This is a genomic window from Streptomonospora sediminis (assembly GCF_054778995.1).
This window is the reverse complement of record NZ_BAAGYZ010000031.1, coordinates 1-84,998: the sequence shown is the minus strand read 5'-3', so window position 1 is coordinate 84,998 and position 84,998 is coordinate 1. Positions and strand designations below refer to the sequence as shown.

The following is an 84,998-nucleotide window of genomic DNA, read 5'->3' as shown; positions in this document are numbered from 1 at the left end:
CCGCGGGAGCCGCCGGGGCGGGTTGGGCGGGCTGGGCGGCCGGGGCCGGCGCGGGTCCGGCCGCCGGTTCGGGCGCCGGTGCCGGGCGTTGCGGGGGCGACTGCGCCGCAGGGGCAGCAGCCGGTGCGCTGGGAGCCTGCTGAGCGGCAGCCGCGGGCGGTGCCGCCATCTGCCCGGACGCCATCCGCTGTTCCAGCTGCTCCAGCCGGGCGACCAGCGCGCCGGAGTCGCCGCCGGGCGCGGCGCCGGGCAGCAGGATGCGGGCGCTCATCAGTTCCAGCAGCAGGCGCGGCGAGGTGGCGCCGCGCATCTCGGTCAGCCCTTGGTTGAGGATGTCGGCGGCGCGGGTGAGCCGGGCCGGGCCGATCCGCTCGGCCTGCTCGCGCATCCGCTCAACGGCGTCGGGCGCGACGTTGATCAGCCCTTTCTCCAGGGCGTCGGGCACGGCGGCCAGCACGACCAGGTCGCGGGTGCGCTCCAGCAGGTCGGCGGTGAACCTGCGCGGGTCGTGGCCGCCCTCCATCACCCGGTCGATGAGGCCGAACGCCGCTGCGCCGTCGGCACCGCCCAGCGCGTCGACCATATCGCCGAGCAGGGTGGAGTCGGTGTAGCCCAGCAGCGCCACCGCGCCGTCGCGCGTGATGCCGTTCTCGTCGGAGCCGGCCAGGAGCTGGTCCAGGATGGACAGCGAGTCGCGCGCCGAGCCCGCCCCGGCGCGCACCACCAGCGGCAGCGCAGCGGAGTCGAACGGGACGCCCTCGCCGGTGAGGATCTCCTCCATCAGCTCGCGCAGCGTGCTCGGCGGGATCAGCCGGAACGGGTAGTGGTGGGTGCGCGACCGGATGGTGCCGATGACCTTGTCGGGCTCGGTGGTGGCGAAGACGAACTTCAGGTGCGGCGGCGGCTCCTCGACGAGTTTGAGCAGCGCATTGAAGCCCTCGCGGGTCACCATGTGCGCTTCGTCGATGATGTAGACCTTGTAGCGGGAGTTCACCGGCGAGAAGAAGGCGCGTTCGCGCAGGTCGCGGGCGTCGTCGACACCGCCGTGAGAGGCGGCGTCGATCTCGATGACGTCGATGCTCCCGGGACCGTCGGGCGCGAGCGAAACACAGGACTCGCAGGTGCCGCAGGGGTCGGGGGTGGGGCCCTGGTCGCAGTTGAGGGACCGGGCCAGAATGCGCGCGCTTGATGTCTTGCCGCAGCCGCGCGGGCCACTGAACAAGTAGGCGTGGTTGATGCGGCCGTTGCGCAGCGCTTGGCGCAACGGGTCGGTGACATGCTCCTGCCCGCGAACCTCGCCGAACGTCGCAGGGCGGTACTTGCGATACAGCGCGATGCTCACGGCGCGCTCACTGCTCCCTCCGCGGACCGGCACTGGCGGCCACCCGGGCGACCGATCGCCCCCGCCGGTGTCCGCGAGTCCATTGAACCCTGTACCTGCGACAGTTCGCACGGGGCGGAGCCGATGAGGCGGGGCGGTGCGCCGGGAAAGAGAAAGGACCCCCCGCGCACCCGCCAGAGCTCACTTATCCTTGCTGCCTTCCGGCCCTGGGGAGGTTCGTAAGGTGACGCCGCACGAGGGGTCTGCCTCCCACTCTATCGGATCCACCGGGTGCCCGCGCCCCAGCGACGGGTCGCGATGCGGATCCCGTGCCCGCCGCGGGCCGACCGCCCGTTCGCGGCCCGGACGCCACCCCGCCGGAGCACGGGCGCGGGGCCGCGAGCCCGTGCAGAACCGTGTCGAAGCACGCCGGTGAGTCCGGTAGAGTTGTCCGCGGAGGATTCGCCTAGAGGCCTAGGGCGCACGCTTGGAAAGCGTGTTGGGGGCAACCCCTCACGAGTTCGAATCTCGTATCCTCCGCCGCCTCTAGCAGGCAGTACGAAGGCCCCGACCGGGTGCGCGGTCGGGGCCTTCGTCGTTGCCGACCCCTTTGGCCCGCTCCGGCTCCCGCGCCCGACCGGGCGGCGGGAGCGAGCGGCCACGGATCTGCAACGGGGCGCCTTGCTAGTCTGCCGCCATGTCCGAATCTCCCGATCAGCACCGACCCGCGCCGCGTGTCCTCACCCAGCCGGAGTTGTCGCGGCTACTCGGATCGCAGCACTTCGGTGTGCTGGCCGCAGTCCGGTCCACCGGTCATCCGCACCTCTCGACCGTGGCCTACGTGTGGGATCCGGACGAGCGCCTCGTCCGCATCTCCTCCACTGCCGACCGGCTCAAGGTCCGCCAGCTGCGCCGCAATCCCAGCGCGGCGCTGCACGTCGGCCCGGATCCCTGGTCCTTTGCCGTTGCCGAAGGCGAGGCAGAGATATCGGCCGAGACAGCGTCCCCGGGCGACTCCGTCGGAACGGAACTGCTGTCCGTGCTGCCCGAACCGCCGGCTCCGGCGGACAGGGCGGCGCTGCTGGAGCAGTTCGTCGCCGAACGCCGCGTCGTGATCAGGCTCCGGGTCCAGCGCCTGTACGGAACCGCACTGGACTTGGGCGCCCAGAACTGACTGCGCTGCGCACCGAACGGCCCCCGCACAGGCAGGTGCCCCCGGCCGCCGGGCCGGGGGCACCTTTCGTTGTCGACAAACCGGTGAATGGACGAGTCGCTGAATCGGCCAACCGGTGGGTCGGCGAGTCGGCCGCCCGCCTTCTCACGAGGCCTGTGCGATCGAACCGCGGCCCCGCGGAGGGGGCACGGCGCCCGACCCGCCGCCCGGCCGCGGGGCCGAGTCTGCGAGCCGCTGTTCGGCATCGGCCCGAACTTCGTGGGTGCGCAGCAGGCGCGGCAGCCCCGATTCCTCCAGCGCATTGGCTGCCGGTGAATCGGCGCAGAGCACCAGCGAAAGGTCGATGCCGCGCGCCTTGGTGCGGGTGTGCACCCGCTCCAGAACCTCGCGCATCTCGTGCGCGCACGCCAGTGTGGGCGTGAAGTCGATCACGAGTTCATCGATGCGCTCATTGATGAGCCAGAGCAGCTGCTCGCGCAGGCAGCGACTGTGCCAGGACTCAATGCTCTGCGGCACGGTGACCACCGCACCGCGTCCGATGTAGTCGACCTTGGCGAGGATCTGCGTGGGTTGTTTCATAGTCACCTGACCGGAAGCCCGGTCCCCTCCTTAGTTGGGACCTCCGCATGTGCGGATGTCCCCGCCATCGCCGGAGTATGCGGGGGCACCCTCGGGCCGCGCCTCCGGACCCAATGTTTTCGCTGCCCCTCGCTTCCGCGCTGCAAACGTGAAAATCCTGCGCCGTTCTACATACCCCGAAATCGTGGCGTACCCGACATGAGCGGAATAGCCGATCCATAACAATGGTTTGCCCGGCGTTGGCAAGCCGGTTGGTAAACATGAGCCAGGCCGCCCACCAGCAAGGCGGCACGGTCCGGCCAGTGGCCTCCGCACAGCCTCGTGCAAGGGAAGACGGCGTCTCATGCGCACAGCATTCACTTCGCCGGTCCGATTCACCGACCGGCACACCATCGCCGCGATGCCCACCGAAATCGATATCCATAATCGCGACGACCTCGTCGAGAGCATGTCCGGGCTACTCGCCTCGGGAACCGGCACCCTCGTGGTGGACATGACCGGGACCACCTTCTGCGACTCCGCGGGCGTCCACGCACTCCTTCGGGTCCGCCGCCGAGCCCGGGCGCGCGGCCGCGGGATCTGCGTCGTCGCACCGCAGCAGAACGTGCGCCGGGTGCTGGAGATCTGCGGCATCGGCCGGGTGATGCCGATCCACGCCGACCTCGGCGAAGCGCTCCGCCACCGGCCCGCAGCCGCCGCCTGAATCCGGCGCGGCCGCAGACCGCCCGGTCCCCGGACATGAACGGCCGCAGGGTGCCGCCGGTGCGGTTACTGGTGCCGGATCCGCGGAACCCCCGGCCCGCTGCGCAAGGTCCACTCTTCGACCGCCTGCAGAGCGATGACGCGCTCTCGGCAGTGGCGGGACCGGTTCACTCTTCGGCGGGCCAGCCACCGGCCGGACGGACCGGGCAGAAACTGCGGACTTGGGGAGTTGCACGCCCTTTGGTCACGTATACCTCAATTTGGCATATAAGCGGCTGAGCAATATGAGATTGGCAGAGTCGACGGCACCGCACTCCCGGCAACCGCTCCACACTGCAGTGGAAAGGACCGGAAATCGGTCCGGTTCTGCTGAGGTGGTGTGGATCCTCGGTCTAGACTCACGCCTTATGACCCCGGCGCTTTCCCCAATGGACATGTACCGGAGCCGTCTCTGCGCTTGCGGCCCACCTCCGCATTTGTGTGTCCGCGGTCCGACAGTGCTGGCTCAGGTAGCTTGGAAACCGAACAAGTACCTGTCCGCACCCCGCGGAGAGCGCGGCCATCTGCCAGCTGAGGTCGATGTGTCCTTGCTGCAGAGAGATGATCAGATCACTCTTGCCGACATGCTTACGTATGTTGGCAGGGGAAGGGTTATCAGGCCGAAGGAGTTCGAGACGGCCAGCTTCAGAGTCGTAGACGCAAGGACCCTCCGCGACGCGGGTTTCGCCGTCGTACACACCCCCGGCAGGTGGCATGGCCGTCGCACGTCTCCGTGGTCTGGCCGCATGACGACCCGTTGGAGCGGCCGCAGACTCCGTGGCCAAGGGATGTGGCGGATAACTTTGCGGCATGCTTTGATGGGTATCAAGGAGATGAGGTGAACTAATGAACATGGACTGCCTGGTGGCGCGCGGCAACGCTCCGTGGCTCCCCAGCAGCACCGCGGAAGACCTGCAGATTTGGTATGGGTACGATTTCCCCCTGGCCGGGGTGTTTTCGGCGGCCGGCAAGTTCGTCCTGTTCACCGCCATCGACGGTGCCCATGAGGGTGCTTCGGTTTGGGCCTACAGTTGCTTTACGGAAGACGAAGCGGCCGCATGGGGAGATCCGTCTTTTGATTCCGTGAGTGATCTGCACGCGTTCATGGAACGTCAGTTTTCCAATCGCGAATCCTGTTTTGCCCTCGCGCTCGAATTCGAAATTAAGCACTGGTCTATACTTCATGTTACCGACGGCTTGTTGAGCGCAGCCAGCCGGTTCCTCGATGGCGTATTCGAAGCCAGCCAAGCGACCCCGAGAGAACGCTTCCAGGCTCGGCTTGCCGTAGTGGAGGATTCTCCCGAACTAGTGGATTCATGACTCTGGTCTGCGGAGATCCGCAGACGTGGTGGACCAATAGCTGTCGGCAGACCGCTACAGTGCGGGCGGACGGCGGAGCGGCGGCTCGGCCTTATTCACCTGCATCGGGCCGCAGATCGAACCGGACGGCTCTCTGGCGCATCCGGGTGGCGCGGTGTTCTGCGCGGGCCTGCATGCGCCAGGGGGCCGCCTCGCCAAAGACCCGCCAATGACTCAACCAACCAAAAAACCGACCGCCCCGGTGCATCTGCACTGATGTGCCATGCGTCGGGGCGGTCGGCTTGGCGACTGCGCCGGGGCCGCCGGATGCCTGTGCAGGCGGCGGCCGTGAGCGGTGGAGGTGGGATTCGAACCCACGGTAGGTCTCCCTACACTCGCTTTCGAGGCGAGCGCCATCGGCCACTAGGCGACTCCACCGGGAGCTACTCTACCGGATTCGGCGGAGTGCAAAGAACTCTTTCAGCTCGGCTCCGCACTGCTCGGCCAACCGGGGCGAGACAAGGTCGGGCGGCACCACCTCGGGGCGGTGGTTGAGGCGGCGGTCGCGCACCACGTCCCAGAGGGAGCCGGCAGCGCCCGCCTTGGGATCGCGGGCTCCGTAGATCAGGCGGTCGACCCGCGCCTGCACAAGCGCGCCCGCGCACATCGTGCACGGTTCCAGGGTCACCGCCAGCGTGCAGCCGTTCAGCCGCCATTCGCCGCGGTGCTGGGCGGCGGCGCGCAGGGCGAGGACTTCGGCGTGGGCGATGGGGTCTGCGTCGGCCTCGCGGCGGTTCCAGCCGGTGCCGATCACCTCGCCGGAGTCCTCCAGCACGACGGCGCCCACGGGGACGTCGCCGCTGCCGGCGGTGCGCCGGCTTTCCTCCAGGGCCCGGCGCAGGGCCGCGTCGATCCGCGTGCGGTCCATGGGCGCCGGGCCCTTGCCGGGTTGGGGGGTTTTGGTCACAGCCGCAGTGCGTCCAGCGGCTCGCCGAATCCTGCGCGTTCGGCGATCTCGGCCAGGACATCGCCCGGCAGCAGGCCTTCGCTGGTTGTCAGCGAGACGAGGTCGCCGGCCGGCGTGCCGAGGTCGCCGAGCAGGCCGGTGTCGCCGCCGGGCTGCGGGTAGGGCTTCTGCCCGGTCCCCTCGACCTGTTCGGGCGCCTCGATCTCGCCGCTGTCCAGTAACAGGGCCGCGATCGGGTGGTCGTGGACCACCCGCGCATCGGAGAGGAAGACGCGGGGATCGGCATGGTCGTCGACGCGGACGACGGCGAACCACTCGTCGTCGGCCTCCATCAGCAGCACCATGGTCCCATCGGCGGCGGCCCCGCACGCGTCGCGCATGAGGTCGGCGACATCGTCGATACTGGCCGCGTCCTCCAGTTCCGTCTCTACGCCTCTCCAGTCGTCGGAAACACTGCAGAAGACCGCTGAGAAGATCGACACCGCACGCTCTCCAGTCCTCTCTCGCGGGCGCGGGGCCGGCCGGGGGCGGCCGCCTGCCTCCATGATCGATCCGGGGAACCCTTACCCCATCGCGTCCACAGCACGCTGGAAGCCCTGCTGGAATCCGATGCGCTCGGCGATGCTCGCCAGCACTTCGTCGGGGTGCAGGTCGAGATCGCCGGCGAGTGCGCCGAGCTCCATTTCCTCCAAGCCGAGATCGGCGAGCACGGACATGTCGCCGGCGGGCAGCACCTGGTCCAGGTCCTCGTCGTCGGGCACGTCGATGTCGAGGTGCTCCAGTACGTCGCGGGCCACCTGCCAGTCGACCGACGCCGTAACGTCGGACAGGAACACGCTCACATCGTCGCCGTAGACGCGCACAATGACGAAGAAGTCGTCGCCGATTGACAGTAAGCCGATCGTGCCGCTGATGCTGGGTTGCTGCCGCAGCGCGTGCAGCACGCCTTTGAAGTCCTGGGTAAGAGCGACCGGGAGCAGGTAGACGTCCCAGTGGTTCTCTTCGCGATATGCGACCGCGGCGAAGTCCTCGCCGTCGTCATCGTCGTCGTCATCGCCCAGTTCGCGTTCCGTCATCGTCACCCCACCAGCCCGGCTGTGATCAGGCCAGGATCGCAGATCGTCCGGTGCGGCGTCATCGTAGCGGCTGCGGTCGCCCGCAGCCCGGTTTCCCCAGAGGGAATCTGCCTCGTGATAGAAGTCGGCGCTCACAGCTCCCATTACAACGGACATCCGGCACCAAGCAGAACGCTACGCCGGATGCGGTTGGGTTACGGCTGCTCTTTTAGGTACCCGAGACGGCCGAAACCGCTCCGGGTGGGCGGCCCGTACGGCGGGGATAGACTCTGACGCCGATTTCCCATCGTTTGCCCAGCTCAACCGGAGTGTTCAATGGAAACCCTGGTCGTAGACCACCCCTTGGTCGCGCACAAGCTCACAACGCTGCGCGATGCGCGTACCGACTCGCCGACGTTCCGCCGGCTGACCGATGAGCTGGTGACGCTGCTCGCCTACGAGGCGACGCGCGACGTGCGCGTGGCCGACGTGACCGTGCAGACTCCGCTGGAGCCCATGACCGGCGCGCAGCTCACCCGGCCGACGCCGCTGGTCGTGCCGATCCTGCGTGCGGGGCTGGGCATGCTCGACGGCATGACCCGGCTGCTGCCCACCGCCGAGGTCGGGTTCCTGGGGATGGCGCGGGACGAGGACACGCTCCAGCCGGCCACCTACGCCGATCGGCTGCCCAACGACCTGTCGGGCCGGCAGTGCTACGTGCTCGACCCGATGCTGGCCACCGGCGGGACTCTTGCCGCCGCGCTGAACCTGCTCGTGGAGCGCGGCGCCGACCATGTCACCGCCATCTGCCTACTGGCCGCCCCCGAGGGTCTCCAGGCGCTGACCGGAAACCTGGGCGCGCAGACCACGGCGACGCTGCAAGTGGTGACGGCCGCCATCGACGAACGGTTGAACGACAAGGGCTTCATCGTGCCGGGCCTGGGCGACGCCGGCGACCGCTTGTACGGATCCGTCTGAGCCGGTACCGAACCCCGCCGGGGTTTCGGGCGTCTGACCCCATGACCGCGGTTGTTCCGGGGCCGCTGGATCCGGCGCACCGCTGCGGCGGTCGGCAGGGCCACGCGGTGCCGGTTCCGCCACTGCGCAACGTTGTACGGCTTTTTTGTATCGAACTAGATCACGATGATTGGACGTCCGAAATCAGGGAAAGACGGCGGAGACTTACCCACTCCCGCTCCGCCTCCCGCGGGGCACCTTCGTTCTGACCATGCACGAAATGTCGATTTACGTAGGCCGAATTCATACTGATATGGAGTCGTGACACAAAGGCGCGATCATGGTGCGCAGCCACTTCCGTCCCACCGAGCACACGCAACCGACCACCCCCTCGCCTGCCCCGCCAACCGCCTGCTGACCGGCCATTGGCCCAACCGCGACCCACTATCTTGACCCCGAGGACGGTTACGAAGCGCCTGTATACGGGTACACAGCGCAACCGGTCACCCTTTTCCCTCGAAGGAGTGAGATGCCCGAGAAGACCACCACGCAGACCACCGAGCCGCGCGACCTCTCCCCCGTCGTCGACCGCCTGAACTCCGAGTTCGCCGGTGTCCACGACACGGCGACCGTCACCAGATGTGTGGATGCGGCGCGTCAGGGCGCTCTGGACGTCACCGGTCGGGCCACCCCCGAGCTCATCGAGCGCATCGCGCGCCAGCACCTGCAGGTTCTCGCTCTGGCATTCGCCGAACGCCGCTGAACCACTGGCTGCCGGTATGCCCTGGGCCACAGCACCCAGAGTGAACGCCACGCCGGAAACCGGCATCTGGCTTTACGGGCCCGTATGTCGGTGTAAGAATCACCTTGGGTCAGTGGGTCACCAGCATTCGTGGGGAGTCGGTCATGGCGAGGTTGAAGAAGTGGCTGGGGTATGCCCTCATCGCTTTCGTCGCGTTCTATCTACTCACTCAGCCGGAAAGCGCCGCCGGAGTCATCCAGACAGGCGTCGGCGGGCTCATGTCGGCCGCCGAATCACTGTCCCGATTCGTGAACACCCTGAGCGCATAGGGGTCACCCGGCCATGAGGCTCGTCGCGCCGCCGAACCGGGCACCGGCATCGGTCAATCGCTACCTACTGCCCTACGAACAGGATGTCGTCACCATCCGGCGGCACCCGGCCGTGCTGATCGGACCTGTCGCGGCCGTGCTCGGCTCGCTCATCTTCGCGGGCATCCTGAGCAACACCCCCATTGCCGGCAGCGCAACGGCGCTGGCGGTGATCTGGTGGGTGTGGCTGCTGATTCTCGTCTGGTTCGTCTGGCGCGTCGCCGAGTGGTCGGTCGACTACTTCGTCATCACGTCGCAGCGCCTGCTGCTCACCCAGGGGCTCATCACCCGCCAGGTCAACATGATGCCGCTGGGCAAGGTCACCGACATGCGCTTCGAGCGCACCATCCTGGGGCGGTTCCTCGGCTACGGGACCTTCGTCATGGAGTCGGCCGGTCAGGACCAGGCACTGAGCCGGATCCACTTCGTGCCGTACCCGGAACAGCTCTACCTTGAGGTCGTCGGGCTGATCTTCAAGGACCCGAACGAATGACATTGCGCCGCCCCGGTCGGCGCGTCCGGTGGCCGACCGTGTGAGCGGTCGCCCGGATTCGAGGGAACCGGGAACGCCGAGGGGCCCGGTCGCGGTTGCGGCCGGGCCCCTCGGCGTTTGCCCCGCGCCGCGGCGGCTGCATCGGAGGGGTTCATCCGGACGGCCAGGTGACCGGGCCGTGCGGCCGGTCCGGGCCGGACCGGGTGTCCGGAACGAGTGACCACCCCCACTCGTCGACTCTCGTTCACCGTTTGTTCACCTAACGAGCATCGCTCCTGTTGAGAACCCCCGCGGAACCTGCGAACACCCGGACCGCAAAAGAAACCTAGGTTGACTCCAAGGTGAACGGATGGTTAACTAAAACCCTCATAGCGAAGAACGAGGGAGGTGCCGCAATGAACCACTCGGTAAGCCCGGCGCCGCAGACCAGCCGTACCGCGCCGAACCGCCGCCGCACGCGCAGCGCCCAACGGCGCAGCAGCGTCCGCGCGCAGAGCGCCGCCCCGGCGCCTGCGGCACCGCAGGCCACCGCGGAGGCAACCCCATCCGACCGCCCGCTGCTCAGCTGGGCGCTCGTGACCGACGACAACGGCAGGACCCGCCCCGAGGCCCGCTGGGCCTGACCGGGAAACCCTGTCCACGCTGGGGGGCGACCGCACTTGCGGCCGCCCCCCAGCGCATTTCCGGCCCGGCCGCAGCCGGCGCCCCGCCGGCGTCGGTCCAGCGGTCCACCGCCATTTCGGCCACCGCGGCCGCCCGAGACCGCGGGGCCGGATCCGGACACGGCCGGGCGTCCACCGGCCCCTGCCGGGAGGCGGCCCGCTATCCTCTGGCTGAACCGCTCCATACGGCACGGGTCCGGGGCGCTGCACAACGGGATGGGGAGCCATGGCAACGACGCTGTACTCGGCCAGCATGTCGCTGGACGGATTCATCGCCGGAGTCAACGGCGACATGTCCTGGCTCGCCCCCTACCTGGACGCACCCAATCCGACCACTGAAGGGCTCCTCGACCAGATCGGCGCCCTGCTGGTCGGCAACCGGACCTTCCGCGGCGACGACCCCAACCGCGGCACCGACCGCGAAGGCGCGTTCGGCGGCCAGTGGACCGGACCGACCTTCGTGCTCACGCACCACCCGCCCGCCGAACCGGTGCCCGGTGTCTCCTTCGTCGGCGACCTCGACAGCGGACTCGCGGCCGCCGGCAGCGCCGCCGGCGAGAAGTACGTGAACATCATCGGCGCCGATGTCGCCCGGCAGTGCCTTGCAGCGGGCGCGCTGGACGAGGTGCTGGTGTTCGTACTGCCCGTACTGCTCGGCGACGGTGTCCGGCTGTTCGACCACCCCGGCGGCGCGAACGTGCCGCTGGAACGCATCAGCCTCACCGAGGCACCCCAGGAGAGCAACATCTGGTTGCGCGTGGTCCATTAGAACGCCCGTTCGTTGGACCGCCCGGTGGACCGTCCGACCCGGCCGGCGGCGCCTGCGCCCTACGGTGCGCTGCGGCCTTCGGCGCGGGCCTTGAGGCCGTGCAGGGTGGTCCGCATACCGCTGCGCAGCTCGTCGAGCCGGCCGACCACCAACTGCTCCTCCAGATCGGGCATGCGGTCGATCGCGGCGGTGAGACCCGAGCGGCCGGGTCCCAGCCGTACGGTTTGGCGCAGCAGGGTGCCGCCGCCGGGGTCGGGCTCCACCGTGTAGCGCCAGACCGCAGCGGGCCGCTGCGGGTCGGCGGCGGGCGGCCCGAACCGCCCGTCCGGGTCGAGGACCGCCCAGCCGAAGGCTCGCTCAGGAACGAGTTCGACCACCTCCGACACGGTCCGCCACTCGCCGAGCCGCCGGTTGCGGTTGTAGCCGGCGAACCGCGCACCCAGCGCGGGTGCGACCGCCCTGCCGAGCCACTCGGCCCGCATCAGTTCGGGACTGTGCACGGCGGGCGCGGCGATGTCGGTGACCAGCACCCACACACCGGCCGCCGCTGCCGCCACCCTGACCTCGCACGCGGCCTGCGGCTCATCTGCAAGGCGCATGCCGGCTCCTCCCTCCGCAGGGCGTATCGCCCGCCGGTCCGCAATAGGGGTCGCGGCATGTAGGTATGCCGCCGTGCCGGCGTGTTGGCATGTCGCCGTGGCGCCATGTCACCCGGGCGCCATGTCGACAAAGCGACTGTAGTGCCCCTGGAAGGCGACGGTGACGGTGGCGGTTGGCCCGTTGCGGTGCTTGGCAACGATCAGGTCGGCCTCTCCGGCGCGGGGGGATTCCTTCTCGTGCACGTCCTCGCGGTAGAGCAGGATGACCATGTCGGCGTCCTGCTCGATGCTGCCGGACTCGCGGAGGTCGCTGACCTGGGGTTTTTTGTCGGTCCGCTGTTCGGGCCCGCGGTTGAGCTGGGAGAGTGCGATCACCGGGACCTCCAGCTCCTTGGCCAGCAGTTTCAGGGACCGGGACATCTCCGAGACCTCCTGCTGGCGGCTCTCGACGCGCCCGGCGGAGCTCATTAGCTGCAGATAGTCGACGATGACGAGCTTGAGGTCGTGCTGCTGCTTGAGGCGGCGGCACTTCGCGCGGATCTCCATCATCGCCAGATTCGGCGAGTCGTCGATGAACAGCGGCGCGCCGGCGACCTCGCCCATGCGGCGGGCCAGGCGGGCCCAGTCGTCGTCGGTCATCAGGCCCGACCGCATGGTGTGCAGCGGCACCCGTGCCTCGGCCGACAGCAGCCGCATGACGATCTCGTTGCGGCCCATCTCCAAGCTGAAGAAGGCGCTGGTGAGCTGGTTCTTGATCGAAGCCGCCCGGGCGAAGTCCAGCGCGAGGGTGGAGTTGTGGGTGGGGATCATCGCCCGGGTGGCGAGGTACAGGTGGTCGGGGTGGTCGACCTGCACGCAGCGCACCGGCACGCTGGCCACCCGCCGGGCGGCGACGATGCGGTGCTCGTGCGCCATCGGGCGGGTGGCGGCCGCATTGTCCACAGGCTGGGGAGGGCGGAGTCCGGGTCGCCCGGCCCCGGAACCGCCCGGCGCGTACCCGGCGCAGGCGGCGGGGACCGCGGCCTGCGCCCGGTGCTGTGCGTGGGAGGGTGCCGCCGGCCCCGACCCGGGCGCCGCGACCGAGATCCGGGGCGGCGGGCCGCTGCGGGGCTCCGGGGCGTGTTCCAGGACAGCGGCGATCTCGCCGGTCGTCCAGAGGCTGTGGACGGAGCCGCCGCCGGCTGCCGGGACCGCGGTCGGCCACTGGTGTTGGGCGTCGGCGACGACCGTGGTGCCATCGGCGAAGACGAGTTCGTAGCAGGGCCGCTGCTCCATCACCCCGGTGGCGGCGACCACCCGGGTGGGGCTGCCGTCAGCGGCCAGCAGTTCGTCGCCCACCGCCACCTCGCCCATGGTGGTCCATCCGTGCGGCCCGGGCAGCGGGGTATCGAGCGCGAGCGCCTTGCCCACCGCGGGACGCGCCGCGATGATCACCATCTGGCCCGGATGCAGGCCGTTGGAGAGCTGGTCGAAGTCGGTGAAACCGGTGGGCACGCCGGTCATGGAACCGTCGTGGGAGGAGATCGCCTCGATCTCGTCCAGGGCCCCAGGCATGATGTCGCTGAGCGGCAGGTAGTCCTCGCCGGTGCGTTTCTCGGCGACGCGGTAGATCTCGGCTTGGGCGTGGTCGACGAGGTCGTCGACTTCGCCGTCGCCGGAGTAGCCGATCTGGGCGATGCGGGTGCCGGCCTCGACCAGGCGGCGCAGCACCGCGCGGTCGGAGACGATGCGCGCGTAGTAGCCGGCGTTGGCGGCGGTGGGGATTGATTCGGTGAGCGTGTGCAGGTAAGGGGCGCCCCCGACCCGGGCGTTCTCGCCGCGCTTGGTGAGTTCGGCATTGACCGAGATCGCGTCGACCGGCTCGCCGCGGGAGAAAAGGTCGACGGCGGCGTCGAAGACGGTCTGGTGAGCCGGGCGGTAGAAGTCGGCGGAACGCACGATCTCAACCACCTGGGTGATGGCCTCCTTGGACAGCAGCATGCCGCCGAGCACACTCTGCTCGGCCATGATGTCGTGCGGCGGAGTGCGCTCGAAGCCGGTGCCGGTGTTCGTGCCCGTGCCATCCGGCGGATGTTCGGCGACGCTCACGTGGATCCCCCCTGCTTCACGAACGGCATGTCGAGCATGCCCGAGCTTGGATTCTCGCGACTCGGAGACCTGCAGCGCAAAGCAGCCTGTGGATAACCCTGGGGAGATCCTGTGGACGACTGGGGGGAACCTGCGGATAGCTTGTGCACAGCACCTGTGGATAACTTCTGCCGACTGTGCACATATCCTGGTTGACCTGCACAGACTTTATGCACCGGCTGTGCGCGAAAGAAATTTCTCTGCTGGCTTTCCACAAGTTATCCACAACCCCTCCCCCAGAGGCGGGATGACCCGCGCCAACCCGTCGAACACCTGTCCGCTATCGTGGCAAGGCTATGCCCACCCTGCTCTCTGCGCCGCCCTTCCGACACGCCCACGACCGCGAGATCTTCCGGCTCGCCGTCCCCACGTTCTTCGCGCTCGTGTCCGAGCCGCTGTTCCTGCTGAGCGACTCCGCCATCGTCGGCACGCTGGGCACCGCGCCGCTGGGCGGCCTGGGGATCGCCGGCCAGGTGTTGATGACCCTGGCCAACCTGTGCATCTTCCTGGCCTACGGCACCACATCGGCAGTGGCCCGCCGGTTCGGCGCCGGAGACACCGCCGCGGGACTGCGCAGCGGTATCGACGGGCTGTGGTTGGCGCTCCTCATCGGCACCGCCATCCTCGCCCTCGGGTTCCCCGCCGCGCCGTGGCTGGTGCAGGCGTTGGGCGCCTCCCCCGAAGTCGCCCCGCACGCGCTCATTTACCTGCGCATCAGCCTGCTCAGCACCCCGGGCCTGCTGGTCATCATGGCAGGCACCGGTGTACTGCGCGGCCTGCAGGACGCTACCACCCCGCTGGTGGTGGCAGTGGGCGCCAACCTCGCCAACATCGGCCTGGCGGCGCTGCTGGTGCTGGTGCTGGACTGGGGGATCGCGGGCTCGGCCTGGGCCACCGTCGCCGCGCAGAGCGCGGGTGCGGCCGTCTACATCGCCGTGGTGCTGCGGGCGGCCCGCCGCAGCGGGGTCTCCACTATCCCCAGCGCCGCAGGGCTGCGTACGGCCGTCGGCGCCGGGTTCGCGCTCTTCGTGCGCACGGTGTCGCTGCGTGTAGTACTCGTGGTGTGCACCGCGGTCGCCGCCCGGATGGGCGACCACGAGATCGCGGCACACCAGGTCGCCTCGCAGATCTGGTCGCTGCTGGTATTTGCGATGGACGCCATCGCGATCGCCGGGCAGGCCATCATCGGCCGCTACCTGGGTGCCTCCGACATCGCCGGCACCCGCGCCGCCACACGCCGCATGGTCGAATGGGGCGTGTTCGCCGGCCTGGTGTTCACGGTGCTGGTCTTCGCAGTGCGGCCGTGGGCCCCTCTGCTGTTCACCGACGACCCGCAGGTCCACAGCCTGCTGCTGGCGACCCTGGTGGTCGTGGCGCTGATGCAGCCGCTCAGCGGAGTGGTGATGGTGCTGGACGGCATCCTGATGGGCGCAGGCGACCAGCGCTACCTTGCCTGGGCGAGCTTCTGGACGATGCTGGTGTTCCTGCCCGGCGCCGCCGCAGTGGGCTACGGCCTCGCCGGAGGCACCGCCGGTCTCGTCGCCCTGTGGTGTGTGTTCGCGGTGTGGATCGCGGCCCGCGGTCTGACTCTGGGGCTGCGGGCGCGCGGCGGCGCCTGGCTGGTCGCCGGCGCGGCGCGGCCGTGACCGCGGGCCGCGGAGGGCTCACCGTTCCTGTGCGCCCACTGCCGGACCGTGGAAGAAGGGTGCGGTGCGCTCGTTGGCGGGAACCTGCGGGTAGGTGGGCAGATGGTCTTCGGGGACGCCGGAGTCGCCGCGCAGGTCAACCCGGGCCTTCAGGTCGCTCAATCTGCCGCGGACATCGCGGCGCAGTTGGGGCAGCATCGCATAGAGCTTGTCGCCCGGGCAGCTTGTGGCGTTGTAGTCGCGGTGGCCGACGATCGCCGATCCCGGGTTGAGCCCGTAGGTCAGGCACAGCCAGGCGCAGGTCTCGGCGAGTGCGCTCATCAGCTCCCCCGGCGGGGTCGCCGACATGTAGTTGCCCTCGCTCTCGATACCGATGCTGTGCGCGTTGTGGTTGGCCGTGTGCGCTCCCACGGCGTGGTTGTCGTTGGAGATCGCTTTCAGCGACCGGTTGCGTCCCTCCATGATGTAGCCGCCCCGGCTGACCGTGAGTTGTTGACCGATGTCATCCCACCCGTTGGTGTCCATGTGGTAGTTCTGGATCGACCGGGACAGCTGGAACGCATGGCTGCGCGACCGGCTGGAGCTGTTGCCGGTGGCGGTGTGGTGCACGACGATCCGGTCCGGCGGAGCGCCGAGCACTCTGGCGTACTGCTTCGGTTTGCGTGCGTTCCAGTCGCCGCGATTGAAGATCCGCGGGCGTGCCGCAGCGAAAGCGCTATCCGCGGTAGCCAAATCGATCGCGCCGCCGAGCAGCACACCACCGGCGGCAAGGGCCGCCCCGTAGAGGACACTCCTGCGCGCTACACCCGCATCAGCCGTGCTCCCGTCGTAACTGCACATACCGGCTTCACCCTTCCTTAGGAGTTTCGGGCTCACCGGAAAAGATAAGTCACATTTTGTGGCCAAAGAGTTACGCGGAAACATCGGCGTGTCGGTCGGATCGTTAACCGGTTCACCGCCTGCGCCCCCGCACGCGGCCGCCGGCGCCCGCGTGCGGCACCGCGGCCCAAGCCTCGGCCAGAGGCAAACGCGAAAGGCCCCGGTCCGTGCGGGGACCGGGGCCTTGTCGGCGGCGCAGGGCGCGGGGTCGGTCAGACGCCGACGACCTGCACAGCGATGGTGGCCGAGACCTCGGGGTGCACTCGGATCTGCACCTTGTGGTCTCCCACCGACTTGATGGGGTTGCGGATCTCGATCCGGCGCTTGTCGACCTCGGGGCCGCCGGCGGCCTTCACGGCCTCGGCGACGTCTGCGGCCGTGACCGAACCGAACAGCCGACCGCCGTCGCCGGCGCGCTGGTTGAGCTTGACGCTCATCGCGTTCAGTCGGCCGGCGACCTGCTGGGCGTCATCCAGGCTGCGGATGTCCCGGGCGGAACGCGCGCGGCGGATGGAGTCGACCTGCTTCTGCCCGCCACGGGTCCACCGGATGGCGAAACCGCGCGGCAGCAGGTAGTTGCGGCCGTAGCCGTCCTTCACCTCGACGACGTCGCCCGGGGCGCCGAGGCCGGTGACCTCTTGGGTCATGATCAGCTTCACGACAAACCTCCCTCGAAAGTCCCCGTTAGCGAGCGGTACTGGTGTAGGGCAGCAGCGCCATCTCGCGGGCGCTCTTGATGGCCGTAGCGACATCACGCTGGTGCTGCGTGCAGTTGCCGGTCACCCGACGGGCGCGGATCTTGCCGCGGTCGGAGATGAACTTGCGCAGCAGGGTGGTGTCTTTGTAGTCGATGTAGGTCAGCTTTTCCTGACAGAACAGGCAAACCTTCTTCTTGGGCTTGCGCGCTGCCGGCTTCGCCATCGTGGTGCTCCTTTGCAAGAAGCCCCGGATCTCCCGGGGATGGTCAATCGGACAGAGTTGGGTGGTTGCGGCGGCGGGCCGTACACACGGCCGCCGCGCCACGCACCCGGAAACGGTGAGCGGTTAGAACGGGGGCTCGTCGGAGAAGCCGCCGCCACCGAAACCGCCGCCGCCACCGCCGCCGGTGGCCCACGGGTCGTCGGCGGGAGGGCCGGAACGGCCGCCCTGGGGGCCACCAAAACCGCCCCCCTGGTTGCCGTAGCCGCCACCTTGGCCTTGACCGCCCTGGCCACCGTAGCCGCCACCGCCGCCGAAACCGCCGCCTTGGCCGCCCTGGCGCTGCACCTTGGCCACCTTGGCGGTGGCGCTGCGCAGTGCGGGGCCGACCTCGTCGACGTCGATCTCGAAGACGGTGCGCTTTTCGCCTTCCTTGGTCTCGAAAGACCGCTGCTTCAGCCGGCCCTGCACGATGACGCGCATGCCGCGCTGCAGGCTCTCGGCGACGTTCTCGGCGTACTGCCGCCACACTGAGCAGCTCAGGAACATCGACTCGCCGTCGCGCCACTCGCTGGTCTGGCGGTCGAAGATTCGCGGGGTGGAGGCGACGCGGAAGTTGGCGACCGCGGCACCGCTGGGGGTGAATCGCAGTTCAGGGTCGTCGACAAGGTTGCCGACGAGCGTGATCTGAGTTTCGCCTGCCATGGATTGGCTCCGGGTTGGGTAGTCGGATCAGGCGTGCGGACGCCGAACACCGGGCGAGTGGGCGCCGGTGGTCGCGGCGGTCCACGGAGCCGCTAGTGCGCCGCGGGCCGCAGGACCTTCGTGCGCAGGACGGCCTCGGTCAGGTTGAGTTGGCGGTCCAACTCCTTGACCGTCGCGGGCTCGGCGGTGAGGTCGATCACGGCGTAGATGCCGTCGGAGTTCTTCGCGATGTCGTAGGAAAGACGGCGCTTTCCCCAGACGTCGACCTTCTCGACCGAACCGCCGTCGTTGCGGACGACCCCCAGGAACTGCTCCAGCGACGGGGAAACCGTGCGCTCGTCGAGACCGGGATCGAGGATGACCATCACTTCGTAACGACGCATGGGCGTTCGTACCTCCTCTGGACTGTTGCGGCCATGGTCTCTCCATGGCAGGAGGGCATTGAGCCAGACAAAAGCAAAGGTTACCAGGCGTCAAGCCGTTGAATCGCCCTTCCGCAGGCAATCCACAACCGTGAGCGCACACAGCGCAGCGACCGCCCCCAGCCGCCCGAGCAGCAGCGGCGCGTAACCCTCGAACGGCAGGCCCGCCGGCGCTTGGGCCGTTGCCGGATCGGCCTGCTCTGCAACGAACAGCAGGTGCTGCCAGATCCCGAAGAAGTAGCCGGCCTCGGCCGCCTGCCACAGGGCGAACACGGCGAACGCGATCGCCGGCCGCACGGCGCGCGGCCAGGCCAGGGCCGCCAGCGGCAGCAGCCACAGCACGAACTGCGGCGACCACACCTTGTTCGTCATCAGGAAGGCCGCCACCACCAGGAACGCCAACTGCTCCAGCGGGGGCCTGCGGCGCGCCAGCACCCCCAGCACCGCGATTCCGGCGCAGGCGGCCACCAGCGTGCCCATGCCGGTTGCGTTGACCAGGTCCAGGTCGGCGGAGTCGAACACGCCGTAGCCGCCCAGGGCGTAGTAGAGCGATCCCCAGTCGGTACCGCGCTCCTGGCTGAACGTGAAGAAGGTCGCCCAATTGTGCGGCGCCACCAGATAGACCGGCAGGTTCACTGCACCCCAGGCCGCCATCGCCGCCGCCAGCATGCGCAGGAAACCGCCTGCGGAGAGCCCGCCCTCGCGCCGCCACAGCTCGCGCAGCACCAGTACGAACAACGGGCCGAACACCAGGAACGGGTAGAACTTCGCGGCCGTCGCCAGACCGATCAGGGCGCCCGCCGCCCACATCCGCCCGTGGGAGTAGCAGACCAGTCCGCCCACCAGCAGGGCCACGGCCAGCAGGTCCCAGTTGATCAGGCCGGTCAGCACCGCCGCCGGCGCGAGCGCAACGAAGCCCCCGGCGAGCAGCGCTGCGCGGGGCCGGAACGGCCGGTCGCCGGGGTCGAGGCCGCCGCGGCCCGCGATGTGGCCGGTGCCCACCACGGCGGCGACCAGGCAGCAGCCCAGCACGGCGGCGGTGGCGTCGAAGTAGGCCAGGGCCCGGCCGAGGCCGTCGGGCAGCCACGAGACCGCGCGCGCCACGGCGTGCATCAGCCCCCCGGTCAGCACCGGGTACTCGGTAGGGACGTCCAGGTAAGGGACGGCGCCGTCGCCGAGCCCGTCGCGGAAGTACAACGGGAAGACGTCGCTGTAGCAGGCGTAGGAGTACTGGCCGCCGTCGACCCACGCGCCGCCGAAGCGGCACGGCCACTTGGCCAGGTAGGCCAGTACCGCCCCCGCAATACCGAGAAGCGCCAGCCACAGGCCGGTACGGCCGGTTGGACCGAGCCGGCCCAATGAGCCGGTCAGCCGGGGAACATGCCGCGGGCCGGCGGCGCGATCGCCGCCGGCCCGCGTTTCAGCGTCCGCCATCAGTTGAACGGGAACCCGGGCTGGTTCTCGGGCCCTTCACCGTCGCCGGGGGACTCCGGCGTTTCCGAATCAGGCGACTCCGGATCGTCCGGGCAGAACATGTCCTCGGGCCGGCACTCCGGGGTCTCGTCACCGCCGGGCTCGGGAGTGTTGGAAGGCGTGGTCGACGGCGTATGCGTCGGCGTGGGCGAGGTGGTGGGAGTTTCCTCCACCTCCTCCTGGGTCTGCGTGGGCGTCGGAGTGGGCGTGGGTCCGTAGCGCTTGGAATCGCCCGAGTAAACCGGGTCCTCGAACTGCTGGACCTCCTTGCCCTCCATCGCCTCGGTCATGAACGCATTCCAGATCTTGGCGGAGGTCGTACCACCGTAGATCGCGTCGACACCGGGAATGACCAGCTTCTTGCCGTCGTCGCGGCTCAGCCCCACCGAGGTCGCCAACTGCGGGGTGAAACCGACGAACCAGGCCGACTTGGCGCTGTTGGAAGTACCGGTCTTGCCGGCCACCGGGCGGTCGGGCAGCGCGGCCGCCTCGCCACCGCCGCCATCGACCACCTGGGTCATCGCGTAGGTGGCGTCGACCGCGGTCTCGTGGCTGAAGGCGCGCGTGCCCTGCTCCAACAGCTCGGCGTCCTTGGGCTCGAGCACCTTGCCCTCGGCGTTGGTCACCTTGGTGACCATGTGCTGGGGAATGTGCACGCCGTCGTTGGCGAACGTGGCGAACCCGCCCGCCTGGTCGACCGCTGAAACCCGGTAGGTACCCAGCGCGATGTTGGGGCCCATCTGCGCGGTCTCGAACTGGTCCTTGCTGACACCGGCGGCGCCGGCGATGTCGACGACCGCCTTCGGGGTGGCCTCGATGGCCAGCTGCACGAAGCTGACGTTGATCGAGTCGGCGGTCGACTTGATCAGGTCGACCTCGCCGTAGTCGACGTTGCTGTCGTTCTGGATCGGCTCGGCGACGCCGGGGAACTCCTGCGGGGAGTCGCCGTTGAAGGTGCTCTTCAACCCGATGCCCTGTTCCAGGCCGGCCGCGAGCACATAGGGCTTGAACGCCGAACCCGCCTGGGCGTCGAGGCTGATCGAGTTGTTCGGATCCGAGGTGAAGTCGGTGCCGCCGTAGAACGCCTTGATTTCGCCCGTCTGCGGCTCGACCGCCGCGAGGTGCTGGACGGTCTCGTCGGGCATGTTGGGCAGTGTCTCGGAGAAGGCCTTGCCTGCGGACTTCATCATCTTCGGGTTGAGGGAGGTCTCAACCGTGTACCCGCCGGTGGACACCTGGCCGGGTTCCAGCCCGTAGCGGTTGGCCAGCTCATCGATGACGGCGGTCATGATGTAGCCCTCTTGGCCCTGGATGTCCTGGCCCGGGTCGTACTTGACCGGCTCGGGGTACTCCAGTTTCTCGGCTTCGGCCTTGGGCATGCCCAACTTGGGGTCGTCCTGATGCATCTCGACCAGGCCATCGCGCGTGTAGTCCCAGCGGTGCTTAAGGTACTTCTCCCACTTCCCGCCTTCTTCCATGTTCTCGAAGTTGCCGGGTTGCTGGATGATGCTGCCGATGAAAACGCCCTCGGCGGCGTTGAGGTCTTGGACATCCTTGCCGAAGTAGGCCTGCGCGGCCGCCTGCACACCGTAGGCCTGGCGGCCGAAGTAAATGGTGTTGAGGTACTTCTCCAGGATCTCGTCGGGGTGCATGACCTGCCCCGCCTTGATCGAGATCATGATCTCGCGCAGCTTCCGGGAGTAGGTGCGCTCCTGGGAGAGGGTGTCGAAGTAGTTGCGCGCCATCTGCTGGGTGATGGTCGAACCGCCGCCCGCCGAGCCCGCGGTCAGCACCGCGCGCATGGTGCCGGAGATCGAGATGCCCGGCTCCTCGTAGAACTTGCGCTGTTCGGCGGCGAGGACACCGTTGACCACGGTCTGCGGAATGTCCTCGCGCTGGACCATCACGCGGTTGACCTCGCCGGTGGTCACTGCTTCCTTGCCGTTGCCGTAGCTGATGCTCGTGGCGGCGAGCATCGCGCTGTCCTGCTGGTCCATCGTGCGCGGGTCGGGGGTGGTGGCATAGACGAAACCCAGCACCGCCACACCGGCCACGAACATGACGCCGCAGGCGATCAGGGCGGGTTTCCACGCCTTGGCGAAGAACCGCTTGACCGGACCGCGGTCGTCGTACTCGTCGCCGTCGCCGTTCTTGGCGGACCTGCGGCGCCCGCCGCCGCTGCCGTGTGCCGACCGGCGCCCGGGCCCGGATTCCGAGCGCGCTCCGTTGCCGGCAGCGCGCCTTCCCCCGCCCTTGCCGCTGCCGCGACCGGGCTCGGAGCGCGACCGGCGGCCGTCGCCCGCGCTTTCGGAGCGGGACCGCCGGGGGCGGTCGTCGTCCCAGAAGCCGCCGTCGTCGCCCTGGCGGCCCCGGCCGCCCCCTGCCGCGGCACCTGCGGCGCTGTCGTTGCCCGGCCTGCGCCGGCCGGCGGCGCGTTCGTCCCCCGCCGGGCCACCGGCCCGGCGCCTGCCGCCGTCGCCGCGTGCGTCGTCGGCCGGGCCACCGGCCCGGCGGCGCCCGCCGGCATTCCGTCGTCTTTCGGTACTCACGCGTCCTCGATTGCTGTTCAGCGGCCGATCGGCCTTACGACTCGGGTAAGTGAGGGGGATGGCCCCGCGCTGAGGGGAATCCGGCCGTTGGATCGAACCGCATCAGTCGGTTTCGGAGGTTCAAGCGCCCGAAATATGGGACGCCCGACTGCCACGGTTGGTTTTCGCCCAACTCCGGATACGTCGTCCTCTGCTTCCTCCTGTCGGCGACCTCTAGGCAAGAATCCCGCGGGGGCGGCCGGGTGGCAGGCCGGATGGCCGCACTCAACGCGCCTGCCGATATCCGGGGTCCGAAATACGGGGGCGGACCACAGGCGCATCGGGCACCCACGGGTAAAGCACCCGTCACGGTAGAGCGAGCCCGCCGCATAGCACAACCCGGGCGTGAGAGTACCGGCCTGCAGGACCCGCGCGGCGGAGCGCGACTACACCGTGTGCACAAGGGACAGAGTACGGTTGCCGCCCCGCCCGCGGGTGGTTTGCCGTGGGTGCGCAGCAGCGGATACGAACACGCAGGTCGCCCCGCTCCACTCTCGGACGCACCGCAGCGGAACGGCCGCGGGGCCGTGTTAGATAGCCGACATAGGGTTGCGTTATATCGGAGCGATATATTTATAAGTAGATAAACCACGCACGGACGCCCCATCGTCCCAGATAGGGGCGCATTCGGGCGCCGCAGCAGCCGTGCCGCGCACCCGTCTGCCGCCGGATCGCGATGTGCAAGCGGGAACAGATCCGGCTCCGGCGCGGCTGACTCCCATAGGTGCAACGGAAGGGAAGGTGCGGGCATGGGTACGGTGCGGACGCGGGTGCTTGAACTCGCCGTCCTCGGGCACCTCGCCAAGGCGCCCATGCACGGCTACGAGCTGCGCAAACGCCTGCACTCCGAACTCGGCGCATTCCACGCCTTCTCCTACGGGTCCCTCTACCCGTGCCTGAAGGCGATGCTGCGCCACGACCTCGTGGCCGCCTCCACCGCCGGCGATACCGGCGTCCGGGGGCGCCGCTCGCGGATCGTGTACCGGCTCACCGAACACGGCCGCGATCGGCTGCGCGATCTCCTCGCCGAAAGCACGCCGGCGGCCACCGACGACGAATGCTTCGGGGTGCACTTCACCCTGTTCGGCCACACCCGCTCCGAGGTACGGCTACGCATCCTCGACGGCCGGCGCGCACGGCTGCTGGAACGGTTGTCCACCCTGCGCGAGCGCCTTGGCGCACAGCTCCACGACCCCTACACCGTTGAATTGGACCGGCATCGGGCAGCGGCGATCGAAAGCGAGGTCGACTGGCTCGATGCCCTCATCCGGCAGGAACGGCAGTGCTTCGAGGGGCCGCCGGACCCCGATCCGGCCATCAGCGGAACCGTCCCGCGCAACAGGGGCGGTCCGCCGCACACCGACAACCGGCGCTAGCCGGGGCGGTTCGGCCGCCGACAGGCCGGCGCGCATGCGCGCCGCAACAATCCCAGTCAGCAACGAAAAAGGAGCAAGGACCAATGGGTTCGGTACGTGTAGCCGTCGTCGGTGTCGGAAACTGCGCGGCGTCGCTCGTCCAGGGCGTCCACTATTACGCAGACGCCGACCCCGAGACCCGGGTCCCCGGCCTCATGCATGTGCAGTTCGGCTCCTACCACGTGCGCGATATCGAGTTCGTCGCCGCGTTCGACGTCGACGCGAAGAAGGTCGGCCACGACCTTGCCGACGCCATAGCCGCGAGCGAGAACAACACGATCAAGATCTGCGACGTGCCGCCGACCGGGGTCACTGTGCAGCGCGGCCCCACCTACGACGGGCTGGGCCTGTACTACCGCGAGACCATCGAGGAGTCCACCGATGACGCCGTCGACGTGGTCGCCGCGCTCAAGGCGTCCCGCGCCGACGTGCTGGTCTCCTATCTCCCGGTGGGCTCGGAGGAGGCAGACCACTTCTACGCCCAATGCGCGATCGATGCCGGGGTCGCGTTCGTCAACGCGCTGCCCGTCTTCATCGCCTCCGACCCCGAATGGGCCGACAAGTTCACCCAGGCCGGCGTGCCGATCGTGGGCGACGACATCAAATCCCAGATCGGCGCGACCATAACGCACCGGGTGCTGTCCAAGCTGTTCGAGGACCGCGGGGTGGTGGTCGACCGCACCTACCAGCTCAACTTCGGCGGCAACATGGACTTCATGAACATGCTGGAGCGCGAGCGGCTGGAGTCCAAAAAGGTCTCCAAGACCCGGTCGGTCACCTCGCAGATCCCGCACGAGCTCAAGGCGGGCTCGGTGCACATCGGCCCGTCCGACCACGTGCCGTGGCTGGACGACCGCAAGTGGGCCTACATCCGCCTTGAGGCGCGCGCCTTCGGCGACGTGCCGCTGAACCTGGAGTACAAGCTGGAGGTGTGGGACTCCCCCAACTCCGCCGGCATCATCATCGATGCGCTCCGCGCCGCGAAGATCGCCAAGGACCGCGGCATCGGCGGCCCCATCCTGTCGGCGTCCTCCTACTTCATGAAGTCCCCGCCCGAGCAGCACAGCGACAGCGACGGCCACACCCTGGTCGAGCAGTTCATCGCGGGCGAGGTCGACCGCTAGGCGATCCCGGCCACCGGGCAGCCCCTGCAGCCGGTCCCAACGGAGCGGAGGACCGGCTGCAGGGCGGGCGCGGCCCCGGTGCGCCTTCCCACCGCGGGCGGCGGCCGGGTTCGGCCGCCGCCACCGGCGCAGGCGGGAATCCGGCCATAATGGCCCTCCCACCACAGCCGATCCGGGCAGATCGCCCGGGCAGGGCAAGGAGCCTCGATGAGCTACCCCCAGGACCCCGGTCGGCCCCCGCCTCCGGGGCCGCAGGGACCGTGGCAGCCCCCGGCGCCGGGCCCCGGCGGTCCCCCGCCCCCCGGTTGGCAGCCGCCTGCCGGTCCCGGCGGTTACGGCCCGCCGCCCGGGCAGCCCTCAGGCCACCCGGGCGCGACCAACAGCCCCTATCCCCCGGCACCGGGCGGACGCCCTCCGGGAGGCGGGGGCAATGTCGGGCTGGTCCTGGTCATCGCATGCGTCTTCCTGGCCATCCTGGTCGTGGTGGCCGGTGTGGGCCTGTGGCTGTGGAGCGGTTCGGGCGGCTCGGCGGGGGCGTCCGGCGAACAGGGGGCCGACACAGGCGGTGTCCAGGCGCAGTACCAGGGCACCTGGGACGGTGACCTGGACCAGCACGACTCCGCCGGCAACTACACGAGCACCTGGTCGCTCACGGTCGACATCGAGGGCAACACCATCTCGGCCGAGGAGTACGGGCTCATGGGCAGCGAGGACAGCCGCTGCACCTGGGAGATCCAGAACGCCCAGGCCTCGGAGTCGTCGCTGACGTTTTCCTACACGGTGGCCGACGATCCCGACTGCGCCGACAACGGCGATGTCACGCTGACACCCACCGGCGACGGCGATCTCGCCGTCGAGGTCAGCAGCATGCTCAGTAGCGGCGAGAACATCTCGACCGGCACGCTTACACACCCGTAGGCACCGATGGCCCCGCCTGTGCTTCCACCGCGGCCGACCGCATGTCGCGGGTCGGCCGCGGTTGTTTCACGTGGAACACGCGGTCGGCCACAGCCTGCGACGGCCGCGCGCACGGCCGCGTACTGGACGGTGCCCGCCCGCGCGCCGCGCTGGACGGGGTGGCCTTCCGGCGCACCGCCGCGGCCGCCAGCCGCCTACTGGAGCCCGCGGCGCTACTGCGCAGTGTCGGAGTCGCCGGTGTCCTGGAGGTGGCGCTGGGCCCAGGCGCGGAGTTCGGCGGCAGCGGCCTCCTTGTCCATCGGGCCGTTCTCCAGGCGCAGTTCCAGCAGGAACCGCCAGGCCTTGCCGATCATCGGGCCGGGGCCGATGTCGAGGATCTGCTGGATCTCGTTGCCGTTGAGGTCCGGGCGGACCTTGTCGAGTTCCTCTTCCTCAGCGAGGCGCTCGATGCGGTGCTCGATGTCGTCGTAGGCCCGGGCGAGTGCGGCGGCCTTGCGGCGGTTGCGCGTGGTGCAGTCGGCCCGGGTGAGCACGTGCAGGCGCTGCAGCTGGTCGCCGGCGTCGCGCGCATAGCGGCGCACTGCGGAGTCGGTCCACTCGCCCTTGCCGTAACCGTGGAAGCGCAGGTGCAGCGCCACCAGCTTGCCGACATCGCTCACGACGTCCTTGGAAAAGCGCAGCGCACTGAGGCGGCTCTTGGCCATCGACGCGCCCACGACCTCGTGGTGGTGGAACGTGACCCGGCCGCCGGATTCAAAGGCGCGGGTCTTGGGCTTGCCGATGTCGTGCAGCAGCGCCGCCAGCCGCAGGACGAGGTCGGGCTGCATGCCGCGTTCGCGCTCAAGGTCGATGGCCTGGTCGAGCACTGTCAGCGAGTGGTCGTAGACGTCCTTGTGGCGGTGGTGTTCGTCGATCTCCAGCCGCATGCGCGGTAGCTCGGGAAGCACATGGGCGGCAAGGCCGAGGTCGACCATGAGCTCGACCCCGGTACGGGGCGCGGCACTGAGCAAGAGCTTGGTGAGCTCGTCGCGGATGCGCTCGACCGAAACGATGGCCAGCCGGTCGGCCATGTGCACGGCGGCCTCGCGGACCTCGGGTGCCGGGGTGAGGCCCAGTTGGGCGGCGAACCGCACCGCGCGCATGATGCGCAGCGGGTCGTCGTTGAAGGAGTTCTCGGGCTTTCCCGGTGTGCGCAGCCGGCCCGACTTGAGGTCGGCCAGCCCGCCGAACGGGTCGACGAACTCGCGCCCGGGCAGCCGGACCGCCATGGCGTTGACCGTGAAGTCGCGCCGCAGGAGGTCGTCGTAGAGGGAGGTGCCGTAGTGGACCTCGGGCTTGCGGGACTTGGGCTGGTAGACATCGCTGCGGTAGGTGGTGATCTCAAGCTGCAGGCCGCCCTTGCGCAGCCCCACCGTGCCGAAGTCGATGCCCACGGTCCACACGGCATCGGCCCAGTCCTCGACCAGCGAGAGGATGGTCTGCGGTACGGCATCGGTGGTGAGGTCGAAATCGTTCACTGGGCGGCCGAGCAGGGCGTCGCGGACGGGCCCGCCCACCAGCGCGAGTTCGTGCCCGCCGGCGGAAAACCGTTCTCCGAGCTCCTGGGCGACGGAGTCGATGGAGCTGAAGAGTTCGGCTATGGCCGACCGCTGTTCGCCGGTGAGGTCACCGGGTGCGGTCGGCGCAGCCCTGTTCGCGGGTTCGCGAGGGGATTCGCCTGGAAGCGCTGTGTTCGGCACACCACCAGAGAGTAGGTGGCGGCACCGGGTGTTGCGAAATCGGCGGGCGCCCTGTGCACAAGGCCGGGCCCGGCCCCGGGTCGGCGGGCGCGGTCTGGGACGCCCCGCGCGTTCCATTCCGCCATGCCCGTAATGCAACGGAGCGCGCCCGGTGAAGCGGTATCGTGCTCACCAGTCCGCCGCGATTCCTGCTTGCTCCGGGCGGGTATCCGCGCGACTCGCGAGACCGCGGCGTCCAATATTCGTGCTCAATCCCCCGCGGGCCATTGTCAACCTGACACGGAAGACCTTCTGGCGTGCGTCGAATCGTACACATCGGGGCGGTCGTAGCCACGACCGCCGCCATCATCCCGGCTATGGCCGCGTTCAACCCTGCCCTGGCCCCGGTCGTCGCCGAACCCGGCGACGACGGCGCCGACAGCGCTCCGCTGATCGTCGAGGAGATCACGCCGAAATCCATCGGCGAGAACAGCGACATCCGCATCAGCGGCCGGGTCACCAACACCACCGACAGCGAGCTCGGTGGCATCAGTGTGCGATTCCGCTACTCGTCGTCCCCGTTCAGCGCGCGCTCCGAACTCGACGATTTCGCCTCCGGCGACGGCATCCGCCCCGAGACCGAAGCCGCCGAGGTCGAACTCGACGGCCCGCTCAAGCCCGGCGCCTCCACCGAGTACACCCTGCAAGCCGACGCGTCGGACCTCGCCATGTCCTCCTGGGGCGTCTACCCGCTGACCGTCGAGGCGCTCGACGGCTCCGGCGGCAACCTGGGCAAGCAGCGCACGTTCCTGCCCTTCCGGGGCGGCTCCGCCAACCCGCCCCCGGTCGACATCGCCTGGGTGTGGCCGCTGATGGACCGGCCGCACCGCGCCTACGACAACACCTTCCTGGACGAAACGCTGCCGGAGAGCCTCGGCCCCGACGGGCGCCTCGGCCGGCTGCTGACCATCGGGGCCCAAGACGACGAAGTGTCCCTGGATCCGGAGGCCCCCGAGGCCCCGGCCGAGGAGGTGTCGCCGTCCCCGCCGGAAACCCCGCCCTCCACGTCGCCGTCGGCGTCCGCGGACGCATCAGCGGGCGGCGCCGGCGACCAGCAAGGCGACCAGGGCTCCGGCTCGGCGCAGGACTCCGGTTCCGCCACGGCCGAGGATTCCGGCGTACCCGTCACCTGGGCCGTCGACCCGGGGCTGCTCGCCGACATCCAACGCCTCACCTCCCCCTACAAGGTGGTCGACGAACCGGCGGCCGGCAGCGGCAGCGGTAACGGCGGCACGGCCGACGACTCCGGGATCGCCACCGCCTCCGCAGGGGCGAGCCCCAACGCGCGGATCTGGCTCGACCAGGCCCGGGCGGCACTCGCCGAGGACCCGCTGGTGACCACGCCCTACGCCTCCGCCGACATCGCCGCGCTACTGCGCCACGACCTGGGCGACGACGCCGACGCCGCGGTCTCGGTGGGCCGCGAAACCACCGAACAGGTGCTGGGGCGCTCGGTCGACGAGACTGTCGCCCTGCCCGAGGGCGGGCTGATGAACACCGACACCCGCGAGTTCTTCCAGCGCCACGGCGCAAGCACGTTCGTGCTGCGCGACCGGGCAATGCCCGCGCAGCCCGGGGTCGATTACACCCCCACCGCCGAGGCCCCGCTGCCGTTGGGCAAGGGCGAGCACGGCACGGCGCTGGTGGCCGACAGCGGGTTGGCCAAGGTGCTGCGCCAGGACACCGCAGCGCCCGGCGAGTCAACGCTGGCCCAGCAGCGCTTCGCCGCCGAGACCGCGATGATCGCGGGCGAGGACCCCGGGTTCGGGCGCACCCTGCTCGCCTACCCCTCCTCCGACTGGGATCCCGACGCGGACTTCGCCCAGGGCGTGCTGGAAGCGAGCGACTCCTTGCCCTGGCTGGAGCCGGTGGAGCTGTCCGATGCCCGGCCCGAGGACGGCGCCCAGAGCGAGGACCGCGAAAGCCTCACGTACCCCAAGAGCGGCACCCGCTCCGAACTGGACGGGTCCTACCTGGACAAGATCGAGGACGTGCGCGGCCGGGTCCGGCTGTTCAACAGCATCCTCGTCGACGGCGGCGACCCGTTCCGCCCGGCCATCCTGCGGCTGGAGTCGGCCGCCTGGCGGCGCAAGAACGAATCGGCGCGGCCGGCCCGCGCACTGGTCGACCAGGCCGTCGAGCGGCACATGAACAAGGTCCGCATCAGCCCCACCGAGCCGGTGACACTGGCCAGTGCGACCGGCACCATCGGGGTCCTGATCGCCAACGACCTGAAGAACCACACGGTCCGGGTGAACCTATCGCTGCTCTCGGGCAACCCCGAGCGCCTGTCGATCGGCAACTACAAGGACACCATCGAGATCGGGCCGGGCGCCAAGACGACCGTCTACGTGCCGTTGTCGGCGCGCGTCAACGGCCGCACCATGATCCAGATGAACCTGCACAACCTCAGCGGAGAACCGATCTCCGAGGTGCAGTACCTGTCGGTGAACGCCACCGGTATGGGCTCCCAGGCGCTGGTCATCAGCGGTCTCGGCGCCCTCGTGCTCGTCGTGGCGCTGGCTCCGCGCGCACTGCGCAAGTGGGCCCGCAACCGGTCGGGCGGCGAGTCCGCGGCCGCGGCCGGCGCGGAGCCCGCTGAGGACGGCGGGGGCACGCAGGAGCCCGCTGGAGACTCCGCTGAGACACCGGGCGCAGATGGCGACTCGGCGGCCGGGATGCAGCACAATGAGGGGGAATCCACGAGTTCCCCGTCGGCCGACGGTTCCGCCTCCGCGCCGCCGGAAGAGGGCGAGGACCCCTCCGACGGCTCCGGCGCCGGGCGCTAACCCGCCCGGTCGGCCCGCCCGGCCCACTTCCGCCTCGCCAAAGTCACGTATCCGAAGGGAGCCGTCTGTGGCCACCGAGACCACCAGCGGCAGCGACGACCCCTCCAGCGGCCGCAGCGCCGGCCCAGCGGGCACGGCGCACGATGAGCCCGGGCTGGCGCGGACCGATGGCGGCCCGGACAACGCCGCACCTGAAAGCGGCGAACCGGCCGACGGGGGCGACGGGGCCGAGCCCGCCGACGATGCCGAGGGCGCCGAAAAGGGCGGTTCCGGAGGCATGATGCGCTCCAGCGCCATCATGGCCGCGGGCACCATGGTCTCGCGTGTCACCGGCTTCGTAAAAGCGGTCGTCATCGCGGCGGCGCTGGGCACCCAACTGCTGGGCGACGCCTACCAGACCGCCCAGACCATCCCGTTCATCATCAACGACCTGCTGATCGGCGGGCTCATCGCCAGCGTCCTGGTTCCGCTGCTGGTGAAGCGGCGCATGAGCGACGCCGACGGCGGTGTGCGGACCGAGGACCGGCTGTTCACCTCCGCCGTGCTGGTGCTGTTGGCGGTGACCACCGCCGCGATCCTCGCCGCCGAACCGCTCATCGGCCTCTACCTGGGCGACTCCGCGCCGCGCCAGGCCGAAGTGTCGGTGTACCTGGCGCGCTTCCTGCTGGCCCAGATCTTCTTCGTGGGGCTGAGCGGGCTGATCAGCGGCATGCTCAACACCCGCAACCGGTTCGGCGCGCCGGTGTGGGCCCCGGTGCTGAACAACCTGGTCATCATCACCGTGGGCGGGCTTTTCCTGTGGGTCGCCGGAGCCGGGCGCACCGTCGACAGCGTCACGCAGGGCGAACTGGTCCTGCTGGGCGCCGGCACCTCGGCCGGCATGGCCGTGCAGACCGCGGTGCTGATCGCGGCGCTGTGGCGTACGGGCTTCCGCTGGCGCCCCCGGCTGGACCTGCGCGGTTCGGGCCTGGGCGAGGCGATGCGCAGCGCCGGGTGGATGTTCGTCTACACGCTGATGACCCAGTTGGGCCTGCTGATCACCGCCAACGTGGTCAACCGCGCCGGCGCCGCCAGCGTCCGGGGCGGCTACGAGGTAGGCGCCGGGCTGACCGCCTACAACTTCGCCTACACGCTGTTCCAGTTGCCCTACGCCGTCATCGCGGTCTCGCTGATCACCGTGCTGCTGCCGCGGATGAGCGCCCACGCCGCCGAACAGCGCTGGGACGAGGTCCGCGCCGGGTTCTCCCGCACGCTGCGGATCTCGGCACTGGTGCTGGTGCCGCTGGGCCTGGCGCTGGCGATCTACGCGGTGCCGGTGGCGACCCTGGTCTTCGCGCGCGGCAACACGTCGGCGGGCGACGCGGCCACCATCGGCGCGGTGCTGTGTGCCATGGCGCTGGGCCTGGTCCCGTTCACCGTCTTCCAGCTGATGCTGCGGGTCTTCTACGCGATGAGCGACACCCGCACGCCGGCGCTGATCAGCATTTCCAACGTCACGGTGCACGGTGTACTGGCTTTCCTCGCCTTCATGCTGCTGCCGCCCAACCTCGTCGTCGTGGGGGTGGCCGCCGGGTTCATGCTCTCGTTCGTTTCGGGGCTGACCATCGCCGGTTTCATCCTCAGCCGCCGCCTCGGCGGGCTTGACGGGCGGCGCATCGGTGCAACATTGTTGCGGCTGCACGCGGCCGCAGTCCCCAGCGCCGCCGTTGGCGGGGGTGTCCTGTGGCTCTTCAGCACCTGGTTCGGCGCGGGCCTCGCGACCAACATCGGCGCTCCGCTCGTCGGCTGCCTGGCGGGAGCGCTGCTGTTCGTGCTCTGCGCGAAACCGCTGGTGCCGGAGTTGTCGGATGCGATGCAGCTCGTACGCACACGCCTGCGGAGGTAGCAGGTAGCACTGCGCTCAGCGGCCCCCTGCCACCGCGGCCGCCCCGCCTCTGCCCCCCGCTTGCGGCCCCCGCCGCCTTACGAGGAAGCACCAGCAAGATGACCCAACCGGTGGCCGACGACCAGCCCGGCGAACGGCACGCCGGCGGGCCCGCAGGTTCCGCCGCCGCGGTACGCAGGCGCCGCCTCGTGTTGCCGGAGGAGGTGCTCGACGCGGTCGAGCACACCGAGCCGGACACCGAACCCGAGCCCGGTCTGCACACCGCCCACGATCCCTCCGACTACGGCGACCTGGGCACGGCCGACCGCCCCGGCGAAGAGGGCAACGAGATCGGCGGGGCCGCGCACACCGCTCCGGACAGCCTGGCGCGCTCCAGCGCGATCATGGCGGCGGGCACGGTCGTTTCGCGCGCCACAGGGTTCATCCGCACGATCGTGCTCGCCGCGGCGCTGGGCACCCAGCTGTTGGGCGACGCCTACCAGACGGCGAACATGGTCCCGTTCGCCGTCTACGACCTGTTGATCGGGGGTCTGCTCGCCAGCGTCTTCGTACCGTTCCTGGTCAAGCGCAAAAAGCGCGACGCCGACGGCGGAACAGCCACCGAACAGCGGCTGTTCACGGTCATCCTGCTGGTGCTGGGTGTGATCACGCTGGCCGCCATCGCGGCGGCGGAGCTGCTGATCCACCTCTACGCCGGCGAGTTCACCGGTCCCCAGCACGAGGCGGCCACGCTGCTCGCGCGGTTCCTGCTGGGCCAGATCTTCTTCATCGGTGCCAGCGGTATCGCCAGCGCCATGCTGAACAGCCGCAACAAATTCGGCGCCCCGATGTGGGCGCCGGTTCTGAACAACCTGGTGATCATCTCCGTCGGGGTGATGTTCCTGTTGATCACCGGGACCGGCACGACCCCGGAGTCGGTTTCCGCCGGCCAGCTGACCCTGCTGGGACTGGGGACCACGCTCGGCCAGGTGCTGCAGGCGCTGGTGCTGGTGTGGGCGCTGTTCGCCGCCGGGTTCCGCTGGCGGCCGCGGCTGGACCTGCGCGGTTCGGGCCTGGGCGAGGCTGTGCGCACGGCCGCGTGGATGATGCTCTACGTCGGTGTGGCCCAGGCGGGCCTGCTGGTGACGACCAACGTGGCGACCCGCGCCGGGGTGTACGCGTCCCAAGCGGGCGGATCCGCCGCGGGAGCGGGTATCACCGCGTACCAGTACGCTTCCATGCTCTTCCAGCTGCCCTACGCCATCATCGCGGTCTCGGTGATCACGGCGCTGCTGCCGCGGATGAGCGCACACGTCGCCGACGGGCGCAAGGACCTGGTGCGCTCGGACTTCTCCCGCGGGCTGCGGTTGTCGGCCGTGCTGATCGTGCCGCTGTCGGCCGCGATGGTGGTCTTCGCGATCCCCTTCTGCGTGCTGATCTACGCCAACGGCAGCACCTCGACCGAGGATGCCGCGGCCATCGGGCGGATCCTGATGGTGTTCGCGGTAATGCTGATCCCGTTCACGCTGTTCCAGCTGCTGATGCGGGTGTACTACGCGCTGGGCGACACCAAGACCCCGTCGCTGATCGCGCTGCCGGCCGAGGCCGCGCACGCCGCACTCGCCATCGCCCTGCTGTTCACCGCGCCGCCGCAGCTCGTGGTGGTGCTCCTGCCGACCGCCTACGGCCTGTACTACGTGGTCGGATCCGCCCTCGCCTGGCGCGGCTTGCGCGCCAGGATGAACGGGCTGGACGGCCGGCGGATCCTGCGCACATTGCTGCTGCTGTACGCGGCCGCCATCCCCAGCGCGGTGTTCGGCCTTGCGATGGTGCTGGCCTTCGGTGTCCTACCAGGGACGGTCATCCCGTCTCTGCTGGGCATGGCCGCAGGCGGCTCGGTGGGAGCCGTCCTCTTCGTTCTCGTGGCCAAGCGCCTCGGTGTGGCAGAAGTCACAACCTTCTTGGACATGGTGCGCAGCCGCCTGCTGCGTCGCTGATCACCAGGCGGACATGACCCTGCGTAATTGACATAAGGACCCAAATGCTCGCTCATCCGCCCACACCTGTCCACCGAAGGCACCACCGAAGCGTCCTAGCATGGAGCGGCAGTTCTATGCCGTTGCCCACGAGTTTTCTGAGCTGCCCGAAGGGAGGTTGGGGACAGACACCGACACGGCCGGACCCACCCCGAGCCCGGCCCGACCGGCTGCTCCCGGTACGGGTGGCGCCCTTCGGCCGTCGCGTCCGTCACTGCCGGCATGAGCACCTTCATGATTGAGCCAGGCGCCCGTCTCGCCGGCCGCTACCGACTCGACAGCCAGGTAAGCCAGACCGCGGGTGCGACCCTGTGGAAGGCCACCGACGAAACCCTCGCCCGCCTCGTCGCCGTATGGACCTTCGCCGACGAGTTCCCGTACACGAGCGAGGCCGTCCGGGCCGCACGGGCCACCAGCCGCATCGCCGACTCCCGTGTCACGCAGGTGTTCGACGCCGACGACAGCGGCGCCGCCCCCTACGTCGTAGAGGAATGGGTGGCCGGGCAGTCGCTGGCCGAACTCCTCGCTCAGGGACCGCTGCCCGCCGAACGCGCCGCCGGCCTGATCGCCGAGGCGGCCGAGACCCTGGCCACCGCGCACCAAGCGGGCCTGTACCACCTCAACCTGACCCCCGGAAAGCTCATCTGGAGCCTCGGGGGCGCGGTCAAGGTCACCGGCATCGGCATCGACTCCGCGCTGCGCGGCGCCGGCGCCGACAATCCCGCCACGGCCGACGCCCAAGGGTTGGGCAAGCTGCTGTACGCGGCGCTGACCGCCCACTGGCCCGACCAGGCCCGCAACGGGCTCCCGGCCGCGCCGCTGGTCGGCGGCACCCCGTGCCAGCCCAACCAACTGCAGCCGGGGGTCTCGCAGTACCTCAACGACCTCGTCTGCCGTACCGCGTTCCTCGCACCGCTGCAGGGCGGCCCCCTCACCAACGCCCGCGGGATCGCCGACGCGCTGGCCAGCGTCCCGCGCATGGTCCCGCTCCCGGGCACCCCGCCCAACGCGCCGGTCGCGCCCCAACCCGCCCGCGGCACCTCGCGGCGCTCCGGCGAGTTCCAGGCCGCGCCGCAGCCGCCGGAACAGCCCCAGCGCCAAGCCCAGCAGCGCCAGGCACCGCCGACCCAGCGGCGCCGCGGCAGAACCAGCGGCGAAACCACCGCGCTCACCCGGGCCCTGGTCGGTGCCCTGGCCCTGGTCGTGTTCATCGGGGTCGTCGTGGTCGCCTGGAACATCGGCACCAGCATGAGCGGACCGGGCACCGACCAGGACAACACCCAGCCCACCGGAGGCGGCGGCGAAGAGGAAGCTCCCGAACTCAGCGCACTCGAACCCGATTCGGCCAACGGGTTCGACCCGATGGGCAACGACGGCGACGAGCACAACGACGAAGCCGACCTGGCCATCGACGGGCAGCCCACCACGGGCTGGAACACCCAGGGCTACAACAGCGCCGACCTCGGCGGCCTGAAACCGGGCGTAGGGCTCATCCTCGACCTCGGCCAAGCCGCCGAACTCCACGAAGTCTCGCTCAACCTGGGTACCGGGCCCGCTGATGTGGAGATCCTCGTAGGCGACTCCACCGACCCCGCCGACCTCGGTGTGGAGGGGTCACCCGCTGCAGCGCAGAGCGGCGTCAACGGCGAAACCGATATTGAACTGGATGAGCCTGCCGAAGGACGCTATGTCGTCGTATGGTTCACTAGTCTGCCCCAGGACGGCGGAAGGTACCGGGGAACCGTCAACGAGGTCGAGCTGCGCGGGAAAACGTGACTACGGTGATTGACGCGGTTCAGGAGCTACCCGATAGGGAGCTGTTGTCCAGGCACGCTCAAGGCGACGACCATGCCTTCGGCGAGCTGGTCCGGCGCCACCGCGAACGCATGTGGGCTGTCGCGATCCGCGTCCTCGGCGACTCCGAAGAGGCCGCCGACGCCCTGCAGGACGCCTTCCTCTCCGCGTTCCGCGGCGCCCACCGCTTCCGCGGCGAAGCCCAGGTCAGCACGTGGCTGCACCGCATCGTCATCAACGCCTGCCACGACCGCATGCGCCGCAAGATGGTCCGCCCGGCGGTACCCACCGACGACGCCACGCTCGACGTGATCTCCAACGAACGCACCAAGGCCGCCACCCCCGACCCCACCGGCAGCAGCGACTCCGCCATGGACGTCCACTCCGCGCTGGAAAAGCTGCCCACCGAGCAGCGGTTGGCGCTGGTCCTGGTCGACATGATCGGCTACCGCGTCGACGAGGCGGCCGAAATCCTCGAAGTAGCGCCCGGAACGGTGAAAAGCCGCTGTGCGCGCGGCCGCGCGAGACTTCTTCCACATCTCGCGCATCTGCGGAACCCTGAGCGAGCCCGAGACGTCACATCTCCGAGAGGAGGTGACAGGGCATCGTGACGTCTCATGTGGACGCGGAGACTCTCGCCTTGTCGGCCGAAGGGCTGCTGGAGGACACCGAAGAGAGCACCGTCCAACAGCACATGGCCGAGTGCACGGCCTGCGCCGCGCAGCAGGCGCAATTGGCCGATGTCACACAGGCCTTGGCCGACTTTTCCGCGCCCCCGCTCCCCGACTCCATCGCGGCCCGCCTTGACGACGCGGTGCGGGCCGAGGTCGAAACCCGCCGGTCCGATTCCGGCAGCGGCGGCCCCGACCCTTCCGACCACTCCAGCACCTCCGGCGCCGCGCCCGGGCCGCCGGCCAATGTCGTCCCGATCCGCCGCAGGTTCGGGTCGTCGAACCGGTGGATCAACTACCTGGCACTCGCTGCGGCCGCGGTCGTGGTCGTCGGCGGCGGCAGTGCCGTGGTACGCAACCTCACCTCCGGCGAGACCGGGGGCGCGCCGCCCCACCTCGCCGGGCCGGACAGCGATTCGGCCGGCTCCGCCGCGCAGAGCGACACCGCACTGGGCTACCAGCCGCTGGTCATCGAAAGCGGAACCGTCTATACCCGCGGCCAACTCGACCAGCAGGCCGCGGCCGTTCTCGACGAAGCCGACCCGATGGCCCCTGAAGGCGCCCAGGGCAACGCTGACGGCCCCGGAAAGGCTGAGCGACCCGATCCATCGGAGGTCCCTTCCGATGTCTCATCGTGCGTTCAGGAGCTCGCCGGCGAATCCGGCGACCGCCCGATGCTGATCGACTTCGCGGAGTTCTCCACCGCCGACACCGCAGGCAAGGCCTGGGTCATGTACTACGGTGCCCGCCCCGGCAGCGAGGCCCAGGAGTCCTACGACGTGGTGGTCGTCTCGCCCGACTGCGTCGAGGGCGGCAAGGCGCAGGACGCCGTATTGGCGCGCGCGACCGTTCCCGCCCCCTGACCTCCGGCCGGCCGCCGCCGGCACCCGGTCCTTGAGCCCCCGCGCAACCGCTTCCGTTGCGCGGGGGCCGTTTGCGTGTGCGGCCCGCTGCCGGTGCCCCACCCGCGCGGCCCGGTTGCCGGCCGGGGCACGCCGCGCCTGCGGCAAGCGGATCAAATCCCGGTTTCCGCCCGCCGGATGTTCCAGGTTCCGCAGGGCCGGGGCCGGGGACCGTACGGAAAGGGCGACTCGCCGACAGATCGGCAGGTCGACACGGCTCCGGCACCCGGCGGGAATTGCCCGGGCCTACCATCTGTTGGGACAGACGACTTTCACCGCGGGCAGCAGCCAGCGTCCTGCCCGCCGAACCGACCGGAGGGCGACGATCGTGAGCGACGTCCGCAATGTAATCATCATCGGATCGGGTCCAGCGGGTTATACCGCGGCCGTTTATGCCGCCCGCGCCGAACTCCGCCCCCTGGTGTTCGAGGGTTCGATCACCGCCGGCGGCGCTCTGATGAACACCACCGACGTCGAGAACTTTCCCGGGTTCCCCGACGGCGTAATGGGTCCTGACCTCATGGACAACCTGCGCAAGCAGGCCGAGCGCTTCGGCGCCGAACTCGTGGCCGACGACGCCACCGAGGTCGACCTCACCGCCAGCCCCAAGGTGGTCAAGGTCGGCAACGACACCCACTACGCCCACACGGTGATCGTCGCCACCGGTTCGGGCTACCGCAAGCTCGGCGTACCCGGCGAGGAAGAGTTCTCCGGCCGCGGCACCTCCTGGTGCGCGACCTGCGACGGTTTCTTCTTCCGCGACCAGGACATCGCCGTCGTCGGCGGCGGCGACACCGCCATGGAAGAAGCCACCTTCCTCACCCGCTTCGCGCGCTCGGTCACCATCGTCCACCGCCGGGGCGAACTCCGCGCCAGCAAGATCATGCAGGAGCGCGCCTTCAACAACGAGAAGATCAGCTTCCTGTGGAACACCGAGGTGACCGAGGTCGTCGGCGACGCCAAGGTCTCCGCACTGCAGCTGCGCAACACGGTCACCGGCGACGAAAGCAAGCTCGACGTCACCGGCCTGTTCATCGCGATCGGCCACGACCCGCGGGTGGAGCTCTTCCAGAACCAGCTCGACTTCGACTCTGAGGGCTACCTCGCGGTCGACGCCCCCAGTACGCGCACCAACATCCCCGGCGTTTTCGCCGCCGGCGACGTCGTCGACCACAACTACCGCCAGGCGGTCACCGCCGCCGGCACCGGATGCGCCGCAGCACTCGACGCGGAACGCTACCTGGCCGACCAGGGGCACTAAACCGCGCTCCCCTGCGCCGCGCCGACCCAGCCCGGTGCGCGACGCGCCACCACTGCTTTTGTGACCACGCGACCATTAGCGATGATCGATGAGGAGTCCTCCATGACTGATCTGAAGAAAGTGACCGACAGCAGCTTCGAGTCGGATGTACTGCAGAGCGACAAGCCGGTGCTGGTCGACTTCTGGGCGGAGTGGTGCGGTCCCTGCCGCCAGGTCGCACCCATCCTTGAGGAGATCGCCCGCGATCACGGCGACAAGCTCGAGATCGTCAAGCTGAACACCGACGAGAACCCGAACACCTCGCGCGAGGCCGGCGTCATGTCGATTCCGATGATGAACGTCTACCAGAACGGCGAGGTCGTCAAGCAGATCCGCGGCGCCAAGCCCAAGCGCAAGCTGCTGCAGGACCTCGAAGAGTTCATCGGCTGACAGCTGGACCGGGCGGTTGCCGCGGCAGTGTTTCACGTGAAACGGTGCCGCCGTGCAGCCGGCAAGCCCAGGTAATCCCAATAAGCAGCGGCCCCGAGACCCAGTGTTCTCGGGGCCGCTGCTGTGTGCTGTGCTCTGTCCCGGCCGGTACTGCCGCATCCGCGCCGTACCGCATGCGCACCCGGCGATGACCGGCCGCCCGGCCTGCTTGTCGACATGTAGCGACGCATACTTGCCGATACCTACTGCCGCCCGCCGGCACCTAATCGCCGCTTGCTGACACCTACTTCCCTGCCGCCACATGGCGACGAGTCGACAAAGCGGCTGGGCGACCTACCGTTATTCTTCGCCCGTACCCGGCGCCATCGCCGCGATGATGCGCTCCAGATCCTCCTTGGTCGCGAACTCAACGACGATCTTGCCCTTGTTGCGGCCCTGGTTGATCTTTACCCGGGTGTCGAACACGTCGGACAGCCGGCGCGACCACTCCTCCATCTCCGGGCTGGGGCCGCTGCGTGCCGGTGAGCGGCGCGGCGCTGCACGTTTGTCGTCGGTCTCGCCCAGGGTGATGATCTCTTCCAGCGCCCGGACCGAGAGGCCTTCCTCCACGATGCGGCGCGCCAGGCGGTCCTGGGTCTCCGACTCCTCCACGGACAGCAGTGCCCGCGCATGTCCGGCGCTGAGCACGCCTGCGGCAACGCGCCGCTGCACCGAGGGAGACAGGTTCAGCAGACGCAGCGTGTTCGTGATGTGCGGGCGGGACCGGCCGATCCGCTTGGCGAGTTCGTCGTGGGTGGCGCCGAAGTCGTCGAGCAGCTGCTGATAGGCGGCGGCCTCTTCCAGTGGATTCAGCTGCTGGCGGTGCAGGTTCTCCAGCAATGCATCGCGCAACAGTTCGTCGTCGCCGGTTTCGCGGACGATCGCCGGGATGCGCTCCAGACCGACTTCCTTGCTCGCACGCCACCGGCGCTCACCCATGATGAGCTCGTAGCGCCCGGGACCGAGCTTGCGGACCACGATCGGCTGGAGCAGGCCGACCTCGGAAATGGATGCGCGCAACTCCTCCAGCGACTCCTCGTCGAAGTGCTGGCGGGGCTGCCGCGGGTTGGGGGTGACGGCGCCGACCTCGATCTCCTCAAGGTAGGCGCCCTGGACTGCCTCGGGGGTGGGCTCCGCGTCGAGGCTGGGCGGAGCGTCCAGGCTCGTAGTATCGGGCGCTTGGGGAATCAACGCGCCAAGGCCCTTGCCCAGACCGCGCCGCTGCTGGCTCACCGACGTCTCCCTTCACGTCTCATGATCAGTTTCCGACGCCAATCTTCGCCCGGTGGGCGATCTCGCGCGCCGCCTCCATGTAGGCAACCGCACCGGTGGAGCCCGGATCGTAGGTCATCACCGACTGCCCGTAGCTCGGGGCTTCGGAGAGCCGGACGCTCCGGGGCACCAATGTCTTGAGTACCAGATCCCCGAAGTGGCCGCGTACTTCATCCGCAACCTGGGACGCCAGCCGGGTCCGGCCGTCGTACATGGTGAGCACGATGGTCGAGATCTCCATCGCCGGATTCAGGTGGGACTTCACGAGTTCCACGTTGCGCAGCAGCTGCCCCAGCCCTTCCAGTGCGTAGTACTCGCACTGGATCGGTATCAGCACCTCTTCACAAGCGACCATGGCGTTGACCGTCAGCAGGCCGAGCGAGGGCGGGCAGTCGATGAGGATGTAGTCCAACTCGCTGCTGTCGTAAGCGGCGAACGCCCGCTTGAGCCGCGACTCGCGGGCCACCAGCGAGACAAGCTCGATCTCCGCACCAGCCAAGTCGATAGTGGCGGGAACGCACCAGAGGTTCTCGATATCGGGCACCGGATGAGCGATGTTGCGGATTTCCTCGTCCTCGACCAGGCAGTGGTAGATGGAACGGGACTCGGCGTCGCGCTCCATCCCCAGGGCGGTGGACGCGTTTCCCTGCGGATCGAGATCGACGACCAGCACGCGGTTGCCGTGCATCGCCAGAGCGGCGGCGATGTTGACGGTTGTCGTCGTCTTGCCGACACCGCCCTTCTGATTGGCCACACTGACGACCCGGCACTTATCGGGGCGCGGCCAGGAGTTGTCGCTGTGTCCGCGAACCGACATCGCAGCGCGGGCGGCACGAGCGATCGGAGTATCGAATTCCACCTCAACACCGGACGTCGGAATCACATCGACATCCGTTTCACGTGAAACATCGGCGGGCATGGCATGGTCCTCCCAGTGAGGCGTTTCACGTGAAACGTGGGCGCCGTCGGACTGGTTCTGGGGCACGAAGACTTCACCTCTTCCGTCCGCGCTTCTTCCTGGAGCCACCTGAGGGGCGTCGCGACTTGGATGCGGCGGCATGATCGCGCTCAGCTGTGACCGTCACGCGGACAACCGTGGTAGCGGGTTCGACTTTACCGCGCCCAACCCGAATAACATCAGCAACGCAGGGGCGTTGTGCCGACAAATCCCCGCGGGCCTCTTCCAGTTCACTCTCGGCTTGCTCACCCTTCAGCGCGAGCAGACTCCCGCCCTTGCGCAGCAACGGCAGCGACCACGCTGCCAACCGAGTCAGCGGCGCCACCGCCCGTGCGGTGACGATGTCGGCCGACACCTCCGACCGCACGTCCTCGGCACGTCCGCGACGCACCTGCACATTGGGCAGACCGAGGTGCTCGATGCACTCACGCAAGAAGACCGTGCGGCGCAGCAGCGGCTCCAGCAAGGTCACCGACAGGTCCGGGCGCATAATGCCCAGCACCACACCGGGAAGGCCGGCACCGGAGCCGATGTCGACGACGTCCGCACCTTCCGGGACTAGTTCCTCAACGACGGCGCAGTTCATCAAGTGGCGCTGCCACAACCGAGGGACTTCACGCGGACCAATGAGTCCGCGTTCCACGCCGGCGTCGGCGAGCAGGTCCGCATACCGCCCCATGAGCGGCAGCGCGTCACCGAACAAGTCCTGCGCCTGCTCGGGCGGTGCCACCTTCCCCTCAGCACCCGAGGTCATCAGTCACCACCTTGACACTTTCTGACCGGTCAGCGATGAATCGACAGGTCGATATGGAGAGAAATCCAGGGGAGTAGATACAGCAGCGCCCCCCACGATCTTATGCGTGAGGGGCGCCGATGCCGGACGTTGTCGTTTCACGTGAAACCGAGGCCGAGTCGCTATCGACGACGGTGCGCCGTCGGGCCGCAGACCCACTGGCCGCATGACCGAGTAGCCTCACTCGGCCGGATAGACCACCACATAGCGGTTGGGCTCTTCGCCTTCGGACTCACTGCGCAGCCCGGCTGCGGCGACGGCGTCGTGCACCACCTTGCGCTCGAAAGGGGTCATCGGCTCCAGCGGCTTGACCTCACCGCTCTTCTTGACCTCCGCAACGGCATCGGAACCCAGGCGCGACAGCGTCTGCCGCCGGGAGTCGCGGTAGCCGCCGATGTCCAGCATCAGCCGACTGCGGTTTCCGGTGCTGCGGTGCACCGCAAGCCGGGTCAGTTCCTGGAGCGCTTCAAGTACTTCGCCGTTGTCGCCGATAAGCTCATCCAGGGTTGCCCCGACGACCGACACCAGCGCACGGTCGCCTTCGACGTCCATGTCGATGTCGCCGTCGAAGTCGGCGATGTCCAGGAGGCCCTCGATGTAATCGGCGGCGATGTCGCCCTCGCGCTCCAGCGCCTCGACGTCGACGGCGGCCCCGGCGGCTTCGCCCTCGTCGTCCTGGGGAGCATCAGCCACGGCCACGCTTCCGCGCTCGTCCCCGTCGTCAGTGTTGCCGTCGTTCACAGCGACCTGTCTCCTAACGTCTGAGTGGACACCGGAAACGCGCCTCCAGGGCTTGCTGCTGCCTGCGCGGTCATCCGGTCTCCTGATGGCCCTACTTGCGCGAGTTGCCGCCGCTGCGCTTGGCCCGCGGCTGCTTCCTCGGCTGCCTACGCTCGATCTTAGGCTCTTCGACCGGTTCTGGCGCGCTCTCCTTGCGCTTGCCGAGCAGACCCTTCGCGGATCCGTTCGGGGACGCCTTCTTGGCGGTGTCCGCACCGTCCTGGTCGGAGCCCTTGACCGGCATGCGGTAGAGGAAGTGCTGCTGGCCCATGGTCCAGACGTTGGAGGTCACCCAGTAGATCAGCACGCCGATCGGCATGCCCAGCCCGAAGAGGCCGAAGGCGGGCGCGAGGTACATCATGATCTTCTGCGACTGCGCCATGGGGTTGTCAGCCACCTGCACGGTGGTCTGCCGCTTCATGCTCTGGCGCATCGTGAGGAAGGTCGTGCTGCCCATGATCACGCAGGCGACGACAATGACGGCCTTCGCCATGATCGGGTCGGCGCCGTACTGTTCCAGCTCCTGGTTGCTCATCAGGAACTGAGCGGCCAGCGGCGCGTGGAAGATCGAGGCGTTCTGCGCGCTCTGGACGAGCTCGGGGGTGAAGCCGTAGTTGGCGTTGCCCTGGGCCACGTTGCGCAGCACGTTGAACAGCGCGAAGAACACGGGCATCTGCAGCAGCAGCGGCAGGCAGCCCATCACCGGGTTGGTGCCGCTCTCCTGGTAGAGCTTCATCTGCTCTTGTTGCAGGCGCTGCTTGTCGTTCTTATAGCGCTCTTTCAGCTTCGCGAGCTGCGGCTGCATATCCTGGATCTTGCGCTGCGTCTGCATCTGCTTGACGAACAGCGGAACCATGATCAGCCGCATGAGCACCGTCAAGGTGACGATGGACAGGCCCCAGGCCCAGCCGCTAGAAGGGTCCAGCCCCATGGTCGTCAAGCCGGAGTGGATCTGGATCAGCACCCAGGCGACGATGTTGTAAAGCCAGTCCAGCACCGGCCAACTCCCTCTTCCTTCGGTTCAGCTACTGCCCCGGTGGTTCCGGCGCGGTCTCCGGTTCGGGCGAGGCCGTCTCGTGGCCGGCCGCACCGCGGCGCGGGGGAACGGGATCGAGCCCGCCGGGATGGAATGGATGGCAGCGGGCGATCCTGCGCGCGGTCAACCAGAGTCCACGCGGTCCGCCGTGCACGTGGAGCGCCTCCACGGCATAGGCGCTGCAGGAGGGATAGAAACGGCAGACAGGGGGCAGGAACGGACTGATGAAGCGCTGGTAGCCGCGGATCGGTATTACCAACGCTCTCGCCGCCAGGCTCGGTGTCTCTTCGGTCATGTACCCGCCAGATCCCCGCTGCTGCGTGTCTCGCCCGGTGTGCTCGGCCCCTTGCGACGGCGTGTCGCACCGTTGCGGGGACGCATCGCCGCAGCGATCGCACCGTCGAGCTGCGCGGCCAGCGTGTCGTATCCCAGGGACGCGGCCAGGGGTTTGGCCCGCACTACTAGCAGGCTACCCGCAGGCAGCCCTCCGAGCCGCGCCCGCATCAGGTGGCGGAGGCGGCGCTGCACACGTTTGCGGACCACGGCGTTGCCAACGGGGCGGCCGACGGCGAAACCCACCCGCGGCGGGGCGGCCGGCCCAGCAGGTGCGGCCGCCGCGGCGGGCGGTGCGAGATAGGCGACGCTCAGCGCCTCGCGGCCGGCACGCCGACCGGACCGCAGCACGGTGGTGAACTCGGCACTGCGGCGCATTCGGTTCTGGGGCGACAACATCGCATTGGTCCTAGACGGGCTGAACGCACAACGAAGGCCGGCTGCCGCAGAGGACAGCCGGCCCGCTGGTCGATCGGTCGACCGTGGCCTCTACTGGCTCACGGTCAGCCGCACGCGCCCCTTCTTGCGGCGCGCTGCGACGATCGCGCGTCCGGCGCGGGTCCGCATGCGCAGCCGGAAACCATGGACCTTGGCGCGGCGCCGGTTGTTCGGCTGAAACGTACGCTTGCTCACTGCAGGGCTCCAGGGGCGTGTAATCGAAGTACTACGGCTGCCCCACGAGCAGCGGGGCACGGAAGTCTGCGCTATGGCGTCGACCGCCGGGGGCGGCGTGCCAATGGCGCCGCAGCGAGCTGCGGGCACGGGCACAGACGGCTAGCGATCCCAGCATATCGAACCTGTGGACCGCTCCGGGACAGGTCAACATTACCCCGGACGATCGCGGCCCGTTGAACGCCAATGTTTTCCCGAGCCTGTGGACAACTCCCCGACATGTTCTCCACAGGCTGTGCATCCTGGCCTGCCGCCCCTAAGCTGTGGATAACGCGCGAGCCGCGGCCGGCGTCGCCCGCACGCCTCCCCAGGGCGGTGTCCACAGCTTGTGTGCACGAACAGCAGCCGTTGTGATCTGCGATTTGTGGATAACTCTCCACCCGTGGAACGGGTCTGACAGGCTGTGTACAGCGACGTGGACAACATGTGGACCACGCTCTGAAGTTGTGGAAGGACCCCGCGTCCGCTCTGAAACCACCGCCACTGCACAGCGTTCCGCCATACACAAGCGGTCCACAGATAACAGCGAGTTACCCACAGCATGACGCCCCACGCACGGCTGCGCGACCCCGTCACGCAGCCGTCCACAGAACCGGGAGAATGGAACGTCCGGCTCCTTCGCCGGCTACCAGTCGGCGATCACCGCAACGGCCCTACGGCGCTATGAGGAGACCAGTGAGAAGGGGACGAACCATGGCAGGTCACCGTGTCTGAGGCACAGGTCAACCTCGCAATGGTGTGGTCGAGCGTGCTGAACAGCCTCGACAACAGCACGCTCCCCCCGCAGCAGCGGGCCTGGCTGCCGCAGACCCGGCCGCTCGGGCTGATCGAGGACACCGCGCTGCTGGCCGCTCCCAACGAGTTCGCCAAGGAGGTTCTGGAGACCCGGCTGCGTCCGGCCATCAGCCAGGCGCTCTCCAGCGAACTCGGCCGCGAGATCCGCGTGGCCGTCACCGTCGACCCCACCGCCGTGCAGCCGGCCCCGCCCGCAGGCCCGACCGCCGCAGGTTACGGCCCGCCGCCGGCCGACCCCGGTTCCGGCCAGCCGGGCGGCGCCGCGCCCGCCGGCGGCCCGGCGCCCTGGCAGCAGCCGCCCGTCGCGCCCGAGGACCTGCCCGGTCCGCCCGCCGCCACCGAGGCCGTTCCCGACGGCCAATTCGGCCAACCGGGCCAGCACGGCCACACCGGCCAGGGCACGCAGTCCCACCACCCCCAGCACGGCCGGCCCCAGCAGCCCGACACCGCCTACCCCGCCCCCGAACCCCCGCAGCCCGATACTGCGGGCGCCGCGCAGCAGCGCAGCGGCGAGGACCTGCTCGCGCCCCGCGGAACGGGCGACCGGACGTCCTACGGCGCCCCGGCGCCTTCGGCCCCCTCCTATGCGGCCGCCCCCTCTTACCCGGCGGCCGGGTACCACTCGGGCGAGCACCAGCAGAACGGCTACCCCCAGCAGCCGCAACAACCTCAGCCCCAGCAGCACCAGCAACAGCAGCGCGAACCGGAGTGGGATGCCCCGAACCGGTGGGAAACCCCTTCCTGGCAGGCACCGGGCCCGTGGCAGCACCCTCCGGCGGCTCCGCAGGCCGCATCCGACCCCCGCGACCAGGGCGGTGCACCGCATTCCGACGCCGATTCCCGCACCGGTGCCGCGCCGAGCGCCGATCCGCAGCAGGCCCTCGACCCCGAACCCCGGCGCGGCACCACTCCCCCGCCGCCCGCGCCGGCCGCACCCGACACATCGGGGGGCAACCAGCCGCACACCTCGGCCGAGCCGGCGCGGCTGAACCCCAAGTACACCTTCGACACTTTTGTCATCGGGTCCAGCAACCGGTTCGCCCACGCCGCCGCCGTCGCAGTGGCCGAGGCTCCGGCAAAGGCCTATAACCCGCTGTTCATCTACGGCGGCTCCGGCCTGGGCAAGACCCACCTGCTGCATGCGATCGGCCACTACTCCCAGCGGCTCTACGACGGCGCCCGGGTGCGCTACGTCAGCTCCGAGGAGTTCACCAACGAGTTCATCAACTCCATCCGCGATGGCAAGGCCGATGGCTTCCGCCGGCGCTACCGCGACATCGACGTGCTGCTCGTCGACGACATCCAGTTCCTGGAGAACAAGGAGCAGACGCAGGAGGAGTTCTTCCACACCTTCAACACCCTGCACAACTCCAACAAGCAGATCGTGATCTCCAGCGACCGCCCGCCCAAGCAGCTCGTGACCCTGGAGGACCGGCTGCGCAACCGGTTCGAGTGGGGGCTGATCACCGACGTCCAGCCGCCCGAGCTCGAAACCCGGATCGCCATCCTGCGCAAGAAGGCCGCCCAGGAAGGGCTCGCGGCTCCGCCCGAGGTGCTGGAGTTCATCGCCAGCAAGATCTCCACCAACATCCGCGAGCTAGAGGGGGCGCTGATCCGTGTCACGGCCTTCGCCAGCCTCAACCGCCAATCGGTCGACCTGCACCTGACCGGGATCGTCCTCAAGGACCTGATCCCCGACGACGAAGGCCCCGAGATCACCGCCTCGGCGATCATGGCGCAGACCGCCTCGTACTTCGGGCTGAGCACCGAGGACCTGTGCGGAACCTCGCGCTCGCGCGTGCTGGTGACCGCCCGGCAGATCGCGATGTACCTCTGCCGCGAGCTCACCGACCTGTCCCTGCCCAAGATCGGGCAGCAGTTCGGCCGCGACCACACGACCGTGATGCACGCCGACCGCAAGATCCGCTCCCTCATGGCCGAGCGCCGCTCGATCTACAACCAGGTAACCGAGCTCACCAACCGGATCAAGCAGGAATCCCGCAACGGCTGAAGCGCCGATTGCCCCGGTTCGTACCCCTCGGCGCAGGCGGCCGAAAAATTCTTGGCACCGATTTCCCGGAGTTCTCACCGGAGTTATCCCCAGGCTGTCTGGAATGTCTGTGGATAAGCCTGCGGATAACCGGCCGATTCCAGTGGACAACTTGGGGATGGGCTGGGGATGGCCTGTGGGCGGCCGGTGCGCCCCGATCCCCCGGTGTTCCCAGCTCCTGTGGGTATCCGGTGGAAAACCTGTGGAGCACTCGTGGATAACCGGTGGACGGCTTGTGCACAGTCTGCGCGCATCCACAGCGAGCCGAGTTGTCCCCAAGCTCCGCCCACAGGGCCGGTGGATAAAAATCGCGGGGTTCACCTGCGAAAACAAGGGTTGTCCACACTTTCCACAGCCCCTACTACTACGACGCCCCTATTTAGCTCCCAGTGCCTTGGTAAATCAGCTGTGCCCCCAAACTGTGGACAACCGCGTCACCGAGCACCTCCGGCCGGGCCGGGCTCCGCGGCTGTCGGCGATCGGGGGTGACGGGCAGCGGGCGGGGCCGAATCCGGGTACCGTGTGAACCCGTCCCCATGACGAGTCCGGTGCCACCGCCGCGACACCGCCCCCAGCGCTCACAGGGGCCATCTGGTTTCGAGGAAAGTGAGTCGGATAGTGAAGTTCCGGGTCGAACGAGACGTACTGGCCGACGCCGTCGCCTGGACCGCCCGCAGCCTGCCGTCCCGGCCATCGGTGCCCGTGCTGGCCGGCATGCTGCTGGATGCCACCGCGGACGACGGCAGCCGACTGAAGCTCTCCAGCTTCGACTACGAGGTCTCGGCGCAGGTGTCGGTCGACATCGACGCCGAAGAACCGGGGACCACCTTGGTTTCGGGGCGCCTGCTCGCCGAGATCACCCGCAACCTGCCGCCGCAGACCGTCGAGATCAGCACCGACGGCGCCAAGGTCGTGGTCTCCTGCGGCAGCGCGAAGTTCACCCTGCTCACCCTGCCTGTCGAGGACTACCCGTCCCTGCCGGACATGCCGCAGTTGACCGGCTCGGTCGGTAGCGACGCCTTTGCCGCGGCGGTCGGCCAGGTCGCGGTCGCCGCAGGCCGCGATGACACTCTCCCGATGCTCACGGGTGTGCGCATCGAGATCGAGGGCGACACCGTCACGCTGGCCTCCACCGACCGCTACCGGCTGGCGGTGCGCGAACTCACCTGGAAACCCGAGAACCCCGACGTCTCCGCGGTCGCCTTGGTCCCGGCCAAAACCCTCGCCGACACCGCCAAGTCGCTGACCAGCGGAGCCGAGGTCTCCATCGCACTCGCCAACGCCGAAAGCGGCGAAGGCATGATCGGCTTCGAGGGCGGCGGCCGCCGCACGACCACCCGGCTGCTCGACGGCGAGTTCCCGAAATACCGCGCCCTGCTGCCCGATTCGTTCAACTCCGTGGCCGAGGTCCAGCGCTCCGAGTTCATCGAGGCCGTCAAGCGCGTCTCGCTCGTCGCCGAGCGCAACACCCCGCTGCGGCTGGCCTTCAGCGAGGGCCGCCTTGTCCTTGAAGCCGGCACCGGCGACGAAGCACAGGCTGTGGAAGCCCTCGACGCTTCGCTTGAGGGCGACGAAGTCCAGATCGCCTTCAACTCGGCCTTCCTGCTGGACGGCCTCTCGGCGATCGACTCCGACGTCGCCCGGCTGCAGTTCACCACTTCCACCAAGCCGGCGATCATCACCGGCAAGCCGGCCGACGACGACTCGACCGCCGATTACCGCTACTTGATCATGCCGGTCCGGCTGTCCGGCTGACGACCCGACCGCACCGGAGCGCACACAGACGACACGGGTCTCAATTGGGGGAAATACGAGCATGCAACTAGGGATGGTCGGTCTGGGCAAGATGGGCGGCAATATGGCCGACCGCCTGCGCGACAAGGGCCACGAGGTCGTCGGATTCGACTTCGACCCCGAGTTGCGCGACGTGGCCGGCCTGGCCGAACTCGCGCAGCGGCTTGCGGCCCCGCGCACCATCTGGCTGATGGTTCCCGCCGGTGCGCCCACCCTGCAGACCATCAACCAGCTCGCTGAGCACCTGGAGCCCGGCGACCTCATCATCGAGGGCGGCAACTCCCACTACGTCGACGACCGCCGCCGCGCCGACGAACTGCGCGAACGCGGCATCGGCTACATCGACGCCGGCGTGAGCGGTGGCGTCTGGGGCCGCCAAGAGGGTTACGGCATCATGGTCGGCGGCGCCCCCGAGGATGTCGCGCGGGGCGAACCGGTCTTCACCGCGCTGACCCCCGAAGAGGGCGGCTACGTGCACGCGGGCGGCGTGGGGGCCGGCCACTTCGTCAAGATGGTGCACAACGGCATCGAGTACGGCATGATGCAGGCCTTTGCCGAGGGCTACGAGCTGATGGCCGCCTCCGACATCGTCGACGACGTCCCCGGCACCTTCGACAGCTGGCGCGATGGCACGGTCGTGCGTTCGTGGCTGCTGGACCTGCTGGTGCGCGCGCTGCGCGAAGACCCCGATCTCGACGGCATCCGCGGCTACGCGCAGGACTCCGGCGAGGGCCGGTGGACCGTGCAGGCGGCGGTCGACCACGCGGTGCCGGCGCCGGTTATCACCTCGGCCCTGTTCGCGCGTTTTGCCTCCCGCCAGGAGGACAGCCCGGCGATGAAGGTGGTCGCCGCCCTGCGAAACCAGTTCGGGGGGCACGCGGTGACCAAGGCCACCGACGACCCCGCGCAGACCCCGCGCAGCTGACCCGTCCCCGGGCGTTCGCGTGTGCGCGCACCGTCGCCGGTGCCGGCCCGCAGCGCCGCCGCAGTCGGGCGGCCGGATTGGCAGGCCCGGTAGCCACGACTGCGGCGCGCCACTCGGTAGCGGATCGCCGCGGTTCATGGCCCGCGTTGCACTGGTTTCACGTGAAACGCGGGACAGCGCCAGCGAGCGGGCGCCGCAGTTCCCCCGGGTAGCAGGAGAGGTCGGATGTACGTTTCACACCTCCAACTGGCCGACTATCGGTCCTACGAGTCGGTCCATTTGGAGCTCGGTCCCGGAACCAGCACCTTTGTCGGCCCCAACGGCCAGGGCAAGACGAATCTCGTCGAAGCGATCGGCTACGTCGCTTCGCTGGGCAGCCACCGGGTGGCCACCGACTCGCCGCTGGTCCGCAAGGGCGCCCAGCGCGCAGTCGTGCGCGCCGCCATCGTCAAGGACGACCGGCAGGCCGTCGTTGAACTGGAGATCAACCCGGGCAAGGCCAACCGGGCCCGGTTGAACCGGGCACCCGCCACGCGCCCCCGCGAGGTGCTGGGAGTCCTGCGCACGGTGTTGTTCGCCCCCGAGGATCTTGCGCTGGTGAAGGGCGACCCCGGCGAGCGGCGGCGTTTCTTGGACGACTTGCTCGTTGCCCGCGCTCCGCGGCTGGCCGGCGTCCGCTCCGACTACGAGCGCGTCCTCAAGCAGCGCAACGCCCTGCTCAAGTCGGCGTCGGCCCAGTTCTTCAAGCGCGGCGAACCCGACCTCTCCACGCTGGAAGTATGGAACGAGCACCTGGCGGTCGCGGGGGCCGACCTGCTGGCCGCGCGCCTGGGGCTGGTCGCCGAGTTGCAGCCGCTGGTCGCCAAGGCGTACAGCGAGCTGACCACGGCGGGCGGTCCCCCGGTGCTGCAGTACCGCTCTTCTGCAGCCGGTTCCGAAGAACATACGACCACTGACCGCGAACAGCTGCTGCCGATGCTGCGCGAGGCCCTGGCGGAGGCCCGGGTCCAGGAGCTGCAGCGCGGCGTCAGCCTCGTCGGTCCGCACCGCGACGATCTCCACCTGCGCTTGGACGAGCTGCCCGCCAAGGGCTACGCCAGCCAGGGCGAATCCTGGTCCTATGCGCTTTCGCTGCGCTTGGCGGGCTTCGAGCTGCTGCGGGCCGACGGCGACGACCCGGTGCTGCTGCTCGACGACGTGTTCGCCGAACTCGATACCGAGCGCCGCCGCCGCCTGGCCGAACACGTTCGCCAGGCCGAACAGGTGCTGGTCAGCGCCGCGGTTGCCGAGGACATCCCCCAGGAACTGCAAGGCGCCCGGTTCCGGGTCGTCGAAGGGGGTGTCGAGCGTGAGTGAGGACTCCCCCGGCCCCTCTTCCACCCACGACGGCACCCCGGCGCCAACCGGCGTCGACCTCGCACGCCAGGCGCTGGCCCAGGCCAGGGCCGCCGCCCGCGAGCGCGGCGCAGCGCCCGAACAGCGTCCCCGCCGGGTACGCCGGCGCCCGCGGCTCTCGCGCAACGAGCCGCAGCTCTTCGGCGATGCCGTGCGCGCCTGGCTGGTCGAGCACGGCTGGCAGGAGCAGGTGGCGATCGGCGGCGTGTTCGGCCGGTGGAACGAGATCGTCGGCGAGTACAACGCCCAGCATCTGCGTCCGGTCTCCTATGAGGCGGGCGAGCTGGTCATCGCCGCCGACTCGGCGACCATGGCGGCCCACGCGCGGGCGATGGTGCGCGACCTGCTGCGCCGGCTCAATGAGGAACTCGGGCACCAGACGGTGCTCTCCATCAAGGTCCAAGCGCCCGGTCGCGGGCGCGGTCCTGGGCCGCGGCGGGTGAGTTGACTGCTGTGTGACTTCGCGCGCACTCCGCGTTGGTCGGCCGTTGGGAAACCGGGTATCGCTCAGCGGCGCTGAACGGCGCGGGGAATTGCTCACGGGGGTGTCCGTGTGTAGGGAGTCCTGCCCCCGTTCGTTCACCCGTTCTCGAGCGGCACAGCGCCGCGAATGCCATTTTCCGGCCACGCGCGCGGTATCATGGGAGCAGATCTTCGGATGCTTCCGCCGGTATAGCCCGCCCCAAGAGGAGAGGGCGGTGGGTCCGGGGCGGTAACGCGATGTCCAGGCGAAACATGTACCGGCGGTACAGATTCGCGCTGCTTGCGTTACAGCCCTGTCGCCCTCCCCACGTCCGGGGGCACCGGACCGGCACGCGTCCCCAGCAGGAGGGTGTTTCCACTTGGCCTACGACGCTTCAGCGATCACGATTCTTGAAGGGCTCGAGGCGGTACGCAAACGCCCCGGCATGTACATCGGGTCGACCGGTGAGCGCGGCCTCCACCATTTGGTTTATGAGGTTGTGGACAACTCGGTCGACGAGGCGCTCGCGGGACACGCCAGCGCCATCGAGGTGACCTTGCAGGCCGACGGCGGTGTGCGCGTGGCCGATAACGGCCGCGGTATGCCCGTCGACATCCACCCGGTCGAGAAACGTCCCGCGGTGGAGGTCATCCACACCACGCTGCATGCGGGTGGCAAGTTCGACGGCAAATCCTACGCCGTTTCGGGTGGTCTGCACGGAGTCGGCGTGACCGTCGTCAACGCGCTGTCGTCCCGCCTTGAGGTCGAGATCTGCCGCGATGGCAGCGTATGGCGGCAGAGCTACCTCACCGCCCGCCCCACCGCGCCTCTGTCACGCGACGAGGACACCTCCGAGACCGGGACCCAGACCACCTTCTGGCCCGACGACTCCATCTTCGAAACCACCACTTTCAGCTTCGAGACTCTCTCGCGGCGGATGCAGGAGATGGCGTTCCTGAACAAGGGACTGTCCATCACCATCCGCGATGAGCGCCCCGAGTTCGCCGGCGACACCCCTCAGGTACACACTTACCACTACGAGAACGGCATCTCGGACTTCGTCGCGCACATCAACACGTCGAAGGACCCCGCCCACGCCACCATCATCGACTTTGAAGAGGATGGCGAGGGGATCTCCGCCGAGATCGCCATGCAGTGGAACCAGTCCTACGCCTCGTCGGTGCACACCTTCGCCAACGCCATCAACACGGCCGAGGGCGGCACGCACGAAGAGGGGTTCCGCACCGCGCTCACCTCCGTGGTCAACCGCTACGCGCGCGAGCAGCGCCTGCTGCGGGAGAAGGACGACAACCTCACCGGCGATGACATCCGCGAGGGCCTTACCGCGATCATCTCGGTCAAGCTGGCCGACCCCCAATTCGAGGGGCAGACCAAGACCAAGCTCGGCAACACCGAGGCCAAGTCGTTCGTGCAGCGGGTGGCCCACGAGAACCTGCGCGACTGGTTCGAACGCAACCCGGGCGAAGCCAAGGACATCGTCACCAAGGCCAGCCAAGCCGCCCGCGCCCGCATCGCCGCGCGCCAGGCGCGCGACCTCACACGGCGCAAGACCCTGCTGGAGTCCACCTCCCTGCCGGGCAAGCTGTCGGACTGCCAGTCGACCGATCCGGAGAAATCCGAGGTCTACATCGTCGAGGGCGACTCCGCCGGCGGTTCCGCAAAGGGCGGCCGCGACCCCCACTACCAGGCGATCCTGCCGATCCGCGGCAAGATCCTGAACGTCGAGAAGTCGCGTATCGACCGGATCCTCAAGAACGCCGAGGTCCAGGCGATCATCACCGCCCTGGGAACCGGTATCCACGACGACTTCGACGCCGACAGGCTGCGGTACCACAAGATCATCCTGATGGCCGATGCCGATGTCGACGGCCAGCACATCCGCACGCTGCTGCTCACGCTGCTGTTCCGGTTCATGAAGCCGCTGATCGAGGCGGGATACGTCTACCTGGCCCAGCCGCCGCTGTACAAGATCAAGTGGGACCAGCGCGGTTCGGACTCCGACTACGCCTACTCCGACCGCGAACGCGACGAGCTGGTCAACGCCGGCATCGCCGCCGGCAAGCGCGACCCCCGGCCGCGCGACCTGGTGCAGCGCTTCAAGGGCCTCGGCGAGATGAACGCCAACGAACTGTGGGACACCACGATGGATCCCGCGGGGCGCGTCCTGCTCCAGGTGAACCTCGACGACGCGGCACAGGCCGACGAGATGTTCAGTGTGCTCATGGGTGAGGACGTCGAGTCCCGGCGCTCCTTCATCCAGCGCAACGCCCGGGATGTCCGCTTCCTGGACATCTGACACCGGCGTACATCCCGACGGCAGCGAACGACTCACCAGAAAAGGACCGACATCCAGTGACGGATGCGAACACACCGGAAGCTCCTGAAGAGGCCGAAGGCCCGGGCCAGCGCGTCGAGCCGGTCGACATCCAGGTCGAGATGCAGCGCAGCTACCTCGACTACGCGATGTCCGTCATCGTCGGCCGCGCGCTGCCCGACGTCCGCGACGGCCTCAAGCCCGTGCACCAGCGGGTGCTCTATGCCATGTACGACGGCGGATACCGGCCCGACCGGGGGTACTTCAAGTGCGCCCGCGTGGTCGGCGACGTCATGGGCAACTACCACCCGCACGGCGACAGCGCGATCTACGACACTCTGGTGCGGCTCGCGCAGTCGTGGTCCATGCGGATGCCGCTCGTCGACGGCAACGGCAACTTCGGCTCGCCGGGCAACGACCCGGCCGCGGCGATGCGCTACACCGAGTGCAAGCTCGCGCCACTGGCCATGGAGATGCTGCGGGATATTGACAAAGAGACAGTCGACTTCCGGCCCAACTACGACGGCCGTTCCCAGGAACCCATCGTCCTGCCCGCGCGGTTCCCGAACCTGCTGGTGAACGGGTCGGCCGGCATCGCGGTGGGCATGGCCACCAACATCCCGCCGCACAACCTGCGCGAGGTCGCCGACGGTGTCAAGTGGTTCCTGGCCAACCCTGAGGCCTCCGACGAAACGCTGCTCGACGAGTTGATCGCGCGCATCAAGGGCCCCGACTTCGCGACCAACGGCCTCATCGTCGGCCGCCGCGGCATCGAAGAGGCCTACCGCACCGGGCGCGGCTCGATCACCATGCGGGCGGTCGTCGAGGTCGAGGAGGACGTCCGCGGGCGCCAGACCCTCGTCGTCACCGAGCTGCCCTACCAGGTGAACCCGGACAACCTCGCGCTGAAGATCGCCGAGCTGGTCAAGGACGCCAAGATCTCCGGGATCGCCGACGTCAGGGACGAGAGCAGCGGCCGCACCGGCCGGCGCCTGGTCATCGTGCTCAAGCGCGACGCGGTGGCCAAGGTCGTGCTGAACAACCTGTACAAGCACACCCAGCTGCAGGAGACCTTCGGCGCGAACATGCTGGCCCTGGTCGACGGCGTGCCGCGCACGTTGCGGCTCGACCAGCTCATCAGGTTCTGGGTCGAGCACCAGATCGAGGTCATCGTCCGGCGCACGCGCTACCTGCTGCGCAAGGCCGAGGAGCGGGCGCACATCCTGCGCGCGCTGCTGCGTGCGATCGACCGCATCGACGAGGTCATCGCGCTGATCCGCAGCAGCGCATCGGCCGACGAGGCCAAGACCGGGCTCATGGGGCTGCTGGAGATCGACGACGTCCAGGCGCGCGCGATCCTCGACATGCAGCTGCGCAAGCTCGCCGCGCTGGAGCGCCGGCAGCTCACCACCGAGTACGACGAGCTCATGTCGCAGATCGCCGACTACAACGACATCCTCGGCTCGCCGGAGCGGCAGCGTTCCATCGTCGGCGCCGAACTTTCCGAGATCGTCGAGAAGTACGGCGACGAGCGCCGTACGCACATCATCCCCTTCGAGGGGGATATGCGTATGGAGGACTTCATCGCCGAAGAGGACGTCGTGGTCACGATCACCCGCGGCGGCTACGCCAAGCGCACCCGGCTCGACAGCTACCGCGCGCAGAAGCGCGGCGGCAAGGGCGTGCGCGGAGCGCAACTGAAACAGGACGACATCGTCCAGCACTTCTTCGTCACGACCACGCACAACTGGATCCTGTTCTTCACGAACAAGGGGCGGGTCTACCGCACCAAGGCCCACGAGCTCCCCGAGGCCGCGCGCGACGCCCGCGGGCAGCACGTCGCCAATCTGATGGAGTTCCAGCCTGACGAAGAGATCGCGCAGGTCATGGCGCTGCGCGATTACGACGACGCGCCGTACCTGGTGCTGGCCACCCGGCAGGGGCTGGTGAAGAAGTCGCGGCTGGAGGACTTCGATTCCTCGCGTTCGGCGGGCATCATCGCCATCAACCTGCGCGACGAGGACGAGCTGATCGCGGCGCGGCTGGTGTTCGCCACCGACGATCTGCTGCTCATCAGCAGCGACGCCCAGGCGATCCGGTTCCCGGCCTCTGACGAGTCCCTGCGGCCGATGGGCAGGGCCACCAGCGGTGTCATCGGGATGCGGTTCCTTGAGGGCGACTACCTGCTGAGCATGGACGTCGTCCGCGAGTCCGACGGCCCCGCCGACGTGCTGGTCGCGACCGAAGGCGGCTACGCCAAGCGCACCCCTGCCGACCAGTACCCGGTGCAGAACCGCGGCGGCAAGGGCGTGCTGACCGCCAAGGTGGTCGAGGCCCGCGGCAAGCTCGTGGGCGCGCTGATGGTTTCGCCGGAGGACGACGAGGTCTTCGCGATCACCTCCATGGGCGGGGTCATCCGCACCCACTGCGCCCAGGTGAAGCGGTCCGGCCGCACCACCATGGGCGTGCGGCTGATGAACCTCGGCGAGGGCAACCACGTGGTGGCCGTCGCCCGCAACGCCGAGCCCGAAGACGAGGTAGAGGTGGCCGCGGTCGCCGAGGGTGTCGAGGGCGAACCCGCGGTGCCCGAGTCCGGTATCGGCGGCGCCGGGGCGGACGGCTTCGCGGACATTGAGGGCTTCGAAGGCGCTGACGGATCCGCGGGTGTTGAGGGTGCCGAGAGCACCGGTGGTTTCGCCGACTCGGATGAATCCGACGAATCGGGCGAATCGCAGTCCTGATCACCGATCGGCGGGCGTGATCCCGCTGCTCTCCCCGGCCCCGCTGCGCTGTATCGCGCGGCGGGGCCGGGGATGTCGGGGGGAGCTGCCGCCCGCTACGCGATCATGGTGGCGTCCGGCACACGTAGACTCCTTGGCAGCACCGCGACGCACCGCGGACGGTGGGTATCGGTCACCGCCGCGTGCTGTTTCGGCCAACCGACGAATCGGGCATAGAGTTTGCCCCCGTGGCAGCGGCACGGAGTCCCGGCCGCGGATCGAAATCCCCTTGACCCTGTTCCACCGTCACAAGGAAGTCCAGCGGTAACGTGGCTATGTCTGACAACACGCAACGGAAATCCGCCGACCAAGAGCAGTCCACGGCGGACGGCGCTGTGAGTACGGAAACGACGACCGCAGAAACGGATCGGACGGATCAGGCCGCGAGCGGCGCGGGCACGCCGGATGGGCAGCAGTCCGGCAAGCAGGACAAGCCGGACACGCAGGCCGAACCGGAGCAGGACCGCGACGCCGAGTCGAAGGCCGCTGCGGCGAAGTCCGGCTCCGCGGCCGAAACCAAGGCCGAGACTCCCGCTGCGGACACACCTGAATCCGGTTCGGCGGAGTTCGATTCCGCCAAGCCCGTCACGTCCGCCCAGCCCGCTAAGTCGGCCTCGTCCAAGCCGGGGTCGGCCGGATCGGCGGGGAAACCGGCGGCGAATTCGGAGGGCAAGTCCTCCGCGGCCAAGTCCGGTGGCGTTGAGCCCGACTCCGCCAAGAGTGGCGGCGCATTCAAATCGGACGGTGCCGAATCGGACGGTGCCAAGTCCGATTCAGCCAAGTCCGATTCGACCAAGCCCGGCAGCGCCCGCGGCGACTCCGCCACCGGATCCGCCGCTCCCGCTGAGGCCGGTGGAGGCACTGGGAGCAGCGGAGGCGCTGCGGGCACGGCCAAGGGCACAACGCCCGCAGCAACGGCCGCCGGCAGCGCCACGGGCGCTCAGGGCGGCAAGAGCGGCAAGAGCGAGCAGAACGGCACGGACAGCAAGGGCGGCAAGGGCAGCAAGGACGAAAAGGGAGCCAAGCCGGTCGGTACCGGGAGGCCCACCGGATCCGGCACTGGCTCCGGAACCGCGGCCGGCGTCTCGGGTAGCTCCAGCGCTTCGAGCGCCTCCAGCACGCCGGGCGCAAGCGCTTCCAGCGCCGGCTCTGCAAGCAAGCCCAGCGCGTCCGGCTCTGCCGGCGGGACCGGCTCATCCGCCAAGTCCAGCACGTCGGGCACGTCGGGCAAGCCGAGCGGCACATCGGCTGCATCCGTCGGCTCCGGGGCATCGAGCGCGTCGACGACCCCGGCCACAGGATCGGCGACCGCCGCCGGCGGCAGCGGCAGCGCGAAGTCCGCCACGGGCTCCACAGGTGCCGCGTCCACATCCGCTGCTGCGGGATCCACCGCCTCCGGATCCGCAAGCTCCGCCACGGCCGGCGGCGCGGCTCGGAAAACGGGTAGTGCTAGCTCTGATGGGGCGTCGAGCACGTCAGGTACGCCAGGCACGTCGAGCAGCGCAAGCGGCCCGTCGACGTCCACTGGGTCCGGTGGCAACTCCGGTAGCGCCTCCGGCACGGCGAGCGAGTCCCCCGCAAAGGCAAAGGCCGAGCAAAGGGGAGTGTCCATGATGGCGCCGAACGGACCCGCGACCGCGGTCAAAGCCACCAAGTCCACCCGCAAGGCCCACCTCTCCGTGCGCCGCGTGGAGCCGTGGTCGGTGATGCGGTTCAGCTTCGTCATCTCGCTGGTCTGCTTCATCATCCTGTTCGTCGCCGTGGTGGTGCTCTACGCCATCCTTTCCGGCCTGGGCGTCTTCGAGGCGGTCACCGACCTCATCACCTCCCTCACCGACGGCGGCCAGGGCGAGGACGAGCTCAACCTCCGCCCCGAACAGTGGTTCGCACCGGGCCGTGTCCTGGGCTACACCGCCCTCCTCGGCGCGCTGAACATCATCCTGATCACCTCGCTGTCGACCATCGGCGCCATGCTCTACAACATCGCGGCCGACCTGGTCGGCGGCATCGACGTCACCCTCTCCGAGTCCGAGTAATCCCCGTTCCGCCCTCGCCCGCAGTCACGAGCATCCCCCACAGGGCGCTAAACTTGAACCAGAAGACGGCGCCCGCCAAGCCGGACGCGGTCTTCGTTGCGACCGCATCGGTCGGGTTCGCCCTGCTAAACCAAGTGCGGTAGAGTTCCAGCCGGAACGAGGGCGTATAGCTCAGTCGGTTAGAGCGCATCCCTGATAAGGATGAGGCCCGTGGTTCAAGTCCACGTACGCCCACATAGATGAGCTGCAATAAGGCCCCTGCCGGATCACCGGCAGGGGCCTTATTTCGTCCTCGGTGCGGTCGTTCCCCATCTCACCGGAGAGCGATATCCGCTAAGCCGGCCGGCCGGGTTCTTCCCGCTGTGTCGCTTCGTCGCTGTGGGGCTAAATCCCCATGGAGACCGGGATCCGGCTGTGCCCGGGGATTTCCATGCTCCGGCAAGTAGGCGGGCTACACCCCCGGCCTTCACGGGCGGTCCGGAACGGCGATGTGGCGGCCGTGGGCGGCTACCTCATGAACGCGCGAGGTCAGCGGGGTGCTGCGGAGATTCCGCGGGTGGGGGCTGCGGTGCCGTCCGAAGCGGCAAGGAGTTTGAGGCGGTCCTCCGAGGGGGTGCCCGGCTCGGCCGTGTAGATGACTAGGTCGTGTACGGCCCGTTGAGGCAGGGGCAGGTCCAGGGAGCGGAAGGTCATCTCCAGGCGGCCGACTTCGGGATGGACCAGCTGCTTGACGCCTTCGTGGCGGATTCGGACGTCGTGACTGGCCCACATGGTCCGGAAGTCGGGGCTGAGTGCGGACAGTTCGCCGATGAGCTCACGCAGCGCCCGGTCGTTGGGTTCACGTCCGGCTTCGGCGCGGAGCACTGCGACCGTGGCCCTCGCGCCTTCCTCCCAGTCGGCGAAGAAGTCGACGGAGCCGGGGTCGAGGAAGAAGTAACGGGGGAAGTTCGCGTAGCCCCGGTCGCCGGTGGTGCCGCTGTCGAACATCGGTGCGTACAGGGCCCGGCACAGTGCATTGCTCGCGACGAGGTCCAAGCGGCCGTTGCGCACGAACGCGGGAGCCATGGTCATGGAGTCCACCATCCACTGGACGGGAGGCGGGATCCTGGCGTCCTTGCGGCGGTGCGACATGCGGTGGGCGGGGCGGGCCGCTCTGGCCAGCACGAGCAGGTAGGCGCGTTCGTCCTCGTTGAGGAGCAACGCCTGCGCGACCGCTTCCAGTACCTCCTGGGAGACACCGCCGATGTGGCCTTTCTCCAGGCGCGTGTACCACTCGGTGCTCACGCCGGCGAGGGCCGCGACCTCCTCGCGCCGTAGTCCGGGAACCCGTCGGCGCCGGCCGGTGGGCAGCCCGACCCGCTCTGGGGCGAGCCTGGCACGTCGGCTCGCAAGGAAGCCGCGGATGTCCGAGCGGTTGTCGGTGGGATCACCGGCGCGGCCCTCGGGCGGGGGTTCCATTCGTCCAGATTACCCAGGGCCCCGCCGATAGCAAGGTTGTGTTTATACCCCCCATAAACGCGACCTTGTCCGCCTCTGACGGCACCGGTTCCATGAGATCGGCGAACGTGAACGGCACTCCTTCATCGCGGGCCGCCGTTCGCCGCCCCCTAATCCGCACCTTTAGGAGTCTGACCATGGCCGGCAAAACCGTACTGATCACCGGCGCGACCAGCGGTATCGGCGCCCACTCCGCGCGGTTGCTCCTCGACCGCGGACACCGTGTGGCGGTCACCGGCCGCGACGAGCGCAAACTGAAGACCTTCCTCGACGAGGCCGGCCACCCCGGCGACCGGCTGCTGGGCCTTGTAGCGGACGCTGCGGACTGGCAGGCCACCGAGTCGGTCGTGACCCGCACCGTGGAGCATTTCGGCGCCCTTGACGCGGCGGTGGCCAACGCAGGATTCATGTCCGGTGGCTCCATCGGGGCCGGCGACCCGACGTCGTGGGCGCCGATGGTTCTTACCAACGTCCTCGGCCCCGCCCTACTGGCCCATGCCGCCCTGCCCCACCTTGAGGCCACCGGCGGACGGCTGGTGCTCATCGGGAGCGTCGCCGGGCTGAAGAACTCTCCCGGCAACCTCTACTCGGCGACCAAGTGGGCTACCACCGGGCTCGCCGAGAACCTGCGCCTGGACGCCACGACCCGCGGCATCGGTGTCACCCTCGTCAATCCCGGCATGATCGATACCCCGTTCTGGCAAGGCGCCGGCGTTCCCCCCTTCGCCCTGTCTCCCCAGCCCATCGCCGAGGCCGTCTGCTTCGCCCTCGACCAACCGGCGGGGGTCGACCTCAACACCCTGACCGTCCGGCCCATGGGCCAGCCCGTCTGACCACGAGCTGGGGCGAACCTACCTCGTTCTCGGCGAGCCCGAGGAAGCCGCGCGCGTCGTCAACCAGGCCGTCGGCATTGAACGCGACCTTGGCTCGGGACGGGTACACCGACGCCTGCGCGACTGGCATCGTGAGTCCGCCGGCTTCCACCGTGAGCCCGCTGCGGCCGAGGTACGCGAGGAGCTGTCCAATACCCTGCCGGCCGACCCCTCGACCTCGAAGGAGATGGCATGACACGGATCGGGATCAGGTCGGACGGCGCTCGTCGCGAGTGAGGCCGTTCGGCCGCCTGGCCGTTACGCGCCCTCGGCGGCGTGGCCTGATCCTTGGGCGAAAGTGTCTTTTATAGCGCGGGCTGAGGAAGTCCGGGACGCTCAGCGGGCGGGCCGCGCCCAGCGGCGCAGCGCGTCTACGGTGTTCTCGGGAGCGGTGTTGAAGCAGTAGACGATGCCGGGAACCAGCTCGTTCAGCAAGTTCACCACTTGCTCGAAGAGCAGGGTGTGCTCCTCGGCCATCCGCAGCCCCGCGCCGATCATGACGACCTGGAACCGGTGGGCCGCCACGCATTCGCGGATGGCCTTCTCGGCCTCGTCGGGATCGGTGCGGATCTGGCACGTGACGACGTCGAACCCGGCTTCGCTCAGCGCCTCCTCCCCCTCGGCGATCTTGGCCTGCAACAACTCCTCGGTGACGTGCGGATGGCGGCTGAAATCGATCGCGCTCGGGTGCAATCCGAGCGAAAGGATGGTGTCGCCCATGTTTGTCCCCTGATTCGTTCGCAAACGGTGGCGGAGAGTCCCCGGCCGGCGGCGGGCCGCGCCCAACACGGGTCCGCCGCGGCGGTGCCCCACTGACCCGGGGCCGGCCCGCGCGGGCCGCGCGGTGGCCCTCGACTCCGCACAGAGTAGGCCCGTGCTGCGGGCGGCTTCCAGAGCCGCCGAGGCCCGCGTTGCGAGTGCCGATGTGCCGACGTATCGACATGGCGGCAGGTCGGCAGGTCGGCACATCGGCAAGGCCGCAAAGAGCCGAAACGGCTACGGCCGCGCGGCCGGTACCCCGGCCCTCCCCCGGCGCGGCGGCCGCCTCCCGCGGCGGCCGGCCTCCCGCGGTGGCGCTCGGGTGGCGCGGTGCGGGAGGCGGCCGAATCCGGAGGCGGATCAGTGGTCAGCCATCGTTCTGGATCATGTCGAGGGTGAGGACGTTGTCGCCGATCCCCCAGCCGCCGTCGGCGACCTCCTCGACGAGAACCATGGTGTTGGGGCGCACCCTGTCGCCGTAGAGCTCGGCGTACAGGTCGGTGGTGCGGTGGACGATGCGCTCTTTCTGCTCGGCGTTCAGGGAGCCGGCGGGCACCTTGAAGTTCGCGTAGGGCATGTTCTGGTCTCCTTCTGCTGATGGGTTTGCGCCCGCCGCCGCGTATTCGCGGCGCCGGTCCTCTGTTCGGCCCTCGGCCGTTGGTCCCCGGCCTGCGGCCTGCGGCGTCAGATGATGCCGCCGTTGGCCCGCACAACCTGGCCGTTGACCCAGCGGCCGTGCGGACCGGTGAGGAATGCGGCGACATCGGCGATGTCCTCAGGGGTGCCCAGCCGTTCCAGCGGCGCTTGCTTGGCGAGGTTCGCGATGGTCTCCTCGTCCTTGCCCTCCAGGAACAGCTCGGTCGCGGTCGGACCGGGAGCGATGGAATTGACGGTGATGTCCCGGCCGCGCAGCTCGCGCGCCAGGACCGGCGTCAGCGTCTCGACCGCGCCCTTGCTCGCGGCGTAGGGGCCGTAGCGCGGGAAGGCGAGGCCGACCTGCGAGGTCGAGAGGGTGACGAGTGCACCGCCGCTGCGAAGCCGCCGCGCGGCCTGCCGGGCGACGACGAACGTGCCGCGGATGTTGGTGCGGTGCAGGTCGTCCAGGACGTCGAGGTCCAGGTCGGCCACGTCCGACAGGGCCAGCTTGCCGGCGGAGTGCACGACGGCGTCCACACCGCCGAACCGGTTCTCGGCGGCATCGAAGAGCGCCGCGACATCTGTCTCGTCTGCGACGTCGCCCTGGACCGCGGTCGCCTGCCCGCCGGCATCCTGCACCGTCCGGACCACCTCCTCGGCGTGGTCCTTGCGGGCCGCGTAGCCGACAACGACGGCGAAACCGTCGGCGGCGAGGCGGGTTGCGAGCGCACGGCCGATGCCGCGCGAAGCGCCGGTAACGACGGCGACCCTGGGTGCTGTTTCGGTCATGGTGTTGCTCCGTTCCTGCGGTTGCACCATGAGCCTGCCTGGGTCGGCAGGACGCAACCAGTGGCCCGTTACCCGGGGGATGACGACCCCTGGCTGCGCCGGTCGCGAGAGCCCACACTGGAACCATGAACCTTGCCGAACTGGGTGCGTTCCTGAAGTCGCGGCGCGACCGGATCCGTCCCCGCGACGTCGGTCTGCCGACCAGCGCGCGCCGCCGGGTCCCGGGACTGCGCCGCGACGAGGTGGCGCGGCTGGCGGGGGCGTCCGTGGAGTACTACACGGAGCTGGAGCGCAGCAGCGGCGCGCAGCCCTCCGAGCAGATGGTGGCCGCGCTGGCCCGCGCGCTCCGGCTGAGCCGGGACGAGCGCAACCACCTGTACCACTTGGCCGGGCGGCCGGTTCCGTCCGAGGGCGGTCCGGCGTCGCATGTCCACCCGGGCATGCTCGACCTCCTCGACCGGCTTACCGGGACGCCCGCCCAGGTCATCACCGACCTGCACGTCACGCTCGTGCAGAACGAGCTTGCCGTCGCACTGCTCGGAGCGGCCAGGGAACCGGTCGGTCTGGAGGCGAGCTTCGTCTACCGGTGGTTCACCGACCCGGCGGCGCGCTCGCTCTACCCGGCCGAGGACCATGCGCAGCAGTCGCAGGTGTTCGTCGCCGACCTGCGCGCCGCCGCGGCCCGCCGGGGCGGCCGCGACAGGGAGGCCGCCCGGCTGGTGGCCGAGCTGCAGAGCCGCAGCCCGGAGTTCGCCGGCCTGTGGGACCGGCACGACGTCGCCGTCCGCCGCAACGACCGCAAGCGCATCGTCCACGCCGAGTTGGGGATCGTCGAGGTCAACTGCCTCAACCTGGCCAGCGAGGACGGTCTCCAGCGGCTGCTGTGGTTCACACCCGCGGTCGGTACCGCAGCGGGTGAGCAGCTCGAACTGCTCGCGGTCCTGGGTACGCAGGGCCTCGCCGACCACCATCCCCGACAACCCTGACCGCGTCCCTTGAGCGGCCGCCCCACCGGCGCCGGCCCGCGTACAGCAGAAGGGCCCCTCCCGGGGGTGGGAGAGGCCCCTGTGGTCGGGCTGCGCGCACCGCCGCATAGCCGCAGTGCCCGGTCGGCTGCTATCCGCCGCAGCCCAAGCACTCGGTGCTGAACACGACCTTGTCGTTGACCTTGCCGGTGAATGAGCCGTCGACCCCGTCGGTGAAGTCGGTGTCGCCGGTGTCGTAGGAGCCGTTGAAGGCGACATCGGCGCCCTGCTGCGTTGTGCCGCTGCAGTCGGCATTGATCTTGGCCTGGTCGCCTTCCTCGACCGCGCAGTCCAATTGCCCCTCGATGGGGAATCCCGCGGAGGCGAAGGCGTCCTCGGCCGCCACCCGCAGCCCTTCGGCGGCAACTTCGCCGAAGAGGTTCTGACGTTGTTCCGCGGTGCAGCCGGTGATGGCCGCACCCACTGCCACGGCGACCACGGCGGTCGCCACCATGCCTTGACGCATACGTTCGAACCCCTTCCCGTCTTGGGGCATAGCGTATTCGCGATAGCTGCGGGCGCCATGGCGTAGCGCGTCGGATTCGGTCACAGCGGTCCGCGGCGGCGCAGCGCCGCAGTTCATCCGCTGATGTGCTCCGCAACGAACCCGGCCCGGTCCGCGGCCGGCGCGCGGGGGAGTTCGACCAGGTTGTAGCCGTACTCGGTGTAGACGCCGACCATTGCCGCGTGGGTGCGTTCGGCCTCACCGAGGGACTGCCGGCGTTCGGTGTCGCGGCGGTAGATCTCCGGCCACGGTGGAGCGATGAAGACGGTGCGGTGATAGCGGAACCGCCGCGCCGCCGCGTCGACGTGGCCGGGAACGGGGCGCCCCTCCACACGGAGGTAGCCGGCCACGTCTACAACGCCCCGGTCGAAGAGCACCGCACCGCTGAACCGGGACGCGAGCCGGTGCGACCGCATCTCCCAGCCGAGCATCAGCTCGGCGAACAGGTCCGGGTCGGTCCATGGCAGCGCGTTTCCCCCGATGGCGGTCTGGTCGCGGATGACGGCGCGGCCCGCTTCGGGCAGGGATGGGAACCCCATCGCGGCGAGGTGCTCGATCAGCGTGCTCTTGCCCGATCCGGGGCCGCCGGTGATGACGACGAATCGGTCGGTGTCGGTGGTCATGCGGTCGGTCGCTCCTGCTGCGCTTGGGCGGTGAGGTGGACGCCGGTGTGATCCGTGTGCGGCATCATCCCGGCACGGACGCGGGAGCGGTCCCGGCGGTGTCGGCCGGCGCCGGTCGTTTCCTGCGGCGGGCCAGGGGCGTCAGGATCCGCCCCCGCCATCCCTCAGCTTGCCGCCTGCTCCGCGGTGATGAGGCCGGCGATGGCGGCTTCGGATTCCCCGGAGACCAGGGGCGTGGGCATGCGCATGGTGTCCGTGCCGATCCCCTGCTGCCGCAGGGCGTTCTTGATGCCTTGCGGTGTGCCGCCGAGTGCGGCGAGGACCGCGTCGACGCGTGCCTGCGCGCAGCGTTCGGCCGCGGCGGCGCCTGCCGCGGCGGCGTCGGCGAGTGCGGCGAACGGTTCGGGGAAGGCGGCGGACATACCGGACACGACCCCGGTGCCCCCCGCGCGGACGACGGCGGCGAGCGCGGTATCGGATCCGGACCACACGCTCGCCCCAGCGGGCAGGGCGGCGCGATATTCGGCGAACCGTGCGGCGGCGGCGCCGCTCAGCTTCGCGCCGGCGAGGCCGGTGCTCTCGGCGAGCCCCGCATAGTCGGCGGGTTCGACGGCAACCCCGGTGCGCTCGGGAAACAGGTAGCCGTACACCTCGGCTCCGGCGGCTGCCGCAGCCGCGGTGATGGCGGCGAAGTGCCGTTCCACGGCGCAGAGGTCGGCGGGCAGGTAGTAGGGCGTCAGCGCGGCCAGCCGCCGCACACCCAGCGCGAGTACGGCCTCGGCGAGGCGGACGGATTCGCGGGTGCTCGCCGCGCCGACGTGGGCGACGACGCGGTCGGCGCCCGCTGTCTCGACGGCCGTGCGGATGAGATCGACGCGTTCGGCGTGGTCGAGCGCAGGGAACTCGCCGGTGGTCCCGGCGACGAACACGCCGTCGACACGCGCACCGAGCGCGTTGTAGAGCCGGCCGTTGGCCGCCGGGTCGACGGCGCCGTGTTCGTCGAACAGGGTGGGGACCGCGGCGAGGATCTCGGCGCGCTGCGGGGAATGGTCGGACATCTCCTGCTCTCTGTGCGGAGTGCGGCGGTCCGTCAAGACGAGGTGCCTTCGATCAGCTCGGCGAGTGAGGCACGCATCCGGTCGCGCGATCCGTCGAGGTGCTCGGTGAGCCGGGCGAGGGCGTCCTGCTCTGTGCCGTCCTTGATCGTCGCGGCCAGTTCGGCGTGGTCCTCGGCGACCGGCCGCAGGTCGCGGTCGCGGGTGTTGGTGACATCGAGCATCGCGGCGAAGATTGGCCGGTGGGTCGCCCAGGTGGCGGCGAGCCTGCGGTTTCCGGCGAGGTCGTAGAAGGCGCTGTGGAAGTCGAGGTCGGCGGCGGCGAACCGGGCGGGTTCGGCGGTTTCGGCGGCGTTGCGCATCCGGGCGAGCGGCTGTTCGACCGGGGTCCAGTCGACCGAGGTGCGGCTGCGCAGGGTGCGGATGGCGAGTCCTTCGAGGGCGTCGCGCAGGGAGTACAGCTCGATTAGGTCGGCGTCGGTGAGCCCGCGCACGGACACGCCGCGCCGCTGCGTCTCGACCAGGCCCTCCAGTTCCAACTGGCGCAGGGCGTCGCGCACCGGACCGCGGCTTACGCCGAAGTTGTCGGCCACCCAGCCTTCGACGAGGTGTGTTCCCGCGGACAGCTCGCCCCGGACTATGAGCGCCCTGAGCTGAGTGAGCAGCTGCTCGCCCAGAGGTGAATGGCTAACCGGGCTGACCATCATCGTGTGGTTCCTCGCAAGGTCGGCATCTGGTGGGCGCCGGCGCCCGATGGCTCACTCGAGCCTAACTTGGTTAACGGTTAACAACAACCGTTGACGGTTAACTGTCAACCAAGTCATAGTGCTCTGAGTCTCACCAAGATCCCGGGCCCGGGGAGCGCGCAGGGCGCACATCGTCGCTATGGAGGAACCGTGCAGGTCAAAGCTGCTGATTCGCGGTCGGGATCCACCGCCGCGCAGCTCCGCCAACCCCCTGGGTTCGGCACGCTCTTCTTCACCGAATTATGGGAGCGGTTCAGCTTTGCCGGGATGCGCGCGATCCTCGTGCTGTTCATGGCCGCGCCGGTCGCGGAAGGCGGCCTCGGCCTCGGCGCCGTCATGGCGGCCAGCCTCTACGCCGTCTACAACTCGATGGTCTACATGCTCTCGCTGCCGGGCGGCTGGATCGCCGACCGGCTGTGGGGTTCGCAGCGTGCCGTGTTCGTCGGCGGTTGCACGATCGCCGCAGGCCATCTCGTGCTCACCATTCCGGCGGTGCCCACTTCCTACGCCGCGCTCGTGCTGATCGCCGTCGGCACCGGCATGCTCAAGGCCGGCGTGCCCACCATTTTGGGCGGCCTGTACGCACCCGGCGACCCGCGCCGCGATCCCGGGTTCACGCTGTACTACCTGTCCATCCAGATCGGCGGGTTCACCGCGCCGTTCGTCACCGGCGCGCTCGCCGCCTACTTCAACTGGCACGTGGCCTTTGCGGCGGCCGGGATCGGCATGCTGTTCGGTCTTGCCGTCTATGCCGCGGGCCGCAAGAAGTTCGGCAACGTGGGCAAGGCCGCGCCGCAGCCCGCCACTCTCCCGGAGCGGCGCACGGTCGCCCGCAAACTGCTGTTCTGGGGCGGCGCCGCAGTCGTGCTGCTCGTGGTCGACGTCGCACTCGGCTGGTTCAGCCTCACCCAGTTGATCAACATCATGAGCATCGTCGGGATCGTCGTGCCGATCGTTTACTTCATGGCGATGTTCCGTACCCCAGAGGTGACCCCCACAGAAAAGTCCCGGCTGTGGGCCTTTGTCTGGTTCTTCGTTGCCGCCGCCCTGTTCTGGCTCGTCTACGACCAGGCCGGCTCAACGGTCAGCCTGTTCATCAGGGACAGCACCGACCGGTCGATGTTCGGCTGGGAGATCCCGGTCGGGTTCTTCCAGTCCGCACACGCCGCATTCATGATCACACTGGGCAGTGCGTTCGTGCTGATCTGGGCCAAGATGGGCAGGCGCCAGCCGGGAACCCCCGCTAAGTTCGGGATCAGCCTGACGTTCATCGGCGGATCCTTTGTGCTTCTCGGTCTCGCCGCGACCACTGCGACCGGTGGCAACCAGGCGGTCGTGTGGTGGATCGTCGGATTCTTCTTCCTCCAAGGTGTCGCGGAGACCCACCTCGGCCCCGTTGGGCTGAGTGCCTCCAGCAAGCTCGCACCGGCCCGGTTCGCGACCCAGACCATCGGCTTGTGGTACCTGTCCACGGCCACCGGCGGCGCCATCCAGGGGCAGGTCGTCAAACTGCAGCATGTGCTGAGCACCCCGGCATACTTCGCCTCACAGGGGCTGCTGCTCGTGCTCGCCGGAGTGGCGCTCTTCTTCGCATCCCGACGAATCAGGAAACTCATGGGGGAGGCGCCGTGACCCCGTTGCAAGCGATCGACCTGCGCTGCGAGCATCTCGCCGGCGTGCCCTGCATCGACACCTCCACCGTGCAGCCCCGGTTGCGCTGGTCGCTGCAGGGTGAAGGCCGGGGCCGCGCCCAGACCGGCTACCGGGTCCTCGTCGCGCTGGACCCCGCCGACCTCGCAGCCGAACGCGGCACCGTGTGGGACTCCGGCACGGTCTCCTCGGCCGACCACGTCCAGGTCCTCTACGCGGGCCCGCCCTTGGGGCAGGGCACCACCTACCACTGGGCCGTGCGCGTGTACGACGAGCACGGTACGCCCGGTCCGTGGAGCGGTCCGGCCGCCTGGCGCACCGGCATCACGTGGTCGGCACCGTGGATCGCACACGACCGGCGGCACGACCCCGGTGTCGTTGATCCGGCATTCCGCTACGGGCCGACCAACCGGCGCGGCATGCCGCCCGCACCGATGCTGCGCCGCGAGTTCACCGCACCGGCCGGCCTGCGCTCGGCGGTGCTCTACATCACCGCACGGGGCCTCGCCGCCATGGAGGTCAACGGAACCGCCGTGGACGACGCCGAACTGGTCCCCGGATGGACCGACTACACGCGCCGCCAGCCGTACCACGCCGTTGACGTCACCGCGCTCGTTGCGCCGGGACCGAACGTGTTCGGCGCGACACTGGCCGACGGTTGGTACTCCGGTTTCGTCGGGAGCGATCCGCGCAGGCCGGGCAACCTGTACGGGCGGCAACCGTGGCTGCGCTGCGAACTCCACCTCGTCGCCGGCGACGGCCGCCGCACGGTCGTCGGCAGCGACGAACACTGGCGAAGCTCCTACGGACCGGTGCGGGGCGCCGACCTGCTGCGCGGTGAATCCTACGACGCGCGCCGCGAGGTGCCCGGCTGGTCCGCGCCGGGATTCCGCGCCGCGGACTGGCTGCCGGTACTGGTGGAATCGCACGGCGACGTGCCGATGGTCGCCGACCGCGCGCAACCGGTGCGTGCCGTGGAGGACATCCCGGCCCTGCGGGTCGAGCGGGTCGGCGGGGATCGGCACATCGTCGACTTCGGCCAGAACGTGGTGGGGCGGCTCCGGCTGCGGGTGCGCGCTCCCGCAGGCACCGTGCTCCACCTGCGGCACGCCGAGGCGCTCGACACCGGCGGCGAGCTGTACCGCGACAACCTGCGTACCGCCGACGCCGCTGACGTCTACGTCGCCGCAGGCAAGCCGGACGAGGTCTACGAGCCGCGCTTTACCGTGCACGGGTTCCGCTATGCCGAGATCAGCGGGACCGCCGAACTGGCCGCGGACGACCTCCGCGCCCGCGTGCTGCACACGGACATGCCGACAGCGGGCGGGTTCCGCTGCTCGGACGAGCTGGTGAACCGGCTGTGGAGCAACATCGTGCGGGGCATGCGCGGCAATGTCGTCGGGTTGCCCACCGACTGCCCGCAGCGCGACGAGCGGATGGGCTGGCTCGCAGACGCACAGGTGTTCGCGCCCACCGCGGCGCTGATCATGGACACCTCGGCCTTCTTCACCCGGTGGCTCGGTGACGTCAAGGACGCCCAGTCGGCCGAAGGTGCCTATCCCGACGTGGCGCCCAAGGTCCCGACCACCCGCGACGGTGCGCCGGCCTGGGCCGACGGTGGAGTGATCCTGCCGTGGCTGCTGTACCGCGTCTATGGCGACACCGCGATCCTGCGCGAGCACTGGAGCGCAATGGACCGCTACCTCGGTTTCCTCCGGCGCACCAACCCGGACCTGCGCTGGCGGCACCGGCGGCACAACGACTACGGAGACTGGCTCGCCGCCGGCGAGGAGACCTCGGGCGATCTGGTCGCCGCGGCGTACTGGGCGCATGATGCCGCGCTCATGGCCGAGATCGCCGAGGTGCTCGGCGAGACGGAGGCTGCGGCGGAGTACGCGCGGTTGCGGACCGAATTGGCCGAGGCATTCCGCGCCGACCACATCGCCTCCGACGGCACGGTCACCGGCGACACCCAGACTGGCTACGCGCTGGCCCTGGGCATGGACCTTGTGCCCGGGCACCTGCAGGAGGCGGCGGCCGGCCACCTGGTCGCCAACATCGGACGGCACGGTTGGCACCTAACCACCGGGTTCCTCGGAGTCGCGCTGCTGTGCCCCGTGCTTTCGGCGGCGGGGCACGCCGATGTCGCGCACCGGCTGCTCGCCCAGCGCGGGTACCCGTCGTGGGGCTACACGATCGACCGCGGCGCCACCACCGTTTGGGAACGCTGGAACGGCTGGACGGATGCGGACGGTTTCGCCTCGGCGAGCATGAACTCGTTCAACCATTACTCGCTCGGCTCGGTCGGTGCGTGGCTCATCGAGGGCGTCGCCGGCATCTCCGCCGCCGCGCCCGGCTACCGGAGGTTGTACATCGCCCCGCGACCCGGCCCGCTGCGCTGGGCCGAGGCGGAGTACCGGTCGGTGCGGGGCACCGTGCGCAGCCGGTGGCGGCGCGAGGACGACCGGTTCGTGCTGGCACTCACCGTGCCTCCGGGCGTGACCGCGACGGTTGCGCTGCCGGGTTCGGGAGCGGTGCGCGAAGACGGCCGGCCGGCCGGGGCCGCCGAGGGCGTCTTGGCGGCCGACCGGGACGGAACCACCGTCACCGTGCAGTCCGGGACCTACACCTTTGAGCGGAGCCTGGCCGACTGGAGCCCGGGCCCGGCGCCGCACCTCGACGCATGAGCAGCGGAGACACCGCGTAGTGGGCGGAGCCGGCCCGCCCGCCCGGCTCTGCGCCGCTTCGCGCCGGTGGCGGTATGCCGCCAAGTCGACATGCCGCCACGTCACCGTGTCACCGTGTCACCACGTCGCTGTGTCACCACATCGCGGCGTCGCCATGCCGCCTGCGAACCGCCGCAGCCGCCGCGGCCCGCCGGTCAGCCCTCCGTGTGCTCCTTGGCCACCAGGGTCAGTACGTCGTAGGTGGCCACCGGTTCCCCGTCGGCGTTGTCGACGACCGCGTCCCAGCGGACCTCGCCGTAGTCGGCGCGGGGGCGCGGGGTGATCCGTTTGGCGGTCAGGGTGACGGCGATCGAGTCGCCCGCCTTCACGGGCGTGCGGAAGCGCAGGTTGTCGACGCCGAAGTTCGCCAGCACCGGACCCGGATCCGGGTCGACGAACAGTCCCGCGGCCAGCGACACCACCAGGTAGCCGTGCGCGACGATACCGCCGAACAGCGGGTTGGCGGTGGCCGCCTCCGCATCGGTGTGGGCGTAGAACCTGTCGCCGGTGAACTCGGCGAAGTGGCCGATGTCCTCCAGGGTGACGGTGCGCCGCTCGGAGGCGATGGTGTCGCCGACCCGAAGCTCGGCCAGGCTCTTGCGGAACGGGTGCACACCGCCGCTGCGCCGCTGGGCCCCGCTGGTCCAGTTCCCGGTGACCGCGGTCAGCACATCAGGCGACGCCTGGACGGCCGTGCGCTGCATGTGGTGCAGCACGCCGCGGATACCGCCCAGCTCTTCGCCGCCCCCGGCCCGGCCGGGCCCGCCGTGCACGAGTACGGGCAGGGGGGAGCCGTGGCCGGTGGATTCCGCGGCGTTGTCGCGGTCGAGTACCAGCAGCCGGCCGTGCCAGGGCGCCAGACCCAGCACGAGCTCGCGGGCAACGGCCGGATCGCGGGTGACGACCGAGCCGACCAGGCTGCCGCGGCCGCGCGCCGCCAGCTCCACGGCCTCCTGGACGGTGCGGTAGCCGATCACCGTGCTGACCGGGCCGAACGCCTCGACGGCGTGCGGTTCGGCGGCATCCGGTCCGGCGTGCAGCAGCATGGGCGGCAGGAACGCCCCGAACTGCGGGTCCGCCCCGACCGGTGCGCACCGCTCGGGGTCGCCGCAAACGGTCCGGGCTGATCCGCGCAGCGCGGCGACGGCCTTGCGCACCTCGGTGCGCTGGTCCAGACCCGCCAGCGGCCCCATGCCGACCTGCGGGTCGGCGGGGTCGCCCACCACGACCGCCTCCAGCTGCTCGGTGACCGCGCCGATCACGTCCTCGGCCAGGTGTTCGGGCACGATCGCGCGCCGGATGGCCGTGCACTTCTGGCCGGTCTTGACGGTCATCTCGGTGACCAGTTGGTCGGCGAAGAGCGCGAACTCGGGGTCGCCCGGTGCGGCGTCGGGCCCCAGCACCGAGCAGTTGAGCGAGTCGGCCTCGACACCGAGGCGCACCCCGCCGTGCACGACCGCGGGGTGGGCACGCAGTTTCGCCCCGGTCTCGGCCGAGCCGGTGAAGGCGACGGTGTCCTGCGGGCCGAGCCGGTCGAGCAGGCCCGCGGGGCCGCCGGCGAGCAGTTGCAGGGTGCCCTCGGGCAGCAGCCCGGACTCGATGGTGCGGCGGACGACGAGTTCGGTGAGGTAGGCGGTCTGGCTTGCGGGTTTGACGATGCTGGGCATGCCGGCGAGGAACGCCGGGGCGAGTTTCTCCAGCATCCCCCACACCGGGAAGTTGAACGCGTTGATCTGCACGGCCACGCCCGGGCGGGAGGTGTAGATGTGCTGTCCGGCGAATGTGCCGCCGCGGCCGAGCCGCTCGGTGGGGCCGTCGGGCAGCACCGTGTCGTTGGGAAGTTCGCGGGCGCCGCGGCTCGCGTAGCTGAACAGGGTGCCGAAACCGCCGTCGATGTCGACGGTGTTGTCGCGCCTGGTGGCGCCGGTGCGGTGGGACAGCGCCCGGAACTCGTCGGCGATCCCGGTGAGGTGTTTGGCCAGGTTGCGCAGGATGGCCGCGCGCTCTTGGAAGGTGAGGGAGCGCAGCGCCGGGCCGCCGACGCGGCGCCCGTAGTCGACCATCGCGGCCACGTCGGGGCCGGTGGCGGAGAAGAGGGCGACGGTCTCGCCCGTTGCCGCGTCGGCCAGCGGCCGGCCCTCGCCGGAAGCGCTGTACCAGGCGCCCTGCACGTAGCTCTCCACAAGTGCGGTCACGGTTGCGGTCCTCTCCGTTGCGCCCTCGGCGTGCGTGGTGGCAGAATATTACAGACCGTTCGGTCAGTAAATCGCCTCGCGCGGTCCGGGCGGATCGCCGGAGCAGGAGGAGCCATGGCGGCACCCGCAGCGGCCGACGAGGAAAGCCGCAACGCCGAGTTCGAGGCCATCATCGACCGCCACGAGCGCGTCGAACCCCGCGACTGGATGCCCGAGGGCTACCGCAGAACACTCGTCCGCCAGATCGCCCAGCACGCCCACTCCGAGATCATCGGCATGCAGCCCGAAGGCGCCTGGATCGCGCGGGCACCCTCGCTGCGCCGCAAAGCGATCCTGCTCGCCAAAGTGCAGGACGAGGCCGGCCACGGGCTGTACCTGTACTCCGCCGCCGAAACCCTGGGCGTCGACCGCGCCGAACTGACCCGGCGGCTCATCGAGGGGACCCAGAAGTACTCCTCGATCTTCAACTACCCCACCCCCTCCTACGCCGACGTCGGCACCATCGGCTGGCTGGTCGACGGCGCCGCCATCTGCAACCAGGTGCCGCTGTGCCGCAGCTCCTACGGCCCCTACAGCAGAGCCATGATCCGTATCTGCAAGGAGGAGTCCTTCCACCAGCGCCAGGGCTACGAACTGCTGATGGCGATGATGCGCGGCACCGAACAGCAGCGCGCCATGGTCCAGGAATCCGTCGACCGCTGGTGGTGGCCCTCACTGATGATGTTCGGCCCGCCCGACGCCGACTCCCCCAACACCGCGCAGTCCATGCGCTGGGGCATCAAACGCCACACCAACGACGAACTCCGCCAGCGATTTGTCGACATGACGGTTCCGCAGGCCCGCGCGCTGGGTGTGCGCCTGCCCGACCCCGAACTGGCCTGGAACCCCGAACGCGGAGCCCACGACTTCGGCCGGCCCGACTGGGACGAGTTCGCGCGCGTCCTCAGAGGCGACGGCCCCTGCAACGCCGAACGGATCGCCCACCGCCGCCGCGCCCACGACCAGGGCGCCTGGGTGCGCGAAGCCGCCGCGGCGTTCGCAGCGGGCACCGGAACCGAGGAAGGAGAGTGACCATGGCCGATCCGACGGCCCGCGAACCCGCGGCGCCCGGCGCAGCCGACTGGCCGCTGTACGAGGTGTTCGTGCGCGGCAAACGCGGGCTCAACCACGTACACGTCGGCTCGCTGCACGCGGCCGACGACGAGATGGCCCTGCGCCGCGCCCGCGACGTCTACACCCGCCGCAACGAGGGCGTGAGCGTGTGGGTGGTGCGCGCCGCCCTGATCGCGGCCTCCAGCCCCGACGAGAAGGACCCGATGTTCGCCCCCAGCGGCGACAAGGTCTACCGCCACCCCACCTTCTACACGATCCCCGACGACGTGCCGCACATGTGAGGCCGCCATGACGTACTCACCCGCAGCCGACCCGAACGACCAGTCGGTGTACTCCGGCCTGGTCGGCGTCGACGCCGACTCCTCGCAATGGGCGTTCGGCACCGGCTTCGACGACCCGCTGGCCGGAGTCGACACCACCGTGCCCGCCGGGGTCGACCGCGCCGACCTCGCCGCCTACTGCCTGATGCTCGGTGACGACGCGCTCGTGCTCGCGCAGCGCCTGGCCGAATGGTGCAGCCGCGCACCCGAACTGGAGGAGGACGTGGCGCTGGCCAACATCTCGCTGGACCTGCTGGGGCAGGCGCGGCTGCTGCTCGCTCGCGCCGCCGCAGCCGATCCGGGGACCGTTCCCGCGCTGCCGCCCGACTCCCCCGTCCCCGCCGAGGACGCGCTCGCCTTCTTCCGCGGGCCCGGCGGATTCCGCAACGTCGCACTCGCCGAACTCGCAAACGGCGATTTCGCGCAGTCGTCGCTGCGGCTGCTGGTGTTCTCGGTATGGCGGCTGGCCCTACTGGAGCGCCTGCGCGGCTCGGCCGACCCCGTGCTCGCCGCCGTCGCCGCCAAGGGCGCTGCCGAGGTCGCCTACCACCGCGACTACGCCGCCCGGTGGACCGTCACCCTGGCGCGCGGCACAGCGGAGTCCCGCCGCCGGATCCGGGCCGGTGCCGGCGAGGTGTGGCCGCACGCCGCAGAGCTGTTCGCCGCCGACCCGGTGGAATCGCGCATGGCCGCGGCCGGCGCCGCCGCCGAACCCGGCGAAGTGCGCGCCGCATGCCAGGAGGTACTGGACGAGGTCCTCACCGCCGCCGACCTGCCGCGCCCCGATCTCGGCGCCGCCGCGCGGGCACGCGGGCGCCGCGGTGAGCACACGCCCGCGCTCGCCGAGTTGCTCGCCGACATGCAGTCGCTGGCGCGCGAGCACCCGCGGGCGACATGGTGAGTGCCCGGTGAACGGACCGGCGAACAGGGAGATGCGAGCGATGGACGACACCCCTACCGCGCAGCACCCGGCCGACACCGCCCGGGAACGGGCCTGGCGTGCCGCCGCATCGGTCACCGACCCCGAACTCCCCATGCTGACACTGGCCGACCTGGGCATCCTGCGCGATGTCAGCGCCGACGGCCGCGGCGGCGCCACCGCGAGCCTCACCCCCACCTACTCGGGCTGCCCGGCGATGGCCGCCATCCGCGCCGACGTCGACCGCGCGCTGCGCGCCGACGGCTTCACAACGGTCGAGGTGCGCACGGTGCTGCACCCGCCGTGGTCGTCGTCGTGGATCACCGAACGCGGCAAGCGGCTGCTGGCCGAGCACGGCATTTCACCGCCGGGGCGGGCGCCCCGACGCGACGGCCCCGTCCCGCTGTCGCTGACCCCGCGCAGCCGCGCGCTGCACTGCCCGCGGTGCGGTTCCGGCGCGGCCGAACTCACCTCGGAGTTCGGCGCCACCGCCTGCAAGGCGCTGTACCGCTGCACCGCGTGCGGCGAGCCCTTCGAACACTTGAAGGAGATCTGACGTGGCCGCCTCGCCGACAGTCCCCGCAGCGCCCGCGGCTTCGGCGGCGCCCGGCAGCCGGCGCCGCGCCTCCGGTTTCCACGCGCTGCGCGTCGCCGCCGTCGAACCGCTGTGCCCCGATGCGGCCGCCGTGACGTTCGATGTCCCGCCGGAGTCGGCAGCCGGATTCGCCTTCTCCCCCGGCCAGTCGCTGACCCTGCGCCGCTGGATCGGCGGCCGCGAGCACCGGCGCACCTACTCGATCTGCTCGCCTGCGGGCGGTCCGCTGCGCATCGGCGTGCGCGAGGTCCCCGGCGGCCTGTTCTCGACCTGGCTGCTGCACGAGGTCGCCCCCGGGGACCGGATCGAGGCCGCCGCGCCCGCCGGGTCCTTCTGCGCCGACCCCGGCCAGGGCGGGCGGCACCTACTGATCGGCGCCGGATCCGGTATCACACCGCTGCTGTCCATCGCGGTGTCCCTGCTGGAGGGCGATCAGTGGGCCGAGGTGGCGCTGGTGTACGGCAACCGCACTTCGCGCACCGTCATGTTCGCCGAAGAACTGGCCGACCTGAAGAACCGGTTCGCCGACCGGTTCCAGCTCATCCACGTGCTCTCCCGCGAGCCCCGCGACGCCGAACTGCTGTCCGGGCGGTTGGCTCCCGACCGGCTGCGGCGGGTGCTGGAGGCGCTGGTGCCGGTGGCCGGCACCGACCACGTGTGGCTGTGCGGGCCCTTCGGCCTGGCCGAGGGGGCGCGGGAGGTCCTCGCCGGCTTCGGCGTGCCCGGCGAGCGGGTGCACCGCGAACTGTTCCACGTCGACGCCCCGCCCCCGCCGCCGCAGCGCGCCGCCGCCATTGCAGCGCAGGATGCCGGGACCCTGACCGTTGTGCTCGACGGCCGCAGCACGAGCGCGCCGCTGCCACCCGGCGCCACGGTCCTCGATGCGGCGCAGGCGGCGCGCGCGGACATGCCGTTCGCCTGCCGCGGCGGAGTGTGCGGCACCTGCCGGGCCCGGGTCACCGCCGGCGAGGTCGAGATGCGGCGCAACTACGCACTTGAGGACGCCGAGGTGGCGGCGGGGTTCGTGCTCACCTGCCAGTCCGAGCCCGCCACAACCGACGTGGCGGTCGACTACGACGCGTGAGTTCCGCGGTCGGCGCCGGCCGCCGCGGCCACAACCGGCCCCGGCCCGTTCGGGCGCTGCCCGCTTGGCCCCGCCGCGCCTATAGCCGGAGTCCGCGCTGCGCAAAATCCCGGCAGCCGACTGAGCCGTTCGCCGCCGCCGGAGCGCGGGTCGGCGATCCTGCCCTGCGGTGCGGCGGATCCGGCACGCAACGTACTTGACGCTCCTACCCAGCGTTATTTACCGTTACTTTACTTCCGGCCGGAAGGGGCAAAAGAGACACCGACCGCAACACTGCCCGTCGGGGCAACGTGCCGGATGGGGGCCGCCGGGTTTGCTACGCGCCGCAAGGCGCAGACACAGGAGGTCGATGATGGCAGGTCCCCGCGCGGCAACCGCGCGTTCCGGTAGATCCCGCTCCCTCGCCGCCGCATGCGCAGCGGCCGCCGGCGCGCTCCTGGCGCCGCTGATGGTCGCGGCCACACCCACCCCCGCTGCAGCTGCGGGCCCCCGATGCGGCTCCACCGCGGACTGCCTCGCGCAGATGACCCTGGAGGAGAAGGCGGGCCAGATGACGCAGGTGAACCACGTCAACGTCATGGAGGACAAGGAGGCCATCGCCGAGTACGGCATCGGCTCCCTGCTCTCCGGCGGCGGCGCCGGACCCGGCGGCGAAGCCGGCGGCACCGCCACCGAATGGGCCGACATGTACGACGAATACCAGCGCGCCGCCCTCGGCAGCCGGCTGGGAATCCCGCTGATCTACGGCGTCGACGCCGTGCACGGCCACAACAACGTCGAAGGCGCCACCGTCTTCCCGCACAACATCGGCATGGGGGCCACCCGCAACCCCTGGCTGGTGCACCGCACCCAGAGCATCACCCGCAAAGAGGTGCTGGGCACCGGCATCGACTGGAACTTCGCGCCCGCGGTCAGCGTGCCCCGCGACGACCGGTGGGGCCGCACCTACGAAGGCTTCGGCGAGGTCCCCTGGCTGGCCGGCCGGATGGGCGCCGCCTCCGTACGCGCCTTCCAAGGCCACCGCCTCGACTCCCGCGGTGTCGCCGCCACCGCCAAACACTACGTCGCCGACGGCGGCACCACCTGGGGCACCGGCCAGGACGAGTACCTGATCGACCAGGGCGATGCGCAGATGAGCGAGCGCGAGCTGCGCAGGATCCACCTTGCGCCCTACCGCTCCGCGCTGCGCGCCGGCGCCGCCACGGTCATGGCCTCCTTCAGCAGCTGGAACGGCCTGAAGATGCACCAGCACGACTACCTCGTCAACGACGTGCTCAAGGGCGAACTCGGCTTCGACGGCGTCGTGGTCTCCGACTGGGGCGGCGTGCGCCAGGTCGAAGGCGACACCTACGCCGAGAAGGTACGCAAGTCGATCAACGCCGGCTTGGACATGATCATGGTCCCTGACGACTACAAGCAGAACATCAACGCCATCGTCGGCGAGGTCCGCGCCGGACGCATCAGCGAGAAACGCATCGACGACGCCGTTGGCCGCATCCTCGACCTCAAGTTCGACATGGAGCTGTTCGCGAAGCCCTTCACCGACCGCGGCCGCACCGCCGGTGTCGGCTCACCCGAGCACCGCAAGGTCGCCCGCGAGGCGGTCGCCCAGTCCCAGGTGCTGCTGAAGAACGACGGCGGTGTGCTGCCGCTGTCGCGCCACTCGGGCAAGGACATCGTGGTGGGCGGCAAAACCGCCGACAACCTCGGCTACCAGCTCGGCGGCTGGGCGATCAGTTGGCAGGGCGGCAGCGGCGACACCACCGAGGGCACCACCTTCTGGGAAGCCATCCAGCAGGAAACCAAGCGCACACGCACCGACGTGGAGTTCGTCGGCACCGAAACCGGCGGCGACTACTCCGCCGACATCGGCATCTGGGTGGGCGGCGAAACCCCATACGCCGAAGGGCAGGGCGACGACGCCGACCTGGCGCTGAGCCGGGACGACACCGAACAGCTCACCGATATCTGCGCCAAGACCGAGGTCTGCATCGCCATGCTCGTGTCGGGTCGCCCGCTGATCATCAACGAGGAGCTGAAAACCGCCGACGCGTTCGTCGCCTCTTGGCTGCCGGGCAGCGAGGGAGCGGGCATGACCGACGTCCTGTTCGGCCGCGAGCGCTTCCGCGGCCGGCTCCCGGTCACCTGGCCGTCTGCGGTCGACCAGGAGCCCATCAACCGCGGCGACGGCCAGGACCCCCTGTTCCGCCTGGGCTACGGTCTGCGCCGCTGACCCCGGCCAACACCAACCCCGCACCCGCTGCCGCGGCAGCGGGCGGCCGCGCCGGCACCCCCAGCCGGCGCGGCCGCCCCGTGCCGGCTGGGGGTGCCGAAAATTGCGTTGCGCCGCGGATACGCCCGGTGGCAACCTGGTGAGCGCGGGGTGAAACCCGAGCACGACGTTTGTCCACCACATGGAGGCGACCCTTTCCGATGCGCATGACCCACGGAACCGCGACCGCTCTGCTCGTTCCGTCGGCTCATCGCCGGGAGGCCCCATGTCCCACGCCATCGTCTGCTCCGACCTCGCCTTTGACTGGCCCGACGGCACCGTCGTCTTCACGGGCCTGAACGCCGCCTTCGACACCGGCCGCACCGGCCTGATCGGCCTGAACGGCTCCGGCAAGTCCACCCTGCTCAAGCTCATCACCGGTCGGCTCGCGCCCACAGCGGGCAGCGTGCACGCCCTCGGCGACATCGGCCACCTCGACCAGGGCCTCACCCTCGATACCGGCCGGTCCGTGGCCGAACTGCTGGGCATCCAGCGCACCCGCGCCGCACTGCGCGCCATTGAGGGCGGCGACGCCTCCGAAACCAACTTCACCGCCGTCGGCGACGACTGGGACATCGAAGAGCGCGCGGTCGCCCAACTCGAACGGTTCGGCATCGCGCTCGACGGCGGTGCGCCCTTGGACCGCACTGTCGGCACGCTCTCCGGCGGCGAAGCGGTACTCACCGGGCTCGCCGGGCTCATCCTGCGCCGCCCCGCCGTCGCCGTGCTCGACGAACCCACCAACAACCTCGATGCCAGGGCTCGCGCCCTGCTGTACGAAGCCGTCGAGGACTGGCGCGGCGTGCTGGTCGTCGTCAGCCACGACCGCGAACTGCTGGAGCGCGTCGACCGCATCGCCGAACTCCGCGAAGGCGGCATCCGCACCTGGGGCGGCAACTACAGCTCCTATATCGAGCAGTTGACCGCCGAACAGGAGGCGGCCCAGCGCGCGGTCCGCGCGGCCGAGGCCGATGTCCGGCGCGAAAAACGCCAGGTCATCGAGGCAAAAACCAAACTCGACCGCCGGGCCCGCTACGGCCGCAAAATGAACGAGGCCAAGCGCGAACCCAAGGTGGTCATGAACCAGCGCAAGCGCGACGCGCAGGTCTCGGCGGGCAAGCACCGCATCATGCATTCGGAGAAACTGGAGGAGGCCGAACAGGCGCTGGCCGGGTCGGAAGCCGCGGTGCGCGACGACGACCGCATCCGCATCGCACTGCCCGACACCGCCGTGCCCGCCGGCCGCACCGTGCTCGAACTGGACGGTCCCGATGGCCGCATCCGTGTGCAGGGCCCCGAGCGGATCGCGCTGACCGGCGACAACGGATCCGGCAAGACCACGCTGCTGCGCGCCATCGCCGAATCCGCGGCCCACCCCGCGGTGGCGGTCGCCCGCTCCACCGACCGGGTCGGCTACCTGCCCCAGCGCCTCGACGTCCTCGACGACTCGATGAGCGTGCTGGACAACGTGCGCGCCGCAGCGCCGTCGGCGACCCCGCACCAGGTCCGGGCCAACCTGGCCAGGTTCCTCATCCGCGGTGACCGGGTGGGCGACCCTGCCGGGGTGCTGTCGGGCGGCGAGCGCTTCCGGGTATCGCTGGCCCGGATCCTGCTGGCCGATCCGCCGCCGCAACTGCTCATCCTGGACGAGCCCACCAACAATCTCGATCTCGACAGCGTCGACCGGCTCACCGAGGCGCTTGCCGCCTACCGGGGCGCGCTCATCGTGGCCGGGCACGACACCCGCTTCCTCGCCGAGATCGGCATCACCCGCTGGTGGCACCTGGAACGCGGCGGCGCCCCCAGCGAGGCCGACCCTCCGCGCCCGGCCGGCGGGTAGCGCCGCGGGTCCGCCGGCCGCAGGGGCGCAGCCGGGGCCGGGGTGCGCGGAGTCGGCGAGTCGACAGGTCGCCATGCAGCCGAGTCGGTTCGACCGCATGGCGCCAATGCGCCGAGCGTCCACAGGGGCGCGTACTCCGGCAGTGCGGCAAGCACCGGGCGCCGCGCACCCGGGCCCCGGCGGCCGGGTCGCCAAGTCGACAGGTCGCCGAACCCGCCTGGCGCCATGTCCATCCAGGGCACATGGCGCTCTGCAGGGCGCAGTTCTAGCGTGGATCCATGACGAGTCGACGAATGCGTTCTTTTGCCGCCGGTGTGCTGATCGCCAACAGCGCGCCGCACCTCGCGACCGCGGTGCGCGGGCACCGGCATCTCACCCCGTTGGCCGGTCGCGACTCCGGACCGGTCGTCAACGGGATCTGGGCCGGCATGAACCTCGCCGCGGGGGTGCTGCTACTGAGCGGCAAGCGCACCGGCAGCGCCGCGCGCTGGGACGGTGACCTGGTCGCGTTCGAGGCCGGCTACCTCACCCTGGCCCTGTGGATGGCGGGTTCCGAGGCGGCGCTGCGGATCAACTGGGACCGGGACACCGCGGCGGAGTAGCAGCCGGGGGTGGGCCGGATACAAGAAGAAGGAGGAGACCGCACCCCGCGGTCTCCTCCTTCTCTTTTCTTGCTCCGGCTCTTGCCCCGGCGCCCGTCAGGGCGCGGTCGGCTCCGGGTCAGCGGCTCAGGCGGCCGCCAGGCCGGCCTTGAGGTTGCCGGCGACGCGCACCACGCGCCGCGCCTGCACCTCGGCGGCCGTGTGCGCCACGTCGTCGACGGGCAGCTGGCCGGCACCGTCGACGTGTGAGGTGCCGTAGGGGTTGCCGTCGGTGAACTTGCTCGGGTCGGTGAAGCCGGGGGGAACGATGATCCCGCCGAAGTGGTAGAAGGTGTGCGACAGCGCCAGCAGGGTCGACTCCTGGCCGCCGTGCAGGGTCGCCGACGAGGTGAACCCGCTGTAGACCTTGTCCGCGAGCAGGCCCTGCTGCCACTGCGGGCCGAGCTGGTCGATGAACTGCTTCAGCTGCGAGGCGATGTTCCCGTAGCGGGTCGGCGAGCCGAAGATGACTGCGTCCGCCCACACGACGTCGTCGGCCGTGGCCTCGGCGATGTCCTTGGTCGCCTCGGCGTTGGCGGCCCAGGCGGGGTTGCCTGCGATGGCCGCTTCGGGCGCCAGCTCGCGGACCTTGAGCAGCCGGACCTCCGCGCCCTCCTTCTGCGCGGCCTCCTCCAGCTTGCTGGCAATGCTGTAGCCGTTGCCGGTGGAGGAGTAGTAGATGATGCTCAACTTCACGGGCTCGCTCATAGTTCCCTCCGGGGAAGCAGTCGCTGCAAGTGCTTTCCTAGAAAGATAATGTCTTCGCATGGATATTGCGACCAGTGCACCCTGTGACGCGTCGCACCCGGGGGCTCCGGCCCGCCAGTGGCGGATCGCGGGCTAATAGAGTGGTCCAGATCACTGGCCGTCGAGTTGGCATCCATGGAGGGCGGGGCTAGAGTGGATCGGGTCGCCTGATGGAGCGCCGAGTTCGGCGCGGACTCGGGCGGCGGTCTTCCTCGGTCGCAGCGAACACCCAACGGTGGGCGTGACCGCATCCCAGATCCGACACTCCTTCGAGTTCAGTCGGTATCGGCGGGTCTCGATAAGATCGTTTCTCCGTCGCTGCTGCGCCCGAAAGAGTTGGATACGGGAATCGGGAATTCCGCCGAAACCGCCGATTTGGCGGGGTGCGGGGAACCTGATAAAGTGAAGACATAACAAAGAGCGGATGCCCGCCGCCTTCCAAACGGAAGGCGAACGGAAATCCGCCGG

General features: G+C 69.6%; 75 protein-coding genes, 3 tRNA genes and 1 other RNA gene. 43 read left to right on the top strand and 36 right to left on the bottom strand.

The window, feature by feature from the left end; translation table 11 throughout:
- On the bottom strand, window positions 1-1,342 hold a 1,342-nt coding region (locus ACYVD5_RS08970), incomplete at its 3' end, for a DNA polymerase III subunit gamma and tau (RefSeq protein ID WP_461000477.1).
- A gap of 150 nt (window positions 1,343-1,492) precedes the next feature.
- An RNA gene (gene ffs, locus ACYVD5_RS08965) (signal recognition particle sRNA small type) lies at window positions 1,493-1,588 on the bottom strand.
- A gap of 188 nt (window positions 1,589-1,776) precedes the next feature.
- On the opposite strand from ffs, the gene ACYVD5_RS08960 reads away from it, so the two are divergent.
- Together ACYVD5_RS08960 and ACYVD5_RS08955 are read left to right on the top strand one after the other, a co-directional pair.
- Window positions 1,777-1,861, top strand: a tRNA-Ser gene (locus ACYVD5_RS08960).
- Window positions 1,862-2,018: 157 nt separating this feature from the next.
- Entirely contained in the window at window positions 2,019-2,495 is a 477-nt protein-coding gene (locus ACYVD5_RS08955; protein WP_461000476.1) for a pyridoxamine 5'-phosphate oxidase family protein, read from the top strand.
- 144 nt (window positions 2,496-2,639) lie between these two features.
- Here the strand turns inward: ACYVD5_RS08955 and ACYVD5_RS08950 are convergent, their stop codons facing one another.
- Window positions 2,640-3,074 (bottom strand): hypothetical protein, encoded by a 435-nt coding sequence (locus ACYVD5_RS08950; protein WP_461000475.1) that lies wholly within the window; start codon window positions 3,072-3,074, stop codon window positions 2,640-2,642.
- A gap of 343 nt (window positions 3,075-3,417) precedes the next feature.
- Here ACYVD5_RS08950 and ACYVD5_RS08945 point away from each other — a divergent pair, with 343 nt between their 5' ends.
- A complete protein-coding gene (locus ACYVD5_RS08945) occupies window positions 3,418-3,777 on the top strand; it encodes an STAS domain-containing protein (RefSeq protein WP_461000474.1) in 360 nt (119 codons plus the stop codon).
- Window positions 3,778-4,661: 884 nt separating this feature from the next.
- Entirely contained in the window at window positions 4,662-5,135 is a 474-nt protein-coding gene (locus ACYVD5_RS08940) for a hypothetical protein (protein ID WP_461000473.1), read from the top strand.
- Window positions 5,136-5,467: 332 nt separating this feature from the next.
- On the opposite strand, the gene ACYVD5_RS08935 is transcribed toward ACYVD5_RS08940, so the two are convergent.
- The 4 genes from ACYVD5_RS08935 to ACYVD5_RS08920 form a co-directional block, all read right to left on the bottom strand.
- Window positions 5,468-5,552: transfer RNA gene (locus tag ACYVD5_RS08935), tRNA-Ser, on the bottom strand.
- Window positions 5,553-5,562: 10 nt separating this feature from the next.
- Window positions 5,563-6,042 (bottom strand): tRNA adenosine(34) deaminase TadA, encoded by a 480-nt coding sequence (tadA, locus tag ACYVD5_RS08930; RefSeq protein WP_461000481.1) that lies wholly within the window; start codon window positions 6,040-6,042, stop codon window positions 5,563-5,565.
- 35 nt (window positions 6,043-6,077) lie between these two features.
- Window positions 6,078-6,563: a tRNA adenosine deaminase-associated protein gene (locus ACYVD5_RS08925; protein ID WP_461000472.1), complete on the bottom strand. Its 486-nt coding sequence runs from the start codon at window positions 6,561-6,563 to the stop codon at window positions 6,078-6,080.
- A gap of 81 nt (window positions 6,564-6,644) precedes the next feature.
- Window positions 6,645-7,157 (bottom strand): tRNA adenosine deaminase-associated protein, encoded by a 513-nt coding sequence (locus ACYVD5_RS08920; RefSeq protein WP_461000471.1) that lies wholly within the window; start codon window positions 7,155-7,157, stop codon window positions 6,645-6,647.
- A gap of 315 nt (window positions 7,158-7,472) precedes the next feature.
- Here ACYVD5_RS08920 and upp point away from each other — a divergent pair, with 315 nt between their 5' ends.
- From upp to ACYVD5_RS08890, 6 genes are all read left to right on the top strand, one after another.
- Window positions 7,473-8,114: a uracil phosphoribosyltransferase gene (gene upp / locus ACYVD5_RS08915; protein WP_461000470.1), complete on the top strand. Its 642-nt coding sequence runs from the start codon at window positions 7,473-7,475 to the stop codon at window positions 8,112-8,114.
- A gap of 508 nt (window positions 8,115-8,622) precedes the next feature.
- Window positions 8,623-8,856: a hypothetical protein gene (locus ACYVD5_RS08910; RefSeq protein WP_461000469.1), complete on the top strand. Its 234-nt coding sequence runs from the start codon at window positions 8,623-8,625 to the stop codon at window positions 8,854-8,856.
- 143 nt (window positions 8,857-8,999) lie between these two features.
- A complete protein-coding gene (locus ACYVD5_RS08905) occupies window positions 9,000-9,164 on the top strand; it encodes a hypothetical protein (protein WP_179768322.1) in 165 nt (54 codons plus the stop codon).
- Between the two features lie 13 nt (window positions 9,165-9,177).
- Complete coding sequence (locus ACYVD5_RS08900; protein WP_461000468.1) at window positions 9,178-9,696, top strand: PH domain-containing protein; 519 nt, start codon at window positions 9,178-9,180, stop codon at window positions 9,694-9,696.
- 395 nt (window positions 9,697-10,091) lie between these two features.
- Window positions 10,092-10,319, top strand: coding sequence for a hypothetical protein (locus ACYVD5_RS08895; RefSeq protein WP_461000467.1), 228 nt, complete (start codon window positions 10,092-10,094; stop codon window positions 10,317-10,319).
- A 265-nt stretch (window positions 10,320-10,584) separates the two neighbouring features.
- Window positions 10,585-11,127, top strand: a complete 543-nt coding sequence (locus tag ACYVD5_RS08890; protein ID WP_461000466.1) for a dihydrofolate reductase family protein — start codon at window positions 10,585-10,587, stop codon at window positions 11,125-11,127.
- Between the two features lie 59 nt (window positions 11,128-11,186).
- On the opposite strand, the gene ACYVD5_RS08885 is transcribed toward ACYVD5_RS08890, so the two are convergent.
- Entirely contained in the window at window positions 11,187-11,726 is a 540-nt protein-coding gene (locus ACYVD5_RS08885; protein WP_461000465.1) for an SRPBCC family protein, read from the bottom strand.
- Between the two features lie 108 nt (window positions 11,727-11,834).
- Window positions 11,835-13,814: a replicative DNA helicase gene (gene dnaB / locus ACYVD5_RS08880; protein WP_461000464.1), complete on the bottom strand. Its 1,980-nt coding sequence runs from the start codon at window positions 13,812-13,814 to the stop codon at window positions 11,835-11,837.
- A 335-nt stretch (window positions 13,815-14,149) separates the two neighbouring features.
- On the opposite strand from dnaB, the gene ACYVD5_RS08875 reads away from it, so the two are divergent.
- Window positions 14,150-15,499, top strand: coding sequence for an MATE family efflux transporter (locus tag ACYVD5_RS08875; protein WP_461000463.1), 1,350 nt, complete (start codon window positions 14,150-14,152; stop codon window positions 15,497-15,499).
- Between the two features lie 18 nt (window positions 15,500-15,517).
- On the opposite strand, the gene ACYVD5_RS08870 is transcribed toward ACYVD5_RS08875, so the two are convergent.
- From ACYVD5_RS08870 to ACYVD5_RS08840, 7 genes are all read right to left on the bottom strand, one after another.
- The gene (locus tag ACYVD5_RS08870; protein WP_461000462.1) at window positions 15,518-16,339 is read right to left on the bottom strand and encodes a peptidoglycan recognition protein family protein; all 822 of its coding nucleotides are present in this window, start codon (window positions 16,337-16,339) and stop codon (window positions 15,518-15,520) included.
- Window positions 16,340-16,590: 251 nt separating this feature from the next.
- Window positions 16,591-17,037: a 50S ribosomal protein L9 gene (gene rplI, locus ACYVD5_RS08865; protein ID WP_461000461.1), complete on the bottom strand. Its 447-nt coding sequence runs from the start codon at window positions 17,035-17,037 to the stop codon at window positions 16,591-16,593.
- Between the two features lie 25 nt (window positions 17,038-17,062).
- A complete protein-coding gene (rpsR, locus tag ACYVD5_RS08860) occupies window positions 17,063-17,299 on the bottom strand; it encodes a 30S ribosomal protein S18 (protein WP_461000460.1) in 237 nt (78 codons plus the stop codon).
- Between the two features lie 123 nt (window positions 17,300-17,422).
- Entirely contained in the window at window positions 17,423-18,001 is a 579-nt protein-coding gene (locus ACYVD5_RS08855) for a single-stranded DNA-binding protein (RefSeq protein ID WP_461000459.1), read from the bottom strand.
- 92 nt (window positions 18,002-18,093) lie between these two features.
- Entirely contained in the window at window positions 18,094-18,384 is a 291-nt protein-coding gene (gene rpsF / locus ACYVD5_RS08850) for a 30S ribosomal protein S6 (protein WP_461000458.1), read from the bottom strand.
- 90 nt (window positions 18,385-18,474) lie between these two features.
- The gene (locus ACYVD5_RS08845) at window positions 18,475-19,857 is read right to left on the bottom strand and encodes a glycosyltransferase family 87 protein (RefSeq protein WP_461000457.1); all 1,383 of its coding nucleotides are present in this window, start codon (window positions 19,855-19,857) and stop codon (window positions 18,475-18,477) included.
- Window positions 19,857-22,445 carry a transglycosylase domain-containing protein gene (locus tag ACYVD5_RS08840; protein ID WP_461000456.1) on the bottom strand — a complete coding sequence of 863 codons (2,589 nt, stop codon included), beginning with the start codon at window positions 22,443-22,445 and terminating at the stop codon, window positions 19,857-19,859. Before ACYVD5_RS08840 ends, ACYVD5_RS08845 begins: the two co-directional genes overlap by 1 nt.
- Before the next feature lie 788 nt (window positions 22,446-23,233).
- Here ACYVD5_RS08840 and ACYVD5_RS08835 point away from each other — a divergent pair.
- The 3 genes from ACYVD5_RS08835 (at window position 23,234) to ACYVD5_RS08825 (ending at window position 25,941) form a co-directional block, all read left to right on the top strand.
- Window positions 23,234-23,860 (top strand): PadR family transcriptional regulator, encoded by a 627-nt coding sequence (locus tag ACYVD5_RS08835; protein ID WP_461000455.1) that lies wholly within the window; start codon window positions 23,234-23,236, stop codon window positions 23,858-23,860.
- Window positions 23,861-23,943: 83 nt separating this feature from the next.
- The gene (locus tag ACYVD5_RS08830; protein ID WP_461000454.1) at window positions 23,944-25,023 is read left to right on the top strand and encodes an inositol-3-phosphate synthase; all 1,080 of its coding nucleotides are present in this window, start codon (window positions 23,944-23,946) and stop codon (window positions 25,021-25,023) included.
- A gap of 207 nt (window positions 25,024-25,230) precedes the next feature.
- Complete coding sequence (locus tag ACYVD5_RS08825; RefSeq protein WP_461000453.1) at window positions 25,231-25,941, top strand: hypothetical protein; 711 nt, start codon at window positions 25,231-25,233, stop codon at window positions 25,939-25,941.
- Window positions 25,942-26,153: 212 nt separating this feature from the next.
- Here ACYVD5_RS08825 and ACYVD5_RS08820 read toward each other — a convergent pair whose 3' ends face one another.
- Window positions 26,154-27,680: a CCA tRNA nucleotidyltransferase gene (locus ACYVD5_RS08820; RefSeq protein WP_461000452.1), complete on the bottom strand. Its 1,527-nt coding sequence runs from the start codon at window positions 27,678-27,680 to the stop codon at window positions 26,154-26,156.
- A 296-nt stretch (window positions 27,681-27,976) separates the two neighbouring features.
- Here ACYVD5_RS08820 and ACYVD5_RS08815 point away from each other — a divergent pair, with 296 nt between their 5' ends.
- The 8 genes from ACYVD5_RS08815 (at window position 27,977) to trxA (ending at window position 39,465) form a co-directional block, all read left to right on the top strand.
- Window positions 27,977-30,508 carry a DUF6049 family protein gene (locus ACYVD5_RS08815; RefSeq protein WP_461000451.1) on the top strand — a complete coding sequence of 844 codons (2,532 nt, stop codon included), beginning with the start codon at window positions 27,977-27,979 and terminating at the stop codon, window positions 30,506-30,508.
- Window positions 30,509-30,575: 67 nt separating this feature from the next.
- The gene (gene murJ, locus ACYVD5_RS08810; protein WP_461000450.1) at window positions 30,576-32,393 is read left to right on the top strand and encodes a murein biosynthesis integral membrane protein MurJ; all 1,818 of its coding nucleotides are present in this window, start codon (window positions 30,576-30,578) and stop codon (window positions 32,391-32,393) included.
- A 98-nt stretch (window positions 32,394-32,491) separates the two neighbouring features.
- Window positions 32,492-34,369, top strand: coding sequence for a murein biosynthesis integral membrane protein MurJ (gene murJ, locus ACYVD5_RS08805; RefSeq protein ID WP_461000449.1), 1,878 nt, complete (start codon window positions 32,492-32,494; stop codon window positions 34,367-34,369).
- Window positions 34,370-34,642: 273 nt separating this feature from the next.
- Entirely contained in the window at window positions 34,643-36,184 is a 1,542-nt protein-coding gene (locus ACYVD5_RS08800) for a protein kinase family protein (RefSeq protein WP_461000448.1), read from the top strand.
- Window positions 36,185-36,192: 8 nt separating this feature from the next.
- Window positions 36,193-36,813: an RNA polymerase sigma factor SigM gene (gene sigM / locus ACYVD5_RS08795; RefSeq protein ID WP_461000480.1), complete on the top strand. Its 621-nt coding sequence runs from the start codon at window positions 36,193-36,195 to the stop codon at window positions 36,811-36,813.
- Window positions 36,810-37,736 carry a hypothetical protein gene (locus ACYVD5_RS08790; RefSeq protein WP_461000447.1) on the top strand — a complete coding sequence of 309 codons (927 nt, stop codon included), beginning with the start codon at window positions 36,810-36,812 and terminating at the stop codon, window positions 37,734-37,736. The genes sigM and ACYVD5_RS08790 overlap by 4 nt, the downstream gene beginning before the upstream one ends.
- Before the next feature lie 367 nt (window positions 37,737-38,103).
- Window positions 38,104-39,036, top strand: a complete 933-nt coding sequence (trxB, locus tag ACYVD5_RS08785) for a thioredoxin-disulfide reductase (RefSeq protein WP_461000446.1) — start codon at window positions 38,104-38,106, stop codon at window positions 39,034-39,036.
- A 102-nt stretch (window positions 39,037-39,138) separates the two neighbouring features.
- Window positions 39,139-39,465 (top strand): thioredoxin, encoded by a 327-nt coding sequence (trxA, locus tag ACYVD5_RS08780; protein ID WP_461000445.1) that lies wholly within the window; start codon window positions 39,139-39,141, stop codon window positions 39,463-39,465.
- A 339-nt stretch (window positions 39,466-39,804) separates the two neighbouring features.
- Here the strand turns inward: trxA and ACYVD5_RS08775 are convergent, their stop codons facing one another.
- From ACYVD5_RS08775 to rpmH, 8 genes are all read right to left on the bottom strand, one after another.
- On the bottom strand, window positions 39,805-40,737 hold the full coding sequence (locus ACYVD5_RS08775) for a ParB/RepB/Spo0J family partition protein (RefSeq protein ID WP_461000444.1): 933 nt from the start codon (window positions 40,735-40,737) through the stop codon (window positions 39,805-39,807).
- Window positions 40,738-40,762: 25 nt separating this feature from the next.
- Complete coding sequence (locus ACYVD5_RS08770; RefSeq protein ID WP_461000479.1) at window positions 40,763-41,593, bottom strand: ParA family protein; 831 nt, start codon at window positions 41,591-41,593, stop codon at window positions 40,763-40,765.
- A gap of 175 nt (window positions 41,594-41,768) precedes the next feature.
- Window positions 41,769-42,488: a 16S rRNA (guanine(527)-N(7))-methyltransferase RsmG gene (gene rsmG, locus ACYVD5_RS08765; protein ID WP_461000443.1), complete on the bottom strand. Its 720-nt coding sequence runs from the start codon at window positions 42,486-42,488 to the stop codon at window positions 41,769-41,771.
- Window positions 42,489-42,707: 219 nt separating this feature from the next.
- Window positions 42,708-43,220 carry a Jag family protein gene (locus ACYVD5_RS08760; RefSeq protein WP_461000478.1) on the bottom strand — a complete coding sequence of 171 codons (513 nt, stop codon included), beginning with the start codon at window positions 43,218-43,220 and terminating at the stop codon, window positions 42,708-42,710.
- 139 nt (window positions 43,221-43,359) lie between these two features.
- Complete coding sequence (gene yidC, locus ACYVD5_RS08755) at window positions 43,360-44,304, bottom strand: membrane protein insertase YidC (RefSeq protein ID WP_461000442.1); 945 nt, start codon at window positions 44,302-44,304, stop codon at window positions 43,360-43,362.
- A 28-nt stretch (window positions 44,305-44,332) separates the two neighbouring features.
- Entirely contained in the window at window positions 44,333-44,638 is a 306-nt protein-coding gene (yidD, locus tag ACYVD5_RS08750) for a membrane protein insertion efficiency factor YidD (protein ID WP_461000441.1), read from the bottom strand.
- Window positions 44,635-45,075, bottom strand: a complete 441-nt coding sequence (gene rnpA, locus ACYVD5_RS08745; RefSeq protein ID WP_461000440.1) for a ribonuclease P protein component — start codon at window positions 45,073-45,075, stop codon at window positions 44,635-44,637. Before rnpA ends, yidD begins: the two co-directional genes overlap by 4 nt.
- Before the next feature lie 90 nt (window positions 45,076-45,165).
- On the bottom strand, window positions 45,166-45,309 hold the full coding sequence (gene rpmH, locus ACYVD5_RS08740; protein ID WP_179768393.1) for a 50S ribosomal protein L34: 144 nt from the start codon (window positions 45,307-45,309) through the stop codon (window positions 45,166-45,168).
- Between the two features lie 745 nt (window positions 45,310-46,054).
- Between rpmH and dnaA the strand changes: the two genes are divergently transcribed.
- From dnaA to gyrA, 7 genes are all read left to right on the top strand, one after another.
- Entirely contained in the window at window positions 46,055-48,154 is a 2,100-nt protein-coding gene (gene dnaA / locus ACYVD5_RS08735; RefSeq protein WP_461000439.1) for a chromosomal replication initiator protein DnaA, read from the top strand.
- Between the two features lie 657 nt (window positions 48,155-48,811).
- Window positions 48,812-49,948, top strand: coding sequence for a DNA polymerase III subunit beta (gene dnaN, locus ACYVD5_RS08730; protein WP_461000438.1), 1,137 nt, complete (start codon window positions 48,812-48,814; stop codon window positions 49,946-49,948).
- 61 nt (window positions 49,949-50,009) lie between these two features.
- The gene (gnd, locus tag ACYVD5_RS08725) at window positions 50,010-50,912 is read left to right on the top strand and encodes a phosphogluconate dehydrogenase (NAD(+)-dependent, decarboxylating) (RefSeq protein WP_461000437.1); all 903 of its coding nucleotides are present in this window, start codon (window positions 50,010-50,012) and stop codon (window positions 50,910-50,912) included.
- A 225-nt stretch (window positions 50,913-51,137) separates the two neighbouring features.
- Window positions 51,138-52,268, top strand: coding sequence for a DNA replication/repair protein RecF (recF, locus tag ACYVD5_RS08720; RefSeq protein WP_461000436.1), 1,131 nt, complete (start codon window positions 51,138-51,140; stop codon window positions 52,266-52,268).
- Window positions 52,261-52,755: a DciA family protein gene (locus ACYVD5_RS08715; protein WP_461000435.1), complete on the top strand. Its 495-nt coding sequence runs from the start codon at window positions 52,261-52,263 to the stop codon at window positions 52,753-52,755. Before recF ends, ACYVD5_RS08715 begins: the two co-directional genes overlap by 8 nt.
- A gap of 394 nt (window positions 52,756-53,149) precedes the next feature.
- Window positions 53,150-55,087, top strand: coding sequence for a DNA topoisomerase (ATP-hydrolyzing) subunit B (gene gyrB / locus ACYVD5_RS08710; RefSeq protein ID WP_461000434.1), 1,938 nt, complete (start codon window positions 53,150-53,152; stop codon window positions 55,085-55,087).
- A gap of 56 nt (window positions 55,088-55,143) precedes the next feature.
- Window positions 55,144-57,846 carry a DNA gyrase subunit A gene (gene gyrA, locus ACYVD5_RS08705; protein WP_461000433.1) on the top strand — a complete coding sequence of 901 codons (2,703 nt, stop codon included), beginning with the start codon at window positions 55,144-55,146 and terminating at the stop codon, window positions 57,844-57,846.
- Between the two features lie 979 nt (window positions 57,847-58,825).
- On the opposite strand, the gene ACYVD5_RS08700 is transcribed toward gyrA, so the two are convergent.
- A complete protein-coding gene (locus ACYVD5_RS08700) occupies window positions 58,826-59,497 on the bottom strand; it encodes a hypothetical protein (RefSeq protein WP_461000432.1) in 672 nt (223 codons plus the stop codon).
- On the opposite strand from ACYVD5_RS08700, the gene ACYVD5_RS08695 reads away from it, so the two are divergent.
- On the top strand, window positions 59,496-59,921 hold the full coding sequence (locus ACYVD5_RS08695) for a DUF3566 domain-containing protein (RefSeq protein ID WP_461000431.1): 426 nt from the start codon (window positions 59,496-59,498) through the stop codon (window positions 59,919-59,921). The genes ACYVD5_RS08700 and ACYVD5_RS08695 overlap by 2 nt on opposite strands.
- Window positions 59,922-60,081: 160 nt before the next feature.
- Window positions 60,082-60,155, top strand: a tRNA-Ile gene (locus ACYVD5_RS08690).
- Window positions 60,156-60,449: 294 nt separating this feature from the next.
- Here ACYVD5_RS08690 and ACYVD5_RS08685 read toward each other — a convergent pair.
- Window positions 60,450-61,379 carry a helix-turn-helix transcriptional regulator gene (locus tag ACYVD5_RS08685; RefSeq protein ID WP_461000430.1) on the bottom strand — a complete coding sequence of 310 codons (930 nt, stop codon included), beginning with the start codon at window positions 61,377-61,379 and terminating at the stop codon, window positions 60,450-60,452.
- Between the two features lie 176 nt (window positions 61,380-61,555).
- Between ACYVD5_RS08685 and ACYVD5_RS08680 the strand changes: the two genes are divergently transcribed.
- The gene (locus tag ACYVD5_RS08680; RefSeq protein WP_461000429.1) at window positions 61,556-62,251 is read left to right on the top strand and encodes an SDR family oxidoreductase; all 696 of its coding nucleotides are present in this window, start codon (window positions 61,556-61,558) and stop codon (window positions 62,249-62,251) included.
- Between the two features lie 375 nt (window positions 62,252-62,626).
- Here ACYVD5_RS08680 and ACYVD5_RS08675 read toward each other — a convergent pair whose 3' ends face one another.
- From ACYVD5_RS08675 to ACYVD5_RS08665, 3 genes are all read right to left on the bottom strand, one after another.
- Complete coding sequence (locus ACYVD5_RS08675) at window positions 62,627-63,010, bottom strand: hypothetical protein (protein ID WP_461000428.1); 384 nt, start codon at window positions 63,008-63,010, stop codon at window positions 62,627-62,629.
- A gap of 406 nt (window positions 63,011-63,416) precedes the next feature.
- Window positions 63,417-63,626 carry a tautomerase family protein gene (locus ACYVD5_RS08670; protein WP_461000427.1) on the bottom strand — a complete coding sequence of 70 codons (210 nt, stop codon included), beginning with the start codon at window positions 63,624-63,626 and terminating at the stop codon, window positions 63,417-63,419.
- Between the two features lie 107 nt (window positions 63,627-63,733).
- Window positions 63,734-64,474 carry an SDR family oxidoreductase gene (locus tag ACYVD5_RS08665; protein ID WP_461000426.1) on the bottom strand — a complete coding sequence of 247 codons (741 nt, stop codon included), beginning with the start codon at window positions 64,472-64,474 and terminating at the stop codon, window positions 63,734-63,736.
- 125 nt (window positions 64,475-64,599) lie between these two features.
- Between ACYVD5_RS08665 and ACYVD5_RS08660 the strand changes: the two genes are divergently transcribed.
- On the top strand, window positions 64,600-65,460 hold the full coding sequence (locus ACYVD5_RS08660) for a helix-turn-helix transcriptional regulator (protein WP_461000425.1): 861 nt from the start codon (window positions 64,600-64,602) through the stop codon (window positions 65,458-65,460).
- A gap of 130 nt (window positions 65,461-65,590) precedes the next feature.
- Here ACYVD5_RS08660 and ACYVD5_RS08655 read toward each other — a convergent pair whose 3' ends face one another.
- From ACYVD5_RS08655 to ACYVD5_RS08640, 4 genes are all read right to left on the bottom strand, one after another.
- Window positions 65,591-65,965, bottom strand: a complete 375-nt coding sequence (locus tag ACYVD5_RS08655) for a hypothetical protein (RefSeq protein ID WP_461000424.1) — start codon at window positions 65,963-65,965, stop codon at window positions 65,591-65,593.
- Window positions 65,966-66,078: 113 nt separating this feature from the next.
- Window positions 66,079-66,627 carry an AAA family ATPase gene (locus ACYVD5_RS08650; RefSeq protein ID WP_461000423.1) on the bottom strand — a complete coding sequence of 183 codons (549 nt, stop codon included), beginning with the start codon at window positions 66,625-66,627 and terminating at the stop codon, window positions 66,079-66,081.
- A gap of 164 nt (window positions 66,628-66,791) precedes the next feature.
- Entirely contained in the window at window positions 66,792-67,685 is an 894-nt protein-coding gene (locus tag ACYVD5_RS08645; RefSeq protein WP_461000422.1) for a dihydrodipicolinate synthase family protein, read from the bottom strand.
- 32 nt (window positions 67,686-67,717) lie between these two features.
- Window positions 67,718-68,389, bottom strand: a complete 672-nt coding sequence (locus ACYVD5_RS08640; protein ID WP_461000421.1) for a GntR family transcriptional regulator — start codon at window positions 68,387-68,389, stop codon at window positions 67,718-67,720.
- Between the two features lie 189 nt (window positions 68,390-68,578).
- Between ACYVD5_RS08640 and ACYVD5_RS08635 the strand changes: the two genes are divergently transcribed.
- Both ACYVD5_RS08635 and ACYVD5_RS08630 read left to right on the top strand, forming a co-directional pair.
- On the top strand, window positions 68,579-70,060 hold the full coding sequence (locus ACYVD5_RS08635; RefSeq protein WP_461000420.1) for a peptide MFS transporter: 1,482 nt from the start codon (window positions 68,579-68,581) through the stop codon (window positions 70,058-70,060).
- A complete protein-coding gene (locus ACYVD5_RS08630) occupies window positions 70,057-72,765 on the top strand; it encodes a family 78 glycoside hydrolase catalytic domain (RefSeq protein ID WP_461000419.1) in 2,709 nt (902 codons plus the stop codon). The genes ACYVD5_RS08635 and ACYVD5_RS08630 overlap by 4 nt, the downstream gene beginning before the upstream one ends.
- 194 nt (window positions 72,766-72,959) lie before the next feature.
- Here the strand turns inward: ACYVD5_RS08630 and paaZ are convergent, their stop codons facing one another.
- Window positions 72,960-74,999, bottom strand: coding sequence for a phenylacetic acid degradation bifunctional protein PaaZ (gene paaZ, locus ACYVD5_RS08625; protein WP_461000418.1), 2,040 nt, complete (start codon window positions 74,997-74,999; stop codon window positions 72,960-72,962).
- 114 nt (window positions 75,000-75,113) lie between these two features.
- Between paaZ and paaA the strand changes: the two genes are divergently transcribed.
- The 8 genes from paaA (at window position 75,114) to ACYVD5_RS08585 (ending at window position 83,744) form a co-directional block, all read left to right on the top strand.
- On the top strand, window positions 75,114-76,070 hold the full coding sequence (gene paaA, locus ACYVD5_RS08620; protein WP_461000417.1) for a 1,2-phenylacetyl-CoA epoxidase subunit PaaA: 957 nt from the start codon (window positions 75,114-75,116) through the stop codon (window positions 76,068-76,070).
- Window positions 76,071-76,072: 2 nt separating this feature from the next.
- Window positions 76,073-76,393, top strand: coding sequence for a 1,2-phenylacetyl-CoA epoxidase subunit PaaB (paaB, locus tag ACYVD5_RS08615; RefSeq protein WP_461000416.1), 321 nt, complete (start codon window positions 76,073-76,075; stop codon window positions 76,391-76,393).
- A 7-nt stretch (window positions 76,394-76,400) separates the two neighbouring features.
- Entirely contained in the window at window positions 76,401-77,333 is a 933-nt protein-coding gene (paaC, locus tag ACYVD5_RS08610) for a 1,2-phenylacetyl-CoA epoxidase subunit PaaC (RefSeq protein WP_461000415.1), read from the top strand.
- A gap of 40 nt (window positions 77,334-77,373) precedes the next feature.
- Window positions 77,374-77,907 carry a 1,2-phenylacetyl-CoA epoxidase subunit PaaD gene (paaD, locus tag ACYVD5_RS08605; protein WP_461000414.1) on the top strand — a complete coding sequence of 178 codons (534 nt, stop codon included), beginning with the start codon at window positions 77,374-77,376 and terminating at the stop codon, window positions 77,905-77,907.
- A 1-nt stretch (window position 77,908) separates the two neighbouring features.
- Complete coding sequence (gene paaE / locus ACYVD5_RS08600) at window positions 77,909-79,030, top strand: 1,2-phenylacetyl-CoA epoxidase subunit PaaE (RefSeq protein ID WP_461000413.1); 1,122 nt, start codon at window positions 77,909-77,911, stop codon at window positions 79,028-79,030.
- A gap of 349 nt (window positions 79,031-79,379) precedes the next feature.
- Window positions 79,380-81,263, top strand: a complete 1,884-nt coding sequence (locus ACYVD5_RS08595) for a glycoside hydrolase family 3 protein (protein ID WP_461000412.1) — start codon at window positions 79,380-79,382, stop codon at window positions 81,261-81,263.
- A gap of 265 nt (window positions 81,264-81,528) precedes the next feature.
- The gene (locus tag ACYVD5_RS08590; RefSeq protein WP_461000411.1) at window positions 81,529-83,142 is read left to right on the top strand and encodes an ABC-F family ATP-binding cassette domain-containing protein; all 1,614 of its coding nucleotides are present in this window, start codon (window positions 81,529-81,531) and stop codon (window positions 83,140-83,142) included.
- Window positions 83,143-83,420: 278 nt separating this feature from the next.
- Window positions 83,421-83,744: a hypothetical protein gene (locus tag ACYVD5_RS08585; protein WP_461000410.1), complete on the top strand. Its 324-nt coding sequence runs from the start codon at window positions 83,421-83,423 to the stop codon at window positions 83,742-83,744.
- A gap of 126 nt (window positions 83,745-83,870) precedes the next feature.
- Here the strand turns inward: ACYVD5_RS08585 and wrbA are convergent, their stop codons facing one another.
- Window positions 83,871-84,491, bottom strand: coding sequence for an NAD(P)H:quinone oxidoreductase type IV (gene wrbA, locus ACYVD5_RS08580; RefSeq protein WP_461000409.1), 621 nt, complete (start codon window positions 84,489-84,491; stop codon window positions 83,871-83,873).
- Window positions 84,492-84,998: the final 507 nt, after the last annotated feature.

Excerpts from the sequence above, each read along its gene's own strand:
- ACYVD5_RS08955 (WP_461000476.1), top strand. The coding sequence starts at position 2,019 with ATGTCCGAATCTCCCGATCAGCACCGACCCGCGCCGCGTGTCCTCACC.
- ACYVD5_RS08950 (WP_461000475.1), bottom strand. The coding sequence starts at position 3,074 with ATGAAACAACCCACGCAGATCCTCGCCAAGGTCGACTACATCGGACGC.
- ACYVD5_RS08945 (WP_461000474.1), top strand. The coding sequence starts at position 3,418 with ATGCGCACAGCATTCACTTCGCCGGTCCGATTCACCGACCGGCACACC.
- ACYVD5_RS08940 (WP_461000473.1), top strand. The coding sequence starts at position 4,662 with ATGAACATGGACTGCCTGGTGGCGCGCGGCAACGCTCCGTGGCTCCCC.
- tadA (WP_461000481.1), bottom strand. The coding sequence starts at position 6,042 with ATGGACCGCACGCGGATCGACGCGGCCCTGCGCCGGGCCCTGGAGGAA.
- ACYVD5_RS08920 (WP_461000471.1), bottom strand. The coding sequence starts at position 7,157 with ATGACGGAACGCGAACTGGGCGATGACGACGACGATGACGACGGCGAG.
- upp (WP_461000470.1), top strand. The coding sequence starts at position 7,473 with ATGGAAACCCTGGTCGTAGACCACCCCTTGGTCGCGCACAAGCTCACA.
- ACYVD5_RS08910 (WP_461000469.1), top strand. The coding sequence starts at position 8,623 with ATGCCCGAGAAGACCACCACGCAGACCACCGAGCCGCGCGACCTCTCC.
- ACYVD5_RS08905 (WP_179768322.1), top strand. The coding sequence starts at position 9,000 with ATGGCGAGGTTGAAGAAGTGGCTGGGGTATGCCCTCATCGCTTTCGTC.
- ACYVD5_RS08900 (WP_461000468.1), top strand. The coding sequence starts at position 9,178 with ATGAGGCTCGTCGCGCCGCCGAACCGGGCACCGGCATCGGTCAATCGC.
- ACYVD5_RS08895 (WP_461000467.1), top strand. The coding sequence starts at position 10,092 with ATGAACCACTCGGTAAGCCCGGCGCCGCAGACCAGCCGTACCGCGCCG.
- ACYVD5_RS08890 (WP_461000466.1), top strand. The coding sequence starts at position 10,585 with ATGGCAACGACGCTGTACTCGGCCAGCATGTCGCTGGACGGATTCATC.
- ACYVD5_RS08885 (WP_461000465.1), bottom strand. The coding sequence starts at position 11,726 with ATGCGCCTTGCAGATGAGCCGCAGGCCGCGTGCGAGGTCAGGGTGGCG.
- ACYVD5_RS08875 (WP_461000463.1), top strand. The coding sequence starts at position 14,150 with ATGCCCACCCTGCTCTCTGCGCCGCCCTTCCGACACGCCCACGACCGC.
- ACYVD5_RS08870 (WP_461000462.1), bottom strand. The coding sequence starts at position 16,339 with ATGTGCAGTTACGACGGGAGCACGGCTGATGCGGGTGTAGCGCGCAGG.
- rpsR (WP_461000460.1), bottom strand. The coding sequence starts at position 17,299 with ATGGCGAAGCCGGCAGCGCGCAAGCCCAAGAAGAAGGTTTGCCTGTTC.
- ACYVD5_RS08855 (WP_461000459.1), bottom strand. The coding sequence starts at position 18,001 with ATGGCAGGCGAAACTCAGATCACGCTCGTCGGCAACCTTGTCGACGAC.
- rpsF (WP_461000458.1), bottom strand. The coding sequence starts at position 18,384 with ATGCGTCGTTACGAAGTGATGGTCATCCTCGATCCCGGTCTCGACGAG.
- ACYVD5_RS08845 (WP_461000457.1), bottom strand. The coding sequence starts at position 19,857 with ATGGCGGACGCTGAAACGCGGGCCGGCGGCGATCGCGCCGCCGGCCCG.
- ACYVD5_RS08835 (WP_461000455.1), top strand. The coding sequence starts at position 23,234 with ATGGGTACGGTGCGGACGCGGGTGCTTGAACTCGCCGTCCTCGGGCAC.
- ACYVD5_RS08830 (WP_461000454.1), top strand. The coding sequence starts at position 23,944 with ATGGGTTCGGTACGTGTAGCCGTCGTCGGTGTCGGAAACTGCGCGGCG.
- ACYVD5_RS08825 (WP_461000453.1), top strand. The coding sequence starts at position 25,231 with ATGAGCTACCCCCAGGACCCCGGTCGGCCCCCGCCTCCGGGGCCGCAG.
- murJ (WP_461000449.1), top strand. The coding sequence starts at position 32,492 with ATGACCCAACCGGTGGCCGACGACCAGCCCGGCGAACGGCACGCCGGC.
- ACYVD5_RS08800 (WP_461000448.1), top strand. The coding sequence starts at position 34,643 with ATGATTGAGCCAGGCGCCCGTCTCGCCGGCCGCTACCGACTCGACAGC.
- trxA (WP_461000445.1), top strand. The coding sequence starts at position 39,139 with ATGACTGATCTGAAGAAAGTGACCGACAGCAGCTTCGAGTCGGATGTA.
- ACYVD5_RS08770 (WP_461000479.1), bottom strand. The coding sequence starts at position 41,593 with ATGTCGGTTCGCGGACACAGCGACAACTCCTGGCCGCGCCCCGATAAG.
- rsmG (WP_461000443.1), bottom strand. The coding sequence starts at position 42,488 with ATGACCTCGGGTGCTGAGGGGAAGGTGGCACCGCCCGAGCAGGCGCAG.
- yidD (WP_461000441.1), bottom strand. The coding sequence starts at position 44,638 with ATGACCGAAGAGACACCGAGCCTGGCGGCGAGAGCGTTGGTAATACCG.
- rnpA (WP_461000440.1), bottom strand. The coding sequence starts at position 45,075 with ATGTTGTCGCCCCAGAACCGAATGCGCCGCAGTGCCGAGTTCACCACC.
- gnd (WP_461000437.1), top strand. The coding sequence starts at position 50,010 with ATGCAACTAGGGATGGTCGGTCTGGGCAAGATGGGCGGCAATATGGCC.
- recF (WP_461000436.1), top strand. The coding sequence starts at position 51,138 with ATGTACGTTTCACACCTCCAACTGGCCGACTATCGGTCCTACGAGTCG.
- ACYVD5_RS08695 (WP_461000431.1), top strand. The coding sequence starts at position 59,496 with ATGATGGCGCCGAACGGACCCGCGACCGCGGTCAAAGCCACCAAGTCC.
- ACYVD5_RS08700 (WP_461000432.1), bottom strand. The coding sequence starts at position 59,497 with ATGGACACTCCCCTTTGCTCGGCCTTTGCCTTTGCGGGGGACTCGCTC.
- ACYVD5_RS08685 (WP_461000430.1), bottom strand. The coding sequence starts at position 61,379 with ATGGAACCCCCGCCCGAGGGCCGCGCCGGTGATCCCACCGACAACCGC.
- ACYVD5_RS08680 (WP_461000429.1), top strand. The coding sequence starts at position 61,556 with ATGGCCGGCAAAACCGTACTGATCACCGGCGCGACCAGCGGTATCGGC.
- ACYVD5_RS08675 (WP_461000428.1), bottom strand. The coding sequence starts at position 63,010 with ATGGGCGACACCATCCTTTCGCTCGGATTGCACCCGAGCGCGATCGAT.
- ACYVD5_RS08670 (WP_461000427.1), bottom strand. The coding sequence starts at position 63,626 with ATGCCCTACGCGAACTTCAAGGTGCCCGCCGGCTCCCTGAACGCCGAG.
- ACYVD5_RS08665 (WP_461000426.1), bottom strand. The coding sequence starts at position 64,474 with ATGACCGAAACAGCACCCAGGGTCGCCGTCGTTACCGGCGCTTCGCGC.
- ACYVD5_RS08660 (WP_461000425.1), top strand. The coding sequence starts at position 64,600 with ATGAACCTTGCCGAACTGGGTGCGTTCCTGAAGTCGCGGCGCGACCGG.
- ACYVD5_RS08655 (WP_461000424.1), bottom strand. The coding sequence starts at position 65,965 with ATGCGTCAAGGCATGGTGGCGACCGCCGTGGTCGCCGTGGCAGTGGGT.
- ACYVD5_RS08650 (WP_461000423.1), bottom strand. The coding sequence starts at position 66,627 with ATGACCACCGACACCGACCGATTCGTCGTCATCACCGGCGGCCCCGGA.
- ACYVD5_RS08645 (WP_461000422.1), bottom strand. The coding sequence starts at position 67,685 with ATGTCCGACCATTCCCCGCAGCGCGCCGAGATCCTCGCCGCGGTCCCC.
- ACYVD5_RS08640 (WP_461000421.1), bottom strand. The coding sequence starts at position 68,389 with ATGATGGTCAGCCCGGTTAGCCATTCACCTCTGGGCGAGCAGCTGCTC.
- paaA (WP_461000417.1), top strand. The coding sequence starts at position 75,114 with ATGGCGGCACCCGCAGCGGCCGACGAGGAAAGCCGCAACGCCGAGTTC.
- paaB (WP_461000416.1), top strand. The coding sequence starts at position 76,073 with ATGGCCGATCCGACGGCCCGCGAACCCGCGGCGCCCGGCGCAGCCGAC.
- paaC (WP_461000415.1), top strand. The coding sequence starts at position 76,401 with ATGACGTACTCACCCGCAGCCGACCCGAACGACCAGTCGGTGTACTCC.
- paaD (WP_461000414.1), top strand. The coding sequence starts at position 77,374 with ATGGACGACACCCCTACCGCGCAGCACCCGGCCGACACCGCCCGGGAA.
- ACYVD5_RS08595 (WP_461000412.1), top strand. The coding sequence starts at position 79,380 with ATGATGGCAGGTCCCCGCGCGGCAACCGCGCGTTCCGGTAGATCCCGC.
- ACYVD5_RS08590 (WP_461000411.1), top strand. The coding sequence starts at position 81,529 with ATGTCCCACGCCATCGTCTGCTCCGACCTCGCCTTTGACTGGCCCGAC.
- ACYVD5_RS08585 (WP_461000410.1), top strand. The coding sequence starts at position 83,421 with ATGACGAGTCGACGAATGCGTTCTTTTGCCGCCGGTGTGCTGATCGCC.
- wrbA (WP_461000409.1), bottom strand. The coding sequence starts at position 84,491 with ATGAGCGAGCCCGTGAAGTTGAGCATCATCTACTACTCCTCCACCGGC.